This window comes from Pseudoalteromonas sp. LC2018020214 (assembly GCF_016598755.1).
In the GTDB taxonomy this organism is placed as follows: Bacteria; Pseudomonadota; Gammaproteobacteria; order Enterobacterales; family Alteromonadaceae; genus Pseudoalteromonas; species Pseudoalteromonas distincta.
In genome coordinates this window covers 2,652,891-2,768,233 of the sequence record NZ_CP066804.1, presented here as the reverse complement: position 1 = coordinate 2,768,233, position 115,343 = coordinate 2,652,891, and the positions used below count along the sequence as shown (strand labels likewise).

Annotated in this window: 103 protein-coding genes and 1 pseudogene (2 of these 104 cut by a window edge); 66 read left to right on the top strand and 38 right to left on the bottom strand. The window is 39.0% G+C overall.

All coding sequences use genetic code 11. The features are described 5' to 3' along the window. The 5 genes from JG479_RS12285 to JG479_RS12265 all read left to right on the top strand — a co-directional run. Positions 1-302 carry the final stretch of a methyl-accepting chemotaxis protein gene (locus JG479_RS12285; RefSeq protein WP_200219413.1) on the top strand. 1,366 nt of this gene lie to the left of the window's left edge, so 302 of the gene's 1,668 nt are visible here — the last part of the coding sequence; its start codon lies beyond the left edge, outside the window; the stop codon is at positions 300-302. A gap of 106 nt (positions 303-408) precedes the next feature. Continuing rightward, a complete protein-coding gene (locus JG479_RS12280) occupies positions 409-924 on the top strand; it encodes a MarR family winged helix-turn-helix transcriptional regulator (protein WP_223231670.1) in 516 nt (171 codons plus the stop codon). Between the two features lie 133 nt (positions 925-1,057). Further along, positions 1,058-1,807 (top strand): RIO1 family regulatory kinase/ATPase domain-containing protein, encoded by a 750-nt coding sequence (locus tag JG479_RS12275; RefSeq protein WP_138489524.1) that lies wholly within the window; start codon positions 1,058-1,060, stop codon positions 1,805-1,807. A 314-nt stretch (positions 1,808-2,121) separates the two neighbouring features. Further along, positions 2,122-3,474, top strand: a complete 1,353-nt coding sequence (locus JG479_RS12270) for a magnesium transporter (RefSeq protein WP_007584828.1) — start codon at positions 2,122-2,124, stop codon at positions 3,472-3,474. A 55-nt stretch (positions 3,475-3,529) separates the two neighbouring features. Then, the gene (locus tag JG479_RS12265) at positions 3,530-4,591 is read left to right on the top strand and encodes a DUF21 domain-containing protein (RefSeq protein WP_024598984.1); all 1,062 of its coding nucleotides are present in this window, start codon (positions 3,530-3,532) and stop codon (positions 4,589-4,591) included. Between the two features lie 32 nt (positions 4,592-4,623). Here the strand turns inward: JG479_RS12265 and JG479_RS12260 are convergent, their stop codons facing one another. Next, positions 4,624-5,229 carry a TIGR04211 family SH3 domain-containing protein gene (locus tag JG479_RS12260; protein WP_002958928.1) on the bottom strand — a complete coding sequence of 202 codons (606 nt, stop codon included), beginning with the start codon at positions 5,227-5,229 and terminating at the stop codon, positions 4,624-4,626. A 307-nt stretch (positions 5,230-5,536) separates the two neighbouring features. Between JG479_RS12260 and JG479_RS12255 the strand changes: the two genes are divergently transcribed. The 4 genes from JG479_RS12255 (at position 5,537) to JG479_RS12240 (ending at position 10,841) form a co-directional block, all read left to right on the top strand. Beyond that, positions 5,537-7,060 carry a CYTH and CHAD domain-containing protein gene (locus tag JG479_RS12255; protein WP_024596277.1) on the top strand — a complete coding sequence of 508 codons (1,524 nt, stop codon included), beginning with the start codon at positions 5,537-5,539 and terminating at the stop codon, positions 7,058-7,060. Then, on the top strand, positions 7,061-7,726 hold the full coding sequence (locus tag JG479_RS12250; RefSeq protein WP_200219412.1) for an START domain-containing protein: 666 nt from the start codon (positions 7,061-7,063) through the stop codon (positions 7,724-7,726). An 87-nt stretch (positions 7,727-7,813) separates the two neighbouring features. Then, positions 7,814-8,623 (top strand): phosphate/phosphite/phosphonate ABC transporter substrate-binding protein, encoded by an 810-nt coding sequence (locus JG479_RS12245; RefSeq protein WP_182670812.1) that lies wholly within the window; start codon positions 7,814-7,816, stop codon positions 8,621-8,623. Further along, entirely contained in the window at positions 8,610-10,841 is a 2,232-nt protein-coding gene (locus JG479_RS12240) for an ATP-binding protein (protein WP_200219411.1), read from the top strand. Before JG479_RS12245 ends, JG479_RS12240 begins: the two co-directional genes overlap by 14 nt. A gap of 39 nt (positions 10,842-10,880) precedes the next feature. On the opposite strand, the gene JG479_RS12235 is transcribed toward JG479_RS12240, so the two are convergent. Continuing rightward, the gene (locus tag JG479_RS12235) at positions 10,881-12,398 is read right to left on the bottom strand and encodes a S10 family peptidase (RefSeq protein WP_200219410.1); all 1,518 of its coding nucleotides are present in this window, start codon (positions 12,396-12,398) and stop codon (positions 10,881-10,883) included. Between the two features lie 365 nt (positions 12,399-12,763). On the opposite strand from JG479_RS12235, the gene JG479_RS12230 reads away from it, so the two are divergent. From JG479_RS12230 to mrcB, 4 genes are all read left to right on the top strand, one after another. After that, a complete protein-coding gene (locus tag JG479_RS12230; RefSeq protein ID WP_002958922.1) occupies positions 12,764-13,987 on the top strand; it encodes a diguanylate cyclase domain-containing protein in 1,224 nt (407 codons plus the stop codon). Positions 13,988-14,198: 211 nt separating this feature from the next. Next, the gene (locus tag JG479_RS12225; protein WP_004587162.1) at positions 14,199-14,537 is read left to right on the top strand and encodes a P-II family nitrogen regulator; all 339 of its coding nucleotides are present in this window, start codon (positions 14,199-14,201) and stop codon (positions 14,535-14,537) included. Positions 14,538-14,546: 9 nt separating this feature from the next. Further along, complete coding sequence (locus JG479_RS12220) at positions 14,547-15,776, top strand: ammonium transporter (protein ID WP_024596272.1); 1,230 nt, start codon at positions 14,547-14,549, stop codon at positions 15,774-15,776. Between the two features lie 150 nt (positions 15,777-15,926). Next, a complete protein-coding gene (gene mrcB, locus JG479_RS12215) occupies positions 15,927-18,269 on the top strand; it encodes a penicillin-binding protein 1B (RefSeq protein ID WP_024604976.1) in 2,343 nt (780 codons plus the stop codon). Positions 18,270-18,334: 65 nt separating this feature from the next. Here mrcB and JG479_RS12210 read toward each other — a convergent pair whose 3' ends face one another. From JG479_RS12210 to JG479_RS12190, 5 genes are all read right to left on the bottom strand, one after another. Then, on the bottom strand, positions 18,335-20,176 hold the full coding sequence (locus JG479_RS12210; protein WP_200219409.1) for a methyl-accepting chemotaxis protein: 1,842 nt from the start codon (positions 20,174-20,176) through the stop codon (positions 18,335-18,337). Positions 20,177-20,355: 179 nt separating this feature from the next. Continuing rightward, positions 20,356-21,636: a glutamate-1-semialdehyde 2,1-aminomutase gene (gene hemL, locus JG479_RS12205; protein WP_024596268.1), complete on the bottom strand. Its 1,281-nt coding sequence runs from the start codon at positions 21,634-21,636 to the stop codon at positions 20,356-20,358. Positions 21,637-21,669: 33 nt separating this feature from the next. Beyond that, a complete protein-coding gene (locus tag JG479_RS12200) occupies positions 21,670-22,686 on the bottom strand; it encodes an aspartate carbamoyltransferase (protein ID WP_002958914.1) in 1,017 nt (338 codons plus the stop codon). A gap of 114 nt (positions 22,687-22,800) precedes the next feature. Next, positions 22,801-23,235: a CopD family protein gene (locus tag JG479_RS12195; RefSeq protein WP_200219408.1), complete on the bottom strand. Its 435-nt coding sequence runs from the start codon at positions 23,233-23,235 to the stop codon at positions 22,801-22,803. Between the two features lie 15 nt (positions 23,236-23,250). Continuing rightward, positions 23,251-24,933: a chloride channel protein gene (locus JG479_RS12190; RefSeq protein WP_002958912.1), complete on the bottom strand. Its 1,683-nt coding sequence runs from the start codon at positions 24,931-24,933 to the stop codon at positions 23,251-23,253. A 321-nt stretch (positions 24,934-25,254) separates the two neighbouring features. Between JG479_RS12190 and erpA the strand changes: the two genes are divergently transcribed. Next, on the top strand, positions 25,255-25,593 hold the full coding sequence (erpA, locus tag JG479_RS12185) for an iron-sulfur cluster insertion protein ErpA (RefSeq protein ID WP_002958911.1): 339 nt from the start codon (positions 25,255-25,257) through the stop codon (positions 25,591-25,593). A gap of 49 nt (positions 25,594-25,642) precedes the next feature. On the opposite strand, the gene JG479_RS12180 is transcribed toward erpA, so the two are convergent. Then, the gene (locus JG479_RS12180) at positions 25,643-25,831 is read right to left on the bottom strand and encodes a hypothetical protein (RefSeq protein ID WP_024596569.1); all 189 of its coding nucleotides are present in this window, start codon (positions 25,829-25,831) and stop codon (positions 25,643-25,645) included. Positions 25,832-26,277: 446 nt separating this feature from the next. On the opposite strand from JG479_RS12180, the gene JG479_RS12175 reads away from it, so the two are divergent. Then, complete coding sequence (locus tag JG479_RS12175; protein WP_002958908.1) at positions 26,278-26,517, top strand: helix-turn-helix domain-containing protein; 240 nt, start codon at positions 26,278-26,280, stop codon at positions 26,515-26,517. Positions 26,518-26,587: 70 nt separating this feature from the next. On the opposite strand, the gene JG479_RS12170 is transcribed toward JG479_RS12175, so the two are convergent. The 4 genes from JG479_RS12170 to JG479_RS12155 are packed head-to-tail and all read right to left on the bottom strand — an operon-like array spanning position 26,588 to position 30,343. Next, a complete protein-coding gene (locus JG479_RS12170; protein ID WP_200219407.1) occupies positions 26,588-27,967 on the bottom strand; it encodes an AmpG family muropeptide MFS transporter in 1,380 nt (459 codons plus the stop codon). Between the two features lie 49 nt (positions 27,968-28,016). Further along, on the bottom strand, positions 28,017-28,637 hold the full coding sequence (locus tag JG479_RS12165; RefSeq protein WP_200219406.1) for a peptidylprolyl isomerase: 621 nt from the start codon (positions 28,635-28,637) through the stop codon (positions 28,017-28,019). A gap of 2 nt (positions 28,638-28,639) precedes the next feature. Continuing rightward, on the bottom strand, positions 28,640-29,200 hold the full coding sequence (locus JG479_RS12160) for a YajG family lipoprotein (RefSeq protein ID WP_002958905.1): 561 nt from the start codon (positions 29,198-29,200) through the stop codon (positions 28,640-28,642). Next, positions 29,201-30,343, bottom strand: a complete 1,143-nt coding sequence (locus JG479_RS12155) for a methyltransferase (protein ID WP_024604970.1) — start codon at positions 30,341-30,343, stop codon at positions 29,201-29,203. Between the two features lie 42 nt (positions 30,344-30,385). Here JG479_RS12155 and JG479_RS12150 point away from each other — a divergent pair, with 42 nt between their 5' ends. From JG479_RS12150 to cyoE, 17 genes are all read left to right on the top strand, one after another. Continuing rightward, entirely contained in the window at positions 30,386-30,997 is a 612-nt protein-coding gene (locus tag JG479_RS12150) for an alpha-ketoglutarate-dependent dioxygenase AlkB family protein (protein WP_039486798.1), read from the top strand. A 61-nt stretch (positions 30,998-31,058) separates the two neighbouring features. Continuing rightward, complete coding sequence (locus JG479_RS12145) at positions 31,059-31,370, top strand: BolA family protein (protein ID WP_024596564.1); 312 nt, start codon at positions 31,059-31,061, stop codon at positions 31,368-31,370. Positions 31,371-31,483: 113 nt separating this feature from the next. Beyond that, a complete protein-coding gene (gene fabV, locus JG479_RS12140) occupies positions 31,484-32,677 on the top strand; it encodes an enoyl-ACP reductase FabV (protein WP_039486801.1) in 1,194 nt (397 codons plus the stop codon). Between the two features lie 676 nt (positions 32,678-33,353). Beyond that, positions 33,354-34,697, top strand: coding sequence for a Na(+)-translocating NADH-quinone reductase subunit A (locus JG479_RS12135; protein WP_024596562.1), 1,344 nt, complete (start codon positions 33,354-33,356; stop codon positions 34,695-34,697). 4 nt (positions 34,698-34,701) lie between these two features. Then, positions 34,702-35,904, top strand: a complete 1,203-nt coding sequence (locus JG479_RS12130) for an NADH:ubiquinone reductase (Na(+)-transporting) subunit B (RefSeq protein ID WP_002958899.1) — start codon at positions 34,702-34,704, stop codon at positions 35,902-35,904. Further along, positions 35,897-36,649 carry a Na(+)-translocating NADH-quinone reductase subunit C gene (locus JG479_RS12125; RefSeq protein ID WP_002958898.1) on the top strand — a complete coding sequence of 251 codons (753 nt, stop codon included), beginning with the start codon at positions 35,897-35,899 and terminating at the stop codon, positions 36,647-36,649. The genes JG479_RS12130 and JG479_RS12125 overlap by 8 nt, the downstream gene beginning before the upstream one ends. Continuing rightward, positions 36,649-37,281: an NADH:ubiquinone reductase (Na(+)-transporting) subunit D gene (locus JG479_RS12120; protein WP_002958897.1), complete on the top strand. Its 633-nt coding sequence runs from the start codon at positions 36,649-36,651 to the stop codon at positions 37,279-37,281. The genes JG479_RS12125 and JG479_RS12120 overlap by 1 nt, the downstream gene beginning before the upstream one ends. Positions 37,282-37,291: 10 nt before the next feature. Next, complete coding sequence (nqrE, locus tag JG479_RS12115) at positions 37,292-37,900, top strand: NADH:ubiquinone reductase (Na(+)-transporting) subunit E (protein ID WP_002958896.1); 609 nt, start codon at positions 37,292-37,294, stop codon at positions 37,898-37,900. Positions 37,901-37,918: 18 nt separating this feature from the next. After that, positions 37,919-39,148, top strand: coding sequence for an NADH:ubiquinone reductase (Na(+)-transporting) subunit F (gene nqrF, locus JG479_RS12110; protein ID WP_002958895.1), 1,230 nt, complete (start codon positions 37,919-37,921; stop codon positions 39,146-39,148). A gap of 109 nt (positions 39,149-39,257) precedes the next feature. Beyond that, entirely contained in the window at positions 39,258-40,289 is a 1,032-nt protein-coding gene (locus JG479_RS12105; protein WP_138489514.1) for an FAD:protein FMN transferase, read from the top strand. 101 nt (positions 40,290-40,390) lie between these two features. Next, positions 40,391-40,603, top strand: coding sequence for a (Na+)-NQR maturation NqrM (gene nqrM, locus JG479_RS12100; RefSeq protein ID WP_007376137.1), 213 nt, complete (start codon positions 40,391-40,393; stop codon positions 40,601-40,603). A 1,277-nt stretch (positions 40,604-41,880) separates the two neighbouring features. After that, positions 41,881-42,300, top strand: coding sequence for a hypothetical protein (locus JG479_RS12095; RefSeq protein WP_002958097.1), 420 nt, complete (start codon positions 41,881-41,883; stop codon positions 42,298-42,300). Between the two features lie 322 nt (positions 42,301-42,622). Beyond that, entirely contained in the window at positions 42,623-43,582 is a 960-nt protein-coding gene (gene cyoA, locus JG479_RS12090) for a ubiquinol oxidase subunit II (RefSeq protein ID WP_039486806.1), read from the top strand. Between the two features lie 2 nt (positions 43,583-43,584). Further along, complete coding sequence (cyoB, locus tag JG479_RS12085) at positions 43,585-45,573, top strand: cytochrome o ubiquinol oxidase subunit I (protein ID WP_200219405.1); 1,989 nt, start codon at positions 43,585-43,587, stop codon at positions 45,571-45,573. After that, positions 45,570-46,196 (top strand): cytochrome o ubiquinol oxidase subunit III, encoded by a 627-nt coding sequence (gene cyoC / locus JG479_RS12080; RefSeq protein ID WP_002958100.1) that lies wholly within the window; start codon positions 45,570-45,572, stop codon positions 46,194-46,196. Before cyoB ends, cyoC begins: the two co-directional genes overlap by 4 nt. After that, positions 46,196-46,552 (top strand): cytochrome o ubiquinol oxidase subunit IV, encoded by a 357-nt coding sequence (gene cyoD, locus JG479_RS12075; protein ID WP_002958101.1) that lies wholly within the window; start codon positions 46,196-46,198, stop codon positions 46,550-46,552. The genes cyoC and cyoD overlap by 1 nt, the downstream gene beginning before the upstream one ends. Positions 46,553-46,561: 9 nt before the next feature. Beyond that, positions 46,562-47,446 carry a heme o synthase gene (cyoE, locus tag JG479_RS12070; RefSeq protein WP_002958102.1) on the top strand — a complete coding sequence of 295 codons (885 nt, stop codon included), beginning with the start codon at positions 46,562-46,564 and terminating at the stop codon, positions 47,444-47,446. A 61-nt stretch (positions 47,447-47,507) separates the two neighbouring features. Here cyoE and JG479_RS12065 read toward each other — a convergent pair whose 3' ends face one another. Together JG479_RS12065 and JG479_RS12060 are read right to left on the bottom strand one after the other, a co-directional pair. Next, on the bottom strand, positions 47,508-48,095 hold the full coding sequence (locus tag JG479_RS12065; RefSeq protein ID WP_039486809.1) for an FMN-binding negative transcriptional regulator: 588 nt from the start codon (positions 48,093-48,095) through the stop codon (positions 47,508-47,510). Continuing rightward, positions 48,095-48,670: a GNAT family N-acetyltransferase gene (locus tag JG479_RS12060; RefSeq protein WP_200219404.1), complete on the bottom strand. Its 576-nt coding sequence runs from the start codon at positions 48,668-48,670 to the stop codon at positions 48,095-48,097. The genes JG479_RS12065 and JG479_RS12060 overlap by 1 nt, the downstream gene beginning before the upstream one ends. A gap of 106 nt (positions 48,671-48,776) precedes the next feature. Here JG479_RS12060 and pdxR point away from each other — a divergent pair, with 106 nt between their 5' ends. Continuing rightward, a complete protein-coding gene (pdxR, locus tag JG479_RS12055) occupies positions 48,777-50,234 on the top strand; it encodes a MocR-like pyridoxine biosynthesis transcription factor PdxR (RefSeq protein WP_200219403.1) in 1,458 nt (485 codons plus the stop codon). A 3-nt stretch (positions 50,235-50,237) separates the two neighbouring features. Here the strand turns inward: pdxR and JG479_RS12050 are convergent, their stop codons facing one another. The 5 genes from JG479_RS12050 to ettA form a co-directional block, all read right to left on the bottom strand. Beyond that, a complete protein-coding gene (locus JG479_RS12050; protein ID WP_200219402.1) occupies positions 50,238-50,900 on the bottom strand; it encodes a hypothetical protein in 663 nt (220 codons plus the stop codon). 82 nt (positions 50,901-50,982) lie between these two features. Continuing rightward, positions 50,983-51,477: a TlpA family protein disulfide reductase gene (locus tag JG479_RS12045; RefSeq protein ID WP_039486816.1), complete on the bottom strand. Its 495-nt coding sequence runs from the start codon at positions 51,475-51,477 to the stop codon at positions 50,983-50,985. 62 nt (positions 51,478-51,539) lie between these two features. Further along, positions 51,540-52,448: a histone deacetylase family protein gene (locus tag JG479_RS12040; RefSeq protein WP_200219401.1), complete on the bottom strand. Its 909-nt coding sequence runs from the start codon at positions 52,446-52,448 to the stop codon at positions 51,540-51,542. Between the two features lie 53 nt (positions 52,449-52,501). Beyond that, on the bottom strand, positions 52,502-52,867 hold the full coding sequence (locus JG479_RS12035; RefSeq protein ID WP_002958114.1) for a PilZ domain-containing protein: 366 nt from the start codon (positions 52,865-52,867) through the stop codon (positions 52,502-52,504). Positions 52,868-53,021: 154 nt separating this feature from the next. Next, positions 53,022-54,695, bottom strand: a complete 1,674-nt coding sequence (gene ettA, locus JG479_RS12030; protein ID WP_002958115.1) for an energy-dependent translational throttle protein EttA — start codon at positions 54,693-54,695, stop codon at positions 53,022-53,024. Between the two features lie 222 nt (positions 54,696-54,917). On the opposite strand from ettA, the gene metA reads away from it, so the two are divergent. From metA to JG479_RS11995, 7 genes and pseudogenes are all read left to right on the top strand, one after another. Beyond that, positions 54,918-55,865 (top strand): homoserine O-acetyltransferase MetA, encoded by a 948-nt coding sequence (metA, locus tag JG479_RS12025; protein WP_002958117.1) that lies wholly within the window; start codon positions 54,918-54,920, stop codon positions 55,863-55,865. Further along, positions 55,855-56,928: a homocysteine S-methyltransferase family protein gene (locus tag JG479_RS12020; protein ID WP_200219400.1), complete on the top strand. Its 1,074-nt coding sequence runs from the start codon at positions 55,855-55,857 to the stop codon at positions 56,926-56,928. Before metA ends, JG479_RS12020 begins: the two co-directional genes overlap by 11 nt. Positions 56,929-56,937: 9 nt before the next feature. Next, positions 56,938-59,568: a methionine synthase gene (gene metH, locus JG479_RS12015; RefSeq protein ID WP_200219399.1), complete on the top strand. Its 2,631-nt coding sequence runs from the start codon at positions 56,938-56,940 to the stop codon at positions 59,566-59,568. A gap of 155 nt (positions 59,569-59,723) precedes the next feature. Next, the gene (locus tag JG479_RS12010; RefSeq protein WP_024593527.1) at positions 59,724-61,082 is read left to right on the top strand and encodes a Fic family protein; all 1,359 of its coding nucleotides are present in this window, start codon (positions 59,724-59,726) and stop codon (positions 61,080-61,082) included. A 76-nt stretch (positions 61,083-61,158) separates the two neighbouring features. Next, positions 61,159-61,525: pseudogene (locus tag JG479_RS12005) on the top strand (hypothetical protein). Positions 61,526-61,712: 187 nt separating this feature from the next. After that, complete coding sequence (locus JG479_RS12000; protein WP_007376163.1) at positions 61,713-62,210, top strand: (2Fe-2S)-binding protein; 498 nt, start codon at positions 61,713-61,715, stop codon at positions 62,208-62,210. Next, a complete protein-coding gene (locus JG479_RS11995) occupies positions 62,207-64,468 on the top strand; it encodes a xanthine dehydrogenase family protein molybdopterin-binding subunit (protein WP_200219398.1) in 2,262 nt (753 codons plus the stop codon). Before JG479_RS12000 ends, JG479_RS11995 begins: the two co-directional genes overlap by 4 nt. Before the next feature lie 62 nt (positions 64,469-64,530). Here the strand turns inward: JG479_RS11995 and JG479_RS11990 are convergent, their stop codons facing one another. Beyond that, the gene (locus JG479_RS11990) at positions 64,531-64,728 is read right to left on the bottom strand and encodes a CsbD family protein (RefSeq protein WP_002958133.1); all 198 of its coding nucleotides are present in this window, start codon (positions 64,726-64,728) and stop codon (positions 64,531-64,533) included. Positions 64,729-65,013: 285 nt separating this feature from the next. Here JG479_RS11990 and hrpB point away from each other — a divergent pair, with 285 nt between their 5' ends. The 4 genes from hrpB (at position 65,014) to JG479_RS11970 (ending at position 70,317) form a co-directional block, all read left to right on the top strand. Next, positions 65,014-67,440, top strand: a complete 2,427-nt coding sequence (gene hrpB / locus JG479_RS11985) for an ATP-dependent helicase HrpB (protein WP_200219397.1) — start codon at positions 65,014-65,016, stop codon at positions 67,438-67,440. Positions 67,441-67,531: 91 nt separating this feature from the next. Next, positions 67,532-67,996 carry a nuclear transport factor 2 family protein gene (locus JG479_RS11980; protein ID WP_200219396.1) on the top strand — a complete coding sequence of 155 codons (465 nt, stop codon included), beginning with the start codon at positions 67,532-67,534 and terminating at the stop codon, positions 67,994-67,996. A 15-nt stretch (positions 67,997-68,011) separates the two neighbouring features. Further along, a complete protein-coding gene (locus tag JG479_RS11975) occupies positions 68,012-68,356 on the top strand; it encodes a hypothetical protein (RefSeq protein WP_200219395.1) in 345 nt (114 codons plus the stop codon). Between the two features lie 395 nt (positions 68,357-68,751). Then, positions 68,752-70,317 carry a diguanylate cyclase domain-containing protein gene (locus tag JG479_RS11970; protein WP_234047856.1) on the top strand — a complete coding sequence of 522 codons (1,566 nt, stop codon included), beginning with the start codon at positions 68,752-68,754 and terminating at the stop codon, positions 70,315-70,317. A 49-nt stretch (positions 70,318-70,366) separates the two neighbouring features. Here the strand turns inward: JG479_RS11970 and JG479_RS11965 are convergent, their stop codons facing one another. Continuing rightward, on the bottom strand, positions 70,367-70,582 hold the full coding sequence (locus tag JG479_RS11965; protein ID WP_138489496.1) for a hypothetical protein: 216 nt from the start codon (positions 70,580-70,582) through the stop codon (positions 70,367-70,369). Between the two features lie 170 nt (positions 70,583-70,752). On the opposite strand from JG479_RS11965, the gene JG479_RS11960 reads away from it, so the two are divergent. From JG479_RS11960 to JG479_RS11945, 4 genes are all read left to right on the top strand, one after another. After that, positions 70,753-72,660 (top strand): DUF1800 domain-containing protein, encoded by a 1,908-nt coding sequence (locus JG479_RS11960; RefSeq protein ID WP_200219394.1) that lies wholly within the window; start codon positions 70,753-70,755, stop codon positions 72,658-72,660. A gap of 9 nt (positions 72,661-72,669) precedes the next feature. Continuing rightward, on the top strand, positions 72,670-74,010 hold the full coding sequence (locus JG479_RS11955) for a DUF1501 domain-containing protein (RefSeq protein WP_149603047.1): 1,341 nt from the start codon (positions 72,670-72,672) through the stop codon (positions 74,008-74,010). Positions 74,011-74,116: 106 nt separating this feature from the next. After that, a complete protein-coding gene (locus JG479_RS11950; protein WP_024596009.1) occupies positions 74,117-74,830 on the top strand; it encodes a DUF1499 domain-containing protein in 714 nt (237 codons plus the stop codon). Between the two features lie 143 nt (positions 74,831-74,973). Further along, positions 74,974-76,020, top strand: a complete 1,047-nt coding sequence (locus JG479_RS11945) for an NAD(P)-dependent alcohol dehydrogenase (RefSeq protein ID WP_002958143.1) — start codon at positions 74,974-74,976, stop codon at positions 76,018-76,020. 75 nt (positions 76,021-76,095) lie between these two features. Here JG479_RS11945 and JG479_RS11940 read toward each other — a convergent pair whose 3' ends face one another. After that, a complete protein-coding gene (locus tag JG479_RS11940) occupies positions 76,096-77,301 on the bottom strand; it encodes an MFS transporter (protein ID WP_154903362.1) in 1,206 nt (401 codons plus the stop codon). Between the two features lie 361 nt (positions 77,302-77,662). On the opposite strand from JG479_RS11940, the gene JG479_RS11935 reads away from it, so the two are divergent. The 3 genes from JG479_RS11935 (at position 77,663) to JG479_RS11925 (ending at position 82,434) form a co-directional block, all read left to right on the top strand. Beyond that, the gene (locus JG479_RS11935) at positions 77,663-78,961 is read left to right on the top strand and encodes a methyl-accepting chemotaxis protein (protein WP_200219392.1); all 1,299 of its coding nucleotides are present in this window, start codon (positions 77,663-77,665) and stop codon (positions 78,959-78,961) included. Between the two features lie 133 nt (positions 78,962-79,094). After that, complete coding sequence (locus JG479_RS11930; protein ID WP_200219391.1) at positions 79,095-81,260, top strand: TonB-dependent receptor; 2,166 nt, start codon at positions 79,095-79,097, stop codon at positions 81,258-81,260. Between the two features lie 211 nt (positions 81,261-81,471). Further along, complete coding sequence (locus JG479_RS11925) at positions 81,472-82,434, top strand: TDT family transporter (RefSeq protein WP_002958148.1); 963 nt, start codon at positions 81,472-81,474, stop codon at positions 82,432-82,434. 2 nt (positions 82,435-82,436) lie between these two features. On the opposite strand, the gene JG479_RS11920 is transcribed toward JG479_RS11925, so the two are convergent. Next, positions 82,437-82,628, bottom strand: a complete 192-nt coding sequence (locus JG479_RS11920) for a DUF2986 domain-containing protein (RefSeq protein ID WP_138489488.1) — start codon at positions 82,626-82,628, stop codon at positions 82,437-82,439. A gap of 136 nt (positions 82,629-82,764) precedes the next feature. On the opposite strand from JG479_RS11920, the gene JG479_RS11915 reads away from it, so the two are divergent. Continuing rightward, a complete protein-coding gene (locus tag JG479_RS11915) occupies positions 82,765-84,252 on the top strand; it encodes a dipeptidase (protein WP_200219389.1) in 1,488 nt (495 codons plus the stop codon). A gap of 47 nt (positions 84,253-84,299) precedes the next feature. On the opposite strand, the gene JG479_RS11910 is transcribed toward JG479_RS11915, so the two are convergent. Beyond that, complete coding sequence (locus JG479_RS11910; RefSeq protein WP_200219388.1) at positions 84,300-85,076, bottom strand: EAL domain-containing protein; 777 nt, start codon at positions 85,074-85,076, stop codon at positions 84,300-84,302. 217 nt (positions 85,077-85,293) lie between these two features. Between JG479_RS11910 and JG479_RS20195 the strand changes: the two genes are divergently transcribed. Then, positions 85,294-85,419, top strand: a complete 126-nt coding sequence (locus JG479_RS20195) for a hypothetical protein (RefSeq protein ID WP_267908401.1) — start codon at positions 85,294-85,296, stop codon at positions 85,417-85,419. Between the two features lie 399 nt (positions 85,420-85,818). Here JG479_RS20195 and JG479_RS11905 read toward each other — a convergent pair whose 3' ends face one another. The 3 genes from JG479_RS11905 to JG479_RS11895 form a co-directional block, all read right to left on the bottom strand. Beyond that, positions 85,819-86,256, bottom strand: a complete 438-nt coding sequence (locus JG479_RS11905) for an OsmC family protein (protein ID WP_024593544.1) — start codon at positions 86,254-86,256, stop codon at positions 85,819-85,821. Positions 86,257-86,380: 124 nt separating this feature from the next. After that, positions 86,381-86,521, bottom strand: coding sequence for a DUF2256 domain-containing protein (locus JG479_RS11900; protein ID WP_182733499.1), 141 nt, complete (start codon positions 86,519-86,521; stop codon positions 86,381-86,383). Between the two features lie 2 nt (positions 86,522-86,523). Then, the gene (locus JG479_RS11895; protein ID WP_200219387.1) at positions 86,524-88,047 is read right to left on the bottom strand and encodes a cryptochrome/deoxyribodipyrimidine photo-lyase family protein; all 1,524 of its coding nucleotides are present in this window, start codon (positions 88,045-88,047) and stop codon (positions 86,524-86,526) included. Positions 88,048-88,167: 120 nt separating this feature from the next. Between JG479_RS11895 and JG479_RS11890 the strand changes: the two genes are divergently transcribed. The 6 genes from JG479_RS11890 (at position 88,168) to JG479_RS11865 (ending at position 95,187) form a co-directional block, all read left to right on the top strand. After that, the gene (locus JG479_RS11890) at positions 88,168-88,776 is read left to right on the top strand and encodes a flavin reductase family protein (protein ID WP_200219386.1); all 609 of its coding nucleotides are present in this window, start codon (positions 88,168-88,170) and stop codon (positions 88,774-88,776) included. 43 nt (positions 88,777-88,819) lie between these two features. Continuing rightward, on the top strand, positions 88,820-90,751 hold the full coding sequence (locus JG479_RS11885) for an alpha/beta hydrolase family protein (RefSeq protein WP_200219385.1): 1,932 nt from the start codon (positions 88,820-88,822) through the stop codon (positions 90,749-90,751). A gap of 76 nt (positions 90,752-90,827) precedes the next feature. Further along, a complete protein-coding gene (locus JG479_RS11880) occupies positions 90,828-92,489 on the top strand; it encodes a YHYH protein (RefSeq protein ID WP_200220341.1) in 1,662 nt (553 codons plus the stop codon). A 9-nt stretch (positions 92,490-92,498) separates the two neighbouring features. Then, on the top strand, positions 92,499-93,029 hold the full coding sequence (locus JG479_RS11875) for a hypothetical protein (protein ID WP_200219384.1): 531 nt from the start codon (positions 92,499-92,501) through the stop codon (positions 93,027-93,029). Continuing rightward, positions 93,029-94,474: an ATP-binding protein gene (locus tag JG479_RS11870; RefSeq protein WP_200219383.1), complete on the top strand. Its 1,446-nt coding sequence runs from the start codon at positions 93,029-93,031 to the stop codon at positions 94,472-94,474. Before JG479_RS11875 ends, JG479_RS11870 begins: the two co-directional genes overlap by 1 nt. 38 nt (positions 94,475-94,512) lie before the next feature. Continuing rightward, entirely contained in the window at positions 94,513-95,187 is a 675-nt protein-coding gene (locus tag JG479_RS11865; protein ID WP_024597035.1) for a response regulator, read from the top strand. Between the two features lie 24 nt (positions 95,188-95,211). Here the strand turns inward: JG479_RS11865 and JG479_RS11860 are convergent, their stop codons facing one another. Then, complete coding sequence (locus JG479_RS11860) at positions 95,212-96,069, bottom strand: PA4780 family RIO1-like protein kinase (protein WP_002958167.1); 858 nt, start codon at positions 96,067-96,069, stop codon at positions 95,212-95,214. A gap of 301 nt (positions 96,070-96,370) precedes the next feature. Here JG479_RS11860 and JG479_RS11855 point away from each other — a divergent pair, with 301 nt between their 5' ends. Next, positions 96,371-96,646 carry an EF-hand domain-containing protein gene (locus JG479_RS11855; RefSeq protein WP_007581281.1) on the top strand — a complete coding sequence of 92 codons (276 nt, stop codon included), beginning with the start codon at positions 96,371-96,373 and terminating at the stop codon, positions 96,644-96,646. Between the two features lie 12 nt (positions 96,647-96,658). Beyond that, positions 96,659-97,114, top strand: coding sequence for a hypothetical protein (locus JG479_RS11850; RefSeq protein ID WP_039487169.1), 456 nt, complete (start codon positions 96,659-96,661; stop codon positions 97,112-97,114). Positions 97,115-97,202: 88 nt separating this feature from the next. On the opposite strand, the gene JG479_RS11845 is transcribed toward JG479_RS11850, so the two are convergent. The 5 genes from JG479_RS11845 to JG479_RS11825 form a co-directional block, all read right to left on the bottom strand. After that, complete coding sequence (locus JG479_RS11845) at positions 97,203-98,582, bottom strand: FG-GAP repeat domain-containing protein (RefSeq protein ID WP_039487167.1); 1,380 nt, start codon at positions 98,580-98,582, stop codon at positions 97,203-97,205. 499 nt (positions 98,583-99,081) lie between these two features. Beyond that, the gene (locus JG479_RS11840) at positions 99,082-101,022 is read right to left on the bottom strand and encodes a putative bifunctional diguanylate cyclase/phosphodiesterase (protein ID WP_200219382.1); all 1,941 of its coding nucleotides are present in this window, start codon (positions 101,020-101,022) and stop codon (positions 99,082-99,084) included. Between the two features lie 259 nt (positions 101,023-101,281). After that, entirely contained in the window at positions 101,282-102,127 is an 846-nt protein-coding gene (yghU, locus tag JG479_RS11835) for a glutathione-dependent disulfide-bond oxidoreductase (protein WP_039487161.1), read from the bottom strand. Between the two features lie 87 nt (positions 102,128-102,214). Next, entirely contained in the window at positions 102,215-102,796 is a 582-nt protein-coding gene (locus tag JG479_RS11830; protein WP_010555361.1) for a rhomboid family intramembrane serine protease, read from the bottom strand. 116 nt (positions 102,797-102,912) lie between these two features. Further along, a complete protein-coding gene (locus JG479_RS11825) occupies positions 102,913-103,596 on the bottom strand; it encodes a type 1 glutamine amidotransferase domain-containing protein (RefSeq protein WP_039487157.1) in 684 nt (227 codons plus the stop codon). A 157-nt stretch (positions 103,597-103,753) separates the two neighbouring features. Here JG479_RS11825 and JG479_RS11820 point away from each other — a divergent pair, with 157 nt between their 5' ends. After that, a complete protein-coding gene (locus JG479_RS11820) occupies positions 103,754-104,677 on the top strand; it encodes a LysR family transcriptional regulator (protein ID WP_200219381.1) in 924 nt (307 codons plus the stop codon). A gap of 19 nt (positions 104,678-104,696) precedes the next feature. On the opposite strand, the gene JG479_RS11815 is transcribed toward JG479_RS11820, so the two are convergent. The 5 genes from JG479_RS11815 to JG479_RS11795 form a co-directional block, all read right to left on the bottom strand. Beyond that, positions 104,697-105,431, bottom strand: a complete 735-nt coding sequence (locus tag JG479_RS11815; protein WP_024597042.1) for a dienelactone hydrolase family protein — start codon at positions 105,429-105,431, stop codon at positions 104,697-104,699. A gap of 511 nt (positions 105,432-105,942) precedes the next feature. Next, the gene (locus JG479_RS11810) at positions 105,943-107,268 is read right to left on the bottom strand and encodes a glycerophosphodiester phosphodiesterase family protein (protein WP_200219380.1); all 1,326 of its coding nucleotides are present in this window, start codon (positions 107,266-107,268) and stop codon (positions 105,943-105,945) included. Positions 107,269-107,337: 69 nt separating this feature from the next. Beyond that, positions 107,338-108,189, bottom strand: coding sequence for a carboxylate/amino acid/amine transporter (locus JG479_RS11805; RefSeq protein WP_002958180.1), 852 nt, complete (start codon positions 108,187-108,189; stop codon positions 107,338-107,340). A gap of 114 nt (positions 108,190-108,303) precedes the next feature. After that, positions 108,304-110,439 (bottom strand): M3 family metallopeptidase, encoded by a 2,136-nt coding sequence (locus JG479_RS11800; RefSeq protein ID WP_024598247.1) that lies wholly within the window; start codon positions 110,437-110,439, stop codon positions 108,304-108,306. A 213-nt stretch (positions 110,440-110,652) separates the two neighbouring features. After that, positions 110,653-110,859, bottom strand: coding sequence for a hypothetical protein (locus tag JG479_RS11795; protein ID WP_002958182.1), 207 nt, complete (start codon positions 110,857-110,859; stop codon positions 110,653-110,655). A gap of 196 nt (positions 110,860-111,055) precedes the next feature. Here JG479_RS11795 and JG479_RS11790 point away from each other — a divergent pair, with 196 nt between their 5' ends. The 4 genes from JG479_RS11790 to JG479_RS11775 form a co-directional block, all read left to right on the top strand. Further along, positions 111,056-111,916 (top strand): mechanosensitive ion channel family protein, encoded by an 861-nt coding sequence (locus JG479_RS11790; RefSeq protein WP_002958183.1) that lies wholly within the window; start codon positions 111,056-111,058, stop codon positions 111,914-111,916. A 415-nt stretch (positions 111,917-112,331) separates the two neighbouring features. Continuing rightward, positions 112,332-114,602: a TonB-dependent receptor gene (locus JG479_RS11785; protein ID WP_200219379.1), complete on the top strand. Its 2,271-nt coding sequence runs from the start codon at positions 112,332-112,334 to the stop codon at positions 114,600-114,602. 105 nt (positions 114,603-114,707) lie between these two features. Continuing rightward, positions 114,708-115,007, top strand: coding sequence for a hypothetical protein (locus JG479_RS11780; protein WP_193226140.1), 300 nt, complete (start codon positions 114,708-114,710; stop codon positions 115,005-115,007). Positions 115,008-115,083: 76 nt separating this feature from the next. Continuing rightward, positions 115,084-115,343: the start of an HAD family hydrolase gene (locus tag JG479_RS11775; RefSeq protein WP_200219378.1), read on the top strand. 397 nt of this gene lie beyond the right edge of the window; only the first 260 of its 657 coding nucleotides appear in the window; the start codon lies at positions 115,084-115,086; its stop codon lies beyond the right edge, outside the window.

The window sequence follows — 115,343 nt, the reverse complement described above, 5'->3', positions numbered from 1 at the left end:
TTGCAGCAATGCAAGCAAGCCAAAGTAGTTGTAATCGCTCTGTTGAATCCTCTCGTGCTATTTCAGAAAGTTTAGGCGCAGTAACAAGCTCAGTTAGATCAATTAACGACATGAGTACGCAAATTGCGACAGCGGCGCTGGAGCAAAGTAGCGTTACAGAAGAAATAAACCGTAATGTATTTGCTATTCAAGAAATAGTTAATGAGCTAACTATTTCAAGTAAAACTACCTCTTCAGTTGGTCAGCATTTAGCTGGGCGTGGTGAAAGCTTAGGACACTTAGTTGGCCAGTTTAAGATTTAACAAAGCTCAAAGCCCTACACTAAAAGCCGCTAATAGCGGCTTTATTTTTGTGGGCGATTTTTTATAAAAATTATTGAATTTTTTGCATGCGTTAAGGTCTATCAGCATGCAAATATACCTATACAGTGAAATAACCATGCAAAACATGCCATCAATTAAACGTTGTACTCGAGAAGAGTTAGCGCCAGAGCAAGATTTGGGGCGTTTAGTCTCTTTTTTACGTTCGAGATTAGCCATTCATGTTGATGCCAAGTTACTTCCTATGGACTTAACTTCTGCGCAATATATTGTGGTTGTACTACTTGCGAGAGAGTCGGTTAATACGCTTGCAGGACTTTGCGAATATATGGTTTATGATCGTGGCGCTATGAGCCGCTTACTAAACCGACTTGAAGAAAAAGGACTCATTATTAAAACGCAATGTGAGCTTGATAAGCGCTCAACTATTTTGTGTTTAAGTGAAAAAGGTAAAGCTCTTTGTCCTGAAATTATGCCTGTAGTGAACGAAGTCTATGCGCAAGCATTAAATGGTTTTTCAGAGCCAGAAAAAAACCAAATAATCGACTTACTATTCAAAGCTATAAATAATCTTGATTCACTGCCAGACTCCCCCCAAAAGTAGATTATCAATAAAATAGCGATACTGTTTCAATAGAAAGTTAGCGTGCTAATTAGTTGATCTGATTGTGCGCAGAATCTAACTTTGATAATATAGTTGCCTAGGCAATTAAAGTTATCATCTTGTTAGGTTTGTTATGATTGAAAATAATTTGTTAGTACAATTACAACAGCAATTTCCAGAACATACGTTTATGCAACATCACTTAAGTGTTGTCCATAAGGGACGTTTTGCTAACGCGATTGTGTATCGATATAAAGATAATGAATTTGATTTAATCGTTAAAGATTTTAGCCAAAGCCCCTGGTTTATCCGCAAAACATTTGCACGTATGTCGGTAAATCAAGAGTATAAAGGGTTGAGCCGTTTAGCAGAGCTTAACGCAGTTGCTAACCGCTTTTGTAGATTGTCGCCGATAGCGGTTGCTTATAACTATATTGAAGGCACGCCACTGCGCGCTTTAATTCATGAAGACAAAACACTACCTGTTAACTTTTTTAGTGAGCTTGAGCGTCAAGTAGCAAAAATGCATCGCAAAGGCATCGTGCATTTAGACTTGCGTAATATGGGTAATATTTTATGCGGCGCAGACGGTAAACCTTATTTTATTGATTTTCAGTCCACTATTAGCTTTTCTCGTTTTCCACGTTGGTTGCAACGCTTTATGCGAGGATCTGACATGTCAGGCGTATATAAAGCATGGAATAAATTGGGTGAGCAGCCTCTGCCACAAAAAAAGCAAGACTATTTAGAGCGCTTTAATCACGTGCGTAAACGCTGGATTTTTAAAGGTTACCCAATACAGCGAGGCTATGCGTGGGGCGCTGCACTTATTACTCAATTTGTAGATTCTGACTTAGTACGAAATATTACTGATAGACTTTAATTTAAAGCATAAACCGTAATTTAAAAACACCTAATTCATTGTGTGATTTTGCCCATATTAGCCTAGCTAATATGGGATTTTTTTTATTATAATTAATCCCTTTGGTTTGCTTACTTGTTGTTTAACCCCTCAAAAACAATTACTTTTACTGTTTTTTTAATTTTTTAAAATAAATATTAGTACTGCATTTAGTTTGCCCATACAATGCGCAAAAATAGCTTGCGCATGCTTAATAAGTTCACGTTTTTTCTGCAATTTTTTATTGTTCAAGTAGACTATAAATAATGTGCGCTTTTAAATTTTAAGGTTTTAAGATGATTGAGTATCCGGTAGACCAACTTCCACAGCTCATAAATGATTTATTGCAATGCGATACAACAGAACGCAAAAATAAATTATTAGCAGATGCGCAGTTAACGCTTTCAACAGAGCACTTATCATTACTTTTTGAGGCGATACCAAAAGAACAACGACTTGAAATTTGGCAGTTGCTTGATGAAGACACGCAACACGAAATTTTTGTTAATTTAAGTGAAGATAGTTGTTTGTGGTTGCTGCAAACGCTAGAAGACACTGAGGCTTTTAAACTTCTTGATGAAGTTAATGTAGAAGAGCTACTGGAACTTGAAGAAGTTATACCAGAGCGATTTGTTGAGTATGCAAAAAAGCAACTCGATGAAGCGCAAACCAAACAATATGATTTAGCGCAGCAATACCCGCCAGAACAACTTGGTCACTGGTTAGGTTTTGACTTTTTAAAAGTATCAGAGAAGCTAACTGCCGGTGGCGCTAAAAAATTGCTACATAAAGGTTTACCGCAATACAGTGAAGTTATTTATTTAGTAAGCCGCAAGGGTAGTTTAATAGGTGAGGTTGCGGTAAATGATTTAATAAAAGCCAGCGACACTGATAACTTAATGACATTGGCAAATCATGACTTTTCATCGCTCCATGCTGATGATGATTTATATGAAGCAGCAGAAGTGGTGATCCACAGTGAAAAAATGGCACTGCCAGTGGTTAATGCTGATAATAAATTACTTGGGCGATTAACCATTGCCTCTGCTTATGAATTACGACAAGAAATTGCTGATGAAGCAGCCGCTAAAGCCGGTGGTTTACGTGAAGACGAAGACCTGTTCGCAAGTGTGCGAAAAAGTGCTAAAAACCGTGGTATATGGTTAGGTATTAACTTAGCTACTGCCTTTTTAGCGTCCTGGTTCATCGGTTTATTTGGCGCAACTATAGAACAGGTTGTAGCACTAGCTGTATTAATGCCAGTGGTTGCTTCTATGGGCGGGATCGCAGGTAGTCAAACATTAACCGTTATTGTGCGTGGTTTAGCGCTCGGACAGGTTACAGATTCAAACCGTAATGCGTTGCTTAAAAAAGAGCTACGTGTTGGCGCTGTAAATGGCTTGGTATGGGCGTTTGTAATCGGCCTACTTACCTTTTTATGGTTTAACGACTTAATGCTTAGTATTACGATTACGGTAGCCATATTATTGAATTTAGTCGCTGCGTCACTAGCGGGTGTTGTTATTCCGTCTATTTTAGACAAAATGAAAATTGATCCTGCGTTATCTGGCTCGGTAATTTTAACTACCGTTACCGATATTGTTGGGTTTGTTACCTTTTTAGGTTTAGGCAGTTTATTGCTTTTATAAGCCTTATACCAATTCGCTTAATTAAGTGAATTGGTATTACTAACAGGAAAATACAATGACCTTTGAAGTCATGATTTGGTGTGCAATTGCTTTGTGTATTTCACAATCGGCAATATTTTCGGGCTTAAACTTAGCGTTTTTTTCACTAAGTAGGCTTCAGCTTGAAATGGAAAGTGCAAAAGGGAACGAGGCGGCCATAAAAGTAATGGCCCTTCGAAACGACTCTAACTTTTTATTGTCGACTATTTTGTGGGGTAACGTAGGTATTAACGTACTACTTACACTACTTTCTGATTCGGTATTAATGGGCGCAAGTTCGTTTTTATTCTCAACTATTGCAATTACTATTATTGGTGAAATAACACCACAGGCTTATTTTTCGCGTAATGCGTTAAAAATGGCGAGCCTACTTTCGCCGTTAATTAAGTTTTATCAGATTCTGTTTTATATAGTTGCTAAGCCAACGGCTTTAATACTCGATGCATGGTTAGGTAAAGAGGGGATTACGTACTTTGCTGAAAGTGAGCTCAGGGGTATTATTCGCAAACACATAGAGGCTGAAGAAGCTGATGTTCAACACGTTGAGGGAATAGGCGCGCTTAACTTTTTTAGCTTAGATGAAATAAGCGTAACCAAAGAGGGTGAGGTAATTGATCCAGACTCTATTATTGCTTTGCCTACTAAGCTTGATTTGCCTATTTTCCCAGACCTTACATTAACAACTGATAATGAGTTTTTACGCAAACTACATAAGTCAGGTTATAACTGGGTGATCATTACCAATGAAGACGGTTGGCCTTTATTAGTGGTAGATGCTGACGGCTTTTTAAGATCAGCGTTATTTGAGCCAGATACGTTTGACCCTTATCATTATTGTCACAGACCTATAATTGTTGCTGATGAAGCGATGCGTTTGAGTGAAGTGATTTTAAAAATACGGGCTAATCATTCTTTAGATAAATCGTTTGATGGGGCCATTGATCACGATGTGGTATTAGTGTGGAGCGACGTGAAACGCATTATTACCGGCGCTGATATATTTGGTCGGTTGCTCAAAGGTATGAGTGCACCAAAACTCGAACTGCATGAAAATACAGAGAATAAAAAGCCGCTATAAAGCGGCTTTTTTGTATTTAGTTGGATGGAGCTTTACGCCCAACCTTCGTAGCGCTTACGACGTGACAGCACTATCGTTAATATAATACCTAAAAACAGGCCTAAAAACGCAATAGCACCACCGTAAGTAAGTAGCTGACGTTTCTCTTTTGAGCTAGCAGCTTCTTTTTGAGTGCGCTCTTGCTCTAGCGTTGTTTTAAGCTTAGTAATTTGAGCAGATAACTGCAGATTTTGATCTGTTAAAGTTTGGTTTTGTTCTTGTAGCTGTGGAAGTTCTATTTGAGCTTGACGTAGCTTTTCTTGCATAGTGCTCATTTCGCTACTTAGTGTTTTATACTGTTGGTGTAAGCCAGCTGTTTTAGTAATAAACTTAGTTTCTATCCAGCCTTCGCGGTCTTTATCATCTTTAATTTTTATAAAGCCGTTTTCTTCATTTGATAACAAGGTTAACTTTGTTCCAGCATCTACAGAGCCGAGTAGTCGATAATTTTTACTCGCCCCAGAGCGCATAAAAGTGTATAGATTATCGATAATATAAGCGGTGTTTGCATTCGTTGAATTTGCAGGTTGTGCTTCTTGTGCATAACTCATGAATGTGGTGGCTGTTAAAAGTAGCCCTAATAAACAATGTTTTAGCATTTATCTACCTTGTTGATCTAACTGCGTCCGTTATGAACGTGATTTTTATTTCACATAAGTAGTTAGATAGTATGGATTAAATAGATCAATAGCAAGACTGATATTGTAACCCAGTACGGTAACGCAGGAGTAGTTATCGAGTCCACTAGGTTACAAACCTCACGCTGTGATTAAATTGCCCCTAGATAGAACGAATTTTAATCCGCAAAGGTCATCAGGCCCTAAAATAAGGTTAAAAAATTTGCATTGTTAAGGCGCTTTGTTTATTTTGAGCACTTATTTATTTTAAAGGTAATCCGAAAACCGAATGGATACTGAGATAGAACTGAAATTTTTGGTATCAGATGCCGTTATTCCACTGATCCCCTCGTTAATTACTCAATTTGCAAAAACGGTGAAGAATAAACCGTCTCGCAGCTTACAAAATGCATACTACGATACGCCAAGCAGAGAGCTTAGAGCGCTTGATATAGGCTTTAGAACGCGTTGTTCTGACAGCGAATGCGAGCAAACTATAAAGCTTGCAGGTGAAGTGGTAGGTGGTTTACACCAACGTCCAGAGTACAATTTACCAATTGAATCAAGCCGTCCTAATTTAATGGCGTTTGATGCTGATATTTGGCCTCATGGCATGCAAATAAGCGCCATCTCAAAAAACCTGTATCCAATATTTAGTACTAACTTTATTCGTCGTACTTGGTTAATTGAAACCGAAAGTGGCGCTAAAATTGAAGTTGTGCTAGATAAAGGTGAAATTGCGGCTTCGGGTAAAATTGAAATTATTAGCGAGCTAGAAATTGAGCTAGTTGAGGGCAGTCGTAATGAGCTGTTTGCATTTGCAGATATACTAGTTAGCCAAAACTGCATACGCTTAGGTTTGTATTCTAAGGCCGCGCGTGGTTATCGACTTGCTGATGAAAAACCTTTAATGCCAAGCAAATCTATTGGTTTTGTACAATTACCAAAGTCGACTACTCAAGAGCGTGCTTTAGTTGAAGCCATGAACTTTGGCATTCGCTTTGTACAAAAGCACGAGCAATGCTATTTCGATAAGCCAAGTTTAAAAACACTTAAACGCGTAACTGACGGCATCAGTTTAATCCGCCATACTTTTTGGCTATACGACGATATAGTATCTAAAGAAAGTACAGAGCACTTACGTACCGAACTTAAATGGTTATTAAGTGAGTTAGCGTGGGTAGAAAACGCGATTCAATTAAAAACGTACACGTCTAAACGCCATGCTTTTTATAAAAAAATTAATGCGGCGCCAGCACTTGCTCAAGTCATTGGCGACTTAAAAGAGTTACAGCCAAGCATTGACGATATAAATGCACTGTTTCACAGCGCACGTTATAATCGTTTATTACTATCGTTAACTACCTGGTTAATCGATAAGCAATGGCGTAAAGACTGGGGGCAAGCAGAGCTTCAAGCGGCTGAGCAAAATGTGTCGTCTATTGCCAATAGGCTTTTTAATAAAGACTGGAAAAACCTGCACGAGTTGCTTCCAAAGGAGCAAACACTCGATGTCGCTTCGTATTTAAACCTGCGCACTCAACTTGAAAATAGCCTACTGAGCGGTAACTGTTTAGGATCGTTATTTGATAAAGAAGAACGCCTAGAGTTTAGATTGCCTTGGCTTGATATTTCTCATGGTATTTATGAATTAAGTACGCTTGAGTATTTAAAGCAATTATGTGCAGGGCAAGAAGACGAACAGCTTGCTAAAATCCAGTCATGGCTTGAACAAAAGTCTGAATATTTGGTCAGTGCCATGGAGCAAAGTCGCCTTGCTTCACTTGACATAGAACCTTACTGGCAAAAATAAATGATGCGCTTTTGTAATGAAATTCAGTTGCAAAAGTGTTTATTCGTTATTTTTTTATTAGTTAGTTTTAACACTTACGCTGAGCCTATATGGCATTTGTATAAAAACAAAAATGGCGTAAGTGTGTATTATCAAAGCCACAGTGATAATACCTTTGAAGTAAAAGCGCAGATGAGCGTGAAAGGCGTATCCACCAATGAGTTTTTAGAATTACTTAGTGATACCGATGCCGCCCCCCAATGGCTCGAAAATATATCTCAGGTAAAGGTTATTGAGCACATAAGCCCATCAGAAAATTTAGTGTACAGTTATTTTAATTCTCCTTGGCCTGTTAGAGATAGAGATAGCATTACTTATTCTTGTTATTCACAGTTAACTGCAAATAAAAGCCAATTGCTTATTAATGCTCGCCCTAATAAGCAGCCCAGAAATAATGGCGTCATAAGAATTACTACTTTAAATGCACGCTGGCTACTGAGTGAGGACAAAGGCCGCCTTGATATTGAGTACCAAGTATATGCTTTGCCTGATGGGGCAATACCTACTTGGCTAAGCAATAAGGTCGGATTGAAAAGTACTTACACCACATTTATGAACTTGCATCATATGCTCACAGATAAAAAATACACTCCAAAACTACCTATAATCAAAGCAGGTCAATGCTAAATATCGAATATATAATAATTTAATGGTGTGTTGAGTAGTCTTTAACTACGCTTAAGCAATAATGACACGCTATTATTTGGAGAATTGATGAAGTATTTAGTGGCTATATTATGTTTGATACACAGCTCATTCTTATTAGCTCAAGAATATACCTTTGGTGTAGTGCCGCAATACGAGCCGCAAAAGCTAAATACTATTTGGCAACCTTTGTTAAAGCAAGTAAGTAAGCAAACGGGAGTAACAATAAAGCTAATTACAGTTGAGTCTATTCCTGTATTTGAAAAAGCCTTTGCTAATGGCGAATACGACTTTGCATACATGAATCCATGGCACAGTGTTGTAGCATACGAAAAACAGGGATATTTGCCACTAATAAAAGATGCAGGGCGAAAGCTGCAAGGTATTTTGCTCGTAAACAAAGACAGTGATATTGATAATTTAAGCCAACTAGAGGGCGCTGAAATAGCATTCCCTGCACCTAACGCATTAGGTGCGTCATTATTAATGAGAGCTGATTTAGCATTGTTATATGGGCTAACAATAAAGCCTGTATATGTCCAAACTCATCCATCGGTATATTTAAATGTAGCACTGCACTCAACAATGGCGGGCGGTGGTGTAATGGGCACATTTAAACAACAACCAGAAAGCTTACAAAATAAACTTAAAATTCTTTATAAAACGCGTGAAATTAGTCGCCACCCAATTGTCGCCCACCCAAGGGTTGATGCTGCAATACAGTTAAAAGTACAGCAAGCTATTTTAGATATAGGGCAAAGCGCAGAGCATAAACATTTACTTGCAGGTATCCCAATTATTAAACCTAGTATTGCAACTTTAGCAGAGTATCAGCAGTTAACTCAGTGGGGGTTGCGCTCTTTTTATGTTGAAAATTAGAGGGTTTCGTAGCCTAAGAGCACAAAGCTTTATTGTGGTATTGCTTTGTGGCTTGCTTATGGCCTGTCTTTTTATGTTTTACGCCTTACCGGAACAAGCGCGCTGGGTAAACGATGGCCTTTCAAAGGCTGCTCAGCGTTCTTTAGCGCAGTTGTCGACTTCTATAACGACTCCGTTGTTAACTAGGCAATATGCAGAGCTATATGAAGAAATAGACAGTCAACTTCAAACTCGCCCTAATTGGAAAAGTATTAAAATTGTTGATGTTGATTCAAAAAACCAATTGTATCCGCTTGAGAATTGGGTTGGAGCAAATGAGAACGGCGACATGCTGTTATCTCAACAGGTGATATTTTTAGACAAACCGCTGGCTAATATTAGCTTGGTTGTTAATTTTACGAATGAAATTAACGAATCTTCAAAACTTCATTACACCTTAATATATATACAATTTATTATTTTAGTTATCGTTTTTATAGGTTTGGCTTGGCTGGTGGATTACAGGGTTACATCGCCTTTGAGGACGCTAAAACTTGGGTTTTCACGTTTAGCTAAAGGCGACTTTGATTGCCATATAGATAAACAACAACAAAATGAAGTGGGCAGTGTAATAAATGCATTTAATAATATGGTTGATGAGGTTGCGAATAACCATCAAAAATTAAATGCATTACGAATTCAAGCTGAGTCTGCAAGTAAAGCAAAGTCAGATTTTATGGCCAGTATGAGCCACGAATTAAGAACTCCATTAAATGCAATTTTAGGCTTAGCCCAGCTGTATGGATATGATGAGAGTGCTAATAAAGTACAAAAAGAAAACGCGAAAAGCATTTATCAAGCTGGGGAGCATTTACTATTACTCATAGACGATGTGCTTGATTTAACGGCTATTGAGTCGGGTAATATGCAGTTTAGTTTTTCTTATGTGCCTATTAAAAGCATATTAGAAGAGTCAGTAGAGTTTGTCACTGAGCTTATTAAAGGGCAATCAATAACACTGCAAACTCACGGTTTTGAGTCCTTAGAAGGGTTGAGTATTTATATTGATCAGCGCCGCTTTAAACAAGTGATGCTTAACTTGCTTTCAAATGCGATTAAATACAACAAACCAAATGGCAGCATTAATATAAATTGCCGGGTGTTAAGTAATAAACAATGCGAAATAGATGTAACAGACACCGGATGTGGATTTGCTCCAGATGATATTTCTCGCCTATTTAAACCTTTTGACCGCTTAGGCGCTGAAACCAGTAAAGTAAACGGTACGGGTATTGGTTTAGTGATAACTAAGCAGCTGGTAGAGCGTATGCAGGGTTCTTTAAGCGCGCAAAGTGAGCAGCACAAAGGTTCTTGTTTTACACTAAACTTTAACAGCTTTGATCAAACTGACTTGCCAGCACAAGTGCAATCTCCTCAAATAACACTTCAAAGTTTAGATACAGTAACTCTTCCTACGCTTGAGGTTTTAGTAGCAGAGGATCAGGTTACAAATCAGCAAGTATTAAGGCAGCAATTAACCATGCTTGGAGTGTGTTCTACTTTTGTAAGTAATGGTGAGCAAGCTTGGGAGGCCATACAAAATAAACGCTTTGATATTTTACTAACCGATATTCAAATGCCCTTACTCGATGGGTTAGGGTTAGCCAAAAAAATACGCGAAAACACTCATTTTGATGAACTGATTATAATTGCAATTACGGCCAACATTACCAAAAACAACATAGATAATTGTTATACTTGTGGAATGAATGGCTTTTTAACCAAGCCTATTGAGCTTGTTAAATTAAAGTCGTTATTGATGGAGCATTCTCAAACTATGGTCAATACACGTTCAGAAAAATCAGATGGTGAAAATATAGCTTCAGATAGTTTTGATCAATTAGATATTACGCTACTAAAAGCAATGCTTGGTGATGATCCTAGCGTACATTGCATGGTATTTAATGCGTTTTTACAAACAGCAGGGGAGCAAATTAAATTAGCTAACGCGTATGCTAAGAGTAAAAACTATGTTGATTTAGCTTTTCAGGCTCATGCATTAAAGTCATCTTCAAAGTCTGTGGGGGCTATTGAGTTGGCAAATATATGCCAGCAGATAGAAACGCAGGCAGAAAACGAAACAGTCAAAAATGAATATATACAGCAGCTGGAAGAGCGCTTTAACGCTGTAGTCACACAACTTAAAAGCTATTGTTTACGATATGAAAAACGCACATAAAAAATGGCTCTTAAAGAGCCATTTTTTGTTTTAGGTATTTTAGTATTTAGCCGCTTGCCCTTTTTTGGGTAAAGCATGCTGTATAAAGTCACGTAAATCGTTATTAGAGCTTTCTAAATCAGCGTGGCGAAGGTACATCATGTGTCCGCTTCTGTAGCCTTTAAAGCTCAAACGGTCTTTCATTTTACCGCTTGGGTCTAATTGCCATAACGTATATTTAGCGTCAAAGTAATTGGTTGCGCCATCAAAGTATCCTGATTGGATCATCACGTTTAAGTAAGGGTTTTGCGCCATTGCTAAACGTAGATTTTCGCCTGTATTATTACCGGTTCTATCCCATGGATGGACATTACCAAATAAGTTATATTTTACATCAGTTTTATAGTTTAACTCTTCACGTAAGTAGTGATTAATTGCAGGAGTGAAAGAGTGTAACCAAGAGGTAAGTTCAGCCCAGTAGTCTGGGGATTCACCTGCGTCGCGTTTATCTATTCCTAAATAACGAGAATCTAAGCGGCCTATAGTTTGACCACGTTCACGTAGTAGCTCTTTCCAGAAAAACTGAGTTGGAATATCTAAGTTATTTTGTTCAACAAACTTTTCTGATAAGCCTGCGTAGTGCGCCATTTTTGTAATTATGCGTCGCTTTTCATCAGCATTAATAAAACCACCTTTAGCAAGCGCTGGGATTAACTCATTTACAGTAAACTCTTCAACTTCAGGTAATAACTCATCAAGATCTTTAGCTTGTAAATCGGCGTTAAGTGCTTTGTGATACCAAGCAGTCGCAGCAAAGTAAGGTAGGCGGTTAGCGGCTTTAATCGGACCGTCGCGCTTAATACCAATATCGGTAGGTGATACGAGAACAACACCGTTTATGTACATCCACTGACTGTTTTGAAGCTCATGAGCGAGTCCAGATACACGTGTTGTACCGTAGCTTTCACCAATTAAAAATTTAGGCGAGCGCCAGCGCTGGGCTCTATTTACAAAAGTATTTAACCACTCAGCAAGGTATTTAATATCGGCATTAACACCAAAAAATAGCTCTTTTTGTTTTGCTTTAGAAGGCAGTTCGCCTTTTTCGTTTTCAAGTACGCGAGAATAGCCTGTATTTACTGGGTTTACGTAAACAATATCGGCAATATCAAGTACGGAATATGGATTGTCTTTTACGCCGTAAGGTTGAATTGGATAGCCTTCGTCATCAATTTTTAATACGCGAGGGCCAGTATAAGCAAGATGCATCCATACAGAAGCCGAACCTGGCCCGCCATTAAATGAAATAAGTAATGGGCGAGTTGTTCTGTCGTCAACTTTGTCACGTGTGTAGTAGGTGTATTGTAGTGTAGCAACCGCGTCGCCTTTATCATCCCATACAGGTTGTGTGCCTGTAGCTACGGTATAACTAAAACGCTGGCCATTAATTTTAGCCTTATGTTGGGTAACTACTTTGCTGTCTACATCAATACGACGTTGGTTATCGGCAAGCGTGCTTGTACTAATTATTAATGCAATAACGGTTATCGGTAAACTGATAATACGACTAAGCTTCATTAGGTGTCCTTATTATTGTTGATACATCATTAAAGATAAAAATGAGTTAAATAACAAAAGTATTGAGACTAGTGGCCGATAATACTGGTTAAGTAAGGTATTAATACATTGAAAGACGCGTATTAATCGCTTTTATAGTTATTTTGGATTTACTTTCTTTATTTAGTTAATTGCAAAATTCAGGTATATTGCGGCCTACTTGTATTGATTTTTTATACAGGCTATCACCAAAAAAATCTAACGGATTACGCTTTCAAGCACAATAAGTGCACTTTACACCGGATGTTTATGACTAATGCTATTGCAGTAATAGCGTTGTATTTGTCGTTTTGTGGTAAAACTAATTAAAGGTAAAGAGAAGCTTTATGCAAAGAGTATTAGTGGTTGAAGACAGTAAAGTAGTGCAGCAGGTACTTCGCCACTTAACTGCACAATACCTTGATGTGGCAATCGATTTTGCTTGGTCTTTAGCTGAATGTGCCACTTACGTAGAAAAATACGACTACACGCTTGCGTTAGTTGATTTAACCTTGCCAGATGCTCCTCACGGTGAAGTCGCAAAATATACTTTATCTAAAAAGATTCCTACGGTTGTTTTAACCTCAAAAATAGATGAGTACAAGCGCCAACAAATGCTTGAATTAGGTGTAGTTGATTATGTTATTAAAGATAATCGCGACTCTTACCATTACGCCGTTAAACTCGTTGCGCAATTGCTAAGAAACCAAGGTTGTAAAGCATTAGTAGCAGATGATTCATTACTGAGCCGCTCGTTAATGAAGCAAATGCTTGAAAAGCAGTTGTTTGATGTGACAGATGCCCACGATGGACAACAAGCACTCGAAATATTAAAAGCTAATCCTGATATAAAGCTACTTATGACCGACTACGCTATGCCTTCTATGGATGGCTTTGAACTTGTTAAAGCGGTACGTAACTTTAGAGGCCGAGACGACTTAGCAATTATTGGCTTGTCGGGCGCGGGGAAACATGGCCTATCAGCGCGATTTATTAAATATGGCGCCAATGACTTTTTAACAAAGCCATTTATGAATGAGGAGTTTCATTGTCGAGTACTTCAAACAATGGAGCAACTATCGTTAATTTCAGATATTAAAGAAAGCGCGCATAGGGATCATTTAACAGGGCTTCATAATCGACGCTATTTTTATCAATATGCAGAAAAGCTCCTTAAAAGTAAAAACCAGAAAAATACTCTCGCATTGTTAGATATCGATTTTTTCAAAAATATTAACGATACATTAGGCCATGAGGGTGGCGATCAGGCTTTAAAGCAGGTTGGTTCATTAATCCGTACTACGTTTTCAAAGTTTACAGTTGCACGGGTTGGTGGAGAAGAGTTTGCCATAATATTACCTGAGATAGAGCTTGAACGTGGTCGAGAATACTTTGAAGCATTTAGAAAAAAGCTGGCTAGTTACGATTTTTCTATCAGCGATAAATCAATTAAAATTACTACAAGTATAGGCTTGGCAGACTTTCAAGACACTAGCTTGACGCAGGCAATGCGTGTTGCTGACAAAGCATTATACGAAGCTAAAAACCAAGGTAGAAACTGCGTGGTATAACTCTGTTGTATAAAGCTAAGCATGCAATTAATATATTGTACGCACCAATGTAGATAACTTGTTAAATTAACGCACCTAATTGGTGCGTTTTTTTTGTTATTTAGTTTCTGTTTTTCACTAACTTATTGTTTTAAAAAATATAAAAATAGTGGCACAAAGGTTGGATTGTTTAACCCAACAGGATAACAATAAAGAGTCCGAGGGGGCCGCTATGAAAATGATTAGTGCAATCATAAAACCATTTAAATTAGACGACGTGCGTGAAGCACTCGCTGATTTAGGAATTGAGGGGATGACAGTAGTTGATGTTAAAGGTTTTGGACGTCAACGAGGTCATACTGAGTTATATCGTGGTGCAGAATACCAAGTAGATTTTATTCCTAAGATCAAACTTGAAATTGCAACTCGTACTGAAAATTGTCAACGCGTTGTTGAAGCAATTACTAAAATTGCATCAACAGGTAAAATCGGTGACGGGAAAATTTTCGTGTACGACTTAGATCAAATTGTTCGTATCCGTACTGGCGAACTTGACGAAGAAGCAATTTAAGGGGGTCTCATGGAAAATACAATAATAGAACTAAAGTTTTCACTCGATACCTTCTATTTTTTAATATCAGGTATATTAGTAATGTGGATGGCAGCAGGTTTTGCCATGTTAGAAGCGGGCTTAGTTCGCTCTAAAAACACAGCTGAAATTTTAACTAAAAATGTCGCGCTGTATTCAATTGCATGTACGATGTTTTTATTAGTTGGCTACAACATTATGTATGTCGACAATGCCGAAGGTGGTTTTATTCCTTCAATAGGCGCTTTAATTGGCACACAGGCTGCTGATGCTGACCATTCTTTAGAATCTGACTTTTTCTTCCAAGTAGTATTTGTTGCAACGGCTATGTCGATTGTATCGGGTGCAGTTGCTGAGCGTATGAAGCTATGGGCTTTCCTTGGCTTTGCTGTAGTACTAACTGGTTTTATTTACCCTATTGAAGGTTACTGGACATGGGGTGGTGGTTTCTTATCTGAAATGGGCTTTGTAGATTTTGCAGGTTCTGCAATTGTACATGGCGCAGGTGCAGCTGCTGCACTAGCTGGTGTATTAATCCTAGGTGCTCGTAAAGGCAAATATGGTAAAAACGGTGAAATATACCCAATTCCAGGTTCAAACTTACCACTTGCTACACTAGGTACATTTATTTTATGGATGGGTTGGTTTGGCTTTAACGGTGGTTCTCAATTACTACTTTCGGATAAAGAAAACGCAACTGCGGTAGGTCAAATATTACTTAATACTAATGCAGCTGCTGCAATGGGTGCTATTGCTGCACTGTTTGTATGTAAGATACTTTGGGGCAAATCAGATTTAACCATGGTATTAAACGGTGCATTAGCAGGTTTAGTTGTAATTACTGCAGACCCACTTTCACCTTCTCCATTAATGGCATGTTTACTAGGTTTACTTGGTGGCTCATTAGTTGTGTTTAGCATTATAGCACTTGATAAAGTTAAGATTGACGATCCAGTAGGTGCTATCTCTGTACACGGTGTGTGTGGTGCATTAGGTATTATGTTAGTACCACTAACCAATGGTGATGCAAGCTTTGTTAATCAGTTAATTGGTTTAGTGTGTATTCTTGCCTTTGTATTTGTAGCATCATTTATTGTTTGGACTGTGCTTAACAAAACAATGGGTATACGAGTAACTGAAGAGGAAGAACTAAACGGTATGGATCAACACGATTGTGGTATTGAAGCCTACCCAGAGTTTGTTTCTGTTCGAAATAGCTAATAGTTTATTTAAATAATAGTGTGTTTACACAAAGCCCTACTTCAGTAGGGCTTTTTTTGTTTCAGGGGGGGTTAACTTTTCGGATGTTAGGATATGCCCAATATGCTAAGCTCACACTCGTGAATAACCCTTGGAATAAATTACACTTAAATGGCCGACAATAAAAAAACACCTACCAGCAAACCTGCAGCTAAACGTGCAAGTAAATCGTCAAGCACGACAAAAAAAAGCACATCAAAGGGCAGTAAAAAAACAGTTAAGCCCACTGTAAAACGCTCTTTTATGAGAAAAACATGGTCAGTGTTTTGGAAATTCAGCTTGGCTGTTTTTATTGCAATGGCAATGTATTTCATTTATTTAGATTCAAAAACAACACGTATATTTGAAGGTAATAAATGGCAACTTCCAGCGCAAGTGTATGCTCGTTCTATGGAGTTTTATCCGGGGCAATTTTTATCAAGCCAAGAAGTTGTGTTTGAGTTAGAGCGTCTACATTATTCATCTGTTAATAGATTAAGCAGAACAGGGCAGTTTGTTAAAACAGCAGATAGCATCAAGATTTATCGCCGTGATTTTGAATTTTATGATGGCCTTGAAGAATCACATATTATTGAACTTCGTTTTGCAGGGCAAAAAGTTGCGACCATTAAAGATAAGTTCGGCAGGCGTTTAAACTCTGCTCGCCTAGAACCTGTGCAAATAGCGCGAATTGGCAACGATTCTAAACAAGATAGAGAATTTGTACCGCTAGATAAGTTCCCAGCCATGCTTAAAGATACGCTACTGGTGGTTGAAGACCGTGATTTTTATGATCACCATGGTGTGTCGGTGTTTTCTATTTTACGTGCGCTTTATTCAAATATTAAAGCGGGACGCACCGTTCAAGGTGGCAGTACGCTTACTCAGCAATTAGCTAAAAATATTTACCTCACGCGTGAGCGTTCTTTAGTACGAAAAATAAATGAGGCCTTTATTGCCCTTATTTTAGATTATCGCTATTCAAAAGATCAGATATTAGAAGCTTACTTAAATGAGGTATACCTAGGGCAATCATACAACCAAGGCATCCATGGTATGGGGCTTGCCTCTGACTTTTACTTTTCAAAGCCTGTAGACGAGCTTGAGTACGATCAAATTGCTCTGCTGGTGGCAATGGTTAAAGGCCCATCTTATTACAACCCACGTCGTTATAAAGAGCGCACAATGGAGCGCAGGGACTTAGTGCTACGTCTAATGGTCGAAAATAAGTTACTTAGCACAAAAGAGTACCGTGCATCGCTTAATCGCCCAATTGATATTGCGCCAATGAAAGCCAGTTTACAAAAATCATACCCAGGCTATTTAGAGCTAGTAAACAGAGAGTTAAATGAATTATTACCTGATCAGCAAACACTTGATGCAGGCGTAAGAGTATTTACTTATTTTGACTTACAAAAGCAAACAGCAATGGAAGAGTCGATTGAAAAGAGTTTACCGTACTTGGAAAATCGCCCTAGAACTGAAAAACTAGAAGCAGCCATGATCTCTGTTAATGTAGAAAAAGGCGGTGTTTCTGCACTTATTGCTGGTCGCGATGTTCGCTATTCAGGATTTAACCGTGTTTTAGACACAAAACGTAATATAGGCTCGCTTGTAAAACCTGCCGTGTATTTAACCGCACTGCAATTGCCACATTATAATTTAGCTACTTTGCTTGATGACTCGCCAGTACAGGTCACAAATGAGCAAGGTAAAGTGTGGCAACCAGAAAATTTTGACCACCAATACCGTGGTGCAATTGCGCTTTATAAAGCATTTAGTAACAGTATAAATATCCCAGCGGTTAATTTAGGCCTCGATGTAGGTGTTGATAAAGTAGTAAATACATTGAAAGGTTTAGGCGCAACAGGGGCGATAGACGAATACCCATCGCTGCTTTTAGGGGCTGTTGAAATGTCGAGTTTTGAAGTGGCTCAGCTTTATACAACAATTGCTGCAGATGGCGAATATAAAAAGCTCACTGCAATTTCGGCATTAACTGACTCTGTTGGTAAAGTACTTTATAAGCATAAAGTAAATGCAGAGCCTCGTTTTGATAAATCTGCAATGTATATGACCAAATACGCGATGAAACGCGTAACGAAAGATGGCACTGCTAAACGCTTAAATTTACACTTTCCGTCAATCCAGCTCGCTGGTAAAACAGGGACCAGCAACGATTTACGTGATAGTTGGTTTGCAGGCTTTGATCAAAATACAGTGACTGTTGCGTGGCTTGGTCGAGATGACAACAAAAGCACTGGTTTAACAGGCAGCGTAGGCGCATTAGAAGCGTATATTCGTTACTTAAAGCCGCTTAACCCACAAGCAATAGCTGATACTCGTCCACCATCAATTCGCTGGGCATTTGTAAATGAGCAAACGGGTAAGCAGGCACCACCAGGATGTGGCAAGGTGATTCAGCTACCGCTTAGGGCGAGTGAGTTCGAGCCTAGGCCGCAATGCATACGTTAATTTAAGATTACTTTAAACAACAAAGCCGCTTATTTAGCGGCTTTGTTGTAAGTTGTAGTTAACGCTTAAGATTTAAAAAACTGCATTGATTTGGTTAAATCATTAGATAAGCGACTTAATTGCTGTGCATCTTGTAGCGTTGACTGAGCTGATGTTAGCGTTTGATCTGCTAAATTACTCACTTCTTGCGAATCATTTAATGCCTGTGTTGTTGCATTTGATTGCTGTTTAACACGCTCTGCAATTACTTCACCTTGATGTTTAATATCGCCCATACTTTGCTCTGCACTTTGTAATACTTCATTGGTTTGATTGGCTGCTTTTACTGATTGCTCCATTTTTTCAACACTTGAGCGCATTTTTTGCTGAGTGTCGTCAGATGCTTGTTGTAAAGAGCTAATAATTTGATGTATTTCTTGGGTTTGTGTTTGTGTACGCTGAGCAAGTGTTCTTACCTCATCAGCTACAACGGCAAATCCACGGCCATGCTCGCCGGCTCGCGCGGCTTCAATAGCGGCATTAAGTGCAAGCAAGTTTGTTTGATCGGCTATTTCACTGATCCCTTTACTTACTTTGCTAATTTCTTGGCTATCTTGTGCTAGTTTATCGAGCGCTTGTTGGCTCTCTGCAAATTCAATTTGGAGGTCTTGCATATATTTAGCAAGCTCCATTGTATTATCTGAACCTTGTTTCACATGAGCAGCAGCATTTTGTGCGGTAAGCGTAGCTTGATGCGCTGACTCTTCAACTGCAAGTGCGTTTTGAGCCATATCGCTTAGTGCATTATAAATGGCATTGACTCGAATTTGCTGTTTTGAAACATCATTGCTTGTTTCGCTACTCGCATGTGATAGCGATTTAGTTGCATCGCATAGCTCTTCTGTACTTGCTTTAACATCAAATAATAAATGTGAAAATGCGTTAAGTAGTGCGTTGTAGCGCGATGCAATAATTCCCATTTCATCATTAGTGCTCGAATCGATAGTTGCATTTAAGTCGCCATTCGCGGCTCTATTCGCGGCATCAGCAAAGCGATTAATGGTATCAACAACTGCAAAATAAAAACCAATCATCAAATAAAATGCAAATAGCAAACTAATCAATGAAGCAGCTAAAACAAGATTTCGTGTCCACTGTTGAGTTTGTAGTTTTGCCTCTATAAGGCTCTCAAGTGTTGGAATGCTCTTACTAACAAGTTGATTAATACTACTGTGAACGTTGTTTGTTAGCTTAGTGAACTCTGCTTGAGTTAATAGAATATCGTCTGGTTCAAGTAGTTTTTCATCTATCGCTTTTTTAAATGCATCCACAGCACTGTGTAAATTATTTAACGAAGGCATAAGCGCTTTGTTTACTGATTTATCTGCATTGGTGGCTACATTGAGTATTTTATCGAGTTGTTTTTCGTATAAAGGAAGTGACTTACTAAAATTTGAAAGTGCTATAAACGTATCGGGCGTAAAACGGTTACTAGCTAAAACAGTATTAGCGCTTTGCGCTGTTGAGTTTATTTGCATTATAAGTGCAGGAATTGGTGTGACTAAAGAGCGGTTTACATAAGCGCTTGCTAATTGACTGTCTAAGGCTAGATTTGATTGAATAGAAACAAGTTCAAGTACTTCATTGGCTTGAGTGTCTTTTATGTCAAAGCCGAGTGAACGAGCTATTTTTATATTTTGATTCGTATCTCCCTGCATTTGATTTGAAAGTATAGCTCTGTAGCCTTTTAAGCCTTGCTGCTGCATTTTTGAAACAGCAATACTTTCACTTAATAACGAGACTAAAAAAAACAAACTAAGTGCTAGAGGAACGAGTAAAATTCCAAACATTAAGCTGATTTTAGTTTTGTATTTTAAGTTTGCCATTAGCTGGATAGCGGGAAAAGAAAATTGGCGTAATCCTGACATAAGGCTCTCTTGTATTTTTTGTATTAGGGTAAAGGTGAATAGACCTTGTTACGCTTAATTATCATTCATTTATAGTACATTACAAATAAAAAAAGCCCTTTCGGGCTTTTTTCAATCTTTAGTCTTAATTACATACTTAAAAACAAGTGGTTACAAATGTATAAATAGAAATTTTTAGCTTAAAGTTTAGCAAACGAGCGTTCCGCTGCCGCTATTGTGTCTTTTACTTCTTGTTCAGTATGTGCAGCACATACAAAACCAGCCTCAAATGCTGATGGGGCAAGGTAAACGCCTTCTTCAAGCATAAGGTGGAAAAAACGTTTGAAGCGCTCTAGGTCACACTCAGTTGCTTGCTTGTAGGTTGTTACTTTTTCAGCATCAGTAAAAAAGAATCCATACATGCCGCCCGCATAGTTAGTTGTTAGCGCAACACCGGCTTTTTTAGCACCAGCTTCAAAGCCTTCACAAATTGCTTTTGAAATAGCTTCTAACTTATCGTGAAGGCCAGGCTCACTTAATAACTCAAGTGATTTTAAACCTGCAGCCATTGCAATAGGGTTACCAGAAAGAGTACCTGCTTGGTAAACTGGTCCTACAGGCGCAATGTAATCCATTATTTCAGTTTTACCACCAAACGCGCCAACTGGCATCCCGCCGCCAATTACTTTACCTAAACACGTAAGATCTGGTTTAATGTTGTAATAAGCTTGTGCACCGCCAAGTGCAACACGAAAGCCTGTCATTACTTCATCAAAAATAAGTACTGATTTATATTCGTCACACACATCACGCAAACCTTCTAAAAATCCAGGCACTGGTGGAATACAGTTCATGTTACCGGCTACTGGCTCTACAATAATACAGGCAATTTCGTCTGCGTATTTTGCAAAAATAGCTTTTACTTCATCTAGATTATTAAACGAAACTGTAAGTGTATGCTTAGCAAAGTCTTCAGGAATACCTGGAGAATTAGGCACACCCATTGTTAGTGCACCAGAGCCTGCCTTAACTAATAACGAGTCAGCGTGACCGTGGTAACAACCTTCAAATTTTAATATTTTATCGCGACCGGTAAAGCCACGTGCTAAACGAATTGCACTCATTGTCGCTTCAGTGCCTGAGCTAACCATGCGTACTTTTTCGATTGATGGAACTAGCTCTTTTACTTTTTCAGCCATTAATATTTCGGCTTCAGTTGGTGCGCCATAGCTAAGGCCATTTTCTACAGCTTCGTGTACGGCTTGTTTAATTGCAGGGTGGTTATGGCCCATGATCATAGGCCCCCAAGAGCCAACATAATCAATGTAACGATTACCGTCGGCATCAAATGTAAACGCGCCTTCTGCTTTTGTAATGAATAGTGGCGTACCGCCTACACCATTAAAAGCACGAACTGGTGAATTTACGCCACCAGGAATAGAAGCTTGGGCGCGTTCAAATAAGTCTTGGCTAATTGTCATGAAAAATCCTATAAATTGTCACTTAAAAGGGGGTTAGCTGTCGCGTTTGCGGCTAAACCAAGGTACGTCTACTTCATACTTATCGACTTTGTTTTCTACGCCGAGTGTTAAAGCAAACAGTGCCATACGAATTAATACGCCATTTTGTACCTGGCGAAATATTGCTAAATTGTCGTTACTGTTTAAGTCGTTATCAAGCTCGTTGGCTTCTAAGCGACTATCACGTGGAAGAGGATGCATTAATACTGAGTTAGGCTTACAGTGGGCGCTGTAAATAGATTGGCTAATCCTAAAGCCGCCACGGTATTTATTTGCTTCTTCTTGCGAAGGAAAACGCTCTTCTTGAATACGTGTTTGGTAAACAATATCGGCTGCTAAATTACCTTCCATCTTATTTACTAGCTCAATTTTATGGCCAGCATTTTCTACTGCATCTAAAATGCTTGTTGGCATTTGTAAGCCGTCAGGCGCGACCATCGAAAACTTTACGTTTTTATAATGGCACAATAGTTTAGATAAAGAATGCACTGTGCGGCCATACTTTAAATCGCCCACAAGCGCTATATGCATACCATCAATATTTTGACCAAAACGATGTAATTCGCGCTCAATGGTTAATAAGTCAAGCAATGCTTGAGTAGGGTGCTCATTTGGGCCGTCGCCGCCATTAATAACGGGTACAGTACAGCCGTCAGCAAATTCACTAACTGAGCCTGCATCAGGATGGCGCATAGCAACAGCGTCAGCATAAGCTGAAATAACGCGGGCGGTATCGTAAAGAGACTCACCCTTAGCAAGGGCTGAACTTTGCATACCTGTAGTTTCACGTACGCCACCGCCAAGTAAATTAAAGGCGGTGCCAAAGCTAACTCGTGTACGAGTGCTTGGTTCAAAAAACAAATTAGCTAAAATAGCGCCTTCTAGCACCGTAGTTTGCTTTTGCTTTTTAGCATAAGGCTCCATTTTTTTTGCTACTGCAAAAATACGTTCAATGCAGTCTCTGTCTAGCTGATTTACAGACAGTATATGCTCACCTTGGAAACTTAACATAGGGTTATTCCTAATCAATCAAATGGGCGCGATAATCCATAAATGGAGCACGCAATCGCGCGTGTTATAGCAAGTATTGTAAATTGCAGCGCAGTTTAACATGCACCGAAACGCTTATAAATTAGGTTTTATTACCGCAAGCGCCACTATGATGAGCAACACAATAACTGGGAGCTCGTTAAAAATACGATAAAAGCGGTCTGTCTTAGTGTTGCGGTCATGTTTAAAGTCATTTAATAACTTAAAACAGTAGCCGTGGTATATATATAATATGATCACCAGCACTAGTTTATAGTGCAACCACATACTGTATCTAAACCAATCACGACCATATTCAACAATGGTTAATACACCAAATACAGCGGTTAATACAGCAAATGGGGTAACGAAATAAAGTAGTCTGCGCTCCATAACTTTTAACATAGAGTTGCATGATCTTTCCTCGCTCATAGCGTGATATACAAATAATCGAGGCAAGTAAAAAATACCGGCAAACCACGCAATCATAAAAAATATGTGGAGTGTTTTATAAATCAATAATGCGCTCATAATAGTCCTTATTGTTTAAAGTAAGCTGTTACGAATGGTTAAAATATGATGAATTTGATCCCAGCGTAATAGCCCCATAATTTGTTGATTATCTAAAAGGTTATAAACGTAAAGCGCGCCACTTCTTTTATCTTTTAGGATATCGAAAGCATCGGCTAGGGTGGCCTGACTACTGATGCCCTGCAAGCTAATATAATTTATATTTATTGTTTCATTAGACATTAGCGTTAAATCGTATTCAGCGAGACGATAGCCATTTTCTTCGTCAAAAACAATTAACGGAGTTTGGCTATCCATGGCATCTAATGTGCTTTTTATTTGCACTTTATCGTCTGAATAAAGCAATTTAAAGTCTTCATCCATATCATCCATTATCCCCACTTTTTGTAATGCTTCGGTAGCGGGAGATACATGGTACGGTAATCCTTGAAAATCTAATTGCTGCAAAAATATGGAGCGATTTCCAAAAAACTGTAATGCTGTTACATAAGCCGTGGTGATCACAAGCATAGCTGGAACAATTATTTCAGGTGACGATGTAAGCTCCATGACTGTTGTTAAAGCAGCTAGTGGCGCATGCAATGTGGCGGCCATTAATCCAGCCATACCTAACACGCCATAAGTACCCGCTATATCAGTGCCAGGACTAATAAACTGAGCAAAAAAAGCCATTAATGTACCAATTAATACGCCAAGTCCAATTACCGGACCAATTAAACCGCCCGGAATACCCAAACCGATAGCAAACAATGTAGCAAGTAGTTTAGCGATTAAAATAGTTGTGAGTAGCTTTACGTCATCAGGAGATTCAACCGCGATAGTTATTGCGCTCATACCAGAGCCCATAGCATGAGGTACTGCGTAAGCTATTAAGCTGGCAATGCATCCTGCAATTAATAAACGAGGGAACATACTTAAAGGTTTAAATGTTTTAATAATTAGCATTAAGTTTTGATTAAAGCTAAATGCAATAGCACCCAGCGCCATGCCGCATAATATTAAATAAGGGTAATGCCAACCACTCAATGGCGCTATGGTAATGAGTGCAAGCTCTGAACCTTCACCAAAAACAAACTGTGTGGCCAGTGCGCCAGTAACAGCGGCAAGCATGATAGGTACAAATATGTGTACTTTATATTCACGAAGTACCACTTCCATTACAAAAATAACGGCTGCAAGTGGAGTATTAAACGACGCGGCTATACCTGCCGCTACTCCACAACCACTTAGAGTACGCATGGCATTATGCGGTAAATGTAGCTTATCTGCCAAAATACTCGCCCCCGTTGCGCCCATATGCACGGAAGGCCCTTCTCGGCCAACTGAAAAACCGCTAATGAGAGCAAGTGCGCCACCAACAAATTGATTAACCGTATTGTATAAAGGCATTTGCCCGTAGTGACGTTTAATTCTGTGTATAACGAAGGGGATACCCAAGCGGTAATGTTTAAACCCAGTAAAGGCAGCAAACGTGGCTATTAGTAATGCAGCAACTAAAGGCATTAGTACACGTTCAAGTGTTGGTAGGGTAGTAAAGTCGTCAGGTGTTTCTAAAAATAAGCTTTGGAAAAACAAAATGGTTAAGCGAAATAAAATAATAAAAAATGCAGCAATTAATCCGGCAACTACGCCTAATAAGCATAATTGTACAGATGTTTTAGGTTTTGCCAGCCGACGCCTGAGTTGCTCAAGCCACATGCATAATTCCTCGCTGTATTCTTCATCAGCATTTTAGCAAAAGAGTTTAGCTAAGTCCTTGTGATTTTGAAATTTTCGTAACTTATATTAACAATTTGCAATGAAGATTAAGACCTATTGCCTATAACTAAAATATTTAATGAGTTTATAGCGTATAAAGGTCGCTTTTAGTTTGCTTAAGTATTATTTTAGCTAGTTAATGTTTGGCCACTTTTTTACTAATTTATAGATATAACTTAGAGGAAAGAGTTGTTTTACTATACTTGATTAAAACACTCGGGTATTAGATAATCACGCCATTGCGATATTGAGGGTTTTAAAATGTCTGAAGAATTACCAATTAAGTTCAGCGATGCAGCTGCTGTTCGTGTTAAACAGTTAATCGACGAAGAAGAAAACCCAGATTTAAAACTGCGTGTTTATGTAACAGGCGGTGGTTGTTCTGGTTTTCAATATGGTTTTACTTTTGATGAAAAAGCGAATCCTGGCGATTTAGAAATTGTAAAAAATGGTGTAACACTCGTTATTGATCCAATGAGCATTCAATATTTGGTTGATGGTGAGGTTGATTACACTGAAGGATTAGAAGGCGCACGCTTTTTTGTATCTAATCCAAATGCAACAACAACTTGTGGTTGTGGTGCAAGCTTTAGCGTTTAACAGCCAAACGCTAAATAGAATAAAGCCGCTTTTGCGGCTTTTTTAATGCCTACAAATCAGTTGGTGCGTATTCGGTAATTTGCATTATCAATACAAAAAAGCCGAGCACAAAGGCTGAAAACGCTAAAATATACATAAAGCCTTTTTTACCTTGTTTAATTGGTACGCCGTTGTGGCGCAAAAAAAAGTACCAACCTAAACACAACACGATAGGTAATAAAAAAAGAAGTCTGAACATTACTTGGCCTTTTCAGTGCAAATTATTGCTTAATAATAAACGTGTAACATTAAAAAGGAACAAATATGTTATAAATATTTTTAAGCTGTTTTATGAAGGTAATATTATTTTTTTAATATTTTCTGATAACTTAGGTTAAATATTCAGTGTTTATAAATGTTCGTTCAGGTTGATTTTTTACCGAGTATGTAATTAATTATTTAACCAAAGTGTTAATAGTATATAATGTATCCAAGAATGAGACGGGCAAAATTTCATTCTCAATAAAAACAAATCTTTACCATATTATTAGTGTAGTTTTTAGCTGTGTTGGTGGAGTGAGTAGCAACACATGCTTTATTAAGCAATAGCTTGCTATTGAAAGTATGACTGCTTACCTGCCTACGGCTATTGATGGAAACTACTGCTTTAATGGGTACGTCAAATCATCTAGTAGGAGATGTAAAATGATGGGCAAAACAGTTTCTTCTGAAGAAAATGCGAAGCTAACAAAGTGGCTTAAAACTAAGCGCCATGAAAAGGGTCATACAATGCGAAGCCTAGCACAAGTGCTTGGAACGCCTCATTCGTTTATCGGCAAGATTGAAAATCAAGAACGCCGCTTAGATGTAATTGAGTTTGTTCGCTATTGTACAGCTCTAGAAGTTGATCCACATGAAGCACTTAGCTTGCTAAAAGTAGATTAACTCAATAATTGCTTAGTACACTTTAAGGGGCACTTGATAGTGCTAAGCAATATGTTAATGCAGGGATGCATTAAATATTTTTGTGGTAATTCTTCTCAAGCTCATACAACTTATGCCTAATCAGATATAAAAATATCAACGAAGGTAAAACCATTAAGGCTGTTAAAATAAAGAACAGCGACCAATTTCCCATTAACCAATCATCAATTACTACACCACTGTAGCTTGAAAGCAATGTTCGTCCTAAATTCCCTAATGACGCCAGTAATGCATAGTGCGTTGCACTAAATGCTCTATCGCATAACATCGATATAAAGGCCACCATAGCGACCAACGACCACGCTTGCGTAAAGCCATCAATAACAATAGCAAAGGCATACAGCCTTAGGTCAGGGCCAACTAAAGCAATCCACGAGAAGGCTAAGTTTGAAGCAGCCATTGCAATACCACTTACAAATAAACCCTTAACAATGCCATATTTTTGATTAAATAAACTGCCAACAAAGGTAAATATGATTGTAAGTACCGCTGTACCTACCTTCGAAAATGTAGCTATATCGCTATTACTAAAACCAATTTCTTTATAAAACACAATCGACATGCGCCCTAAAAACGCTTCGCCTATTTTAAATAAGAAAATAAACGCAAGTAATGCTAGTGCTGTTTTAACGCCATTTTTAGTAAAAAAAGCTCTAAAGGGATCAATAACGGTTACCGCAAGCCACGCAACAGTTTTTGTTAAAGGAGTTTGTTTTGTAGAGGACAGTTTTTTAAGGTACACACGCTCAAGTTCAGCATGTACTGCTTCGCGATTAGTTTCGGGCTCTTTTGCAAAAAGTGCTCCACTCATTAACAGCAGCATTACGGCAGCTAAAAAGTAATAAATTTGTGGCCAGTCGAGCGAGGGGATATCGGCCATGTAAAATGGAATGGCGCCTAAAAGTGCATAACCTGTCCACCAACCCGAAGTTGCCATGGCGGCTGCAGCGGTTGCTTTGTGTGATTCGCTTTCGCTTAGTGTGTCTATTCTAAAGGCATCAATAGCAATGTCTTGAGTAGCCGAAGCAATGGCGATTAATAAACAAATCGCAGCAACAATTGCCAAATTAGCTTTTAAATCAAGCCCTGCTAATAGCAAGGTGCCAATAAAAATAAAACTTTGGCAAAATAGTATCCAACTGCGACGTAGGCCTAGCCATTTATATAAAATAGGAAGTTTTGTACGGTCAATGAGTGGTGACCACAAAAAGTTTATGCTGTAAGCGCCAAATACAATGCCAAATAGGCCTATCATACTGCGACTTAGCCCTTCATCTTTTAGCCAAGCAGACATAACAGAGCCAATTAAAACCCACGGAAAACCGCTACTCATACCAAATATGAAAATGTGGATTAAGCGTTTGTCTTTAAAGTAAGAAAAATATTCGCTAATAGAGAGAGATTTGCTCATAGGGCCTTCATTGGCTTTGATGCAGAGCAGCTAAGCTGCTCTTAAAAAATTATAGTGGGACTTGTTCAAGCACTTTAATGTTTAAGATGACAATAGGTTTTTTAGGTACGAAATCGTAGCCAATTTTTTCATTAAAACCGGTTTCAACAGTCATAATTTTATCAAGCGTGTCGTAACCATCCATTACGCTACCAAATACTGCAAAGCCCCAATCTTTCCCTGGATTTAGGTGATCGTTATTATCCATATTAAAAAAGAATTGGCGAGTTCCTGAGTGCGGTTGTCTATCTTGATAGGCCATAGCAATGCTATACATATCGTTTTTTAAACCGTTACCGCTTTCATTAAAAATAGGGTCATTTTCATGTAGGCCATCATAGTCTTTATCGTAACCGCCACCTTGAATAACAAAGTCGCGATCATTTTCTACATCGCGCTCAATACGGTGAAAAACGCTACCTTGATAACTTTTATCTGACACGTAAGTTAAAAAATTATTGACTGTGATGGGCGCTTTAGAACGATCTAGTTCAACCACGATGCTACCCATTGAGGTTACAATTTCTACGCGTGGAAAAATGTTGTCCTTTTGCACAAAGCGGCCTTCTTGGGCTGCTAAGCTACTTACACTAAAGAATAGGCCTAAGCAGATTAAAAAAAGTCGTTTCATAGTTAACCTTCTAAAAATTCTATTAATTCAGGGTCAGATACAATGCGGGTAATAACTTGCTCAGTCAACTTATTGAGCTGACCTTCTATTTTTGCTCGCTCATGACTAAATGGGCCTTCTAAATTAGCACTACCTCTATACACTTTACTAAAGTTACTTGAGGCGCGAATAACACGCACGCCAAGTTCTATGTGGGCTTCGCTGGTATGGCTCACTAGCTTTTCGGTTACAACAGCTTGCAATGCATGAATATCTACTTCAAAGCGAACCGTTGCTAAGTTAGAAATACTGGCTCCATTACGGCTAAGGGCGCTGTCTAACACACTTTTAATAGAGCTGGTAATACCTTGGCTTGCAAAGGTTTTAGTTTTGTCTGACTCAATAAGTTTAAGTGTTGATGTATCGCCACGTAAATCAATTACACTAGTACTTAAGCTACTATTTATAGTGCTTATTTGACCATTTTTATAAACAGGGTTAAGTATTACTTGGCTAGGCTGATTCGCGCAGCCACCAAGTATCAGTAATACACAACACCCAATTATAATGTTTGTTATTTTCATTTATAGCATTCCACTATTTTTTGTTGCACTTAAAACGACAAACTTTTTGTTTGAACCTAACAACTTACAGTTGCCGAACATACGGTTTAATTTATCATGATAATCTAAATGACGATTACCAATAATACGCAGCTCACCGCCTTCTTTTAAAGTATCTTTTGCTTGTTTAAACATTTGCCAAGCAATATGGTCGGTAACGGCCTGAGCTTGGTGAAATGGAGGGTTACAAAGCACCATATCTACACTGTCTCTTTCAAAGCCTGTTAAACAGTCGTTTTCGATGAACTCGCAGTTATCAAATTTATCGCCTAGGTTAATTTCTACATTTAACCGAGCCGACTCTACTGCCATGTAAGACTCATCAACAAAGGTAACTGATGCATTAGGGCAACGAGCAAGCGTCATTAATCCAACAACTCCGTTACCACAGCCTAAATCAATAATGCTTTTAGCTTTTGGTGTTTCTGGTAAGTAGTTAAAAAAGAAGCGTGCACCAATATCTAACGAATCACGCGAAAACACATTTGCATGGTTTGTTATATTAAACTCAGTACCTTCAAGCTCCCACGTTACAGGGAAGTCTGCTGCTTTATATCCGCCTTTAGCTGTACTTAATATAAGACGGGATTTTTTAACTGCTAGGCTAGTTTTTGTTTCACCAATAAATTGCTCAAATGATTTTATTGTTGAGTTATGAATTTCTTTTGTTTTACCTGCGGCAATTACTGGCGTACCAGGTGCAAGGACTTCACTGAGTTCACTTAACTGAAACTGTAAAAAACCTACATTACGAGGGATTTTAATAAGTACTAAATCAACATCCTGCGGTAATGCAGACAAACTATCTAATTGTGTAAAATCTGCTGTAGGCAGTTTGTTTTCTTGTAAGTTATAAGCCGCAGCTTGGTGGCTAATATAAGAATCGTTAACTGAACAAACCGTTAACTTATTAAAATAACAAGCAAGTGCACCAAAGCTATCGTTTAAAATAAGCAATGAGCGACAATCAGGGTGATGTTCGTTAACATAATTGATAAGGTACTCATCTGCCGAATCCCACGCTTGTAAGCTGCGGTTTTTTTGATCCAAAGGAAAGCGTTCAAGAGTAAAGGTTTTATCGCCTAGCTGGGCTTGCGTCGTCATAATGGTTCGTTGATCAGTAATCTAATGTAGGTAAATTCTAACATGCAACGGCAAAACGCCAACCCCCAACAGTTACCAAATGGCTTTTCTTATCAAAGTAGGGCACTTAGTGCACAAAAAAGCCTCGATCTATTTTATTATTTGCAAAAAAACCTACGTTGGCAGCAACCCGATGTAACTGTTTATGGTAAAACGGGGCCTATTCCACGGCTACAATGCTTCATGAGCGATTTAAATATTGAATACGGCTATTCAAGTAGTAAGCAAATAGTAGAGCCATGGGATGAATTGTTACTTAATATGAGAAGGCGTTTAGAGGCGCACTTAAATCAGCCTCTAAACTCATTACTCGTTAATTATTACCGAGATGGTAATGATACGATGGGCTGGCACAGTGATGATGAAATAGAGCTTGGTGATAAACCAACAATTGTGTGTGTTTCTCTAGGAGCTGATCGGATTCTAAAGTTAAAGCACAAGGCGAGCAATAAAGTAACCGACTTAAAATTACAAAGTGGCAGCTGTTTAATAATGAATGGACATAGCCAGCGAGATTATCAACATGCAATACCTAAGCAAACAACGCTTGCACATCCTCGAATAAGTTTAACTTACCGATTTATTAAGCACATTAAACAAAAGCAATTTAGTTAGCCAAGCGCTGCGTTAAATTGTTATAGTAAGTGTATAAATTAGCTAATTAAAACGGTCTTTTATGTCAATGCAGCAACAGATCCAAGAAAAAATAAGCAACGCTATTGCGTGTAAACATTTAAACGTAATTAACGAAAGCCATATGCACAGTGCGGGCACTGAATCACACTTTAAAGTAATAGTGGTTAGCGAAGGTTTTACAGGTAAACGCTTATTGCAGCGCCATCGTGAAATTAATGAAATTCTAAAAGATGAATTAGCAAATCATATTCATGCACTTGCAATTCATACATATACACCCGATGAGTATACAGAGCAGGGCGGTGAGGCACCTGATTCACCTAATTGTATGGGCGGCTCTAAATTAGCTTAAATAATTAATAGCGATTTGATTGTTACACTTGTGGTTAACTGATCAGATCAGTGTTTTTAGTATTAGCCTTTAAACTAGCGCTAATTTTTATTGTAAAAGATATAGGATGATCAATGGTCATTAAGCCTAAAATTCGTGGATTTATCTGCACAAACGCACATCCAGCTGGTTGTGCAGAGCATGTTCAAGAACAAATTAACTATGTAAAACAACAAGGCGCATTAAAAAATGCACCAAAAAATGTATTAGTTATTGGCGCATCAACAGGCTACGGCTTGGCTTCGCGCATTGCAGCTGCGTTTGGTGGTGGTGCTAAAACATTAGGTATTTTCTTTGAAAAAGAAGGTACAGATCGCAAAACAGGTTCTGCTGGTTGGTACAATACCGCTGCTTTTCAAGATGCAGCAGACGAAGCAGGCCTTTGGTCTAAAAATATTAATGGCGATGCGTTTTCTAACGAAATTAAACAAAAAGCAATCGACACTATTAAAGCAGATTTGGGCAAAGTAGATTGTATTATTTACAGCTTAGCGTCTCCTCGTCGTACAGACCCAAATACGGGCGAAGTGTACTCATCTACGCTTAAGCCAATTGGAAATGCCGTTACTACTAAAAACTTAAATACATCAAAGCGTGAAATTGATGAAATTACTGTTGAAGCTGCAAACCAAGACGATATCGACAACACCATTAAAGTAATGGGCGGTGAAGATTGGGAAATGTGGATTGACGCATTAAAAGAAGCGGATGTATTAGCCGATAACTTTAAAACGACTGCGTACACTTATATTGGTAAAGAGCTAACATGGCCAATATACGGACACGCTACTATTGGTAAGGCTAAAGAAGATCTAGACCGTGCAACCGCTGCTATTAAAGAATCAACAAAAGATTTAAATGGTGAGGCATATGTTTCATCACTTAATGCTGTGGTAACGCAAGCAAGTTCTGCTATTCCTATTATGCCGCTATATATCTCTGCTTTATTTAAAGTTATGAAAGCAGATGGCACATACGAAGGCACTATTGAGCAAATTCACGCTTTATTTAGTGAAAACTTGTATGGTGAATCACCTCGCTTTGACGACGGTGGACATTTATTCCAAAACTACAAAGAGCTAGAAGACGACGTGCAAGCTCGCGTGCAAGCTGTTTGGGATAAAGTAGATACAAGCAGCATTGATGAGCTAACAGATTATGTTGGTTACCATAATGAGTTTTTACGCTTATTTGGTTTTGGTATAGATAGTGTTGACTACGATCAAGATGTAGATTCAGTTAAGCCAATTGCCAATATGATTGACTAACAGAACTTAGGGCCTGTTTATCTTTCGAGGTTAAATTTGCAGCAGTCTGTTTGGTATTTAGGCAAGGCAGAGCCTATGTAGTGTGGTTATTCCCCATAAATGGGCGATAACGTGGAATAAATGCCAAACATGCGCTGCCCAAAGGGTTCTGCCTAGGGGCTATTTACTCTTTGTTGCCTACATGGATGTAGGTAAGGGGCGTGAGCTGGACGCGGAAGCTTTGCTCGGTTTTTACTTAGCCCACTAGGTTACAAACCTCACGCCGCGATTAAATAGCCCCTAGATTGAACAAATTTTAATCCTGAAAGGTCAACAGGCCCTAGTTATAAAAAGCCGCTATCGCGGCTTTTTTTGTATTATGCGATTTGTTGAATTTACGATGAAATCAGGAATGATAATTGCTTAGGCTACCACTTTGGTCTAGCTTGATTTTTATTTAATTCACTTAACAAAACTAAATAAGTGTTTCTGTCGTATAATTTTCATAAATACACTCGCATAGTCATCTAAAATGATGTTAAAATCTCGACAATATGTGATGAGTTTTACTACGTTGCTTGTTTGATATCTCTAGCAAGCTGCTCTTTTGTACCTTGATATAACTTGGAATAACTCAAATGGCGACGTGGTTGATACGATTTTTCAGTTTCTTTCCTTTAATGTAATGCAAGTGCGTATGATCAACATAAAAAAAGGTCTGGATTTACCCTTAGAGGGCGCGCCACAGCAAGTTATACATGACGGTTCTGCTGTCAAACGTGTAGCTGTGCTTGGCGAAGAGTTTATCGGTATGCGTCCAACCATGCATGTTCGTGTGGATGACCAAGTCAAAAAAGGCCAGGTACTTTTTGAAGATAAAAAGAACCCAGGCGTCCTATTTACTGCTCCAGCTTCTGGTACAGTAAAAGAAATAAATCGTGGTGCTAAACGTGTGCTGCAATCTGTTGTTATTGAAGTAGCAGGCAGTGAGCAAATCACCTTTGACTCTTTCAAAGCAGACGAGCTTCCGAGCTTAGAGCGCGAAAAAGCCAAAGAAGTACTTATCCAGTCTGGTCAGTGGACAGCACTTCGTGTTCGCCCATTCAGCAAAGTAGCGGCTGTGGATGCAAATCCTAGTTCTATTTTTGTGACCGCAATCGACACAAACCCATTAGCTGCAGATCCTGCAGTAATTATTGCAGAAAATGCGCAAGCATTTGAAGCGGGTCTTGCAGTTGTTTCGCGTTTGACCGATGGCAAAGTATTTGTGTGTAAAAAAGCAGGCAGCCAAGTTCCTAGCTCATCTATAGCTCAAGTAGAAGTACATGAGTTTGGTGGTGTGCATCCGGCTGGCCTCGTTGGCACTCATATCCATCATCTTGATGCAGTTTCTGTTAGCAAACAAGTTTGGCATATTGGTTACCAAGACGTTATTGCGTATGGTCACTTATTCCTTACTGGTGAAATTTACACAAATCGTGTTATTTCGCTTGCAGGTCCTCGCGTTAAAAACCCACGTTTAGTGAAAACACAATTAGGTGCTTCATTGGATGATTTAGTGGCTGGTGAGTTAGAAGACGGAGATAACCGCGTTATTTCTGGTTCTGTTCTATCGGGTTCTATTTCAAACGGTGTTCATGCATTCTTAGGTCGTTACCACGTTCAAGTATCTGTTTTACTTGAAGGTCGCGAAAAAGAATTGTTTGGCTGGATTGCACCAGGTAGTGATAAATTCTCTGTAACGCGTACATTCCTTTCTCACCTTGCACCAAGTCGTTTATTTAAAATGACAACGTCAACAGGTGGTTCAAAACGTGCCATGGTACCAATTGGTAGCTACGAGCGCGTAATGCCGTTAGATATTTTGCCTACTTTATTATTACGTGACTTAATTGCACGTGATTTAGACAGTGCAATTTCATTGGGCGCGCTTGAACTTGATGAAGAAGATTTAGCGTTATGTACCTTCGTTTGTCCAGGCAAATACGAGTATGGTTCTATCCTACGCGATTGCTTAACTACGATCGAGAAGGAAGGCTAGAGAGATGGGTTTAAAAAAATATCTAGAAGATATCGAGCCGAATTTTGAAGCCGGTGGTAAATATGAAAAGTTTTATGCACTGTATGAAGCAGCTGCAACTATTTTTTATACACCAGGCTACGTAAATAAAGGCGCGACACACGTACGCGATAACATCGACCTAAAACGTATGATGATTTTAGTGTGGATGGCGACGTTCCCAGCTATGTTTTTTGGTATGTTCAATATCGGTCATCAGGCCGCTGGTGCTTTAGCACAAGGTTTTGAACTAGCAAACACGTGGCAAGTTGGTTTGTTCCAGTTATTCGGTGGCGAGTTAACCGCTGACGCAGGCTGGGGCGCTAAGATGTTCTATGGAGCATGTTTCTTCTTACCTATCTACGCTGTAACATTTGCAGTAGGTGGTTTCTGGGAAGTTATATTTGCTTCAGTGCGTAAGCATGAAATTAACGAAGGTTTCTTCGTTACTTCTGTATTATTTGCACTTATTTTGCCAGCAACTATTCCTTTATGGCAAGTTGCGTTAGGTATTACGTTTGGTGTAGTAATCGCTAAAGAAATCTTTGGTGGTACTGGCCGTAACTTCTTAAACCCTGCTTTAGCCGGTCGTGCATTTTTATTCTTTGCATACCCAGCTCAAATCTCAGGTGACACAGTATGGACAGCAGTAGATTCTTTCTCTGGTGCAACTATGCTAGGCCAAGCATTTGCTGGCACACTTGACTTTGCAAACATGGAATTATGGTGGAATGCGTTTTATGGTTTCATTCAAGGTTCTGTAGGTGAAACATCTACACTTGCATTATTAGTAGGTGGTTTGTTCTTAATTTACGTTCGTATCGCTTCTTGGCGCATCGTACTAGGTGTATTCCTAGGTATGGTAGCAACTGCATTTTTATTAAATGCTGTTGGCTCAGAAACTAACCCTGTATTTGCAATGCCTTGGTATTGGCATTTTGTACTTGGTGGCTTTGCGTTTGGTATGTTCTTTATGGCTACTGACCCTGTATCAGCTGCATTTACTGACAAAGGTAAATTAGCATATGGTCTATTAATTGGCTTTATGGTGGTTATGATACGTGTTGTGAATCCTGCTTTCCCAGAAGGCATGATGCTAGCAATCTTATTTGCTAACTTGTTCGCTCCACTGTTCGATCACTTTGTAGTGCAGGCTAATATTAAGCGGAGGTTGGCACGTAATGTCTAGTAATAACGAATCAATCGGCAAAACGTTATCAGTTGTTGTAGCACTATGTTTAGTGTGTGCAATCATTGTATCGTTTGCTTCTGTACAGCTTCGTCCTTTACAGCAAGCTAATAAAAACAAAGATATTCAAAGCAATATCTTAGCTGCTGCGGGCATCGACAAAGTTGAAAATGTTCTTGAAACATTTGATGCAAAAATCGAAGCGCGCGTTGTAAACATGACTACAGGTGAGTTTGTAGATACAGACCCAACAATCTTTGACTTTGAAAAAAGCAAATATGATGCAGCGCTAAGTGTTTCTCTTCAAGAGAAAGGCGTTAAAGATATTGCTGGTATTCAACGTGTGACTAAAGAGTCACCGGTGTATATCTCTAAAAAAGAAGATGGCTCAGTTGATGCAATCATTCTTCCTATCCAAGGCTACGGCTTATGGGGCTTGATGTACGGTTTTATCTCGCTTGAAAGCGATGGTGAAACAGTTAAGGGCATTATCTTTTACAAGCATAATGAAACCCCAGGTCTTGGTGGCGAAATCCAAAATCCACAGTGGACTGCTACATGGGAAGGTAAAGAACTTCCAATTCAAATTGTTAAAGGTACTGCGGGCAATGATGAGCATAAGATCGATGGTCTTTCAGGTGCTACATTAACGTCTAACGGTGTTGATCATGCAGTTGACTTTTGGACTGGCGAAAATGGCTTTGGCCCTTTCCTTGCGAAAGTACGTAAAGGAGCATTGAAATAATGGCTGATACTAAAGAAATGAAGGCGGTCCTATTTGGTCCGGTTTTAGCTAACAACCCAATCGCACTACAAGTACTTGGTATTTGTTCTGCGCTAGCGGTAACGTCTAGCTTAAAAAATGCGTTAATCATGTCAATTGCATTGACACTTGTAACTGCGTTTTCGAGCTTCTTTATCTCGCTTATTCGTAACCAGATCCCATCATCTGTACGTATCATCGTACAAATGACCATTATCGCATCATTGGTAATCGTTGTTGACCAAGTATTACAGGCATTTTCTTATGCTACTGCAAAAGAGCTTTCTGTATTCGTTGGTCTAATCATTACTAACTGTATCGTAATGGGTCGTGCTGAAGCATACGCGATGAAGTCGCCACCACTTATGTCATTCCTTGACGGTATTGGTAACGGCTTAGGTTACTCTGTAGTACTACTTACTGTTGGTTTCATTCGTGAGCTATTTGGTAAGGGTTCACTATTCGGTGTTGATATTATCCCATTAGTGCAAGATGGCGGTTGGTATCAGCCTATGGGTCTATTGATCTTACCACCGAGTGCATTCTTCATCATTGGTTTATTCATATGGGTACTGCGTACTTATAAGAAAGACCAAGTAGAAGCTAAAGCGTAAGGGGCAAATAGTGGAACATTATATTAGTTTATTTGTAAAAGCCGTTTTTATTGAGAACTTAGCGTTGTCATTCTTCTTAGGCATGTGTACTTTTTTAGCGGTATCTAAAAAAGTAACTACATCAATTGGCCTAGGCATAGCGGTTATAGTTGTATTGGGTATTTCTGTACCTGTAAACAACTTGGTTTATCATGCGGTACTTGCACCTGGTTCACTAACTTGGTTAGGTTACCCAGATGCAGATCTTAGCTTTTTACGTTTCTTAACTTTCATTGGTGTTATTGCAGCACTTGTGCAAATTCTTGAAATGGCATTAGATAAGTTTTTCCCTGCACTATACAACGCGTTAGGTATCTTCTTACCACTTATCACAGTTAACTGTGCAATATTTGGTGCGGTATCATTCATGGTTGAGCGTAACTATAACTTCGGCGAGTCTGTTGTTTATGGTATTGGCGCTGGTGTTGGTTGGGCACTTGCAATTACATTACTTGCAGGTATCCGTGAGAAACTGAAATACTCAGACGTACCTGACGGCTTACGTGGTTTAGGTATTACCTTCATCACTGTTGGTTTAATGGGACTTGGCTTTATGTCATTCTCTGGTATTTCACTGTAAAGGTAGCGAGGATAAATCATGGATTATCAGATTTTCTTAGGCGTTGGTGTTTTTATCGCTATCGTTGTACTACTGGTTTTAGTCATCATTGGTGCTAAATCTCAGTTAGTTGCAAGTGGCGATATTATCATCGGCATTAATGGCGACCCAGATAAAGCCATTAAAACATCAGCAGGTAGTAAGCTTTTAGGCGCACTATCTGAGTCAGGTATATTTGTATCATCTGCTTGTGGTGGCGGTGGCTCTTGTGGTCAGTGTCGTGTACACATTAAAGAAGGTGGTGGTGATATTCTGCCAACTGAGCTTGATCACATATCTAAAGGTGAAGCCCGTGAAGGCTGTCGTTTAGCGTGTCAGGTAAATGTTAAAAATGACATGGAAATTGAACTTGAAGAGTCAATTTTCGGTGTTAAGAAGTGGGATTGTGAAGTTATCTCTAATGATAACAAAGCAACGTTCATCAAAGAACTTAAGCTGCAAATTCCAGATGGCGAGTCAGTGCCGTTTCGTGCGGGTGGTTACATCCAAATCGAAGCTCCACCTCACCATGTTAAATATGCAGATTTCGATGTTCCTGAAGAGTATCGTGGCGACTGGAACCATTTTGGTTTCTTCGATCTGGAGTCAAAAGTAGACGAAGAAACAATTCGTGCTTACTCAATGGCTAACTACCCAGAAGAAGAAGGCATCATTATGCTTAACGTGCGTATTGCTGCTCCACCTCCAAGAAACCTTAGCTTGCCATGTGGTAAAATGTCTTCGTACATTTGGTCACTTAAAGAAGGCGACAAGGTAACTATTTCGGGTCCATTTGGTGAGTTCTTTGCTAAAGACACTGACGCAGAAATGGTATTTGTTGGTGGTGGTGCTGGTATGGCGCCAATGCGTTCTCATATCTTTGACCAACTTAAACGTTTGAACTCTAAACGTAAGATGAGCTTCTGGTATGGTGCACGTTCTGAGCGTGAAATGTTCTACGTAGAAGATTTTGACGGCCTAGCCGCTGAAAATCCTAACTTCGTATGGCATACAGCACTTTCAGATCCACAGCCTGAAGATAACTGGGAAGGCTATACTGGCTTTATCCATAACGTGTTATTTGAGAACTATCTTAAAGATCACGAAGCGCCTGAAGATTGTGAGTACTACATGTGTGGTCCTCCAATGATGAATGCGGCAGTTATTACTATGCTTAAAGATTTAGGTGTTGAAGACGAAAATATCTTACTAGATGACTTCGGTGGCTAACACTAATACCAAAACAGTTTAGTTTTGGTTAAAATACCAGCCTCGTAGCACTTGTGTTACGAGGCTTTTTTTATTCTTTAATTTTATCAATCTATTAAGTAGAGCTGTTATGAATCGAGTAAGTACTTCACAGGGCATAATGGCCTTTTTACTAATTACACTGACTTTATTATTGTCTGGGTGTGGTGAAAAGCCAGAGTTAAAAGAAACCTTTTTAGAAGGTAAGACTATGGGTACCACTTATCATATTAAATATTATGATGAGCAAGCCCAGCTATCGGCTTCACAACTACAGCTGCAAATAGACACTGTTTTAAAAGATGTGAACCAATCTATGTCTACTTACATAGAAGACTCTGAAATAAATACATTTAACAGATTACCTGCAAATCAAGTTATGCCAATTAGCGAAGATTTTAGGGCTGTTATAAGCGAGTCTATTCGCTTGGGTGAATCGACTAAAACACTCGACGTAACGATGGGACCTTTAATTGATTTATGGGGCTTTGGGCCTGATAAAAAACCAACTAATCGCCCAAGTGATGACGAGCTTGCAAGTATGGTTGAAAAAATAGGCATTGATAAACTTATCTTAAATGAGCAAGGACTGGCTAAAACAGTTAATGGACTGGAGCTTTCTTTTTCGGCAACAGCTAAGGGCTATGGTATTGATAAAGTTGCCCAGTTATTAGAAAGCCACGACATTACTAATTACATGGTTGAGATTGGTGGTGAGCTGCGTATAGCGGGTGAAAAGCCAAATAATCAGGATTGGAAAATCGCGATTGAGCAACCAGATGCACAACCTGGAGAGCGTAAGGTACACCGTGTTTTATCGCCAGGTACAAGTGGTATAGCGACATCGGGTGATTATCGTATTTTTTATAAAATGGATGGCGAGATCTATACCCACTTAATTGATCCAGCAACAGGTATGCCTATTAAGCACGACTTAGTGTCGGTAACTGTGCTTCATCCAAGCGCTATGACGGCAGATGGTTTAGCGACGGCACTTACTGTAATGGGGATGCAAAAAGCGCAAGCTTATGCTGAGCAACATGATTTACCGGTTTATTTGATAGGTAAATCAAAAGAGGGTTTAATTACCTACTCAAGCCCAGCATTTAAGTCTTATTTATAGTATGGTGCTGACTTGTTTATTTCCGTGTTATTTGGGTATATAATAGCAGTCGCTCAAAAATATTTGAGTTTAATTTATTGCTGATCAATAGGGGCTAAGCAATGTCACTTTTTCTTCTTACTTTTGGCTTACTAATTTTGATAGTTTCGGCTATGGCCGTTGGTATGATCGTGCAAAAAAAATCTATGGCAAGCAGCTGTGGTGGTTTAGGTTCGGTTGGTATTGATAAAGCCTGTGATTGCGATGATCCATGTGATAAACGCAAAAACCGTTTAGCAAAAGAGCAAGCCTGGAAAGAAAACCAAATTATTTAAGCCTGTCTTAAATATTAAAAAGCGCTTTATAGCGCTTTTTTTGTGCCTGTAAAACGCCTTCGCATCATAGCTTCCAAAGCAATCCAATCTAAATGTATTAGACAAAGGTATATAGTTTAGTTTTTTTCACCTATTAGGTTTATTTTTCTCGTTTGTCAAATTGGAGCTAACACTCTAAAGTTTAACCATAGACAAAGAGCAAGGCTCTCGTCATAAGCTTGAGGCATAAGTTAGTCTCGCTTAAAAGAATCTTTATATTGTGTGTGAAGATGTTGTCAGTGTGAAAGGCAACTCAAGTTCGGTGGTGACTTAGCTTGAGTTGTTTTTATTTCCTACAATTGCCACGTAGTGTAAACCAAAAATCTTTATATTGTGTGTGAAGATGTTGTCAGTGTGAAAGGCAACTCAAGTTCGGTGGTGACTTAGCTTGAGTTGTTTTTATTCCCTACAATTGCCATGCAGTGTGAACCAAGAATCTTTATATTGTGTGTGAAGATGTTGTCAGTGTGAAAGGCAGCTCAAGTTCGGTGGTGACTTAGCTTGAGTTGTTTTTATTCCCTACAATTGCCACGTAGTGTAAACCAAGAATCTTTATATTGTGTGTGAAGATGTTGTCAGTGTGAAAGGCAACTCAAGTTCGGTGGTGACTTAGTTTGAGTTGTTTTTATTCCCTACAATTGCCACGTAGTGTAAACCAAAAATCTTTATATTGTGTGTGAAGATGTTGTCAGTGTGAAAGGCAACTCAAGTTCGGTGGTGACTTAGCTTGAGTTGTTTTTATTCCCTACAATTGCCATGCAGTGTAAACCAAGAATCTTTATATTGTGTGTGAAGATGTTGTCAGTGTGAAAGGCGGCTCAAGTTCGGTGGTGACTGAATTTGGGCTGTTTTTATTTGTGCCACACAATTACTACTCCCTCCTAAAAACCTATAATCCTATTAAATATTTCTCTTTAAATTGTTTTTTATTTTAGCTAACCAAGTGTTTTTTATCGTGTTATTTTTTATTAACAAAATAGCTTCGAAAGCTTAACTCAAATTAATTGATTTTTAGTTGAACAGAAAATTCTCTTTGTTATACTCACGTTCGAACTTTCAGTAAGTTTTGAAAGTTTGGTTGATACGGATCAATTTTCGCTAGGTAAATATGTGCTAGCTGGATTTGATTGTATTTAGCACCTGGTTTTAGGGTTTACAACAGCAATGTTTTTTAAATTTTTCCATTGCAAACTGTATTACTCTAATTTTGTTATAGTCATTTTAGTAGGTTAATGTCTTTGAACACACTTTCTTTGCATCATACAGCTACGGAACTTGCCTCTGGCGAGCCGCAGACGTGTGAACGCTTGAATAAAGCAGGCAAGGGCGTGTGTGTAGCTATAACTTTATTAGTGTTTAATACTGTAATGTTGCTAAGCGGTGCACTAGAGGATGCCTTCAAGCTTGAAGCGCTATTAAGTGATGGGTTTATTGTAGAGCCACTATTACTTAACCTTGCGCAATTTTTAGCTCATCCGATCATATCAAGTCAGTTACTTATTGGCCTTTGTTGGTTATTGTTCCATATTTGTCCAGCGCGTCGTGCTGGCATAATCCTCCGTAAAGCAGCCTTTGCTTTTAGCGAGGCTAAAGTTCTTCAGCCTGTGATCTCTTCACATGGTTGTCGTGCTCCACCTAGCTTTACAGGTTGCCTGTAACGCTGCATCTTGTTGCTGGTTTTAATTATTTGTTCTTGCTGTAAATAATTAAGGTTAGCTAAAACAAAGTAGCTCCGTGTTTTTTTAAACACATTTCAGCCAACCACCACTCACCCAAGTTAACTTTTATTACGTTATATAAATGCGTTTAGAAAGCTGGGTTTGTTGCTAGGTCATTAATGGCATGAGCTTTAGGTTTTTTTGAATAGCCCCCTTATTTTTATAATTTAATTCTAGTTAACTTGGGTTTTTATTGAAAAATCGTTGCTTTGGTTTTTATTTTAAGCAGCAAATTGAAACTCTAGGTTTGTAGGATACTCCCTTGTTAATTCGTAACCTTTGTAATATTGCTTTAGCTAGTACAGTACTGGCGTTGTCAGGCTGTAAAGGCGGGATACTCGATCCAAAAGGGCAGATAGGCATTGATGAGAAAAATTTAATCATCATCGCAACCGTGCTTATGTTGCTTGTAGTCGTTCCCGTTATTGTGATGACTTTGTATTTCGCTTGGAAATATAGAGACACTCAAAACCAAGAAATTTATGCTCCAAAATGGGCTCATTCAAATAAAATTGAAGCCGTTGTTTGGGCTGTTCCTATTGTTATTGTAATCATTTTAGGTGTTATTACCTGGCAGTCTACCCAAGACTTAGACCCCTATAAACCCATTGAAGGTAAAGGTGAACATCTTACTGTTGAAGTGGTTTCACTAAACTGGAAGTGGTTATTTATATATCCTGAGCAAGGTATTGCTACGGTTAATGAATTAGTGTTCCCAGCAAATGTACCTGTTGAATATAAAATCACCTCAGAGAGCACAATGAATTCATTTTTTATTCCGCAATTGGGTAGTCAAATATACTCAATGGCTGGGATGGAAACCAAGCTTCACTTAATTGCAAATGAGCCAGGTACGTTTAAAGGCTTTTCAGCAAATTACAGCGGCGCAGGTTTCACTGGCATGAAATTTAATGCCATTGCTACACCTACTCAAGCAGACTTTGATAAGTGGGTGAGTGATGTGAAAGCGAATTCAAGCGCTAATAACCTGACTCATGCAAATTATGTTGAGCTTGCAAAAGCAAGTGAAAATAACCCAGTAGCATATTACGGGAAAGTTGATGACGGCTTATTTCATACCATTGTTATGAAGTATATGCAGGCGCATGGCGATATGAACAAAAAACACCATGCAATGGGCGAACATGGGCAAATGAGTAAAAAGCATCATGAAATGAGTGAGCACTCAATGCCTTCATCTCACAGCCAAGGCGAGGAATAATAATGTCGTTATTAGGTAATCTTTCACTCGACGCAATTCCGTTTCATGAGCCAATTCTTGTGTTCACGATGTCGGTTATTGCGATAGCTGGGCTTATTATTGCCGGGCTTATTACAAAGTATAAAAAATGGGGCGTGCTTTGGCGCGACTGGATCACGTCTGTTGATCACAAACGCTTAGGCGTAATGTATATTCTTTTAGCACTAATAATGCTGTTTCGTGGTTTTTCTGATGCAATAATGATGCGTGCGCAGTTAGCACTTGCTACCAGTGGTGCGCCAGGTTATTTACCACCAGAACACTACGACCAAATATTTACTGCCCACGGCGTAATCATGATCATATTTATGGCAATGCCATTTATGATTGGTCTAATGAACATTGTTTTACCACTTCAAATTGGTGCTCGCGATGTTGCTTTTCCATTTTTAAATAATTTAAGTTTTTGGTTTACAGCCAGTGGTGCAATTTTAATTAACTTATCACTTGTGTTTGGTGAGTTTGCAAAAACAGGTTGGGTGGCATATCCGCCGCTTTCGGAGCTGACCTTTAGCCCTGGGGTGGGGGTCGATTATTATATTTGGGCCTTGCAAATATCCGGGCTCGGTACACTTCTAACAGCCGTAAACTTTTTAGCAACCGTGTTTAAAATGCGTGCACCAGGTATGACCCTAATGAAAATGCCAATTTTCACATGGGCATGTACATGGGCAAACATCTTAATTGCAGCATCATTCCCAATTTTAACTGCTGTACTTGCAATGCTAACGCTTGACCGTTATCTCGACTTCCACTTCTTTACCAATGAATTGGGCGGTAACGCCATGATGTACATCAACCTGTTTTGGGCATGGGGTCATCCTGAGGTATACATATTAGTATTACCAGCGTTTGGTATTTTTTCTGAAATTATTTCGACCTTTGCCGGTAAACGTTTGTTTGGTTACAAATCGATGGTTTACGCCAGCGGTGCAATCTCAATTTTAGGCTTTATTGTTTGGTTACATCACTTCTTTACTATGGGCTCAAGTGCTAACGTTAACGCGTTCTTTGGGGTAATGACCATGGTTATTGCCGTACCAACTGGGGTTAAGTTGTTTAACTGGTTATTTACTATTTACCGAGGTCGTTTACGTATAAGTGTACCGGTACTTTGGACTCTTGGCTTTATGGTTACCTTTACCGTAGGCGGTATGACCGGTGTATTACTTGCCATTCCTGGCGCCGATTATGTACTGCATAACAGCTTATTCTTAATTGCACATTTCCATAACACAATTATTGGTGGTGCTGTGTTTGGTTACCTGGCCGGTTTTGTATTTTGGTTCCCTAAAGCAATGGGCTTTAAACTTAATGAAAAATGGGGCAAAGCATCATTTTGGTGTTGGATTATTGGTTTCTTCGTAGCATTTATGCCGCTGTACGTACTTGGTTTCTTAGGTATGACACGTCGTTTAAACCACACTAACAACCCAGATTGGAACATGTGGTTATACATTGCCGCAGGCGGTGCTGTGATTATTATGTTTGGTATTATCAGCCAAGTTATTCAACTATATGTGAGCTTTAGAGACCGTGAAGCGCTTGACGATACAACAGGCGATCCGTGGAACGGCCACACACTTGAGTGGGCTACAAGTTCACCTCCGCAAATTTATAACTTTGCAACAATTCCACATATCGATGATATTGATGCATGGACCGATATGAAAGAAAAAGGCCAAGCATATCAAGATAAAGCAAACTATAGCCCTATTCATATGCCTAAAAACACATCAGCTGGCGTGTTCATGGCAGCAAGCTTAACAGTATTTTGTTTTGCAATGATTTGGCATATTTGGTGGTTAGCTGTTGTTGGACTAGTAGGCGGAATTGCCATATTTATCAAACGTTGTTACACCAGCGATGTAGATTACTATATACAACCTGATGAAATTGCACGCATTGAAGCTGCATATAATTCAAGTGGCGTTAAGGAGTTAAAAGCGTGAGTACACTTTCTGCAAATTTAGACTCTGTATCACACGATGATCATGCCCACGCGCATGATCACCACGATACTTCGGGTGATACCGTATTTGGTTTTTGGTTATACCTAATGACCGATTGCCTACTGTTTGCCTCGTTTTTTGCCACTTACGCTGTGTTATTTATGAACACAGCCGGTGGCGTATCGGGTAAAGATATTTTTGAACTCGACTTTGTAGCAGTAGAAACTGCAGCACTACTGATTAGTAGTATTACTTTTGGTTTTGCCATGATTGCCGCTCAAGGGCAAAAAAAGGCACTAACACTGACTTGGTTATTTGTTACGTTTTGTTTAGGTGCTGTGTTTATTGGTATGGAAGTATACGAATTTCATCACCTAATTGTGCATGGCAATGGTCCACAACAAAGTGCCTTTTTAACATCGTTTTTCTCATTAGTTGGCTTACATGGTTTACATGTAACAGCGGGTCTAATTTGGATGACCATAATGATGATTGAAGTTGCTAAACGCGGCTTAGGTAAAGCAACCGTAACGCGTTTAAGCTGCTTAAGCCTATTTTGGCACTTCTTAGACATTGTCTGGATTTGTGTATTTACCGTTGTTTATTTAATGGGAGCAATGTAATGAGCCACAGCGAAACGCATGCGTTAAAGCAAACGCAAAGTGATCATCATGATGAATCTCATGGCAGTGTTAAAACTTACTTAATTGGCTTTGTGCTATCGGTAATTTTAACTGCTATACCGTTTTACATGGTAATGGAAGGTGACTTCTCAAAAGCAACAACGCTTTGGAGCATTGTTACTTTAGCAATCGTACAAATTTGGGTGCATTTAAAATACTTTTTACACCTTAATTTTACCACCGAAGATGGCCGTGCAAGTACTTTCTCATTCCTATTCAGTGCTCTGATCATCGTAATGGTTGTTGGGTTATCTGTTTGGATCATTTATGAATCTAACGCAATGATGATGTACTAGGAGTTGAAGATGTTTCGTCGTTATTTATCAGTGACAAAGCCGGGTATTATTATGGGCAATTTGATCAGCGTAGCGGGCGGGTTTTTACTTGCCTCGCGCGGTGATATAGACCCATGGTTAATGATTGCCACATTAATTGGTTTGTCGCTAGTGGTTGCATCAGGTTGTGCTATTAACAATGTTATAGATAGAGACATAGATGTGGCCATGGCGCGTACTCGTACGCGAGTAACAGTAACAGGCGAAATGTCGGCCTTTGCTGCACTTAGTCACGGTATTTTATTGGGTGTTGTGGGTTTTGGTTTACTTATCGCCTATACCACTCAAGCCGCGGTATTTTTTGCAGCCTTTGGCTACGTAATTTATGTAGGGGTTTATAGCCTCTACATGAAACGCAACTCAGTATATGGCACTTTTGTAGGCAGCCTTTCTGGCGCTGTACCGCCAGTAGTAGGTTACTGCGCCGTAACAGGGCAGTTCGATATGGGCGCATTAATACTGCTAGTCATGTTTAGCTTGTGGCAAATGCCGCACTCTTACGCTATTGCTATTTTTCGCTTTAAAGATTACCAAGCTGCAGGTATTCCTGTATTACCAGTAGCGCAAGGTATCGACAAAGCAAAACGCCATATCGTACTTTACATTGCTGTATACGCATTAGTGGTGATGTTACTGCCAATTACTGGCTACACAGGTGCTGCTTTTATGGCTGTTGCTTGTATTACCAGCTTTTGGTGGTTGCTAATGGCGCTGCGCGGTTATCGTCGTAATATTGATATGAGTAGCTGGGCACGTAAAGTGTTCGCATTTTCAATTATTAATATTACAGCGTTAAGTATTGCTATGGCTGTTGATTATCATAGCGTTGCTCCACAGCTATTAACGCTTACCTAATTTAAAAGTTTTTAACTATTCCAAAGTTAATCCAAAGGCTCGAAAGGGCCTTTTTTTATGCCTAAAATAGTTTTGCAATAGAGCGCTTATTGGCAAGTTCTAGGCTTTGTTTTATTCGTGCTCTTACCTCTGGTGATTTATTTTGGCTTAACTTAAAGTTTCCACTCCAATGAGTGGGAGTAAATTCTATAAAGCTTAATTGTTGATACATTGCTTGGCGATTGCTTTTGGGCACGTCAGTAATCTTCCACATTGGCGTAAAGCCTTGCTCAAAATGGCTCGTTAGTTGCCGCATTATTTTGTCTTTCTCATTATCGCTTTCAATAATATTCACATTTGCAGTTACTTGTACTGATGAATAAAGCCAGCTCGGCAGTGTTTTATTATTACTATACGAGGGAGATAGATAACAGTTATCGCCACTAAATAGTAATTTTACTGACTGTTTATCACATTGCGCTAGCGGGTTATGTTTTGCTACGTGTGCAATAAATACATTACGTGAGGGCTCATATAATACAGGCACTTGGCATATATTATTTAAGTCACTTTGCGAGCAGGGCATTAAAATACTCGCTAGAGGGAATTGCTCAACCAATGCTTGCAAACGTTCAATATTATGTTCTTGAAAATGTGTGGGTGGGTACATTAAAGCTTCTCCTCTAACTGCAACTTAATGCTCTGCCAATGTTCGTCAATAATGCTAAATTTTGCAGTGCTTCTGTAACTTCCATCACTTAGCAATCTATCTTTATGGGCTATACCTTCAAATCGGGCGCCTAGTCGAGTAATTGCATTTCGAGATTTTTGATTTTTTTCGTGGGTATTAAATGTTATTCGCACTAAATTCAACGCGTCAAAAGCGTAGCTAAGCAGTAAATATTTAGTGTGAGTATTAATATAAGTTTGCTGCCAGTGATGGCTTATAAATGTATGACCAATTTCAGAACTTAAGTTATGCGTATCTAATCTGAATAGTCGTGTAGTGCCTACAACCTCTTTGCTGGCTATGTCTACTATGGCAAATACAATTTGTTCTTTCTTATTAAATTGTGCACTGGTGGTAAACCATTCCTTTAACCGTTCGGGTGTTTTTGTATAGTTGCTTAATACCCATTCCCATATTTTTGGATGTTGCCCAGCTTTATATAAGCTTTTTAAATGCTCATATTTTAATGGCTCTAATATGACCTTATTTGTTTTATGTATCTGTTGAGTAAACATGTTGCCTCTAAGCTTTGCTATTTACGAGCAACAAATGTACGCTAATTTGGCTTGGTAAAAACAACCAGAATTGGCTTTTTAGCTATACCAGTTATAAAGGAATGACATGCAACCACTTAATATTGAATTTAATGACTCAAACAAAGCTAAGTACTTACAAGTTGCAGATGCTTTACGTGGTTCTATTGTAAAGGGAGATATTGCACCTGGTACAAAACTCAGTTCTGCTCGAGTTATGGCACAAACGTATCAGTTAAACCGTCATACAATAATGAACGCATTGCAGTTATTAGTAGCCGAAGGATGGCTAGAATCCCATGAACGCTCTGGGTATAGCGTCACTCAAACACTACCAATTCAAAGCAGTGCTAACTGTGAGCACACGCCAGTTTTAACACCAAAACCTTATAAATTTGCTACAGAGTTAGCCGTGCCTATTCCGGCAATGAATTTAAAAGACTACGTATATAATTTTGCAGGTGGACTTCCTGATTTAAATAGCTTTCCCTATAAAGAATTTAAACGCTCTATGAGCCATGTATTTAATCATTTAGATACCAGTAAACTTCATTATGGTGATATAGGTGGAGTGAGTGAGCTAAAAGCTCAGATAAGTGATTACTTACATAAAACTAGAAATTTAAAAGCATCAGACTTACTTGTATGTAATGGCTCACAAGAAGCTTTATTTTTAATTTCTAAGGCCTTTATAAGTAAAGATGACTTCGTAGCCGTTGAGACTTTAGGTTACCCACCAGCACGCAAAGCCTTTGCTGCTTGTGGTGCGCAATTAATAGATATAAAACAAGATGAATATGGTTTATGTGTTGATGATTTAAAAGCGCAACTTAGACGATATCCAATAAAAATGCTGTACTTAACTCCGCTGCATCAATACCCAACTACCGTTACGCTTTCGCCCACACGGCGCATGCAAATTTATCAACTATGTTATGAGTATGGCGTAATGATTATAGAGGATGATTACGATCACGAGTTTCATTATCGCTGTCAGCCATTGCAACCTATGGCTGGGGACGATCCCGCTGGGATTATTATTTACTTATCTACATTTTCTAAAATCATGTTCTCAGGCGCTAGAATTGGCTACATTTGTGCAGCTCCTGAAGTATTAGCACAGTTAACCGCATGGAAGCAGTTAATGAATCATAAAAATGATGTGGTTATGCAGCTAGCCGTAGCGCACTTTATGCAAGAAGGTGGATTTGAGCGCCACTTAAAACGCATGACTAAACACTATAAACAACGTTATGAAGCAATGGACAACACGTTAGCGTTGCTGCAATCACAGGGTTTACCAATAGAGTATAAAAAGCCAGATGGCGGTATGGCAATGTGGGTTAACTTAAATAAAAATACGAGTAATATAAAACAAGCAATGCAAAGTAAAAGCGTGTATTTACAAGCAGAATCTGAGTTTTACTTTGCTGATTCAGTGAGAAGTTTAATGCCTAAACAATATAGTTATGTTCGCTTAGGCTTTGCAGGGCAATCAGTTGAGGCTATGAAACAAGGGATCAAACTCATAACTGAATATAAGTAACTATTATTTAAAATCATCAACATTGTAATAAAGTGGTTTAAGCGTGCCGCAATTAATAAACTTATAGGTAAGCTCATTTTCAGCTGGGACACGTTTTGAGGTACGAAGCTTTTGCATACACGCATTAACTAAATCGACAAAAATAAGATGGTTATAGCTCGGCGCTTGTTGAATTTTATGAATATAAATACGCTCAGTACCGCCTAGATTAATCATGTCGTAATCTTGCCATTGCGAAGATTCACTTAAATCTTTTAGCTCTCTGGCATACAGTTGCTTAGTCAGTTCAAGCTCTTTTTTTGAGTAAATTAAACTACCACCTTGTTGATAATCACCCTCGTAAATATCGGCAATAATCGTAATTTCTTCACCACGCATTAAATGTTGAATATTAAACGCTTGTGGCTTAACCGTGATTAGCTCAGCATTTCTAACAAAGTTTAAGAGTGCGACATCGGGGTTTCCTATTTTATAAACAACTTGCACATCATCTGGAGAATTATAACTAGGTAAGTTAATCGCAATTATAGATGAGCCTTGATTAACCAAAGCCATAGGATGCTCAGCATTGTAAGCGGGGTCTACCGGTGGTAGTTCTGCTTTTTCTTCTTCTGCTACAGCAAAGCCACTTAAAGTAACTAGTAATAATGTAAGTAGTAAGCGCATTATAATCTCAATTAATTTATGAGCTTAAATTGTAGTATAAAGTTTATGTTACTTATATTTTTAAACTAAATTTAGATCTATATTATTCAGGTATTGAGTGCAACAATGTTCGTGCATTTAAATGAAGGTTTGGATCTTCTGGATTTGACGTATTAGTCAGCCAAATTACATTGCCTTCTTTATTTACAAACAATGTAGTAGGTGTGCCTCGTATACCTAATTGCTGTGCTATTGCATCGGCTTTTACTGCTGTTTTAAAAGTATAACCTCTTTCGCTAAGTGCTTTAGCGGGAGTAGCATCGTTATCTTCTTTAAAGCTCACGGCAATAACTTTTAAGCCCATATCATCAATTTTTTGAAGTGCTGGCTGTAGCTTTTTACAGTACGGGCACCACGTTGCCCAAAAGTGTAAAACGTAAGGTTGACCTAATAAATCTTGAGTGTTGAGCGGCGACCCATCAGCCATTTGTAAATTTAATGTAGGCAATTTGGGATATATTGCTTCTGAGCTTGTATCTTGTGCGTAAGCTGTAAAGCTTAATAAAATTAGCGTGATGGTAATAAATAGCTGTTTCATAATATGCTCTTTTTTATTTTACATATTAAACAAGAACGATAATTTAACATTTTTATTTCAAACTAAAAGCCAGCAGCTTGTTCAACAACAATAGCGTGGCGTTTAGCGAGGCGTAGGTGATCTCTATCGTAACCTCCACCTATCACAGTAGCTACAGGTGTATTGTGTTCAAGGCAGCGTTTTAATACTAAATGGTCACGTTTAGCTATGCCATCCCAGCTAATATCTAACTTACCCAAGCCATCACCTTGCCAAATATCAACGCCAGCATCGTAAAGTACTAAACTTGGGTTTAGCTCTTTAAGTAAATAACTTAGTGTTTCGTCAACTATGGCAAGGTATTCGTCGTCCTTCATATTATTTGCCAGGCCAATGTCTAAATCGCTAGCGGACTTTCTAAAGGGGAAGTTTTTTTCGCAATGGATAGAGCAGGTATACGCATAGGGTTGATGCTGTAACATTGCGGCTGTACCATCACCTTGGTGCACGTCTAAATCAAAAATAAGTACGTTAGTTACCTCACCCGATCTAATTAAAGTTTGCGTGGTAAAGGCCAAATCGTTGACCATACAAAAACCTGAACCAAAGTCATTATGTGCGTGATGTGTACCACCAGCAAGATGACACGCTATACCGTGTTTAAGTGCTAAACGGGCTGTCTGTAGCGTTCCTTGAGGGGCTGTAAATGTACGTGCCATAAGCTCTTTTGACCAAGGTAGGCCAATGCGACGCATTGCTTTTTCATCTAAGCGGTTGTGCCATAAATCTTGGATATAATTATCGCAATGCACAAGCTCAAGCGGCTCTGGCGTGCCTAATATTGGCTCAACTAGGTTACTGCCGATTAAACCAAGCTCTGCAACATGTTGATATAAATGTGCAAATTTACTCATTACAAAGCGATGCTTAGGATCAAAGCTAAACGAGTAGTTAGGATGGTATACCAAAGGCAAATGAGGATTTAAGCGCATATTTACAAGCTTTATAAAGTTTGCGCTATGGTAATCAACTTAAGAGAATGAGTCTATTGTGAGTCATTAATAAGTGACGCTAATTCGCGATGCAGTAGCTCATCATCGGCTAAGTTTAGCTCTATTAAACGCTTTAAATAAGTAATACTGTCTATATCAATGTGATGGCATTTTAAACCAATATGATCGGCTTCAATATGGCAAATTACTACTTCCATTTTTATTTCTATATCGCTTTGAGGCAATGTAAAGCGCAGTATTGCTTGCGTATTGTGGCTGCCAATAAATGCATCACAATTAGTAACCAACGCGCCATGTAACGATAGATCGAGTAATTTACACGGATACTGTTGGCTATCAAAACATAACAGGGCGTTAGTTGAAAATAGCACACGAGAAAACTGTCGACGATTTTGCATAACCTAATTTAGCCTTACTGTTTTTATAATAAATTAAGCATAGCGGGTAATTCTCTACATGCTAGCAAGATGTGCTCCTGTAATGCTGGTGGCATAAAAAAGCCCTGCAAAGTGCAGGGCTTAAGTTATACAAACATAAAATTAACCAATATTTTTAGCCAATTTTTTTGTATTTAATACGTTTAGGTTGAGTTGCCTCAGCGCCTAGGGTCTTTTTAAGCCACTCTTCATATTCAGTGTAGTTACCATCAAAGAAGTTAATTTGACCTTCATCGCGGTAATCTAAAATATGTGTAGCAATACGGTCAAGGAACCAACGGTCATGCGAGATACACATTACACAACCTGGGAACTCTAAAATAGCGTTCTCCAGTGCACGTAGTGTTTCAACGTCCAAGTCATTGGTTGGCTCATCGAGTAGTAACACATTGCCGCCAGCTTTTAATAACTTAGCAAGGTGTAAGCGGTTACGCTCCCCACCTGATAGGTCTTTAACAAACTTTTGCTGATCGTTACCTTTAAAGTTAAAGCGACTTACATATGCTCGGCTTGGGAACTCAAAGTTACCAATTTTCAGTACGTCTTGTCCGTCTGATATTTCTTGGAAAACAGTTTTGCTTTCGTCCATACCGTCGCGGAATTGATCAACAGTAGCTAGGTGTACTGTTTCGCCAACGCTGATGTTACCGCTGTCTTGCGTTTGCTCACCGCTTATCATTTTAAACAGCGTTGATTTACCCGCGCCATTCGCGCCAATAATGCCCACAATGGCACCTTTTGGCATGCTAAAGCTTAAGTCATCAATTAAAACTCGATCGCCAAAACTCTTACGAAGATTAGTTACTTCAAGTACTTGGTCACCTAAACGCGGACCAGGTGGGATAAACATCTCGTTAGTTTCGTTACGTTTTTGGTAATCAGACTGCTGCATTTCAGTAAACTGAGCCATACGTGCTTTTGACTTAGCTTGACGACCTTTAGGGTTTGAACGAACCCATTCAAGTTCTTGCGCAATTGATTTTTGACGTGCTTTTTCAGATTTTTGTTCTTGCTGTAAGCGCGCATCTTTTTGTTCAAGCCAAGAAGAGTAGTTACCTTCCCATGGAATACCTTCACCACGGTCAAGCTCTAATATCCAGCCAGCTACATTATCAAGGAAGTAACGGTCATGCGTTACTGCCACAACAGTGCCTTCGTAATCGTGTAAGAAGCGCTCTAACCATGCAACCGACTCAGCATCTAAGTGGTTAGTAGGCTCATCAAGAATAAGCATGTCTGGTTTTTCAAGTAATAATCGACATATAGCAACACGACGACGCTCACCACCTGAAAGGTGCTCAATTTTAGCATCCCACTCTGGCAGGCGAAGTGCATCAGCTGCGCGTTCTAAAACGTTGTCGATGTTATGACCATCGTGCGCTTGAATAACAGCTTCAAGCTCGCCTTGCTCTTTTGCAAGTGCGTCAAAGTCAGCGTCTTCCATGGCGTATTCGTTATACACTTCGTCAAGACGTTTAAGTGCATGTTTAACTTCGCCAACAGCTTCTTCAACAGTTTCACGTACTGTTTTACTTTCGTCTAAAATAGGTTCTTGCGGTAAATAACCAATTTTAGTACCAGGCTGAGGATGTGCATCACCTTCAAAATCTTGGTCAACACCGGCCATAATACGCAGTAACGTAGATTTACCAGAACCGTTTAAACCAAGCACACCAATTTTAGCGCCAGGAAAAAAGTGCAACGAAATATCTTTTAAGATAGTGCGCTTAGGTGGCACAACCTTAGATACTCGACTCATCGAGAATATAAATTTATCAGGTAAAACCATGGAGGAAAGCCTTCAAATAATAATAAAAATTTCAATGTTGTATTGTAGTGGCTGACAGGTGAAACAGTCAACGAATGGCGGGTTTTAAAGCACCAAAGCATGCTTGTAAGTAAAGTATAAAATCATGAATAAATTTCATTTGGACATCTATACATCTAGAGGTTGATATTTTTTACTTTCAGTTCATAATTAAGCCTCGGTTTTTATGAGCAGGAGTAAAGTATGCCAATTACAGTAAAAGACGAGTTGCCGGCAATTGCACGTTTACGTCAAGAAAACGTATTTGTAATGCCAAAAAGTCGTGCAAAAACGCAAGAAATACGCCCAATGCGTTTGGCTATTTTAAACTTGATGCCTAATAAAGTAGAAACCGAAGTTCAGTTTATTCGTTTGCTTGCCAATTCGCCTTTGCAAGTAAACGTAGAACTACTGCGCCTCGACACTCACCGCAGTAGCAGCAATTCAGAAGAGCACCTTGATACCTTTTACCGTTATTTTTCTGAGGTTAAAGACAACAATTACGATGCATTAATAGTAACTGGTGCGCCACTTGCCCATTTAGAATACGACGATGTAGCGTATTGGGATGAGCTAAAGGTCATTATTGATTGGGCTGAGCAACACGTTACCTCTACGTTATTTTCGTGTTGGGCAGCGCATGCAGCGTTATATCACCGTTACAATTTAAAACGCGATTTAAAAGACGATAAACTGTGTGGCGTATTTACTCACCAGTGTTATTTTGATCACGGTGCACTGACTCGCGGATTCGACGATACCTTTTTAGTACCGCACTCACGCTACGGCCATATTGATATAAATAAAATAAACGCCTGTGAAGAGCTCGTTGTACTGGCAGGTTCTGAGCGAGTAGGGGCTTACTTACTTAAAAATAAATCAGGTAGCCAAGTGTTTATAACCGGCCACCCAGAGTACGACGCCGACTCGCTAAAAGCAGAATACGAGCGCGATTGTAAAAAAAGCCCTAATGCACCAAAGCCCGAAAATTACTTTCCGGATGACGATGCAACCAAACAACCTTCAAAAACGTGGCAAAGCCATGCTTTTTTACTTTTTTCGAACTGGTTAAATTACTACGTGTACCAAACCACACCGTATGATATTAATTTAGTTAGCCAAGACGTGAGGACTAACAACTATGCCGAATAACGCGCCTAGAAATAATAAACAAGCCGAAATAAGTGCCGCATTAAAAGAACGCATTTTAATTTTAGATGGCGCTATGGGCACCATGATCCAAGATCATAAGCTAGAAGAAGAAGACTATCGCGGAGAGCGTTTTAAAGACTGGCATGTATTAATTAAAGGCAATAACGATTTATTAAGCCTAACCAAGCCCGACTTAATCACTGATATTCATCGTGGTTTTTTATCAGCGGGCGCCGATATTATTGAAACCAACACGTTTAACTCGACCACTATTTCGATGGAAGATTACGACATGGCAAACCTAAGCCGTGAAATAAACCTAGAGTCGGCTAAATTAGCACGCGCAATTTGCGATGAATTTACGGCTAAAACGCCAGAAAAACCGCGCTATGTAGCCGGTGTTTTAGGGCCGACCTCTAAAACGTGTTCAATTTCGCCAGACGTAAACGATCCGGGTTACCGAAACGTTACCTTTGATAAGCTAGTTACTGCGTATGTAGAGTCTACCCTTGCATTAATGGAAGGCGGCGCCGATTTAATACTAATCGAAACTATATTCGACACGCTTAATGCAAAAGCCGCCTCGTTTGGCGTAGAAGAAGCCTTTGAGCAAGCAGGGCGTAAATTACCAGTTATGATTTCGGGGACTATTACCGATGCCTCTGGACGTACGCTTTCGGGGCAAACAACCGAAGCATTTTATAACTCTATTCGCCATATTAAGCCTATTTCGATTGGTTTAAACTGCGCGCTTGGCCCTGATTTACTGCGCCAATATGTAGAAGAGCTTTCGCGCGTGTGCGAAACCTTTACATCGGTACACCCTAATGCGGGCTTGCCTAATGAGTTTGGTGAATACGACTTAGAAGCGCCTGAAATGGCAGCCGAAATTATCGATTGGGGTAAATCGGGCTTTATTAATATAGTAGGTGGATGTTGTGGCACCACGCCTGCGCATATTCGTGCTTTTGCAAAAGGTCTAGCGGGCGTTAAACCACGCCAATTGCCAGAGCTTGAAGTACGCATGCGTTTATCAGGCCTTGAAGCCTGTAACTTAAATTAAGGAGCCAACATGACCCAACAAATAGCAGTATTTACTAATGTCGGCGAACGTACCAATGTAACCGGTTCTGCCATGTTTAAACGTTTAATCATGGAAGAAGACTTTGAAGCCGCGCTAACAGTGGCCCGCGAACAAGTAGAAAATGGCGCACAGGTTATTGATATAAACATGGACGAAGCCATGTTGGACTCAAAAGCCGCGATGGTTAAGTTTTTAAACTTAATAGCCTCAGAGCCTGATATTTCACGCGTACCCATTATGGTCGACTCCTCTAAATGGGAAGTAATAGAAGCAGGCCTAAAGTGTATTCAAGGTAAGGCCATTGTTAACTCTATATCGCTAAAAGAGGGCGAAGAGCCGTTTATTCGCCAAGCTAAAATAATAAAACGTTTTGGTGCAGCTGCCGTTGTAATGGCGTTTGATACTGACGGGCAAGCTGATACAGCAGACCGCAAATATGAAATATGTGCCCGCAGCTACAAAATATTAGTAGAAGACATTGGTTTTCCACCAGAAGATATTATATTCGACCCTAATATATTTGCCGTAGCCACCGGTATAGAAGAGCACGACAACTACGCTGTAGAATTTATTGAAGGCACACGCCGCATTAAACAAAACTTACCGCACTGTAAAGTGTCGGGCGGGGTGTCAAATGTATCGTTTTCATTTAGGGGTAATAACCCAGTACGTGAAGCTATTCACTCGGTATTTTTATACCACGCCATAAAAGCGGGTATGGATATGGGCATTGTAAATGCAGGGCAACTCGCCGTTTACGACGACATTCCAGAAGAGCTTCGTAAAGCCGTTGAAGACGTAATACTTAACACAGACCCAGGTGCAGGCGAGCGTTTAGTAGAGCTTGCACCAAAATACTCTGGTATGGCACAAGCCGAGCGAGTAGAAGATTTAGAATGGCGCACATGGCCTGTAGAAAAACGCCTTGAGCACGCGCTTGTAAAAGGCATTACTACCTTTATAGATGAAGATACCGAAGAGTGCCGCGCTGCTGCCGATAAACCTATTCACGTAATTGAAGGGCCGTTAATGGATGGCATGAACGTGGTAGGTGATTTATTTGGCGCAGGTAAAATGTTTTTACCACAAGTGGTTAAATCGGCGCGCGTAATGAAACGAGCCGTAGCCTACCTAGACCCATTTATTGAAGCCGAAAAAGAAGAAGGTTCAACCAATGGTAAAATAGTGATGGCGACCGTAAAAGGCGACGTACACGACATAGGTAAAAATATTGTAGGCGTGGTACTACAATGTAATAACTACGAAGTTATTGATTTAGGCGTAATGGTACCTGCTGATAAAATACTGCAAACCGCCATCGACGAAAAGGCCGATATTATTGGTTTATCGGGCTTAATTACCCCATCGCTTGACGAAATGGTGCACGTAGCAAAAGAAATGAAACGCCGTGGTTTTGAACTGCCGCTACTTATTGGTGGTGCAACAACCTCTAAAGCGCACACCGCAGTAAAAATTGAGCCGCAATATGATAAAGGCGTTGTGTATGTAAATAACGCAAGCCGTGCAGTTGGTGTGGTTTCAAACTTATTATCAAAAGACATTAAACCTTACTTTTTAGCTAAAACTAAAGCTGAATATGTAAAAGTACGCGAGCAACAAGCGCGTAAAAAACCACGCTCTAAGCCTGTTACAATCCAGCGCGCACGCGATAACGCAGCAAAGCTTGATTGGGATAACTACACACCACCAGTGCCTAAAAAGCTGGGCGTCACCGAGTTTAAAAATGTATCAATCGCGACTTTGCGTAAATACATAGATTGGACGCCATATTTTATGACGTGGTCAATTGCCGGTAAATACCCGCGCATAATGGACGATGAAGTAGTAGGCGAGCAAGCGCAAAGCTTATTTAAAGACGCTAACGATATGTTAGACGACCTTGAAAAAGCAGGCAGTTTGCAACCACTTGGCGTAATTGGTTTATTTCCTGCTAACCGCGTTGGGGACGACATAGAAATATACACCGACGAAACACGCAAAGAAGTATTAACTACTTCGTGCCATTTACGCCAGCAAACCGAAAAAACCGACTTTGCTAATTATTGCCTAGCCGACTACATAGCACCAAAAGGCACGCCTGATTACTTTGGCGCGTTTGCAGTAACGGGCGGCCTAGAAGAAGACGACTTAGCAAATGCGTTTGACGCACAGCAAGACGATTACAACAAAATAATGGTTAAAGCGGTTGCCGACAGGCTCGCCGAAGCCTTTGCCGAATACCTGCACGAACAAGTACGTAAAGAGTATTGGGGTTTTGCACCCGATGAAAATCTCGGTAACGATGAGCTAATTCGCGAAAACTACCAAGGTATTCGCCCTGCGCCAGGATACCCTGCGTGCCCAGAGCACACTGAGAAAAAGAAAATTTGGCAGTTGCTCGACACCGAAAAACGCATTGGTATGCAGCTAACTAGCTCGTACGCCATGTGGCCAGGTGCTGCTGTTTCGGGTTGGTACTTCTCACACCCTGAGGCTAAATACTACGCCGTAGCCGCAGTACAACGCGATCAAGTAGAAGACTACGCTAAACGAACCAATATGACGGTGGAAGAAGCTGAAAGATGGCTATCGCCTAATTTGGGGTATGATCCGGAGTAAAGCGAAACGGTTAGTTTCTAGCTATCAGTTAAAACAAAAAACGAGCCAAATTAGGCTCGTTTTTTGTGTTTTATATTTCAATTTATACATAAAGTGAGACAAGGTTAATGAATTAGTTTATTCTTATTTCAATATTGCTACTTTTTGAGATTAAAATGGTAAATAAACCACCGCAAGAATTAATAAAAAACCCTTTTCAACTCATAGCAGAAAAAGAGCCTAATAAATTAGAAGATTACTTAGAGCTATTTTCACCCGTAGATACAAAAGGTCGTTATTTACATTTTGATGACTTTAAGTATCGTCTACCAAAAAACTTAGATCAAAAAATATCATGGTCTATCGTCAAGCTTGCCAGAGATAGGCAATTGAGACACATCATATCAGTAGGTTTTCCATCAAAAAATTGTAAGTTTTACTTAACACCTACAATCCAAAAAGCACTTTCAGAAACAGACAGAAACACAACTAGCGCTTCCTTAGAGTGGATGTGCAGTAAGATTGGTGAAGAAAAGCATTTAGAATATTTACTAAATGATTTAGTTGAGGATGAGGCTATAAGTAGCAGCCAGCTTGAGGGAGCTGCAACAACAACTAAAGTAGCAAAGGACTTGCTGAAAAGAAAAAGAAAGCCAAGATCTCCAGACGAAAAAATGATTGTTGGAAACTTTAAGATGATGAAGTTTGCTTGGGATAATAGACACAGAGACTTGTCGATTGATTTAATACTTTCTATCCACCAAGAAGGCGTCGAAAATATTGATAATGATAATTACACTCCCGGTGTATTTAGAGTTACAAATGACGTTGAAGTTGTTGATTCTGAAGGAGTGACAGTTCATATCCCTCCACCAGCAGAAGGTTTAACAAAACGTATTAAAGAATTATCAAAGTGGGTAAATGAATGTCATCATGATGTTGATAATAAAGAGTATTTTCATCCATTAATAAAAGCTATCACATTACATTTTGTTATTGGTTATGAGCATCCATTCAGAGATGGTAATGGGAGGGTTGCCAGAGCTTTATTCTATTGGTATATGTTTAAAAATGACTTTGCAGCATTTAGATATATAGCTATCAGCGTACTTTTAAAGTCAGCTCCAATCAAATATGGTAAAAGCTACCTTTATAGTGAAACAGATAATATGGATCTAACATACTTTATAGACTATCAGTGCAGTGTCGTTATACGTGCAATAAGTCAGTTTAAAGAATCCTATAAAAATACTCTTAAGGATGCAGAAACTTTTAATAAATGGCTTTGGGAATCTGGTTTATATAGAAAGTTAAACGATAAGCAACAAACTGTTTTCCAAGTCGCAAGAAGTGGAGTCGCACACCAATTTACTGCAATGAATGTAAAAGAAAATTTAGGATGCGCTTATAATACTGCATCAAATGTTTTAAATGGTTTAGTTGAGCTAAATTTATTTAAAAAAGAAAAACAGGGTAGGGAGTGGGTTTACAGTATGTTGAGCCAGAAAAAAATAATTGAGTCATGGAAAAGTTAATACAATATAAGTTAATACTTTTATTTTTCGTGGATGTAGCTCTGGTTTTTTAGGGGGCTTCAAAAAAGGACTATAAATGAAGTTTTTTATTCACATCATGTCGTGGTTATGCCTACTTTTTACATCTAGCACATTTGCTCTTGAGCAAAAATATCACGAGTTCGTTTTACCTGTTATTGCAGCCTTTGCAGATCACGATAAACCTGTAATTGCTGCACTTATTCGTTACCCGCTTAAAGGATAAGCCTGATATGGTTTTATTTAACGGCGATGTAACGGTTAGTGGCACTGGCGGTAATCACCATTATACGTTTAAAAATGGGCGTTATAGTTACATACTACATGTAACCATTATTGGCTGTGATACATCACCACCAGGTTGGCTTGAAGTTTATAAAGACGATGAGCGATTACTATTTGAAGATGTTATAAGTACTCATTAATGTATGTTTTAGTATGCTTGATAATGTAGATCTGTTTTTAACAGTAAAACGTTCTAATAATTAGTATTTTTATAAAACAGATCTAAGTGGTAGGCTAAAAGTAGTAAGTATAAAATAGTAAGTAATTAAAAATAGTTCTCGCGCAACAAGGAACCCTCCTGTAAAGCGCTTTGCCAAGGAGTTTAGTATGATCACGCTTACCATTAATGGTAATAAACATGAGTTTTCTGGCGATCCGTCAACGCCAGTATTATGGTATCTCCGAGACGAATTGAATTTAACTGGGCCTAAATTTGGCTGTGGTATGGCACAGTGCGGTGCGTGTACCGTGCATATTGATGGGGTAGCTCAGCGCTCGTGTGTATTGCCTGTAGCGGCAGCAGCAGGGCGTTCAATTACGACAATTGAAGGGCTAAGCGAGCAGGGCGACCATCCAGTGCAACAAGCATGGGTTGAGCATAAAGTACCGCAGTGTGGTTTTTGCCAGTGCGGCCAAATGATGCAAGCTGCAAGCTTATTAGCAGCAAACCCAACCCCAACCGACGATGAAATAGTAAGTAATATGTCGGGAAATATTTGCCGTTGTGGTACATACCCGCGTATTCATAAAGCAATTAAATCAGCTGCTAAAACAATGGCGAGTGTTCAATATTTTGACCCAAATGAACAAGGGGAAGAAGTATGAACCAAGATAACAAATACTTTGATTTAAACCGCCGTAAGTTTTTAAAAACCAGTGCAATAGGTGCATTGGTACTTGGTACTTATTTTGTAGGCAGTGCGCCAAGAGCATTTGCGGGTGTATTAGAGCAGCCATCTGAGCTGGCAAAACGCGCAAACTTATTTATTGCACTGCGCCCAGACGGCATGGTTGAAATAACCTGCCATCGCTCTGAAATGGGTCAGCAAATTCGCACCGCGATTGCACAAATAGTTGCCGATGAAATGGAAGCCGCGTGGGATAAGGTTATTGTTATTCAGGGTAAGGGCGACCCTAAATATGGCGATCAAAATACCGATGGCTCGCGCAGTATTCGCTACAACATGCAGCGCCTGCGTGAAATGGGCGCAAGTGTGCGTTATATGATGCAGCACGCTGCCGCTAAATATTGGAACGTTGACCCGCAGACCTGTACAGCCAATCAACACGTTGTTACACACATCTCAGGTAAATCGCTTACTTATAAAGATTTAATCGACTTAGCGCTTACAATAACGCCACCAGAAGCTGACAAACTAACACTTAAAACACGCAAAGAATGGCGCTACATTAATACTGGCATGGCGCACATAGATTTAGCCGATTTAGTAACAGGTAAAGCTATATTTGCAGCCGATGTACGCGAACCACAAGCGCTGGTGGCTATAATTGAACGCCCGCCAGTGGTAGGCGGTGTTGTTAAGTCATTTGATGCCAGTGCTACAAAAGCGATAAACGGCGTTATAGATGTTATTGAAATACCTGCACCAAAAGGCGCGCCGCAGTTTCAGCCAAAAGGCGGAATTGCGATTATAGCTAAAAACACATGGGCTGCATGGCAAGGGCGTAAAGCATTAAAAGTAGTGTGGGATGATGGCAAAAATGGCGATTACAATTCAAAAGAATTTAAAAAGTCATTACTAAAAACAGTACAAACTCCACAGGCAAACATACGTGATAAAGGCGATGCCATGGGCGTGTTGGCTAAATCGAGCAATAAACTCGTAGCTGATTATTACGCGCCGCATCTTGCTCAAGCACCAATGGAGCCGCCGTGTGCAACAGCTATGTACAACAAAGATAGTGTTGATATATGGGCTGCTACGCAAAATCCACAAGCCGATATGAAAACAGTGGCGGCAATGCTTGGCATGGATGAGAGCAAAATTAATGTTCACGTTACCATGTTAGGAGGCGGCTTTGGGCGTAAGTCAAAACCTGACTTTTCAGCAGAAGCAGCTTACCTTTCAATGAAAGTAGGCAAACCTATTCGTGTGCAATGGACGCGTGAAGACGACATACAACATGGTTTTTACCATGCGGTTTCGGCTCAGCACATTGAAGCATCGCTAGATAAAAATGGCGCAATAGAATCTTATTTACACCGCACCGCATTTTCACCAATTACCTCTACCTTTTCAGAAGGGGCGACTACGCCAGGAAGCTTTGAACTGCGCTTAGGGTTTACCGATAACCCAATTAACACACCTAATATGAAGTTAGAAAACGGTGATGCGCCTGCCAAAGCACGAATTGGTTGGATGCGCTCTGTATCAAATATTTTTCATGCCTTTGCTATTCAGTCATTTATTGGCGAAGCAGCGCACAAAGCCGGTCGCGACCAAAAAGACTATTTACTAGACACTATAGGTCCGAGTCGTATTGTTGATGTAACAGAGCAAAATGCCACATACGATAATTACGGTGGCGATAAAGAGGTTTACCCTTTAGATATTGGCAGACTGCGCCATGTTATTGAAAAAGTAGCTGACATGAGTAAATGGGGGCGAGAGCTTCCTAAAGGGCGAGGTTTAGGCATAGCAGCACACAGAAGCTTTTTAACTTACGTAGCTACGGTAGTTGAAGTAGAAGTGTCGGATGCTGGCGATTTAAACGTAATTAAATCGTGGGTTGCCATTGATGCTGGTACGGTTGTAAACACTGACACCGTTAAAAACCAAACCCAAGGTGGCTCTATTTACGGGATTACAACTGCAATCAGCGATGGTATTACCTTTGATAAAGGCCGCGTGCAGCAAAGTAACTTTCATGATTATCGCGTACCGCGTATGAGCGACTCACCACTTGAAGTTGACGTTGAAATTGTACAAAGCGATGCACCACCAGCAGGGGTAGGCGAGCCATCTACACCAGTTTATGCGCCAGCATTATGTAATGCTATTTTTGCAGCGTGCGGAAAGCGTATTAGGCAGTTACCGATTGGTAACCAATTAAAAGCGTAGCTAAATAACCTACAGCTTAAACAAAAAAACCGCCAAATGGCGGTTTTTTTAGAAGTTAACGATTAATGAGTTTTTTCAAACTCATCAACTTCACGCTCTGCTTCTTCTTTAGATTTACCATACTGCTGCTGAATTTTACCAACTAGCTCTGTACGGCTACCTTCAATTTTGTCTAAATCGTCGTCAGTAAGATCGCCCCATTTTTGTTGAGCCTTACCTTTAAGTTCGTTCCAATTACCTTTCATACGATCGCTGTTCATAAGTTTCTCCTTACTTAGATTTAATTAACGTTCAGTATAAAAGGAGCAAGGCGTGTACCAATAAGTTAAATTTTTATTTTGCATTTATAATCATGGTGTTATGTTTTTATTGAGGCAGTAATGATTAATGTTTTGAGCACATCCTTAAAAAATGTACAGAGCGGTCTGTAATTATTTCTGATTATGTAACCCTTAATTAAATCCTTTATAACCACATAGCTTTAGCGGCGCGTTTATTTTTGGTTTTTGTTACAATGCACACAAAGCAATTTTGGGTAAATAGCTGTGCTGCCGGTTCAAGACATATATCAACAACTCGTTACTACATTACAAAGTAATCCTATTACGTTATTACAAGCACCGCCTGGTGCGGGTAAATCTACGTGGTTGCCGCTACAACTCATGCGTGACGGGCATTTTAAACGTATTGTAATGCTAGAGCCTCGCCGTTTAGCTGCACGTAATATTGCAAGTTACTTAGCAAAGTGCCAAAACGAGAGTGTTGGGCAAAGTGTGGGTTTGCGGATTAGGGGCGAGAGTAAAGTAAGCGCTAATACGCGCCTCGAAATAGTCACCGAAGGCATGTTAACGCGCATGTTGCAAAACGACCCCGAATTAAGCGATATTGATTTACTGATATTTGATGAATTTCATGAGCGTTCAATTGCAGCCGATACCTCACTTGCCTTTGCGCTCGAGACCCAAAGTGCGCTGCGTGAAGATTTAACCATTATGCTTATGTCGGCAACTCTTGATACTGAGCGTTATACAGCGTTTTTTGACTGCCCTGTAATTCAATCAAGCGGTCGCAGCTACCCAATAGACGAAATATACATACCCATAAAAGATGAAAGCCGCTGGCTTGATGCAATTCCTAACATAATAAAACAAGCACTTAATGAGCAAACAGGTAGCGTATTGGTGTTTTTACCTGGGCAGTTTGAGATACTACGCGTGCAACAAGCACTGAGCGATTTACCCAGTAACTGCCAAGTTGCAACGCTATTTGGCGAGCAAGATAAAGCTAATCAGCAAGCTGCTATTGCTCCTGCACCAAACGGCATGCGCAAAGTAGTGCTAACCACCAATGTAGCCGAAACCAGTTTAACTATTGAAGGCATACGCATTGTAATTGACAGCGGCAAGCGCCGTGCAGCCACCTTTAATTTAAAAACAGGGGTTACAGAGCTCACAACACAAAGTATATCGCGCTCATCTGCTGTGCAGCGTGCAGGGCGTGCAGGACGTATAGAGCCGGGCATTGTTTATCGAATTGGCTCAAAGCAAACCTTTGAGCGACGTAATAGCCACGACAATCCCGAAATACTCACATCAGACATAAGCCAGCTCATGCTTGAGGCAAAGCAGTGGGGAGCCAGTATTGATGAGCTAACCTTGCTCGATAAGCCCACTGAGCAGCAATGCGAACAAGCAAGTAACCTGCTTAATATGCTTGAAGCTATTGATAGCAAAGGTAAGCTCACACCGCTTGGCAGTAAAATGTTAGGTTTTGGTGCTGATATTCGTTTGGCGCATATGCTATTAAAAGCACAAATACTTGATGACCAACTCCCTGGTATTTTTAGGCTCGCTATTTATTTAGTGGCATTACTTGAGAGCCGAGTAAATAGCGCAAACGAGTTGAGTTTAGCGCTGCATAGCCAGCAGCAACGTCCGCATCCGGTATTTAAACAACAGTTAAAATATTGGCAAAGCCGCTTAAAAGTAAAAGACGAAAACAGCGAATTAAATACGCATTATATTAGTTTGCTAGTGGCATTGGCATACCCCGATCGCATCGCTAAAAAACGCGGTAATGGTTACCTACTTGCCAATGGTGCAGGTGCTGAGTTAAATGCAGATTACTGGCACAACGACGATTACTTAGCTATAGCAACCATGGGCGGGCACAAAGGCGGGCGTATATTTACAGCCACTGCGCTTAACCCATTTGAGTTACAAGAATTTTTACCGCATTTATTTAGTGAACTTACTCGTTGTGAGTTTGATGAAAAATCAGCGCGCTTTATTCATCAAGATGAAGTAAAGCTCGGGGCTATAACGCTCAGCAGCCAGCCTAGTAAACAAAAACTAGATAAGGGCGAGCGCGCTAAAGCGTGGCTTAACTTATTTGCTAAACACGGTTTTGCATTATTTAACGAGCAACCTGATGCGCAACAATTGCTGATACGTATGAGCCTAGCAAGTAATTTAATGCCCGATAAATTCCCGCAGATAAACGAGCAACAACTTATTCAAAATGCAGCGCAGTGGCTAGGCGTGTTTTTAGAAGATATTAAAACGCTCACGCAGCTTAAAAAGTTTAACTACTTTGAAGCATTACAAAACTGCTTTGATTGGCAACAACAAACCACGTTAAAAGCTTTGTTACCTCTGCGTTTAACGGTGCCCAGTGGCTCAAATATAAAGATAGAGTACCAACTTGATGGCCCCGCAAAGCTAAGCGTGCGTATGCAAGAAGTTTATGGCTTGACCAGTACGCCTATGCTTGCCAACGGTAAATTGCCATTGCTTATGGAGCTGCTATCGCCAGGTAAACGTTCATTGCAACTTACTCAAGATTTAGCCCACTTTTGGGCTAGCAGTTACCGCGATGTGCAAAAGGAAATGAAAGGCCGCTATCCTAAACATTTTTGGCCAGACGACCCTGCCAACAGCGTTGCAACAAATAGAGTAAAGAGCAAAATGTAGGTGTTAATTTACTTAAAACTGATTTTGTTTGATTATTGAACTTACTAAGGTAATGTACCTATAAAATATTTTTAGCTACAGGGAATAGTCAATGAGGTTACTTTTAACATTAGGTTTGGCTTTAGTAACTGCTTTTTCGGCGTATGCTGAAAAGCCACTCGACTTAAATGCGTTTGCGCAGCAGTATTATAAAACAATGACCGCCACACAAGCACCTAACGCAGGTGCTAAAGAGCTTGAGGCTTACCTTGCATTGTTAACCGATGATATTGGCAATCAGCACATTCCGTATCAACCGGATGACTCACGTATTCCTGATGGTAAAAAGCAGATGCGCAAAGGTATGAGTTTTTACTTAGGTGCACACACGTTGTTTGAAAGCACACTGCTTAATACATTTGTGTTTAACAATACGGGCTTTGCTATTCGTTATAAGAGTTATGCAAAGGGCATTCACCCGCAAAGTAAGCAGCCAATAGAATACACCTCCACAATGATGGAAGTAATAGAAGTTGAAAACGGTAAAGTGGCGATGATCCGCAAGTATCACGAATAACAAATAAGGATATATATGAAACATTTACTTATCGCATTATCAATATTAATGCTTAGTGCATGCGCTAGTACAAAAAGTGATTTTAGATTTGATGGTTCTACACCTGAGTCAACTCAGGCCGGAGTTAATAAAGTTTTAAAGACATTAAAATCTCAAGATTTAATGCGCTTTATAGGCGCCTTAATTACAATTCAATTTTCTGATGTGCAAAGCGCAGAAGATGTTTTAGGCGACCCAACCATGATGAATGAAATGAATTACTTTATTATTGGTAAAAAAATTGATGGCTTAAATTATTATGAAGTACTGGAACTTGCGAGTACATCTTCATCGAAAGTGGAAGTTTCGGTAGCGAAATAGTTCCAGCTTTTTGTATTACATTAAATGTGTAATACCAATTCGCAATAATACTTAATCATTTTGCAGGGCTAAACGTGTCGCTACCTGCGTTAAAAAATGCTCATTTAGAACAACTAAATAGCGAATTTTTTGCCTAGCTATCAACACGTTTTTCTGCCCTCAAAATAGACCACTTAATTAAGCGAATTGGTATGATTTTATGTCTATATTAAATATATTATTGAAAGTGCTAAAGTTTTAACGCTATAAAACTTAATAGTAAGCTTTGTTTATTCCTGCTCATGAATTTATACTACGCTTTAGTAAGAAGCTAATTATTTATAATTTAGATGCAGAAGTCTAAAACATAAAACGTAAGCTACTTTGACTTAATTCTACACGATTAGATAGAGACTATGACATTAAGATTTTTTGTAATAATAGGTACTTTAATTTTAATGTGCTTTGTAACAAGTTTATTAGTTGGGTATCGCTATTTTTTTAGCCTGCCGACTATAAACACTAGTATTGAAGATTATCAAAATCGTGAATTACTGAGTCTTAAAATTGCGCTTGATAAAGAGTTTATATTTTTAGAAACACTCAATTATGACTACGCCGTATGGGATGATACCTATAATTATATGGCAGATTTTGACGCAGAATATGTAGATTCAAACTTTGTAGGGGATACCTTCTATTCTCTCAAAATTGATGGTGTGTTTATCTACGATGTAAACTTTAATATGGTGTACGGACAAGCGTATGATTATATGAAGCATACGGAGTTTGATGCGCCTGATTTAGATTTACAGGTTAATAAATTAAACCGCGCAATTATTCCTAATCCAAAAGCTGCTAATGACGACAATAGTTTAAGCCATTCTGGTTTTTTACAAACAGCGGGCGGCCCTGTTATGTTTGCATCGCATGTAATAAAGCGAACAGATAAAACAGGTGAGCCTGTTGGTAGTATTGTTTTTATAAAAAAAGTAAGACCGTCGTTGATCAAATCCTTAGCGGAAATTGCACAAGTGGAGCTTAGCTATACACAAATAGCACACGGTAGTTCTTTAAACGATATTGCGACGCTTAAAGGGAGCCTCCAAGAAGAGGACATTGCCACTCAAAGGAAGAGGGTGATTCTAGATGTAAATGGTAAGCCATTGCTTGCTTTGAACATTAAGCACCATCACCAAACACTGCCAGTTTTATTTGATCATTATTTAAAGCTTATTTTGTTAATGTTTTTTGTAATGTCATTATTAGGTTTTTATATTGTAAATCGTTATTTTATTGAACCGCTTATTAGTGGTGCGTCCGCTATTAATTCAATGTTGGTTAAAAACGATTTACAGCCTTTGAGGTTCACTAATCAATTTTTAGAAATGCGCGTTTTAATTAGCGGTTTTAATGCGTTAATTAAACAAGTAAAAGAGCAAAATTCTAAGCTCGAAAAAATAAGTAAAATTGATGGGTTAACCCAAATTTACAACAGGCGTGCCTTTGATGAAATTATAGCGGCTCAGTGGGAGCAGGCTCAACAGCAACAAAATGCCTTTGGAGTAATATTACTTGATGTAGATCACTTTAAAAATTATAACGATTTTTATGGTCACCAAGGCGGAGACAACGCTTTACAGCTCCTAGCTGGTAAATTACAAAAAATGGCAAAGCAAAACACAGGAACAGTTGCGCGCTATGGCGGCGAAGAGTTCATATTATTCTTTAAAGAGCTTTCTTATGAAGAGTTTGTAAATATATCTCAGCAATTGCTTTTGGCGGTTCGGGAGTTAAATTTACCTCATGAAGCGTCGCCTGTACGTAAATATTTAACAATTAGTGCTGGGTGTGTATTTGCTACAAAAGAAACCTTAAGTGGTAATAATGTGTCTATTCAATCACTAATTAAAGAAGCCGACATAATGCTCTACGAAGCGAAAAACTCAGGTAGAGATAAAACATCAATCAAATCTATATAATTTAAGTCAATTATTAAAGATGCATCAGCTGTTTTTTATTATTAAACGCTCAAACCTCTTTCCCGCCATGGCTATGTGCAAGGTCATCAAGTTCGGCGCAAGTGTAATCAAAACCACTTTCGTCGTATTCGTATGTCACTTTTACACTATCGCCGCCATTAAAAAGTCGTGTTTTTACATCGTTAACCGGCCAGTCTTTGAGCTCGTGTAAAAACCGGTTAGCAACTTGTGATGATTCAAAACAATAGCGAATTTCTGTTTTCATAAATAATAAAGCTCTGGCTGTTTACCCCAGCTGCTAGCGCATTATTAATGGGGCGTTCATGATTCGGTTACAAAAAATAAAGAGTTAAATTGTAAATTTTGTGTTTCAATAAATGCATTAAACTCGGTACACACTAACGTACTTTAATTAACAAATGATGACGACTTTACATGCATTATAAATTTGCTCTTATCGCAAGCTCGGTTTTTATACTATGCGCTTGCGGTGGTTCAGGCTCCGATGATACGCCAACCGTTAACGGAAATAAAATCCCCATTTTGTCAGTCGCTGATATTCCTAGTGAATTAAGTAAGGGGCAAACAATTGAGCTAACAGCAACAGCCAGTGATAAAGACGGCACTATTACATCTGTTGTATGGCAACAAACGCAAGGGCCTGAACTAATTAGTGGGCCTTTAGAGGCATCAACTACTTCAGTAACACTGCTAAATGCGCAAAGTTATAAGCCTGTTGATTACGCTTTTTCGGTCACAGCAACCGATAACGAAGGGGCAAGCAGTGTAAAAACGCTAAGCTTTACTGCACGTAATAATATGGATGACATTAGCGCCGCACGGTTACTACACCAAGCAACAATGGGACCTAAGCTTAGTGAAATACAAAACGCACAAGGATTAAGCGAGCAGCAATGGCTTGATAAGCAAATAGCGCTACCTATTAATTATCACCGTGATTATTTAGTAAAGTTAAATGACGATGACGACTTTAAATACATAAGCCGCATAGACGCATGGTGGAAGGCAGTAATGCAAAGTGACGATCAACTTCGTCAACGTGTTGCATTTGCGTTAAGTGAAATATTAGTAGTGTCGGATGAAAACAGTGCCTTAAGAGGGCAACCTGAGGGCATGATCACTTATTACGATTTGCTACTAAAGCATGCCTTTGGTAATTATCGTGACTTACTCGAAGATGTCACGCTTTCGCCTATTATGGGAACTTACTTAAGCCATTTGGCTAACGAAAAAGCAGACGATGCACTTAATATTCGCCCAGACGAAAATTACGCACGTGAAGTAATGCAGTTATTTACTATTGGCCTTGAAGAGCTAAACCTAGACGGCAGCGCTAAGCTTGATGCACAAGGTAATACTATTGCTACTTACGGACAGGTCGAAATAGAGGGTTTTGCACGCGTATTTACTGGTTGGACGTTTGCCGATAGTGAAACATTTAAGCGTAAAAGTCGTGACTATATTAAGCCAATGGAAGCATTTGACGAGTATCATTCTAGTAAACAAAAAACCTTACTAAATGGCGAGGTTATACCACAAGGTTATACAGCAGAAGAGTCATTGCAAATAGCGCTCGATAATTTATTTAACCATCAAAATGTTGCGCCATTTATTACTAAGCAACTTATTCAGCGATTAATTACGTCAAATCCAACCCCCCAATACGTTGAACGAGTAGCTAATATATTTATTGATAATGGCGCCGGTGTACGCGGCGATTTAGCGGCTGTAGTAAAGGCTATATATTTAGATGATGAAGCTCGCCACTTTGGCTCAGTGCTTAACTATCAAGGTAAAATTAAAGAGCCTATTTTAAAAACCGTACAGTTTTGGCGAAATCTCGATGCTAAATCTTTGGCTGGTTACTATAAAACATGGAATTTAATAAATAGCTACGGGCAAGGACCCATGCAGTCGGCTTCGGTATTTAACTTTTTTAGGCCTGATTATCAAACCGCAGCTTTGCGAAATGAAGGTATTGTTGCGCCAGAGTTGCAAATAGCAAACGATGCAACACTGATTGGCACCATGAATGCGCTTTACGCAAGTTTAGTGTGGAGTACCGCTGAAGCACACAGTGATTTAAATTCAAATGGTATTTATGTTTATATTCAAGACGACATGAATGTTTTAGAGAAAAACGGTGTTAACGCGCTATTAACTCAGTACAACACGCTATATTTTGCAGGCGCAATGAGCAGTGACACACGCCAAGCATTACTTGATTTAGATGCCTACTTTAATGAAGAGCAATACCGTGAACGGGTTTCGTATTTATTATATATGATTGCTATTTCACCTGAATTCAACGTGCAGTATTAGGAGCGCATAATGAGCATTAATAGAAGAGAGTTTTTGTCGTTATGTGTAAAAGGCAGCGTATCGGCTGCCGCGTTAACGAGCCTGCAATTACAAGCATTAACTGGAGCGACTAATGCTGTTGAGCTAGGTGATTACAAAGCATTAGTGTGTGTGTATTTATACGGGGGGAATGATTCGTTAAATATGCTCGTTCCGCTTGAAGGCGAGCAACGGAGTTTGTATGAGCAAAGCAGGCAAAACCTAGCGGTAGAGAGCCCACTTGAGCTAAGCATTAAAAGCCAGTTTGCCGGTGGAGTCGGTATTCATCCTTCACTTGAACCTATACAAAATGTATTTGAATCCCAAAATTTAGCATTTATAGGTGGGGTAGGTACTTTACTCGCTCCCACAACATTGAATGACTATAAAAATAAAACAATAGGTTTGCCTAAGCATTTGTTTTCGCATAACGATCAGCAAGCTGCGTGGATGTATGGTCGAGAAAAGCAATCACTTAATAGCGGGTGGGGCGCACGACTTTTAGATCGTTTAGAGTTACAAGATGAGTTTGCAGCTAATGTATCACTCGACGGTACTAATTTATGGCAAACGGGAAGTGCTAGCAATGCATTTGCGCTTAACAAAAGCGGCATTAGTAGTATTAACGCGTTTGGAGGGTATCAACCTCGTAGCGAGCACGTAACCGCTATTATGAACCGCTTACTAGGCAATACGAGCCATCCGTTAAGTACAGCTTATGCCAATGGCTTAACAAGTGCGATAAATAACACTCAAGCAATGAACAGCGCGTTAGAAAGCGCGCCTGCACTTATTACCCCATTTAGCGATAATAGCCTTAGTGAGCAACTTGCCGCCGTTGCTAAAACAATTAGCGTACAGGCAAAATTGAGTACTCAACGCCAAGTGTTTTTTGTTTCTATGGGGGGGTATGATACCCACGACAACCAATTAACAACGCACCCTGCTTTATTAAATACGTTAGCTCAAGGGTTAAGTGAATTTGATAGTGCGATGAAAGAGCTTGATATGGCTGATAAAGTGACTACGTTTACTATGTCTGATTTTGGTCGCACGTTGACCTCAAATGGCGATGGCACTGACCATGGTTGGGCAGGAAACCAAATAGTAATGGGCGGCGCAGTAAAAGGCGGCAATATATATGGCGAGCTATTAACTCAACATTTGGATGGCCCACAAGATACCGGTGGCGGGCGTTTAATTCCAAGTGTTGCTAATGAGCAGTACTTTGCCACACTGGCTCAGTGGTTTGGTGTGCCAAGCTCTGAGCTTGTTGATATTTTTCCAAACTTGAGTAACTTTGATCACACAACATTGGACTTTTTTGTGTAATTAGTCGCTAATAGTAATCTAAAAGCACTTGTTAGTAGTATAAGCTACTGGTTAATAGTGCTTAATTGTTTTAATAATAAAAATCACACAATATAGGAATCATAAAATGAAAGTTTTAGTGAGCTTAGTTAGTCTAATCGCCTTTTTACTCGTCATACTGCCAGGGCCTTTGTATAAATTTGGTATTGTAGAGCTAGGAACTGCGTTTGCTGGTTTTAAATTTGGTGTTTACGCTGGTGGCGCTGCATTGGTGCTACTTATAGTACAAGCGTTATTTATGCGTAAAACGTTAACGCTAAGCAGTGGTGTTATTGCGCTTGTGTTTTCGGTTGTGGCTATTGCTATGCCACTTAATATGATGAACAAAGCTAAAAGCGTACCGGCAATTCATGATATTTCAACAGATTTAGTTAACCCACCAAAATTTGTAGCAATTGCGCCACTACGTGCTGAAGCACCAAATCCAGTAGAGTACGCGGGTGAAGAAACGGCAGTACAGCAACGCAAAGCATACCCTGAACTGGCAACGTTAAGCTTTGCACAATCTAAAGCCGATTTGATGGCAGCAAGCGAACAAGCAGTTAAAAATCTTGGTTTTGCAGTAGTAAGTGCAAACACGGCTACAGGTATTGTAGAAGCTACTGATACAACAACATGGTTTGGTTTTAAAGACGATGTGGTAATTCGTATTAAAGATGAAGGCAGCCAACGTTTTGTTGATATTCGTAGTAAGTCGCGAGTAGGGCGTAGTGATTTAGGGAAAAATGCAGAGCGCATTCATTCAATTATTAATGAACTAAACAGCTTACTTGCAAAATAATTAAATTTAGCGCCCTAGTACTAATGATTGAGCCCAAACACTGTTTGGGCTTTTTTTGTGCCTATTTTATATTGTCAGGTTCTATTCACGGGCTATGGACTATGCTGTTGATGATTTAAATTTTTAACCACTATGGAGTTATTATGAAAACAGTAGGATATGCAGCAAAAAGCCAAGGTTCTGAACTTACAGAATTTTCTTTTGAGCGCCGCGATTTACGAAATAACGATGTAGAAATTGAAATTTTATACTGTGGTGTGTGCCATTCAGATTTACACGCCGTACGAAATGATTGGGGTGGCAGTGACTACCCGCTAGTACCAGGGCACGAAATTGTTGGTAAAGTTATGTCGGTAGGTAGCGACGTTAAAAAATATAAGCAAGGCGACACGGTTGCTGTTGGTTGTATGGTTGATTCGTGCCAAAGTTGCGATCAATGTGATAACGACGAAGAACAATTTTGCCGCGAAGGCATGGTTGGTACTTACGCAGGCAAAGACCGCGTTAGTGGTGAAATGACCCAAGGTGGATATTCTAAACATGTTGTTGTACGCGAAGAATTTGTACTTTCTGTACCAGAAAATTTAGACCTTTCACGCGTTGCACCGCTACTTTGTGCAGGTATTACTACGTATTCGCCACTTCATAAGTGGGGCGTAAAAAAAGGTAGCCGTGTTGGTGTTGTTGGTCTAGGTGGGCTTGGTCACATGGCCGTTAAAAATGCAGTTGCAATGGGCGCAAGCGTTACGGTAATTGGCCGTAGTGAGTCTAAAAAAGATGATGCGGTTAAATTGGGTGCTCAGCACTATTTAGTGTCATCTAATGATGACGAAATGAAAGACTCGCAATCAGCCTTTGACGTCATTATAGATACAGTTCCTGTAAAACATGATTTATCTATTTACACACCGCTACTTGATGTAGATGGTACATTAGTTATTGTTGGCCAAGTTGGTCCAGTGGATGAGCTAAGCACGGTGCCACTGTTAATGGGTCGCCGTCGTATTGCAGGCTCACTTATTGGTGGTATTGCACAGACGCAACAAATGCTCGACTTTTGTGGTGAAAATAACGTGCTACCTGAGTGCGAAATGATCAACATTGACGAAATTAACACGGCATACGAGCGTATGGAAAAATCTGACGTACGATACCGCTTTGTTATTGATATGGCATCGTTAAACGCTTAATTTACTAGGTAAATTAAAAATAAAAGAGCCGCTAATTAGCGGCTCTTTTTGTATTTTAAATTAACTCGAACTCAGTTAATTAGTAGCTTGCGCTGTTGGTTGCTGTTTGTTTAGTTGTAAGTAACTTAATAGCCACATACCCAAACCACCTAAAAACAATGCAGCTGCTACGTAACCTGTTTGATTAGGTGCGGCACCTTGCGCTATTGCAATTCCGCCAACCCAAGGACCTATAGCATTAGCAGTATTAAATGCGCACTGTACTAAGGCACCAATCATAGCGTGGCCTTCGGGCGCAACGTCCATTAAAAGCGTTTGAATCAGCGTAGCCAAGCCCACACTGCAACCAATAAAGAAGATCACCGCGTAAAGAGCCCAAATATTATGGCTTGCAGTTACATAAGCAAAGGCAAATACAATAGTACATACAAGCGCAAGGCCAGTCGTTTTAATTGCTGATTTATCGGCAGCTTTACCCAGTACATAGTTACCGAGTGTACAACCGATACCAAACATTACCATTGCGATAGAAATAGTATACGGGGCTGTTTTTGTTACCACTAATATGGTGTCGGCAATGTAAGTATAAATACAAAACACCCCGCCAAAGCCAATAATTACAATACCCAAAATAGACCAAACCAGTTTATTTTTAAGTACGCCAAACTCGTTTAGTAAGTTAGAAGGCTTAGCGTTATCGATATTAGGCACTACTTTATAAACAAAAACAAAAGCAATAAAGGCCAGTACTGCAGCGCCAGCTAAACAATAACGCCAACTTAAATTTTGACCTACAAGTGTAACTATAGGCACGCCAACAATAGTAGCCACAGTTAAACCCATAAACACCTTAGACATAAAGCTAGCACGCTTACCTTTTGGAGCAATATCTGATGCTAATAAAATAGCAGCACCAAAATATGCACCATGAGGTAAGCCACTTAAAAATCTAAATATTACAAGCTGCTCAAGCGATGTTGCCATCGCGCTTAACCCGTTTGAGATAAACATTAAGCTTATAAAAATGAGCAATGCTTTGCGCTTTCTCATATTAGCAGTGGTAAGCATTAAAATAGGCGCACCCACTACAACACCAATGGCGTAAGCACTAATTGCATAACCACTTTGTGAGGGCGTTGAGCCAAATGTTTCGCTAATTAGTGGCAGCATAGGCATCATCGAAAACTCAGATAATCCTAAAATAAATGTGCCAAGTGCTAATACGAGTAAAATAGCGGTTCTGTTAAGTTGACTAGATGCCGACGTTACATCTGATGTCATAGATGATCCCTTAAGATTTAATTTTAAAAGTGAAACAGCACAATAAATTCTGAATAGAAAATATTATATGTATGCTTAAATTTTGGTGTGAGAGGGTAGTCTGTGAGAGTGCTATTTTAAGTTAAAAAAAGTACAGAGTCATGCATAAATTAGTGTTTTTGTTAGGTTTTTAAAATGTTAATTAGAAGAAAATACTACTTAAAATTTATAAAATAAAAAAACTATTTATAAAGCATGCATCTATAAGGTGTTAAATATTCGCCGAAAGGTTATTTAGAGCTTATATTTACAGTATAGTTACATATTTGTTTAACGTTATTCTGCTAATGTTTTTACTAATTTACTCCTTAAGGTTTTTTATATGTTTGGTATTTCCCAAAAGAACGCAAAAATTGAAGAACTGGAACTTCAATTAATTCAAAAAGAGTCTATCTTGTCTGCAATTAACAAGCATGTGGCTTATATTGAATTTACACCTGAAGGAATAATATTAGACGCAAACCAATTGTTTTTAACAACAATTGGATACACAAAAGAGCAAATAATTGGTAAGCATCATCGCATGTTTTGCGAGCCTGAATATGCAAAGTCAGACAAATATAGCCAATTTTGGCAAGCATTAAAAACCGGAGATTCTAAATCAGGATCGTTTTTAAGATACAAAGCTAATGGCGATAAGCTTTGGCTTGAGGCAACTTACTTTCCTGTAGAAGAGCATGGCGTAGTCACTAAAGTGATTAAAATAGCCTCTGATATTACGACTAGTTATATACAACGAAAGGCACAAGAAGCGATAGCTAGTGCACTCGATAAAGCATTGGCTACAATAGAGTTTACCCCACAAGGTAATATTTTAAGCGCAAATCAAAACTTTTTAGCAACAGTAGGCTACAGCTTAAAAGATATTGTAGGTAAACATCATAAAATGTTTTGTACTGAAGTGTTTTATGAGAAAAACCCACATTTTTGGAATGAATTAGCGCAGGGGCAGTTTAAGTCAGGAAAATTTAAACGTATTGCCGCCGACGGTTCAGAAATTTGGCTAGAAGCTACTTATAACCCAATATTAGATAGCAAAGGTAATGTAATTAAAATAATTAAGTTTGCATCAAATATTACTGATCGTATACACAATAATAATGCAGTGACTGAAGCCGCTGCAATCGCGTATGAATCGGCGGTAGCTACAGCGCAAACAGCTAAAAAAGGTTCTGAAATATTACAAAGTTCTGTTGCAAACTCCGATGCCATTGTAAGCCAAGTTCTTAAGTCAGTTGATTTAATTAAAAACCTTAATGAACAATCAGCTGTAATAGGCTCCATTGTTTCTACAATTAGCAGCATTGCTGACCAAACTAATTTACTTGCACTCAATGCTGCAATTGAAGCTGCACGTGCTGGTGAATACGGTCGAGGTTTTGCCGTAGTAGCTGACGAAGTAAGGCAACTTGCAGCCAGCACGAGTAGTTCAACTAATGAAATAGCGACCGTTGTTAAAAATAACCAAGAGCTTACTAATGATATATCAAGGCAAATTACGTCGGTTTCAGACTCTTCAGAGCAAGGCCGAGAGCTTATTGCGAATGTATCTGAGGTTATTAAAGAGATTGAGCGAGGGGCTGATATTGTTTCTCAAACAGTCGCTGAGTTAAATACTTAATTTATTATATGGCCTTTTAAATTAAACACACCTAACAACATTTTAAATTGATAAAGTGCGACAATATGTCGCGCTTTTGCTTTTGCAGTTCACACTATAATTACGTCAATTATTACAGTGACATAAATTAACAATGGTTTATAAAAGCAAAACTAAAAAAACTTACTTACTTTCCCCTGTCGCACTTTTTATTAGCGGTGTGCTATCTCCTTTTGCATTTGCCGACGATACGCCTTTAGAAGTGATTGAAGTACACGGACATGCTCAAAATAAGCACTTAGCACTTGGTTCGTCAGAATCGTTATTAAGTGATTTAGGTGTCGACTTTTCAGCTGCGGGCGGCGTATCTAACCTCCCTATTTTAAATGGTTTAATGGGCGACAGAGTTAAAGTGTTAATTGATGGCGCAGATGTAACCGCTGCATGCGCTAATCATATGAACCCGCCACTTTCGTATATCTCGGCTAATCAAATTACGTCTTACAATGTGGTTGCAGGCGTGTCGCCAGTGAGCGCGGGCGGCGATAATATTGCTGGCGTAATAAGCGTTAATTCTATTTCACCACAGTATAGCGATAGCAATGAATTAGATTGGCACTCAGGCTATGTGTCAGCACAGTACAGTAGCGTTGATAACGGGCGTAAACTTGGCGTTGGTGCACGTTTAGCAAGTGACACGTTTAGCCTTAATTATCAGGGGTCGTTTAGTGATGCAGATAGTTATGAAGACGGTAACGGCGATGTAGCATTAGATACATTGTATCGAGCACAAAATCATAGTTTAACCGCAGCTATGCGCGATGATAAACAGCAATTAGTTATAAAGCTAACACATCAAAAAATCCCGTATCAAGGATTTGCAAATCAGTATATGGATATGACCGATAACACCAGTTACGGTGCAATAGCTCAATACAAACGCTCTTTTGATAACAGCGAGCTTGAAGGGCAAGTTAACTGGCATAGCGTAAAGCACGAAATGGGTTTTTTCAGTGAAGAAAAAACAGGCATGATGCGAATGAAAACCGATGCACAAGATATAAGTACGCAGCTTAAATGGCGTATCGCGCTTAATAAAAGCAGCAGTATTTTACTCGCTCAAGAATATTACAATTACCGCATTGATGATTGGTGGCCAGGTATTGAAGGCTCAACCATGATGGGACCAAACGATTACGTAAATATAAATAATGGCAAACGAGAGCGCATAGCAGCATTTGCTGAATATGAGAGCCAAATAAATACAAAACTGTGGTTAAACGCAGGCGTACGCATTGAAAGTATTAATACCCAAGTAGGTGAGGTTCAGCCTTACAACGACGGTATGAGCATGATGGATATGGACGATATGAGCGATATGGGCAGTATGGAAAGTATGACCATGAGCGATACGTCTACAGATAATACAGTTGCTGCACAGAACTTTAATGCTGGCGACAGAGATAAAACCGACACTATAGTTGATGCTAACTTATTAATTAACTACCAAATAACAAATTATGATGAGCTGCAATTTGGTCTTGCCCGTAAAAACCGCGCGCCTAATTTATACGAGCGATACAGCTGGGGCGTAAGTAATATGGCAACCACCATGATTGGTTGGTATGGCGATGGTAATGGCTATATTGGTAACCCTGATTTAGGCGTTGAAACAGCGCATACTTTAAGTGCTACTTATATTAAGCAGGCTAAAGATGATGGTTGGCGATTAAGCACCAATGTTTGGTATACAGATGTGAATGATTATATTGATGCTGATATTGTAAGAAGCTTCAATAGTTATGACTTGGACAACACAGCGCGTAACATTTTGCAGTTTACTAATGTAGATGCCATTTTATATGGTGCAAAAATAGATTTAACAGCCAACATTTATGAATCTAAGCAATTAGGTAACTGGCAGTTACACGCTAATGTTACTAATACCAGAGGTAAGCGAGACGATACTAACCAACCGCTTTATCAAATTAAACCACTGCAAACCCAGCTAGGTATTAGCCAGCAAATGGGTCGATTTGAAAATGCGTTATCTTGGCAGTGGGTAGATACTAAAACACGTGTAGATAATAATCGTTTTGAAAACCAAACAGACAGCTACAGCTTGGTTAATTTAAGCTCTAAAGCCACATGGGATTCATTAACGCTAAGCGCAGAAGTGAGTAACGTGTTTGATGAGTACTATCAACTCCCACTAGGCGGCGTAAGTATTGCGGCACTTAAACAAGATAGCAGCAACGGGTTTGAACAACTTGCTGGGCAGGGCCGTTCATTTAATGTAAGCATTAGTTACGCGTTTTAACTAAATTAAATTTTAAAATAAAGTAAAAGCCATAACTGTGTTATGGCTTTTTTCATACGCTTTAATATGTAAGCCGTAAACTTATTTTTATGAAATATTTGTACGCAAAAAGCGTTCTATTAAGCACGCTTGTACTAATTTTACAGCGTTATTTTAAGGCAATGCAGTAAAAAGCAGTAACTTGTTCATCACCCAATGATTAGGAAATACAGTGTTTAAGCAATTTAAAAATAAAGTGATGGGTGCGCCAACAGCTATGGCCGGTTTAGCTTTGGGTATTGCCAGTATGGGGTGGACATGGGAAAACGTTTTTAATTTAAACTCCCAAGGGCAATTTTTGGGAGCGGTATTAGCTGGCGTATTAGTTTTACTTTTGGCTGCTAAGTTTTTACTACACCCTCATTTATTAAAAGCCGATTTAGCACACCCAGTTGCAGGAAGTGTGATCCCTACATTTGCAATGGCTAATCTTGTTATTTCAAACTCAATTGGGCAATTTAACCCATTGGCTGGTGATATTATGTGGGTTTTAGCTTTTGTGCTGCATCTCACATTTTTGGTGAGCTTTTTATGCCAGCGAGCAAAAAAGTTTAACTTTGAGGATATGGCGCCCAGCTGGTTTGTGCCACCAGTAGGGATAATTATTGCAGATGTTACTTTTTCGGGAAATCCGACATTAGCGTGGTTAGCTTATAGTGCGCTGGTTATTGGTATATCAACGTACGCGATAATGCTGCCAATTATGTTTTATCGTTTTTTATTAGCATTAAAAAGTGACTACGAAATACAGCCAACACTTGCCATTTTAGCTGCGCCTGCCAGTTTAACATTAGCGGGGTATTTTCATATTGTAGCTAATCCATCACTTGTTATAGTGGGGGCATTATTTATATTAGCGATAATAAAAACACTGATTGTTTATGTGTTATTTATAAAGTTATTAAGCAGACCTTTTACGCCGAGCTACGCTGCTTTTACATTTCCAATGGTTATTGGGGCAACTGCATTATTTAAAATGGCTGATTGGATGCAAAGTATAAACCTCGCAATGCCATATGTAGATACAGTTAATTACTTAGCTACGTTTGAACTTATAGTTGCCACGGGAGTGGTATGTTATGTAAGTAGTCGGTACTTTTGCCACTTTAAATTATCAAAGCAACAGGTAACATAAAGCTACTCTTGGATTACCTGTGGCTCATTACTTTCTTGTTCAGCTAGTTTTTCGCGCTCAGCTTTTGATACATAAGACGGTTTGTTGCTTTTATGCAATTTAGCGTTAGTGCGTTTATCTTTCTTTTGAAATTTAGTGACGATTTTTTTACGACGGTTCACAATTAAATACCCTGTTAATTTTAAGTCGCGCATTATACAGCCATCCACATAAAAGCCGCTATATAAATATTAACTCAGGTAACTTGTGCGTTTACCGCAAAGTGCTATATGTAAACTCTTCCAAGCGTTATAGTTGCCGCTCTTAGTTATTAATTAAATGGGAATTGTTTTGAAAAAGTTAGCTTTAGCCAGTATTGCTTTATTTGCATTTAGCGCTCATGCGCAGTTAAATAAAAATATTGATAGCGTTGCCGATTACGCAGTAAATACCTACCAAAATGCTCAAATACACACACTAACTAACTTAGTGGCTTTTCCGACGGTTAATAAAAGCGACATTAGCACTCCTCAAAATCCCGATTTTATTGGCTTTAAAGCACTTTTAAAAATGAAAGCCGCAGAGCTTGGTTTTGACTACCAAGATTTAGGCTACACCGTATTAATTGGTATGGGCGAGCAAAGCGAAAAAGTAACGGTAGTAACCCATGGCGACGTGCAACCTGCTAATGCTAGCAAATGGAAACAAAGTCCTTTTATTATTGATACATCTGAACCGGGAAAATTAGTTGGTCGTGGTACGGAAGACGATAAAGGTGCAATAGCAACAGCGCTCTACGCAATGAAAGCAATTAAAGATAAAGGCATACCGCTTAATAATCGTATTGAGTTAATGATTTATCTAGCAGAGGAGTCTGATTGGGGTCCGCTTACTCAATTTATGAAAACGTATGAACAACCAAAATATGCAGTAACGATTGATGCATCATACCCTGTAGTGGTTGCCGAGAAAGGCTGGAGCTTAATTGCACCTACTTTTAATGCAACATCACCACAAACGGGTTTATATGTAAGTAACGTAACGGGTGGTGCGTTTAGAAGCCAAATTCCAGAAGACGCAAGCTTAGTACTTCACAATGCAGACGCGGCACTTATTAATACATTAAAAGCAAAAGCCAAAACATTAAATAAAGTTGAGTTTAACTTTAGTGAGCAAAATGATGCCTTAGCAATAAGTGTTAAAGGTATGTCGGCGCATTCATCAGAGCCCGAGTCGGGTATAAATGCCATTGCTTATTTAGCCGAATTATTTAAAGGTATCGAGCTTGAAAATAACAGCGACGGCGAGCTAATCGACTTTGTGAATCAGTTAATAGGTTTAGACATTCACGGTAAACAGTTTGGCGAAATAGCTTACAAGCACGACTTTATGGGCCCGATGACAGTGGCACCAACAGTTATTGAGCGCGATGGTAATGCGCTAACACTTGCTGTAAATGCACGTCGCCCTATGGGTAAAGACGAAGCTGTATTACAAAAGCAAATTGATGATGCGCTCGCTAATTGGCAAGCTACTAACAATGTAACACTTGCTAACATAGAAACAATTATTGGCACACCTATGCTACTTGATGGCGCGCCGCATGCGCAAAAGCTGCTTGATATTTTTAAGCATTTTACGGGCGACGAAAAAGCTGACTTTGTATCAATAGGTGGTGGCACTAACGCAAAGCTGTTTGATAATGCGGTATCGTTTGGTCCTTCAATGCCAGGTAAGCGCTACACAGGTCACTCAGAGCATGAATTTATGACACTTGAGCAACTTGAGCTTAATTTACGTATGTACACAGCGATGATGATAGAGCTAGGTAATATGTAGTTTAAAAGTACTTAGGCTCAATAAGGTTTAATAATAGGTGTTGAGTACTAATCAGCACCTATGTCCTTAAAATTTACCTCAGGCAAGTTTTCAAAGCTTGGTTTGGCAAATAAATACCCTTGCATAAGCTCAACACCTGCGTTTTTAAGCCACTTATATTCTTCTACTTTTTCAATGCCTTCAGCTAGTGCGGTTATGTTTAAATCGCGAAACATATTTAAGCAATGAGTTACTATTAGTTGGCGTTTTTTGTCGTTGTTAATATCGCGTATGAGCGCCATATCCAGCTTGATAATATCTGTTTGAAAGTCAGCCAGTAGATTTAAACCAGAATAACCTGCACCAAAGTCATCGGTGGCGGTTTTAAATCCAAGAGACTGATAGTAATCAACAATGCGTTTAATGTGTGCGGTGTCTTCTATTTTTTCTACTTCAGTAAATTCAAACATAATATTTTGAATTGGGAAGTTATACTTTTTTGCAGCTTCTAGTGTGGTGCGTATACATCGCTCTGGTTTATAAATAGCATTAGGTAAAAAGTTAATGCTTAGTATTGATGTTATGCCCAGCTTTGCGGCTAGTTGAATGGCTTTAATACGACAAAGCTGATCAAATGCATAGCGGTTGTCTTCATTCACTTTTGAAATAATTGAATAAGCAGACTCGCCATTTAAACCTCTAACCAATGCTTCATAGCCATAAATTAGGCGAGTTTTACAGTTTATAATCGGTTGAAAAGCCATAGAAAAATCAAATTCAAGATCGTTGGCGTCAGCACAATTACTACATGTCACTTTTTCACAATCTTTTGATTTTTCGATCACTTAGTTCATCCTCTTATGTTTATTTTTAAAGTTAGTTGAGGGTAGATCCTAACACAAACAGATTAAAGTATTAGTTTATATTTTTTTTAACGTAATAAGTAATTATTTATATGTGAGTGATATTATGACTAATGTCATGCTATTTAATGACATTTGGCAGGGGTTTACATTTCGTTTTTATATAAAAATAGATTTATACATTAACAGGAGGATAAACATGAATACATCAACAACAATATTTCAAAGTATTAAACAGTATGCAGTTGCTTTAGGGTCTGTTGATCTTTCAAGGTTAAATTTGCAGCAGTCTGTTTGGTATTTAGGCAAGGCAGAGCCTATGTAGTGTGGTTATTCCCCATAAATGGGCGATAACGTAGCATTAATGCCAAACAGGCGCAGCCCAAAGGGTTCTTTCTAGGGGCTATTTACTCTTTGTTGCTCGGTTTTTACTTAGCCCACTAGGTTACAAACCTCGCGCCGCGATTAAATAGCCCCTAGTTTGAACAAATTTTAATCCGCAAAGATCAACAGACCCTAGTGTTTTTAGGATTAATTAATTTAATTACATCACCAAACACCTTATGGGTGATTTGGCCCGCGCTTGGCATGGGGATCGCTTTATTATCTGAAGTCTTAGGTATAAGCAGCTCTAAAAAGGTATCTTGATGATTAGTAAGCCAAGTAATAATTTACTTGGCTTTAATTTAATGTGCTTTATTTACAGTAATCTAAACCTAAATATTTAAAATGCTGATTGAAGTGTCGCATCTAGTGATATTTCGGTATTTAAGAGTTTTGAAATAGGGCAGCTCTTTTTGGTTTGCTCACATAAGGCTTGAAACTGCTCGTTTTGAATATCATCAATACGTGCTTTTACCTCAAGGGCAATATGCGTCACCGAAAAACCATCATCTACTTCATCAAGGCTTACAGTGGCTTTAGTATCAATTTTATCTGCGGTAAAGCCTGCATCACCTAATGCAAGTGAAAGCGCCATACTAAAACATGCACTGTGCGCTGCACCTACTAATTCTTCAGGATTTGAGCCTGCCTCATCTTCAAAGCGGGTATTAAAACCGTAAGGTTGTTTGTTAAGCGCGCCACTTTGAGTTGATATGCTACCTTTGCCTGTTTTAATGTCGCCAGACCATGTTGAACTTGCCGTTTTTTTAATCGTCATCATCTTCTCCTTGCTTGAGTGTAAGCTTTTCAGGTTAGATAAGCGTTATTTACAAAATAAGCTTACATAAAGCCTTAAAAGCACTAATTACAGATGATGCTGCAAAATAGGCGCCAGTTAATTGTTATCCCTGTTTATTTCGTTTACAGCGCTCTGAACAGTAAATAACGTTATCCCAGTCGCGCTGCCATTTTTTACGCCACGTAAAAGGTTTACTACAAATAGGACATATTTTCTGAGGTAAGTTTAGTTTTTTGTGCGCCATGCTTACTTAGCCTTACTGTTATTTTTAGTATCCGTTTTACTTTTTGTTCGAGTAACTTTTTGAGTACCCCCAACGTGTTTTTTAAGAATTTTCCCTATGGCGCGTTTAACATCGGCTCGCTCACGGTATTGCCATAAGCGCTCGCGTGCTTCTTTTGAGGCCGCTGTTAAATCAAGCATGGGTTCAGGGTAATCCTCCCCTAACTTAAAGTCGTTAAAGAGTGCTTCCATCGGAGTTTGCTCCCAAGGCTGATGTAAATATTCAATAGGGAGTTTTTCAAGCTCGGGGCACCACTTTTTAATAAACGAACCTGTTGGGTCTTGATCTTCTGATTGTTTAATTGGGTTGTAGTGCCTAATGGTGTTAATGCCTGTTACCGAGGCTTGCATTTGAATTTGCGGGTAGTGAATCCCTGGCTCAAAATCTAAAAAGTAATTAGCGAGAGGAAAGCTTGCTTGCTGCCAGCTTATATTTAAATGATGCGTTACAAAGCTTACAAGCATGGCGCGCATTCTAAAGTTTATATAACCGGTGGCTTTTAAGCAGCGCATGCAAGCGTCAATAATTGGAATACCAGTTTGACCTTGCGCCCAGCGTTCAATATCGTTTTTCACACGTTCATCATCACGATACGGAAATACGTGATAACCCGGATTAAGGGCTAAAAACTCCATAGAGCACTCGCTTTCAAACTTTTGCATAAAGTGGCAGTGCCAATGCAAGCGCGATACAAACGCTGCTAGTGGGCGTTTCCAACCTCTTTTGTCAGGGTGTTTTGAATGATATTCATCAATGGCCATTTGATACACTTGCCTAAGGCTAATGTTCCCCCATGCTAGGTAGGGCGAAAGCCGAGAGCAGTGGGTTTGGCTTAAACTTGGGCTCGATATTCCTTTTTGATAACCTTTACCGCGCTCGGCAAAAAAACTCTGCATTACAGTTCGCGCATGCAGCGGACCGCCTTGTTGAAAGCTGTCATGATCTTGAGTGTAAGCGCTTGGCAGCTCAGGCGCTTGATAGTTATTAAGGGTAATTGTTTTTATACTCTTCCAATTAGGAACAGCAATAGGTGCTTGCATTGTTTGCTGCCAGCGTTCGTTCCAATTATTACGATTTTTTTTGCCGCGAATTACCGCGCCTGTTTGCGACTCTTGCCAATTAATGTGGTTATGCTGGCACCATGCTTTTATTGCCTTATCGCGCTCAAAGGTGTTGTTTAAGCCTATTTCTTGATGGCTAAAAATATTAACTATTTCAAACTGCATCTTTAACGATTCAAGTAAATCGTTCATATTTAAATTAAATATATAAACACAGGCGTTAAAACGCGCTAGCTGATTATTTAACTCAACTATTGATTGATACACAAAGCGCCAGTGCCGCTCATTGTAGTGTGCATCTTCGAGCAGTAATGGCTCAAAGTTATAAAGTAACAGGGTCGGTAAGCCATTACTAAATGCATTTTTTAATGGTTGATGATCGCTAAGACGTAAATCACGTTTAAACCACACGATGTTTATTTTCATATAATTGGTTTATTACTTTAAATAGAAATAAAAATTAACTTGTTATTTAATTGAGTTAGCCAAACCTATACGTAACTACCTTGAATTAAGATTTAGTTTTAATGTATTAAAAGGAAATGTATGTTTTTAGATCTCACCGAAAATACTAACCAAAATGTTTACTCTTACTTAGTAGGCGGTATAAGCCCACGGCCTATCGCATGGATAAGTACATTAAATAGCGAAGGTATTGCAAATATTGCGCCTTATTCATTTTTTACTGTGGCTAGCTGCAAGCCACCTGTTTTAAGTGTTACGCAAGTAAACCCTAGTGATAAAACGAATAAAGATACGCTCAGTAATCTAATGGCAACTAAAGAATGTGTGGTTAATATAGTTAGCCAAGAGCTAGTTGAAAAAATGAATCAAAGTTGTGCAAATTATCCTAGTGATATAAGCGAATTTGATGCAGCAAACATTGCCCAATCTCCAAGTAAGTTAGTTAATACGCCAAGTGTTGCCGATTCAAAAGTAAGGTTTGAATGTAAGTTACGCGAAGTTATTAGTATTTCAAATGAGCCTGGCGGCGGAAAAATGATGTTGCTGGATGTAGTGGGTATTTGTATAGACGATGAAGTGATGAGTGGTGGCTATATTGACCCTGAATTATTAAATGCAGTGGGCAAAATGGGCGGCGATTACTTTAGTACAACCAAAGATAAGTTTTTGCTTAAAAGGCCACAGTTGTGAAATAATCGTTTACTTAGGAATACAATAATAAAAGGATTTACGAATGTTTAAGTTCATTTTCACTTTGTTAATTGCTTTGCAAAGTTTTGGCTCTTTTGCCACACAAGATAAAAAACTACCTATAGAAGTTTTTGCAGGCTTAAAAAATTTTAGCCAAGTTAAGCTATCTCCCAATGGTAAGAACCTCGCTTTTGTAAGAAATCATCAAGGTACTTTAATCTTAATGGTTAAAAACTTGGAGACGGGGGTTACTACACCAATTATAAACTCAAATAACCATACAGTGTTTTTTGATTGGTATAACTGGGCAAATGATGACGTACTATTACTTGGTGCTCGCTTTATAAAATATCAGTTTGGCGGAGTTAAATATACATCAACGCTTATGTATGCGTATAACTTTAAAAATGATAAAGGTCTTAAATTAGCTTTTAAAGCCAACACAGTAAGAGATGAAATCCAGCCACAATATTCAGACCGAATTGTTAGTTTTTTACCTGAAAAAGAAAATAAAATTTTAGTTCAAGGGGATTTTAAAATAGCAAATACCCCAGCAGTTTATGAGTTAGATTTAACCACATTACGTAAGACCCAAATACAAAGGCCACGCAGTAATGTTGTTACTTGGTTTGCCGACAGGCAAGGTAAAGTTCGTATTGCAAAAAAAATGGACGATACGCAATTTACTTACGATTATTTTGATGAGAATAAACAGTCGTGGGAAACTTTATTTGATTATGAGGTTTTTAGTAAGCAAAGTATTTCTATATTAGGGTTTGATAAAGACTCTAATTTTTTATACATCACTGCGTTACATGAAGGGCGCGATGCATTATTTAAACTCAATTTAACGACTAAAGCTCGCGAGCTAATTTACAGTAATAGTAAATATGATTTTGATGGGTCTATTTTTTATTCACAACAAACTGGCGAAGTTGCAGGCTTTACTGATTCACATTTAGATGATGGTATTAAATATTGGGATAAAGACTTAGATAAATTACATCGTTCTTTGCGCGTATCGCTCCCTAAAGATGAATATAAATTAGACATTGTAAGTACCAGTAAAGATCAGCAAAAATATATACTCTATATTAGCTCAGACAAAACGTCGGGTAGTTATTTATTTGGGGATAGAGTAAAAAAGCAGGTGAGTGCAATTGCTGATGTTTATCCGCAAATAGATGCCTCTGTATACAGAGGCAAAAAGCGCATTAGCTACAAGGCAAGAGATGGCTTGAAAATAGAAGGCTATCTAACTCTACCAGTAGAATATAAAGAAGGTGATAAGTTACCAACAATTATATTTCCACATGGCGGCCCCATGGCAAGGGATTATGCTAATTTTGATTACTGGACAGCTTTATTAGCCTATAACGGATATGCTGTTTTACAGCCTAATTTCCGTGGTTCGAGTGGCTATGGGCACGACTTTTTAATGCAGTCAATCCAAGGTTTTGGTTTGGCTATGCAAGATGACTTGCAAGACGGTGCAAACTGGTTAATTGACCAAGGAATAGCACAAGCAGATAGCATTTGTATTGGTGGTGCTAGCTATGGTGGCTATGCAGCGTTAATGGCTGTAATTAAGCACCCAGAAACGTTTAAATGTGCAGCTAGTTTTGCTGGGGTAAGTGATTTACAGTATTTAGTGAGTAAAGCACGACACTTTACAAACAAAAATATCGTTAGAAAGCAGTTTGGAACTGATGATGATTTACTAGAAGCTAATTCTCCAGTGAATTTTGCTAAAAAAATAACAAGACCAATATTGCTTGTACATGGAACTGACGACAGTGTGGTACCTGTTTATCATAGTAGAGAAATGCAGGATGAACTTGATGATGAAGCAAAAGATGTTACTTATATTGAGCTTGAGGATGGCGATCATTACTTATCTTATCAAGAGCACAGAGTTAAAACTCTTCAGGCATTTTTAGACTTTTTTGATAAACATTTGAAAAAAAATAAATAGCCAGACTCCAGTTAAATAGCAAAAAGACAACTTAGGTTGTCTTTTTTTGATCACAATCTTCCTTTGTTTGTGCACATTGTTTGCACTTTTACTTGTTAACTTTGTTTTATTAAACGTTAAAGTAAAGGTTCAAGCATTGAAAACACTTCTTAAAACAAAAGCCGCTAATGCAACTAAGTTATTTGCGTTAAGTGCGCTTTGTATCGCTTTAAGCGCATGTAATAGCGATTCAACAAGTACTGCAACAGTCGGCGATACAGTCAGTAATAGTGCTCCAACGGTTGATGCTGGTATTGACCAAACTGTTAATGCGGGCGATACCGTTTATTTAAGTTCAACGGTTGAAGATGACGGTGAAGTATCGGTTAGTTGGTCACAAACATCAGGCACTACCGTTAGTTTATCTTCAAGTACTGCAACGTCTACAGAGTTTGTTGCACCTGAAGTTTTAACCGATGAAGCACTTGTATTTGAAATCAGTGCAGATGATGGCACAAACGATGTCGTTGTAGATACAGTTATAGTTAATGTTATTGCTTCATCAGACTCAAACTCAGATACAGTTGATAATAGTGCAAAACTTACCAGCTGGTTAATTAACAACGATACAACTTCTACATACATACAAAATAATGGTTCAGTGGTTGAAGATGCTCAATCAGTTGAGGTTGTTAGCGTTACTGAGGAAGATGCTGACGTTGAATACATGTACGTGCAAACAACTGACATTCCTAAATATGATGTAACGCTTACACAAGACCAAGTAGACGCGTTAAATAACCGCCCGCGTGCAGCTACCGATTTTTATAACGGTGTAACTTCTGCAGCAGTAGGGCAAACCATTTCCTTTGGTGAAGATATTGGCTATAACAGCAGCACTGAAAACTGCGATGACACAGGCGGTGCAGGTTATTGGCCTCCAGGACCGGGTTGCCCAACAGAACAAGCGGTTGAAGCGTATTTTCCGCTAACACCTACCGATTTATCTGACACTGAAACTTGCGAAACAGGTTTAGGTACAGTTGGCTTAATGGTTAATGGCACCAGTATATTTAACTGGGGCGATGGTATGAGCTACGGTAATAACATTTGGTATACATTAGCGCCCATTGCTGAGCAATACGATGTTGATGTGTGTGGCGGACATGCTGCTAACGGGGAATATCATCACCATTTTTATACGAGTTGCTTAGCTGATTTACTTGAAGATGATGGCGATGCACATTCACCTATTTATGGTTTTGCAGCTGATGGCTATCCGCTTTATGGTCCTTATGAAAGTAATGGACAACTAGCATTAAGTGGCTGGGAAATGCGTGATTATGGCGCATCAGAAAGTGAAGGGGGTTGTGGTACTGAGGGTGAGCGAAGCTGTACCTTAGTTGATCAATACGATGTTAGCCAAGGTACACAAACAAGTGATGCAGGTCCTGCTATTGGCGCACAAGTGACGACGCTCTCTGGTAATACATTAAATGCCGACGATGGGTATTACTTTGAAGATTATTACTACGCACAAAAAACAGTAACCGGTGCTCAATTAGATGAGCATAACGGCCACGATACTAATGATGGCAAGGGTTATCACTACCATATAACACTAACGTTAGACAGTGATGGTAAATTACAGCCTTCTTTTCCTTATCAAATAGGGCCTCGTTTTAAAGGTCAATTAGCCGATAATTCAATTGGTCGCTGTGATACTGGCGAAACAATGGGTCCACCACCAGGAATGTAAGGAGTAACTATGCGTTATTTTAAATACGCATTGATCCTAACTACTGCTGCGCTATTGAGCTTCAAGCTCTTTGCGCAGCAGGAAATGATGGATCATAGCCATATGCCTATAGCAGTGCCAAATGATGCGCCAATCCCGGCATTAAGCCTTAAGTTATTAAAAGATAGTATGTCGGGTTATAACTTAATTTTAGATACACAGCGTTATGATTTGTCTGTGCCGCCAGAGGGGACGATGAACATGCAACAAATGATGGATGTGACAACAAACCAAGACACCGGTTTTTTACAAGGTCATGCTCATTTATACATTAATGGGGTTAAAATACAGCGAATTTACGGACAAGCGTTGCATTTACCTGCTAACTTATTTAAAACTGGTATAAATACCGTATCGGTTACTTTAAATAATCATGGTCATATGTATTGGACCGCTCAAGGTAAAAAAATAGTTGCTACGCTGTATGTTAACGACCAAACCAAAGAGTTTATAACATACCGATTTGAAAGCTTTCCTAGCAAGGTTGAAAACACGCATTAATGAAAATTCATAATAAACTTTTTTTAATACTATTTAGTTTTACCTTTAGTGTTATTGCAGGGCTGGTGGTTCTTATACAGTGGAGCATAGGGCAGGGCGTAATTGATTTTGTTAATGCAAAAGAGGTGAAAGCGCTTGAACCACTTGTTGTGCAATTTGCAAAGCAATACGAACAAACACCCTCATGGGAGCATGTTGTCGGCAATGGCGAAAGCTTTAGAAAACGTGTTGAATCGCAATTAGAAAATAGCCAGTTTTTGCCTAGGCCACAAGAAGGCCCTGGTCCGCGTGGGCGAATGATGCGACGACCGCCGCCAGATCATATTCGTTTAGAGGAAGATCGCCGCCCACCGCCAGAAAATATTGCTCACTACGCTTTGCTTGACGAAAATAAACAGCGAGTAGTGGGTAAATACCTCAGCGATTTAAAATATATAACAACCCCAATTATTGTTAACGATAAAATAGTGGGTTACTTAGCAGTTTCTAAAAGAGATAGCTTGGTTGATGGCTATGAGCTTGATTTTTTACAGCAGCAAACTAACTACTTATGGTTTATTGCTTTAGCTGCGGTATTGCTAACATTAATGGTTACTTTTTTATTGTCTCGTCACCTAGTAAGCCCTGTAAAGCAAATTGCTAACGGAATGCATCGCTTAACGCAAGGTAATTACGAGACCAAACTCACACTTGAGCGAAAAGACGAGCTAGGACAGTTGAGCGAAGATTTTAATACGCTTGCATTTACACTCGCTAAAGATGAGCAAGTACGTAAGCGTTGGCTTGCTAATATTTCTCATGAGCTTAGGACGCCAATGAGCATTTTACTCGGTGAACTTGAAGCTATGCTACTTGGTATACGAGAACCGAACGCAAAAAATATAAGTTCGGCTAACGATGAAGCCCTACATTTAAAACGCTTAATAGACGACTTGCATATGCTCAATAGCGCAGAGTTAGGAGGTATGCACTACACTATGCAACCTACTGATATGGCGTTATTATTAAATACTATTGAGCAAAAGTATCAGGTTTTGCTTGAACAACATAATATAAAAATATACCTACTAAATAGCGCTAAACACATAACTGTACAAGCAGATAAAACACGCCTTTTGCAGCTACTCGATAATATTCTAATGAACGCAGTACACTATGCACAATGTACAACTATTTCTTTAACGGCTAAAAATATAAGTATTAAAGGGCAAACTTATTTAGAGCTTATAATCGAAGATAATGGCGTAGGTGTAGAGCAGTCGCATTTATCGCATTTATTTGAATATTTATACCGAGTAGATAGTTCGCGTAATCGCCAAGAGGGCGGTTCTGGCTTAGGTTTATCTATTTGCCAGCATATAGTTAAAGGTCATAAAGGTGAAATCGCTGCAGAAAAAGCCAGCTTAGGCGGCCTTGCTATTATTATTAGATTGCCAACTATTTAGTTTATAAAATAAAGTTAAGGTTACTTACAGAGATGCCTATGAGTGAACAAATACTAATTGTGGAAGATGAAGTAAAGCTAGCTAACTTAATGAGTGACTTTTTAAGCAGCCATCACTTTATTACTCATCAAATACATCACGGGAATGAAGTATTGCCTTGGCTTGAAATTAACAGGCCGAGTGTAATCTTGCTAGACATAATGTTACCAGGGCAAAGTGGTATTGAACTGTGTAAAGCAATCAGGCGCTTTTCAAACGTGCCTATTATTATGGTATCGGCAAAAGTAGAAGAAATAGATAGGCTGCTTGGACTTGAGTTAGGTGCAGATGATTATATTTGTAAGCCGTTTAGTTATGCTGAGCTGGTGGCACGCGTAAAAGCTATTTTAAGGCGATTAAATAACGCAAGTGACGTTACAGAGTCAACAATGAAGCTTGACGAGAGCAGCTATAGCGTAAAATATAAATCAAACAGTATAGAATTGACGAACTTTGAATTTCAGCTATTTAAACCTTTGTTTAACAACCCAAATCGTATTTATTCGCGCGATAGCTTAATGGACACTATGTACGCCGATCAGCGTATTGTGAGCCACCGTACAATTGATAGCCATATTAAAAAGTTGCGTAAAAAACTAGATGAAGTGACACAAACTGAAAGTGTTATCCAGTCTGTTTATGGGGTTGGCTACCGGTTTGTGCATCCACAGTAATGTGGAATGAGCTATGACGATGAGTTACTCATCGTCGTCAGCATTTTTAATTCGCTCTAAACGGTCAAACTCTTCGTATTCTGCTGCTTGAATTTCATCAAGAATAGAATCTACATCAGCAAGTTCGTCGCTGTCTTCAAATTCACCTGTAAGCGTTGAATTAGGCGTTAAATTGGCCTCTTCAAATAGTGCCCACATTTCTTTAGCGTATTGAGTTTTTAGTATGCTTGGGGCAAATTCACCATAGTAGCGGCGTATGTTATTTACATCGCGTGCAAACATAGCTTGTGCACTGTTATTTGCTGATGCGTTAACGGCTTGCGGTAAATCTATAATTACAGGGCCGTTATTATCTACAAGTACATTAAACTCAGATAAATCACCGTGTATTATACCTGCGCAAAGCATTAGCTTAATGTAATGTATCATGAGTTTATACTGCTCAATCGCTTGCTCTTCACTAAAAACGACATGTCCTAGTTGAGGGGCCACGTTACCATCTTCATCAGAGACGAGCTCCATAAGCAGCACGCCATCAATACAAAAGTAAGTATCAGGAACGCGTACACCCACGCCAGCTAAACGAGATAACGCATCAACTTCGGCATTTTGCCAAATTTCTTCTTCTAATTGGCGGCCATAGCTAGAGCGTTTACCCATTGCACGCGCTTGGCGTCCACCACGTACTTTTCGGCCTTCTTGATATTGTGCCGCTTTTTTAAAACTACGTTTAACCGCATCTTTATACACTTTCGCACAGCGAATATGTTCACCACAACGCACAATAAATACATCGGCTTCTTTACCGCTCATTAGTCGGCTTATTACTTCGTCAATAAGGCCATCATCAACAAGAGGTTGTAGGCGTTTAGGTATTTTCACAGATTGCCTGCTAAGTAGGGTTGGTTATTAATCATTATTTATGAAAGTGCTCTGTATTTGTTTGTTTAATTGGCTCAAGCAGTATATCAGCTTTGAGAATTAAGGGCAGTAACACTACTGCCAGAGAGTAATTAATCGTATTATTTTATTAGCTTATATATTGATTGCAAAGCAATCAACCAGAACTTTTTTGAATCATCAGTTTTTATTAAAAATAATTTATTACTTCCTCATTATTTGCACATTGTTTGCGTTTTTAAAGCGTAAGCTTAGTTTAATTCTTAAATACGAGGTTATTACTATGAAGCATTTTTCAACTCTTGCCACTGTGGCAATATTATCTATTGCTTTTTCAGCTAATGTAGCTGCTCGAGGCGGTGACAATCCTCCTGAAAAACCTGACTTTTCAACTATTGATACTGATGGTGATGGCGTAATTAGCTTTGAAGAGTTTAGTGCTAAAAAACCGCCGCACGGTGATGCACAAACAATTTTTGATTCTATAGATGCCGATGGTAATGGCGAAATTAGTGAGCAAGAGCTTAGCGATCATAAACCACCTCGTCGTGAACGTTGAAAGGATACTAAAATGATTAATAATATTGGCAGCAGCTCTGCGAGTTTTGTGCCGCAACAAAGTAATCAAGCTGCAAAATTAACAACAGAGCAAAGTGATTTTGTTAAAGAAACGCTTGCACAGTTTGATGCCGAAAACTTAACTAGCGACGATGCGCAAAGTATTCAAGCGGCATTTAAAGAACAAGGTATTGAACCAACAAAAGAGCTTGCTGATTTAATGGGCGAACTCGAGTTTGATGCTAAAAGCATTGGTGATGCAGGAAGAGCAGAAGGTCAAAGACCGCCGCCACCGCCACAAAACTCATTAGAATCAGTCGATACAGACGAGGTAGTGAGTTATTTAGATGAGCTCTTAACTGAATATTCAAACCAGTTGTCTGATGAAGATAAAGAATCAATCCTTGCATCAGTGCAAGAGAAGTTTGGTTTAAGTGAAGGCGATTCACTGCTAAATGTAACTGCTTAGGTGTTATTACTTAGAGTAAAGCTGACTGTTACTCGAAAGTCTTAAGTCCAAAGCCCAACGGTTAATTCTGTTGGGCTTTTTTATTGGCTTAATTTAACTGTGTTTCTATTTTGCTGGTGCCATCTTCTTCGGTAAATTTAAATACAAAATCTTTTTTACCGTCTTGGTTTATATCTACTAGAAGAATATCTTTATTATTTTTAGGCAGCGTTAGCTTTAATTTTTTGCGTTTATCATTTAGCAGTGAGTCTTGCTCTCCATAATAAATATACAGCGTTTTTTTACTGTATTTGTATACCGCATCAATATAGCTGTCGCCGTTAATGTCACCTAAATAGAGAGCCGGTTCTGATTCATCGCCATTCATCCCCACTTCCATTTCTAAATCAAGTTCAATACTCGATTTATTGGCAAATGAGCCGTCGGGTTGCTGCTTATAAAGATTCATTTCTACATCTACATCTGTACTGCCACCGCCTAATGCCATAGATGCGATAGTACCTAAGCCAATATCTAAGTCCATTTTTTGTAAATCAATTAAGCCATCATTATTAAAATCAGTTTTGAGCAATAACTCACTAGGGCCCTGTGTTTCAAATAAGGTAATGGGCGTATTAGTAAAACCTTTAGCACTCCCTAGGTACAAAGTATGTGCTATTTTTATATCTAACGAATCCATACCTTGTGTTGGCTTAAACTGCCTGGTTGTAAAATCTAGAAATCCGTCGTTATTAATATCAATAATTTGCTTTATTTTGCGAGTCTCGCCATTGCTTAGCTCGCCTAGCTCAATGTTAAAATCAATTGAGGTGAGCTTTTGCTCAAAGCCCTCTGAATTAGCAAGTAGTACATCTGCTCCAAAGTCATTTGAAAAAACCAGGTCGTTTAATCCGTCGTGGTTAAAATCGATAACGACAGGTTTATTGTTAATATTAACTTCTAAAGAAAGCCCTTTTCCTGAAAAGCGGCCTTCATACTTAGGCGTTTGTTTAAATTTGTTAGGCTTAAAGCTGCCATCTTTATTTTGAATGTATAAAGTACTGCTTGCTAATCCAGGGATAAAAATATCGCTTAGACCGTCGTTGTTAGCATCGAAAACAAAGTCTACTTTTTCAAATTTATCTATTTTTAATTGATTAAGAACCGACTCATAATTAAACAACAATGTTGGTTTACCTGCTTGGGCTTTATATACGCCATCACTTGTTAGTACGAGTGCTTGTTTATCGGTGATGTTAGCAAGTGTTGCCACATCAAACCCGATGGCGTTTTTTGGTAAAGCAAGTTCACTACTAAGTGATGTAAGTAAATTGATGGCTTCTAATTGTTTTAATTCTTTATTATATGCAAATAAAATCTCTGAATCGGTTGATACTAATTCATCCGTTGTTTTTATTGCCATTGTTTGAGCAATAACGCTTATGGGGGTAAGTAAAGTGATGAGTGAATAGCAAAGTGGTTTTATCATGCAAATTCCTTTTTATATTTAGTTGTATCGTTAAAATTTTTATTATTTAAGCAACGTCAGCGCATAATTTTACGTACTATCCAGCGCTGGGGCTTTTTTGTTTAAACGTAATATACATATGTAAGTTGGATTATATTTAGCCTACGCTAATTACTATGTACTGGTTGTAAGCAATTGTAAGTTTATGTTTTAGGGAGGGGCTGTTGACCTTTAAGGATTGAAATTTGTTCAATCCAAGGACTATTTAATCGTGGCGCGAGGTTTGTAACCTAGTAACAAAGAGTCAATCTCCCTAGGCAGAACCTTTGGGCAGCGCATGTTTGGCATTAATACTACGTTATCAACTATGTATGGGTAATAACCACACTACATAGGCTCTGCCTTGCCTAAATACCAAACAGTCTGCTGCAAATTCAACTTCAAAAAATAAATAGGCCCTAATAAGAAAGGTAGCGCATAACTCATATGGTAGCTAAGCGCTTTTAGAAGTGTTTGGTTATTAACTACATTGCTTATTTTGCTCATTTAAATAAGCATCTACAAAACCTACTTCCATCGGTTTTGAAAAGTAATAACCTTGTAGGTGAGATACACCAATTTTAGTGAGTGTGTTTGCTTGCTCAATAGTTTCAACGCCTTCTGCAACAACAGTAAAATCTAAAGTAGAGGCCATTTGTACAATTGCATGAATAATACTTAACCCTCTTTTATCCATATTTTGAATAAAGCTTCTGTCTATTTTTACTATATCTACACCAATATCAAGCATGCTTGATAGTGATGAGTAGCCTGTACCAAAATCATCAATTGAAATACAAAAGCCTTGTTTTTGTAGTGCTTTAACGGCTGTCAAAAATGTGAGTTTATCCTCGGCAAATACTGACTCAGTAATTTCTATGTGTAGGTTTTTAGGTTCTACCCGGTGGCGATTTACTATTTTTAATACCTTAGATACAAAATCAGGATCTTGTAGCTGAATAACCGATACGTTTACGCTTATAGCAATTTGTGGTTGTAAGTGACTTAATTTTGTTGCTTGTATACATGCCTGTTCTATTACCCAAATACCTAACTCGGTTATTAAACCGTATTGCTCGGCAATAGCTATAAATTCATCAGGGAAAATATTTTCACCATCTAATTGCCAGCGTAATAATGATTCAAAAGAGGTTACTTTTGAGGTTTTGCTATCAACAATTGGTTGAAATACTAGCCTTAAGCTATTTTCTTCTATGGCACTGGCTAGGCGTTGACTCAAAAGATACTCTCTTTCTTGTATTAATTTGAGTGAATCGTTATAAATATTGATATTACCTTTCGCGATGCGTTTTTGGTGATACATTGCAGTATCAGCAGAGCGAATTAAAGTATTAAAATCACTCCCGTGCTCAGGATACATGGCAATACCAATAGTTGCAGATACCCATTTTTGATATTTATATGTTTCATGCTCGGCACCAATGCTTTGAAGTACTTTATCTGCAAACTCGATAAGCTCAGCTTGTTTTTGATACGTTGCTAAAATTAAAAACTCATCCCCGCCCCATCGGCATTTAAATAGCTGTTGATTGCATACATTACTAATTCTTCGTGCTATTTCTTTTAATACTTTATCGCCTACTTTATGACCCAACGAATCATTTATTTGTTTAAACCCATCTAAATCTACGAATAATAAAGCAAAGGGTTCTTGAGGGTTGTCTGCTAGTTGTCTGTTTGCATTTTTTAAAAATGCGGTTCGGTTTAATAGATTTGTAAGTGGATCGGTATTCGATAAACGGTAGATTTCTTCTGTGCGTTGCTCAACCTTGTTTTCCATTTCATTAAGCAGCTCTCTGTTTTGGTTTTTGAGCTTGATTGCGCTGTGTGTAAATGTGGCTGATTTGTACGATGAAGCCACCATAATAGCAGTAAATGCTAGGCCTAAAATACCGAGGACAGAGTTGTAGTTTTCGTTAGAAAAGGTTAATAAAAAAGAGTAGGGCGCCAGTAAAATAATGCTATAGAGTACAGCGGTTACTCGACTTCCTGAAAGCAGATTTGCAGAGCCTCCTGCAAAGGCAGATAAAATAGCAATAGTAGTTGTAGTTTCTATTGCTGATGAGGTGCTATGAAACCAAAGTGCATACCCACACCACGATAGCGCAGTTAAAATACACCCGGTTGAAAATCTTTTTGAGTATGTGTCAGCATAAAATAAAGGGCTATCCTTTTTGGTTTTATAAAACCACATTACATCAATAGCGCGAGCTGCTAATAAGACAACCATAATGCTTAGCCAAATACTTTTTTCGTAGGATATTTTCTGGTTATTTAAATCAAAAGCAAACACTAATATAAAACTGACTACAGTCGAAATGGCAATGCCAGAGATGGCATTAGAGTATAAAATTTTAACGGATTCTCTGCGTTCTTCACTATTTAGATTTTTATATGGCACTAAGTAAAACCTTATACAAAAGTCACTCCAACTAGCGATGGAGAAACGTTCAAGAAATACTGCAAATATTCCAGATGAACATAAGCGTATTAAACATCGATTAGTTAGGCTCTAATCCTGAGTATAAGAATAAATATAGTTTATGAAAGCAAAAAAAAAAGTTAGTACAGTAAAAAGGCTCATAATAAATAATCATTATGAGCCTTAAAATTATCTAGCAGGTTGAAGTGTTAACGACTTTACTTGCTGTTTAGTAGATTTAACCTTCGAAATCACTATCGTTATGGCGCTCTGCCATTTGATCTTCTTCAGGGCCCCATGTGCGATTTACGCGACGACCGCGCTTTACAGCAGGGCGATCAGCAACTTGTTTTGCCCAACGAACAACATGAGTGTATGAGGCAACATCTAAAAATTCAGCTGCATCATATAAGTCGCCTAAAACAAGCGAGCCATACCAAGGCCAAATTGCAATATCGGCAATTGAGTATTCATCACCCGCCATGTATTCATTTTCGCTTAAATGACGATTTAACACGTCAAGTTGGCGTTTGGTTTCCATGGTAAAACGATCAATAGGGTATTGCATTTTACTTGGTGCGTAGCTATAAAAGTGACCAAACCCACCACCTAAATATGGCGCTGAGCCCATTTGCCAAAATAGCCAGTTACGACACTGCGTTTTAGCTTTTAAATCCTTAGGGATGAGTACATCAAATTTTTCAGCCAAATACTGTAAAATAGAACCTGATTCAAAGATGCGAGTAGGTGGTGTGGTTGAATGATCCATTAGCGCTGGGATTTTTGAATTTGGATTAATATCAACAAAGTCAGATCCAAACTGATCGCCATCACCTATGTTTATTAAATATGCGTCATAGTCTGCATCGGTGCAACCAAGCTGTAAAAGCTCTTCAAACATGATTGTAGCTTTTTGGCCATTTGGTGTAGCAAGAGAATAAAGCTGAAATGCGTGCTCGCCAATAGGTAGAGTTTTGTCATGAGTCGCGCCTGCAATTGGGCGGTTAATGCTGGCAAATTTACCGCCACTTTCACTTTCCCACGTCCATACTTTTGGTGGCGTGTATTCGTTTTTATCACTCATAAATAACCTCAATGTTAAATGGAAATGTTTAATACTTACTCATAAATGTGGCCATAAAAAATTAATTAAAGGCCCTAAATATTTAATTTACCGACCTTTTAATTTATCGGCTTTTGCTAATCTATAACCTAAAAACAACCCGCTTAGCGCTCCAAATAAATGGCTTTCAAACGATACATGATAGCGCTGAGGTAAAACACCCCATATAAAACCGCTATAAAGTATAGCCACTACAACTGCAATTATAATTGATTTTAATGAGCGTCTTACTAAGCCGTAGCATAGAATAAAGCCCCATAAACCATATATAACACCGCTTAAACCAACATGTATGTTACTGCGCCCAAATGCCCAAACTAAAAGTCCACCGACTAGAGCGGTAAAAATAAATACGTTATAAAAACGTTTTACGCTGTACTGGCAAATTAGCCAACTTAATACTACAAATGGGATCATATTACTGGCAAAGTGCCACCAGCTACCATGTAAAAAAGGTGCGCATAGTATGCCAATTAATCCTTGGATACTGCGTGGATATATGCCTAAACCATTAAGGTTTATGCCAGGTAGACTATTGATCACCTGTAGTACAAAGCAAATAACAACAATACTAAATATTGCGAAACGGGTACTAGTTAGTAATGACAGTGTGGTTGGCTTGGTTGCCATATAATCGCCCTAATTGACTTTAAGAGTTGCCAGTATAGGAATTGTATTTGCTAATGAAAAGCAATTAAAAAAGCACAGCATAAAATGCTGTGCTTAATTTTAATTATTACTCACTATTAACCTAATTTAGTTAATAGTTTTTTTGCAGCTAGTTCAGAGCTTGCTGGGTTTTGGCCGGTAATTACTAAACCGTCTTCTAGTGCTAATACACCCCAGTCGTCAGTTTTTTGATAATCGCCACCTTTTTTAATTAGCTCGTCTTCAACTAAAAATGGCACGATATCGGTAAGTTGCACTGCAGCTTCTTCAGTGTTAGTAAAACCAGTTACTTTTTTACCCGCTACTAGTGCATTGCCATCGGCATCTTTAACATTTAAAAATGCAGCACTTGCATGACATACCGCAGCAACAGGTTTTTGCTCTTTTACAAAGCTTTCGATAAGCGAAATTGAATCTGTGTTATCAACTAAGTCCCATAATGGACCGTGACCGCCTGGGTAAAATACAGCGTCAAAATCGCTAGATTTAACTTCACTCAACACTTTAGTGTTTGCCATTAATGTTTGCGCCGCGCTGTCTGCGTCGTAACGTTTAGTTGCATCTGTTTGAAAATCAGAAAGTGTACTTGTCGGATCAATGGGTGGTTGGCCGCCAGCTGGAGACGCTAATGTTACTTCAACGCCTGCATCAACAAAGGCGTAATAAGGGGCTGCAAATTCTTCTACCCAAAAACCTGTTTTTTCGCCAGTGTTACCAAGTTCTGCGTGAGATGTAAGAACCATAAGTATTTTTTTAGACATTGAATATATTCCTTCTGATGATTTAAATTAGTTTATCTTGCTTACCAATTACTATATGCACTAATACTGCTTTAAACAACGATGATAAATTTAACTTTATTGGTTTAATAATTGATACAATAAATAGATTGAATTTAAAACACACTACGGAGCATTTATGAAAGTGTCGTTTGAGCAGTTAAAGAGCATGGTTGTATTTGCACAAATTGTAGAGCAGGGCAGCTTAACCGCTGCTGCCAAACAGTTAGGGCTTACGCGAGCAGTTGCAAGTTATCATTTAAAAAAATTAGAAACGCAGCTTGAAGTTACTATACTAAATCGCTCAACCCGTACCATGGCGCTGACTGAAGCGGGTATTGCTTATTATGAGCGTTGTAGAATAATTACCGAACAAGCTAATGCGGCTAATCAGCAAATAGAAAATATAAAGAGTGAGCCACAAGGTTTACTTAAAATTAGCTGCCCTGTAAATGTGGGAATGCAGCTAATTGTGCCCGCAATAAATACGTTTAAGCGCCAATATCCTAAAATTCAAATAGACTTACAGCTTACTGACGATGTGGTTGATATTATTAAAAATGGGTTTGATTTTGCAATTAGGGGCGTGGCACTGAGTGACTCCAACTTGCAGGCAACCAAGCTGACTACAATGAGCACTTGTATTTGTGGCGCGCCGGAATACTTTGCACATTTTGGTAAACCTAAAACGCCTTTAGAGTTAGCAGAGCACCAATGGGTCGTTTATCAATTGGGCAGTAAAACATTAACACTTCAAAAAGATGGCAAAAAACACGATATTACAATGCAAGGCGGGCTAAGTACTAATAACGCAGCCGCACGTACTGCCTTTGTAGAAGCGGGGCATGGCATCGGGCGTATTCCGCTTTACGATGCGTGGCCAAAAGTACAAGCTGGGTTGCTTGAAATAATATTAGATGATTATAAAAGCAAAGATATTGAGCTTTACGGGGTATTTCCGCCAGGGGCTGCGGGCTCTAAAAAGCTACGATTGTTTATTGATTACTTAAAAGCATACTTTGTAAAACAGCATACCGCTTTAGGTATGCTGAAAAGTACTTAATGAGTAGTTTTTACAGCATTTATAAAGTTCGGCTAAATAATGCCACCGCTTGTTGATACATATTTATCGCAAGTGCTGCATCGTATCGCTCACCTTCATCACGCATAAAGGCATGCTGTGCGTTAACTTCCTGCCACTGGTAATTGATGCCCGTGCTTACACATTGTTGGTATATTTTAGCGCGGCCTTCCTTTGGCACATGCGGGTCTTGTTTGCCCCATATAAAGTGAATTTCGCCTTGTATATCAGCCATACGCTCGAATGAGTTATTTCCAGGTTGCGCAGGTAATGTATTGCTGTGAATATCAGTTGCGTATAAACAAAAAGCCGCATTAATTTCAGGGTTTAGTGCCGCTCTGTAAGCTAAGTGACCGCCAATACATACGCCCATTGCGCCGACGGAGCCTGTGCAATAGCTTTGTAATCTAATGAAGTCGATCATAGTTTGTGTGTCACTGTCGTGGTGCTCAAGTGGCTTTGCCCATTTGTCGGCATTGCCTTTGTCTTTACCTGTATCATCATAAGCAAGCACAGTGCCTATAGGGTTTAACTCATGAAACACTTCAGGCACTAACACTACAAAGCCATGGCTTGCTAAAATAGCTGCGCTGCGTGCGATGGGGGCAGTTTGCTGAAATATTTCAGAATAAAAAATGATAGCAGGGAACTGTCCTTGCGCTTGAGGGCGATATACAGTTGTTCGCATTAAACCGGTCGGTGTTGGCAAGTCAGCATTATGTTGTTGGATTATCATAAAAAGCGCTCAGTAAAATAAAATTATACATGCTGATATGGTAACTGAGCGCGATAAAATATACGACTTTTGTCGTTGAGTATTTATACCAACCTGCATAAATCTTTGATCAGTTTAACGAATTAAATTTCACTATAACGTCGTTAAAAATTTTTTATTTAGAACAACTAGGGTCTGTTGATCTTTGCGGATTAAAATTTGTTCAAACTAGGGGCTATTTAATCGCGGCGCGAGGCTTGTAACCTAGTGGGCTAAGTAAAAACCGAGCAACAAAGAGTAAATAGCCCCTAGAAAGAACCCTTTGGGCTGCGCCTGTTTGGCATTAATGCTACGTTATCGCCCATTTATGGGGAATAACCACACTACATAGGCTCTGCCTTGCCTAAATACCAAACAGACTGCTGCAAATTTAACCTTGAAAGATCAACAGACCCTAGATAAAAAAATTTTTGCCTAGTTCTAGCGTAATTTTCTTAACGTTAAATAGACCCCATATATAAGCAGATTGGTATTAAATACTTGCAGGCATTTTATTACAACTGGCGTAGTAACTTACCGTAGCCGGCCAATCTGAAAAAATACCCATTACCCCCACGTCCTTTGCGAGTACGTCGACTACTGTCATCATGTCGCCATCGTTATCTATAACATCAGCAATTGATTGATAGTAATAACCGCCACCTTCATTAAGCGGGCCCGAGCGCTCAAGGCTCCATGCAATAAGCTTTAAACCTGCTGCTTTTGCGTCAATAGCGTATTGCGATGGCACAATATTACTTTCGTTATCTATTGTTAGCATCATCCAAATTGGAGGAGCTAAAATTTTCACCCCATCAGCCACTAACTCATCCATACCCGGTTGCCATGTTTGTGGGTTACTTGGATCAAATCCGGCTTCACTGTCACGTCCATCTAGGTAAACGCTTTTATCTGCAAAGTCAGGGTTGTTGTTAATCCAGTATTTTACGTCTTCAAGGTTAAATGATTGCGGATAAACTTTTGAGGCTGGCACACCCATTTGCGTGTACTCGTCTAGCATTTTTTGCGCATATTGTTCTTGTGTCATTCCATCAAATGGTATACTTACTTGTGGCGATTTTAGCTCTGGTGTCATTTTTACACCTAGCTCATTAAACAGTGCAATGCTTTGTTTATGGGTCATCAATGTGCCGTTGGTGGCATATAAATCAGTGCGCCAATTTGGTGTGCCATCCATGTAATCGGCAACGGTCGTTGCATTAGTGTTTGCACCATCCATTTTACCTTCAAGGGTTAAAAACTCCGCTAAGCTTATATCGCTGGTACAACATTTTGCAGAAGCGGCAATACCATTAGCAGGGTCAGCTGGTGTAAATGGCACACTGCATTTAGCTGCAAGTTCAGGAATGGCTAAAATATTAGTTGTGGTATGCAAATCGCATTGAGAGTGGCGACAAACAAGCTCTTTGTCGTTTGTAAATGTAACATCGCATTCAACAATGCCAGCGCCCATTCTCGCTGCCGCAATGTAGGCTTCTTTAGTGTGCTCTGGGTATTGCATTGATGCACCGCGATGACCAATAGAAAAATCGGTGCGGTAAAAAGGACCTTCGCTGCATGACTCTAATTTTGTTTTTAGTGTGCTTTGCGCCATATCGTTAATTAAATAGTCAGGGCGAGTCCCTAGCTGAATATTTACTCCTTCAGCAACCTCTACAACAATGGGCGTAGGTACTTCAACAATTTCCACTTCGGTGTTGGTAACAACCACTTCTTTTTCTACTATTTCTACATCGTCGTCGCAGCCTGCAAGTGTGGCTAACAATATACAGCTTGTAAGTAAGGTAATACGTTTCATTGTTTATCCTTAAAAAGTAAAATTTGTACTACCTTAATGATTATTAATGACAATTTTGCTACAAGCTTATTAATTTACTTTTTTATTAAGCATTTGATTGACCAATAACGCACCTAACATTATAGCAGCCCCAATACTTAACCGAACTATATCGGCATCTCGGTTCCAGATCAGCACGTTAATTATAATCCCAGCTGGGATAAGCAAGTTATTCATAACTGCCAAAGCACCTACGTTGACAAGGGTTGCGCCTTTATTCCACATAAAGTAACCAAGTCCTGATGCAACCAACCCTAAATAAATTAGTATGCCCCACTGTGTAGAAGTGGTTGGTAATTTGTTTGAGTTACCAAATAATGCATAGCAAATTGTGGCAATAATAAGTGCGCCTATAAAAAACCATCCAAATACGGCTTTGTCATCAAGCTGATTGTTATTCATTAAGCGTTTGTAGGTAACTTGGCCTACAGCAAAACTTATATTCGCCCCTTGAACGATTAATAAGCCGATTATGAAATCGCTATTTAGGTTTTCGTAACGAATAGTAATTGCACCGATTACAGCAATAAGTGCGACTATAAAAAAGCGTGGGTTAAAGCGTCTGTTCAATCCATCATTTAGCAGGGTAATGTACAAAGGAGTCATTACAGTAAATAGCAGCACTTCGGGAACGGTTAAAAATAAAAATGAGTGGTAGTAAAAACTATACATAACACCAAGTTGTATAGCGCCAATCAGCATAAGCTTTAAGGCTAAAGGTTTAGGCGTTTGTTTGAGCTTTAAAAAAGGTAAAAAAATCAGTGTTGCCAGTGCTATGCGTATTAATACGCTAAACCAAGCGTCAACTTGGCCTGCTAAATACACACCAATTAAACTAAACGAAAACGCCCAAAGCAAAGTGACTGCAAATAAGTACTGCATAACCATCATCTTTTAATAAATATTGAGCTAAGTTTATCTGTTATATGTGAGGGTATAAACAATAAAAGCCCGCAAGCGGGCTTTTATAAAAGTGAGCTTAATAAATTAAGTTATTTACTCAACTAAACCACGGCGCTTAAGTAATGCGTCGGTAGTTGGTTTTTGACCTCTAAACTCAATGTAGCTTTGCATTAAGTCGCGGCTGTTACCTTTAGATAGGATTTCTTTACGGAACTTATCACCATTTTTACGTGTTAAGCCGCCGTTGTTTTCCATGTGTGCAAAGGCATCGGCTGCAAATACTTCAGTCCAAAGGTATGCGTAGTAACCCGCAGAGTAACCACCGGCAAATGTATGGCTAAAGTAGTTTGATTTATAACGCGGTGGTACAGGGTAGTAATCAATACCGTGTGCTTTTAGCGCATCGCTTTCAAACTTTTGAACATCAGTAATTTTTTTATCTGAGCCAAACGAGTGCCATTCCATATCAAGTAAAGCAGCTGCTAAATATTCAGTGGTACCAAAACCTTGGTTGAATTTTTGCGATGCAAGTACTTTATCAAGTAAAGCTTGTGGAATTGGCTCACCTGTTTTGTAGTGTTTGGCGTAGTTAGCAAGTACCGTAGGTTCAATCATCCAATCTTCATTCGCTTGCGACGGAAACTCAACAAAGTCACGCGCTGTAGCGGTACCCGCTAAGCTTGGGTATTTAACGTCAGAGAATAAACCGTGCGCCGCATGACCAAACTCATGGAACATAGTTGACACTTCGTCAAACGTCATTAACGTTGGCTCGCCTGCAGCAGGTTTTGGAATGTTCTGCGCATTGTAAATAACTGGTTTAGTGCCTTTTAAGCCGCTTTGACTTACGTAAGCGCTCATCCATGCACCGCCACGCTTACCTTCACGTGCGTATGGGTCTAGATAAAATAAACCGATGGCGCTGCCGTCAGCGTTAAATACTTCGTAGGCTGTAACATCTTCATGATAAACCGGTAAGTCTTTACGCTCTTTAAATGTAATACCGTATAGCTTGTTCATTGCAAAGAATAAACCATCGTGAATTACAGAATCCATTTCAAAGTAAGGCTTAACAAGGGCAGGATCTAAGTCGTACTTTTCAGCACGTACTTTTTCTGCGTAAAAAGCCCAATCCCATGGTTTAAGCTCAAAGCTTTCACCTGAATCGTTAATTACTTTTTGAATAGCAGCTGCTTCAATTTTAGCTTTTTCAACTGCTTTTGGTGCTAGGTCATCTAAAATGCCGTACACGTTGTCAGTTGTTTGTGCCATACGCGAAGTCATTACATACGATGCCCAATCTTTAAACCCTAGTAGCTCTGCTTTTTGAGCGCGTAGGTTGGTTTCTTCAATAATAATTGGGCCGTTAGTTTTTGCTGCACGGTTAGCAGAGGCTTTAAATATTTGCTCACGTAGGTCGCGGTTTTCAAGGCTTGATAAAATTGGCTGTTGAGTCGTATTTACTAACGTGATCATGTAGCCGTCTTTACCTGCTTTTTTAGCAGCGGCCGCAAGGCCTGCAATTTCACCTTCAGAAAGGCCAGCAAGTTTAGATTTATCGGTAACGACAATGACATCTTCTTTAAACGATTTTAAAATGTTTTGAGAAAACGCAGTAGAAAGCTCTGCAAGTTGTGAGTTGATTTCACGCATTTTTGCTTTTTCAGCGTCATTTAATTTAGCGCCTGCTTTTACAAATTGCTTATAGTAAAAATCTACAAGGCGTTGATCTTCAGCATTAAGCGAGTCTTTGTTGTCGTAAATAGTTTGTACGCGCTTGAATAATGCACCATTTAAGTAAATGTCGTCAGAGTGAGCAGATAATACCGGCGCCATTTTTTTACTTATACGTTGGTATTCGTCATCAGAAATCAAACCTGAAAGGTTATAAAAAGCAGCTGATACACGGTTTAATAGCTCGCCAGACATTTCCATTTCAACTAATGTATTTTTAAAAGTTGCAGGAGCTGGGTTGTTAGCAATAGCTTGTATTTGCGCAGTATGCTGAGCAATACCAGCATCAAAGCCGGCTTCGTAGTCTTTTGTACCAAACTTATCAAACTCAGGTGCCATGTATTGTAATGGGCTTGGTTTGAATAAAACATTGTTTGCGTTCATGTCTTGCACTTGTGCTGCGCTCTCTTTTGCCATGTCTTGAGGTTCGTTAGAAGAACAAGCCGATAGGATTAGGGCACTAGCAATAGTCGTGGCGATCAGGGTTTTACGCATAATAACTCCATAAAAAGATTAGCCGAAATAGGCTTTGCGAGTCGAAAAACCTAGTTAACTTATCAAATTTGTGGGTTTATACAATAAAGTTTATCGGTATTAAGGGGGATTTGAACGCAAATTAGCTAATAATTAGTATTAAGGTGGGTAAAAGTAGCTCTAAAATTAAACGTTAAAGCTACTTAATTATACGATCGTGTGCTTGAGAGGGGGTTAGTTATAACCTAAAACAAATTTTTTCTCTGAGCCAAAGCTATTAGATTGCTGCCCAAACTCTTTATTAATAGTTGCTAGAGTTTGCTCTTGTTCGGCGAGCAAGCACAAAACTTTATTTCGGTAATCTAGGCTGCTTTCAAACAATTTTAAATCTACCTGCGGCTGCAAAGTAGCGAGTCTTTGATTTAGAGTAAGTTGTGTCATATGTGATCTCCAGTGCTTGTACACTATTTATATAGCACTCGGTGCAATAAAGAGTTAATAAATTGTTTATAAAATTCATATTGAACTTATTAACTTGGCGTTTTAGTTATATTATGACGTGCTAAGCTTAGCGAAAACTGAACCACACTTATTTTTAGTGAACAAATAACAATCAAAAAAGATATTGGGAACACTTATGACCCTCGAACAAATTAATCAATACTTAGCCTTTGTAATATTCACTTATAACGATGTGAATATTACAGTAGCAAAAGTAATTCAAGTGCCACTTATATTGTTTGCTATGTGGTTTGTAGTCACACGTATTGGCAAGCTTATTAAAAAAACATTACTCGCTAAAAAAATAAGCCAAGATGCAGTGCATTTGTTTACTCGAATTTACTTTATTTTAAGTATCGCAATTTTAATTTTTACATCGCTTGAAGTGCTCAGCATCCCGCTTACGGCATTTGCTTTCGTATCCGGTGCAATAGCCATTGGTGTAGGTTTTGGTGCGCAAAATATTATTAATAACTTTATCAGCGGTTGGATATTGATGTGGGAGCGCCCAATTCGCATTGGTGACTTTTTAGAGGTAGGTAACGCAAAGGGCGTAGTTGAAACTATTAATACGCGTTCTACACGTATTCGCCGAAATGACGGCGTACATATGCTTATACCTAATTCTCAATTGCTCGAAAATACAGTAACAAACTGGACGCTGATAGATGGTAATGCACGCTCATCGGTCAGTGTCGGCGTTGCGTATGGTTCAGACGTTATACTGGTTAAAAAGCTTATCCAGCAAGTGCTTGATGATCATGATGCAATATTGGTTAATCCAAAGTCATCAGTGTTATTTGATGACTTTGCAGATAGCTCGCTTGTATTTAATGCTATTTTTTGGGTATGCGCCGAGTCTGAAACCATGCTTAGAAAAGTGCGCAGTGATATTCGTTTTAGTATTTATGCTGTATTTGAAGAGCATGATGTAGTGATTGCGTTTCCACAGCGCGATATTCATATAGATGGTGAAATTGCTTTTAAAAGGTCGTAGTTCTAATAAAAAAAGTCGCTTGCGGGTGACTTTTTTTATGAGTAACCACAACGTTTCTATTTTGGGTTAATATGTAAAGCAATCCATTTTTCCTACTTTACTTCGCGATCTTCAATAAAGGACATATGTCCTCATTATTAGGTTTTTGCATCTAAATATTGATAAAAACACGTAATCTTGTAGTTAAATGTTGCAAAAAAGTTTCCATTTATGTTCATATTTATGCAGTAAAATTATTACACAATGGTATAATCTTAATTGTTCGTTCAGCCTTGTTACTCCGTTTTGTACTCTCGGTGATGAGGTCCGCGCGCCATATAGCAAGTCGCGAAAAATTGTACGAGCCCGCAATGAATACATTGCGCAACACAAAAAACCGTTGAACAAGAGTGCATACTAAAGGTTAATACCCGACATGAAATCATTAAAGAAATCTGCAATAGCGACAATTATTAACGCTGCACTACTATCTGCTGCTGGCACATCTATTTCAGCATTCGCCGCTGAAGAAGAAACGGCTAAAAAAAGCAATCAACTAGAAGTTATTCAAGTTACCGCCCGTAAACGCGTAGAAAATGCACAAGAAGTACCTGTAGCAGTATCTGCATTACAAGGTGATAACCTTGATGCATATAGCTCTGCAGGTATGGATATTCGCTTTTTAAATGCGAAAATTCCAAGTTTATCTATTGAGTCTTCATTTGGTCGTTCATTCCCACGCTTTTACGTTCGTGGTTTAGGTAATACCGATTTCGATTTGAATGCATCACAGCCAGTATCACTTGTTGTTGATGAAGTAGTTCAAGAAAATGCAATTTTAAAAGGTTTCCCAGTATTTGATGTTGAACGCGTAGAAGTATTACGTGGTCCTCAAGGAACGCTATTTGGCCGTAACACGCCAGCTGGCCTTGTTAAGTTTGATACTGTTAAACCAAGTCAAGAATTTGATGGTTATGGCTCTGTTTCATACGGTAGCCGTGGTGCTATAGATACAAGTGGTGCTGTAGGTGGTGCTTTAACTGACCGTTTATCTGCTCGTGTTTCATTATTATGGCAAGACAAAGACGATTACATTGATAACCAAGCTCCAGGCTTTGAAGCTAAAGATGAGCAAGGTGGTTATACTGAAAAAGCGGCACGCGTTCAGTTTTTATATGAAGGCGATGATTTTACTGCTTTATTAAACTATCACACACGTGACTTAGATGGCTCACCAATTGCCTTTCGTGCAAATGTAATTAAAGCGGGTACTAATGAGCTAGTAGATAACTACGAAAGTGATATTGTTTATCAAGATGCGGCATCTCGCTCTACTCAACAAGTAGAATCTGAAGGTGCAAGCTTAAAGCTTGAGTGGGAACTTAAAAACCACACAATTACTTCAATTTCTGCATGGGAAAGTGCTGAAATATATTCGCGCGCTGATATTGACGGCGGTTACGGTGCAGCATTTATTGCTGATGGTAATTACCAAGGTCCTGGTACCATTCCATTTGCTTCAGAGAGTGCTGATGGTATTCCAGAGCAGGACCAGTTGACGCAAGAGCTACGTTTATCTAGTAACTTTGATGGTGACTTAAATTATCAAGTAGGTGTATTTTACTTTGATGAAGAGCTAACGATTGAAAACTTCAGCTACGATACATTCTCAACACCTAATGCAGGTGCTTTAAATGGCTATGTTCGTCAACAGCAAGATACTACAGCTTGGGCTGTATTTGGTTCTGTAGATTATACTTTTTCAGATGATTTAAAAGTAACAGCGGGCCTTCGTTATTCTGATGATGATAAAGATTTTGTAGCTGATCGTACACTTAGCCCAATTGGTGGCGGTGCATTACTTGTAGAGCGTGATGTTAGTGACGACCATGTTAGCTGGGATTTATCTGCAAACTATAAAGTAAACGACGATGTTAACTGGTACGGCCGTGTAGCAAATAGCTTCCGCGCACCTAGTTTACAAGGTCGTATTTTGTTTGGTGATGACGTAACAACAGCTGAGTCAGAAACGGTAACATCGTACGAGACAGGTATTAAATCAGACGTGCTAGACGGCCAAGGCCGTGTAAATGCAACTGTATTTTACTACACGATGGACGACCAACAGCTTACTGCTGTAGGCGGTGGTGCTAACTTTAACCGCTTAGTTAATGCAGATAAAACGACTGGCTATGGTTTTGAGTTAGATACGCAGTGGGTATTAAGCGATGAGTTTAATGCAACGTTTAACTTAAGCTACAATAAAACAGAAATTAAAGATAACGATTTAGCTGTCGCTGTTTGTGCTCAATGTACTGTAACTGACCCAATTAATGGTTCTGGCCTTGCTGTACTTGACGGTAATAGCTTACCGCATGCTCCTGAGTGGATCTCTAACTTTACGCTTCGCTACACTAAAGAACTTGCCGATGGTAACTTCTTCGCAAGCGGTGATATTTCTTATCGCAGTAAAATCAATATGTTCCTTTACGAATCAGTAGAGTTTGAAGGTAAAGAGCTTATTGAAACAGGTCTTCGTACAGGTTACACATGGTCTGAAGGCGATTACGAATACGAAGTTGCTGCGTTTGTTCGTAACTTATTTGACGAGCAACAAGTTATTGGCGCTGTAGATTTCAATAACAATACAGGTATTGTTAACGAAGAGCGTTATGTTGGTGCTGAATTTAAAGTTAACTTCTTCTAAAGATAACCTTAAATTATATTAATTTTTAAAAGCCTGCCTTGTGCAGGCTTTTATGTTTTTATAAAGCTGGTAAAGTAGCGTTAATTAATTTAAAGAGATAAAAAGATGGCTGGATTTTGGAATTATCGTGTAATTTTTTGTGAAGCAACGAAAGACGAAGCAGCGCAATATCAAATACATGAAGTAGAATATAACCTAAATGGTAAAGTAACTAACTGGTCAGAAACTGGCGCAGCCCCTTTTGGAACAACCTTAGATGAGTTAAAAGATGACTCTGAGCGTTTAAAAACAGCATTTGATAAGCCAGTACTTAAAGTTGTACGTAAAACGCGTGGCTACGAGCTTGTTGATGTTGATACGGGTGAAGAAGCAACGGGTGAGCCGCCAGCAGGCTTAACGCAATAACTGTATTTATATAAAAGGTGCTTAAGGCGCCTTTTTTTATTGTCAAAATTTAGCTCAAGTTAAATAAGGAATGAGGATGACATTAGAAGCAGTATTATTTGATATGGATGGCACATTAGTTGATTCAGAAAGCATGCACTTTGTATGTTGGAGTAAACTACTTAAGCCTTATGGTGTTAGTTATTTAGAAAATGATTTTTGTCAGCGCTTTTCAGGACGACCCACTTTAGAAGCTGCAATAGAGATTAAGCAAGAGCATAACTTATCAGTAAGCGCACAGTTTTTAGCAGATGAAAAATACCGTTTATTTGGCGAATATGTATTAACACATTTACC

What these genes read in the sequence shown, in the direction of transcription:
- JG479_RS12280 (WP_223231670.1), top strand. Translation starts at nt 409, where the DNA reads ATGCAAATATACCTATACAGTGAAATAACCATGCAAAACATGCCATCA.
- JG479_RS12275 (WP_138489524.1), top strand. Translation starts at nt 1,058, where the DNA reads ATGATTGAAAATAATTTGTTAGTACAATTACAACAGCAATTTCCAGAA.
- JG479_RS12270 (WP_007584828.1), top strand. Translation starts at nt 2,122, where the DNA reads ATGATTGAGTATCCGGTAGACCAACTTCCACAGCTCATAAATGATTTA.
- JG479_RS12265 (WP_024598984.1), top strand. Translation starts at nt 3,530, where the DNA reads ATGACCTTTGAAGTCATGATTTGGTGTGCAATTGCTTTGTGTATTTCA.
- JG479_RS12260 (WP_002958928.1), bottom strand. Translation starts at nt 5,229, where the DNA reads ATGCTAAAACATTGTTTATTAGGGCTACTTTTAACAGCCACCACATTC.
- JG479_RS12255 (WP_024596277.1), top strand. Translation starts at nt 5,537, where the DNA reads ATGGATACTGAGATAGAACTGAAATTTTTGGTATCAGATGCCGTTATT.
- JG479_RS12250 (WP_200219412.1), top strand. Translation starts at nt 7,061, where the DNA reads ATGATGCGCTTTTGTAATGAAATTCAGTTGCAAAAGTGTTTATTCGTT.
- JG479_RS12245 (WP_182670812.1), top strand. Translation starts at nt 7,814, where the DNA reads ATGAAGTATTTAGTGGCTATATTATGTTTGATACACAGCTCATTCTTA.
- JG479_RS12240 (WP_200219411.1), top strand. Translation starts at nt 8,610, where the DNA reads ATGTTGAAAATTAGAGGGTTTCGTAGCCTAAGAGCACAAAGCTTTATT.
- JG479_RS12235 (WP_200219410.1), bottom strand. Translation starts at nt 12,398, where the DNA reads ATGAAGCTTAGTCGTATTATCAGTTTACCGATAACCGTTATTGCATTA.
- JG479_RS12230 (WP_002958922.1), top strand. Translation starts at nt 12,764, where the DNA reads ATGCAAAGAGTATTAGTGGTTGAAGACAGTAAAGTAGTGCAGCAGGTA.
- JG479_RS12225 (WP_004587162.1), top strand. Translation starts at nt 14,199, where the DNA reads ATGAAAATGATTAGTGCAATCATAAAACCATTTAAATTAGACGACGTG.
- JG479_RS12220 (WP_024596272.1), top strand. Translation starts at nt 14,547, where the DNA reads ATGGAAAATACAATAATAGAACTAAAGTTTTCACTCGATACCTTCTAT.
- mrcB (WP_024604976.1), top strand. Translation starts at nt 15,927, where the DNA reads ATGGCCGACAATAAAAAAACACCTACCAGCAAACCTGCAGCTAAACGT.
- JG479_RS12210 (WP_200219409.1), bottom strand. Translation starts at nt 20,176, where the DNA reads ATGTCAGGATTACGCCAATTTTCTTTTCCCGCTATCCAGCTAATGGCA.
- hemL (WP_024596268.1), bottom strand. Translation starts at nt 21,636, where the DNA reads ATGACAATTAGCCAAGACTTATTTGAACGCGCCCAAGCTTCTATTCCT.
- JG479_RS12200 (WP_002958914.1), bottom strand. Translation starts at nt 22,686, where the DNA reads ATGTTAAGTTTCCAAGGTGAGCATATACTGTCTGTAAATCAGCTAGAC.
- JG479_RS12195 (WP_200219408.1), bottom strand. Translation starts at nt 23,235, where the DNA reads ATGAGCGCATTATTGATTTATAAAACACTCCACATATTTTTTATGATT.
- JG479_RS12190 (WP_002958912.1), bottom strand. Translation starts at nt 24,933, where the DNA reads ATGTGGCTTGAGCAACTCAGGCGTCGGCTGGCAAAACCTAAAACATCT.
- erpA (WP_002958911.1), top strand. Translation starts at nt 25,255, where the DNA reads ATGTCTGAAGAATTACCAATTAAGTTCAGCGATGCAGCTGCTGTTCGT.
- JG479_RS12180 (WP_024596569.1), bottom strand. Translation starts at nt 25,831, where the DNA reads ATGTTCAGACTTCTTTTTTTATTACCTATCGTGTTGTGTTTAGGTTGG.
- JG479_RS12175 (WP_002958908.1), top strand. Translation starts at nt 26,278, where the DNA reads ATGATGGGCAAAACAGTTTCTTCTGAAGAAAATGCGAAGCTAACAAAG.
- JG479_RS12170 (WP_200219407.1), bottom strand. Translation starts at nt 27,967, where the DNA reads ATGAGCAAATCTCTCTCTATTAGCGAATATTTTTCTTACTTTAAAGAC.
- JG479_RS12165 (WP_200219406.1), bottom strand. Translation starts at nt 28,637, where the DNA reads ATGAAACGACTTTTTTTAATCTGCTTAGGCCTATTCTTTAGTGTAAGT.
- JG479_RS12160 (WP_002958905.1), bottom strand. Translation starts at nt 29,200, where the DNA reads ATGAAAATAACAAACATTATAATTGGGTGTTGTGTATTACTGATACTT.
- JG479_RS12155 (WP_024604970.1), bottom strand. Translation starts at nt 30,343, where the DNA reads ATGACGACGCAAGCCCAGCTAGGCGATAAAACCTTTACTCTTGAACGC.
- JG479_RS12150 (WP_039486798.1), top strand. Translation starts at nt 30,386, where the DNA reads ATGCAACGGCAAAACGCCAACCCCCAACAGTTACCAAATGGCTTTTCT.
- JG479_RS12145 (WP_024596564.1), top strand. Translation starts at nt 31,059, where the DNA reads ATGTCAATGCAGCAACAGATCCAAGAAAAAATAAGCAACGCTATTGCG.
- fabV (WP_039486801.1), top strand. Translation starts at nt 31,484, where the DNA reads ATGGTCATTAAGCCTAAAATTCGTGGATTTATCTGCACAAACGCACAT.
- JG479_RS12135 (WP_024596562.1), top strand. Translation starts at nt 33,354, where the DNA reads ATGATCAACATAAAAAAAGGTCTGGATTTACCCTTAGAGGGCGCGCCA.
- JG479_RS12130 (WP_002958899.1), top strand. Translation starts at nt 34,702, where the DNA reads ATGGGTTTAAAAAAATATCTAGAAGATATCGAGCCGAATTTTGAAGCC.
- JG479_RS12125 (WP_002958898.1), top strand. Translation starts at nt 35,897, where the DNA reads ATGTCTAGTAATAACGAATCAATCGGCAAAACGTTATCAGTTGTTGTA.
- JG479_RS12120 (WP_002958897.1), top strand. Translation starts at nt 36,649, where the DNA reads ATGGCTGATACTAAAGAAATGAAGGCGGTCCTATTTGGTCCGGTTTTA.
- nqrF (WP_002958895.1), top strand. Translation starts at nt 37,919, where the DNA reads ATGGATTATCAGATTTTCTTAGGCGTTGGTGTTTTTATCGCTATCGTT.
- JG479_RS12105 (WP_138489514.1), top strand. Translation starts at nt 39,258, where the DNA reads ATGAATCGAGTAAGTACTTCACAGGGCATAATGGCCTTTTTACTAATT.
- nqrM (WP_007376137.1), top strand. Translation starts at nt 40,391, where the DNA reads ATGTCACTTTTTCTTCTTACTTTTGGCTTACTAATTTTGATAGTTTCG.
- cyoB (WP_200219405.1), top strand. Translation starts at nt 43,585, where the DNA reads ATGTCGTTATTAGGTAATCTTTCACTCGACGCAATTCCGTTTCATGAG.
- cyoD (WP_002958101.1), top strand. Translation starts at nt 46,196, where the DNA reads ATGAGCCACAGCGAAACGCATGCGTTAAAGCAAACGCAAAGTGATCAT.
- cyoE (WP_002958102.1), top strand. Translation starts at nt 46,562, where the DNA reads ATGTTTCGTCGTTATTTATCAGTGACAAAGCCGGGTATTATTATGGGC.
- JG479_RS12065 (WP_039486809.1), bottom strand. Translation starts at nt 48,095, where the DNA reads ATGTACCCACCCACACATTTTCAAGAACATAATATTGAACGTTTGCAA.
- JG479_RS12060 (WP_200219404.1), bottom strand. Translation starts at nt 48,670, where the DNA reads ATGTTTACTCAACAGATACATAAAACAAATAAGGTCATATTAGAGCCA.
- pdxR (WP_200219403.1), top strand. Translation starts at nt 48,777, where the DNA reads ATGCAACCACTTAATATTGAATTTAATGACTCAAACAAAGCTAAGTAC.
- JG479_RS12050 (WP_200219402.1), bottom strand. Translation starts at nt 50,900, where the DNA reads ATGCGCTTACTACTTACATTATTACTAGTTACTTTAAGTGGCTTTGCT.
- JG479_RS12045 (WP_039486816.1), bottom strand. Translation starts at nt 51,477, where the DNA reads ATGAAACAGCTATTTATTACCATCACGCTAATTTTATTAAGCTTTACA.
- JG479_RS12040 (WP_200219401.1), bottom strand. Translation starts at nt 52,448, where the DNA reads ATGCGCTTAAATCCTCATTTGCCTTTGGTATACCATCCTAACTACTCG.
- JG479_RS12035 (WP_002958114.1), bottom strand. Translation starts at nt 52,867, where the DNA reads ATGCAAAATCGTCGACAGTTTTCTCGTGTGCTATTTTCAACTAACGCC.
- ettA (WP_002958115.1), bottom strand. Translation starts at nt 54,695, where the DNA reads ATGGTTTTACCTGATAAATTTATATTCTCGATGAGTCGAGTATCTAAG.
- metA (WP_002958117.1), top strand. Translation starts at nt 54,918, where the DNA reads ATGCCAATTACAGTAAAAGACGAGTTGCCGGCAATTGCACGTTTACGT.
- JG479_RS12020 (WP_200219400.1), top strand. Translation starts at nt 55,855, where the DNA reads ATGCCGAATAACGCGCCTAGAAATAATAAACAAGCCGAAATAAGTGCC.
- metH (WP_200219399.1), top strand. Translation starts at nt 56,938, where the DNA reads ATGACCCAACAAATAGCAGTATTTACTAATGTCGGCGAACGTACCAAT.
- JG479_RS12010 (WP_024593527.1), top strand. Translation starts at nt 59,724, where the DNA reads ATGGTAAATAAACCACCGCAAGAATTAATAAAAAACCCTTTTCAACTC.
- JG479_RS12000 (WP_007376163.1), top strand. Translation starts at nt 61,713, where the DNA reads ATGATCACGCTTACCATTAATGGTAATAAACATGAGTTTTCTGGCGAT.
- JG479_RS11995 (WP_200219398.1), top strand. Translation starts at nt 62,207, where the DNA reads ATGAACCAAGATAACAAATACTTTGATTTAAACCGCCGTAAGTTTTTA.
- JG479_RS11990 (WP_002958133.1), bottom strand. Translation starts at nt 64,728, where the DNA reads ATGAACAGCGATCGTATGAAAGGTAATTGGAACGAACTTAAAGGTAAG.
- JG479_RS11980 (WP_200219396.1), top strand. Translation starts at nt 67,532, where the DNA reads ATGAGGTTACTTTTAACATTAGGTTTGGCTTTAGTAACTGCTTTTTCG.
- JG479_RS11975 (WP_200219395.1), top strand. Translation starts at nt 68,012, where the DNA reads ATGAAACATTTACTTATCGCATTATCAATATTAATGCTTAGTGCATGC.
- JG479_RS11970 (WP_234047856.1), top strand. Translation starts at nt 68,752, where the DNA reads ATGACATTAAGATTTTTTGTAATAATAGGTACTTTAATTTTAATGTGC.
- JG479_RS11965 (WP_138489496.1), bottom strand. Translation starts at nt 70,582, where the DNA reads ATGAAAACAGAAATTCGCTATTGTTTTGAATCATCACAAGTTGCTAAC.
- JG479_RS11960 (WP_200219394.1), top strand. Translation starts at nt 70,753, where the DNA reads ATGCATTATAAATTTGCTCTTATCGCAAGCTCGGTTTTTATACTATGC.
- JG479_RS11955 (WP_149603047.1), top strand. Translation starts at nt 72,670, where the DNA reads ATGAGCATTAATAGAAGAGAGTTTTTGTCGTTATGTGTAAAAGGCAGC.
- JG479_RS11950 (WP_024596009.1), top strand. Translation starts at nt 74,117, where the DNA reads ATGAAAGTTTTAGTGAGCTTAGTTAGTCTAATCGCCTTTTTACTCGTC.
- JG479_RS11945 (WP_002958143.1), top strand. Translation starts at nt 74,974, where the DNA reads ATGAAAACAGTAGGATATGCAGCAAAAAGCCAAGGTTCTGAACTTACA.
- JG479_RS11940 (WP_154903362.1), bottom strand. Translation starts at nt 77,301, where the DNA reads ATGACATCAGATGTAACGTCGGCATCTAGTCAACTTAACAGAACCGCT.
- JG479_RS11935 (WP_200219392.1), top strand. Translation starts at nt 77,663, where the DNA reads ATGTTTGGTATTTCCCAAAAGAACGCAAAAATTGAAGAACTGGAACTT.
- JG479_RS11930 (WP_200219391.1), top strand. Translation starts at nt 79,095, where the DNA reads ATGGTTTATAAAAGCAAAACTAAAAAAACTTACTTACTTTCCCCTGTC.
- JG479_RS11920 (WP_138489488.1), bottom strand. Translation starts at nt 82,628, where the DNA reads ATGCGCGACTTAAAATTAACAGGGTATTTAATTGTGAACCGTCGTAAA.
- JG479_RS20195 (WP_267908401.1), top strand. Translation starts at nt 85,294, where the DNA reads ATGAATACATCAACAACAATATTTCAAAGTATTAAACAGTATGCAGTT.
- JG479_RS11905 (WP_024593544.1), bottom strand. Translation starts at nt 86,256, where the DNA reads ATGACGATTAAAAAAACGGCAAGTTCAACATGGTCTGGCGACATTAAA.
- JG479_RS11900 (WP_182733499.1), bottom strand. Translation starts at nt 86,521, where the DNA reads ATGGCGCACAAAAAACTAAACTTACCTCAGAAAATATGTCCTATTTGT.
- JG479_RS11895 (WP_200219387.1), bottom strand. Translation starts at nt 88,047, where the DNA reads ATGAAAATAAACATCGTGTGGTTTAAACGTGATTTACGTCTTAGCGAT.
- JG479_RS11890 (WP_200219386.1), top strand. Translation starts at nt 88,168, where the DNA reads ATGTTTTTAGATCTCACCGAAAATACTAACCAAAATGTTTACTCTTAC.
- JG479_RS11885 (WP_200219385.1), top strand. Translation starts at nt 88,820, where the DNA reads ATGTTTAAGTTCATTTTCACTTTGTTAATTGCTTTGCAAAGTTTTGGC.
- JG479_RS11875 (WP_200219384.1), top strand. Translation starts at nt 92,499, where the DNA reads ATGCGTTATTTTAAATACGCATTGATCCTAACTACTGCTGCGCTATTG.
- JG479_RS11870 (WP_200219383.1), top strand. Translation starts at nt 93,029, where the DNA reads ATGAAAATTCATAATAAACTTTTTTTAATACTATTTAGTTTTACCTTT.
- JG479_RS11865 (WP_024597035.1), top strand. Translation starts at nt 94,513, where the DNA reads ATGAGTGAACAAATACTAATTGTGGAAGATGAAGTAAAGCTAGCTAAC.
- JG479_RS11855 (WP_007581281.1), top strand. Translation starts at nt 96,371, where the DNA reads ATGAAGCATTTTTCAACTCTTGCCACTGTGGCAATATTATCTATTGCT.
- JG479_RS11850 (WP_039487169.1), top strand. Translation starts at nt 96,659, where the DNA reads ATGATTAATAATATTGGCAGCAGCTCTGCGAGTTTTGTGCCGCAACAA.
- JG479_RS11845 (WP_039487167.1), bottom strand. Translation starts at nt 98,582, where the DNA reads ATGATAAAACCACTTTGCTATTCACTCATCACTTTACTTACCCCCATA.
- yghU (WP_039487161.1), bottom strand. Translation starts at nt 102,127, where the DNA reads ATGAGTGATAAAAACGAATACACGCCACCAAAAGTATGGACGTGGGAA.
- JG479_RS11830 (WP_010555361.1), bottom strand. Translation starts at nt 102,796, where the DNA reads ATGGCAACCAAGCCAACCACACTGTCATTACTAACTAGTACCCGTTTC.
- JG479_RS11825 (WP_039487157.1), bottom strand. Translation starts at nt 103,596, where the DNA reads ATGTCTAAAAAAATACTTATGGTTCTTACATCTCACGCAGAACTTGGT.
- JG479_RS11820 (WP_200219381.1), top strand. Translation starts at nt 103,754, where the DNA reads ATGAAAGTGTCGTTTGAGCAGTTAAAGAGCATGGTTGTATTTGCACAA.
- JG479_RS11815 (WP_024597042.1), bottom strand. Translation starts at nt 105,431, where the DNA reads ATGATAATCCAACAACATAATGCTGACTTGCCAACACCGACCGGTTTA.
- JG479_RS11810 (WP_200219380.1), bottom strand. Translation starts at nt 107,268, where the DNA reads ATGAAACGTATTACCTTACTTACAAGCTGTATATTGTTAGCCACACTT.
- JG479_RS11805 (WP_002958180.1), bottom strand. Translation starts at nt 108,189, where the DNA reads ATGCAGTACTTATTTGCAGTCACTTTGCTTTGGGCGTTTTCGTTTAGT.
- JG479_RS11800 (WP_024598247.1), bottom strand. Translation starts at nt 110,439, where the DNA reads ATGCGTAAAACCCTGATCGCCACGACTATTGCTAGTGCCCTAATCCTA.
- JG479_RS11795 (WP_002958182.1), bottom strand. Translation starts at nt 110,859, where the DNA reads ATGACACAACTTACTCTAAATCAAAGACTCGCTACTTTGCAGCCGCAG.
- JG479_RS11790 (WP_002958183.1), top strand. Translation starts at nt 111,056, where the DNA reads ATGACCCTCGAACAAATTAATCAATACTTAGCCTTTGTAATATTCACT.
- JG479_RS11785 (WP_200219379.1), top strand. Translation starts at nt 112,332, where the DNA reads ATGAAATCATTAAAGAAATCTGCAATAGCGACAATTATTAACGCTGCA.
- JG479_RS11780 (WP_193226140.1), top strand. Translation starts at nt 114,708, where the DNA reads ATGGCTGGATTTTGGAATTATCGTGTAATTTTTTGTGAAGCAACGAAA.